The 115,343-nt window shown below is 59.4% G+C and carries 107 protein-coding genes and 2 riboswitches (1 of these 109 running past the window's edge); of the genes, 51 read left to right on the top strand and 56 right to left on the bottom strand.

From position 1 onward, the window contains the following. Positions 1-438, top strand: the 3' end of a protein-coding gene (locus AB1805_02515) for a CusA/CzcA family heavy metal efflux RND transporter (GenBank protein MEW5744305.1). The gene continues 2,877 nt to the left of window position 1, outside the view; the window shows 438 of its 3,315 coding nt (coding positions 2,878-3,315); the start codon falls outside the window, past its left edge; it ends in the stop codon at positions 436-438. Between the two features lie 29 nt (positions 439-467). On the opposite strand, the gene AB1805_02510 is transcribed toward AB1805_02515, so the two are convergent. The 5 genes from AB1805_02510 to AB1805_02490 form a co-directional block, all read right to left on the bottom strand. Further along, positions 468-2,108, bottom strand: a complete 1,641-nt coding sequence (locus AB1805_02510; GenBank protein ID MEW5744304.1) for a DUF748 domain-containing protein — start codon at positions 2,106-2,108, stop codon at positions 468-470. Between the two features lie 110 nt (positions 2,109-2,218). After that, the gene (locus tag AB1805_02505) at positions 2,219-2,611 is read right to left on the bottom strand and encodes a hypothetical protein (protein ID MEW5744303.1); all 393 of its coding nucleotides are present in this window, start codon (positions 2,609-2,611) and stop codon (positions 2,219-2,221) included. 150 nt (positions 2,612-2,761) lie between these two features. Then, positions 2,762-4,432: a diguanylate cyclase gene (locus AB1805_02500; GenBank protein ID MEW5744302.1), complete on the bottom strand. Its 1,671-nt coding sequence runs from the start codon at positions 4,430-4,432 to the stop codon at positions 2,762-2,764. A 186-nt stretch (positions 4,433-4,618) separates the two neighbouring features. Beyond that, a complete protein-coding gene (locus tag AB1805_02495; GenBank protein MEW5744301.1) occupies positions 4,619-5,011 on the bottom strand; it encodes a helix-turn-helix transcriptional regulator in 393 nt (130 codons plus the stop codon). A gap of 186 nt (positions 5,012-5,197) precedes the next feature. Further along, on the bottom strand, positions 5,198-5,677 hold the full coding sequence (locus AB1805_02490; GenBank protein ID MEW5744300.1) for a hypothetical protein: 480 nt from the start codon (positions 5,675-5,677) through the stop codon (positions 5,198-5,200). Positions 5,678-5,955: 278 nt separating this feature from the next. On the opposite strand from AB1805_02490, the gene AB1805_02485 reads away from it, so the two are divergent. Both AB1805_02485 and AB1805_02480 read left to right on the top strand, forming a co-directional pair. After that, positions 5,956-6,981, top strand: a complete 1,026-nt coding sequence (locus AB1805_02485; GenBank protein MEW5744299.1) for a hypothetical protein — start codon at positions 5,956-5,958, stop codon at positions 6,979-6,981. Next, complete coding sequence (locus AB1805_02480) at positions 6,978-7,463, top strand: universal stress protein (GenBank protein ID MEW5744298.1); 486 nt, start codon at positions 6,978-6,980, stop codon at positions 7,461-7,463. Before AB1805_02485 ends, AB1805_02480 begins: the two co-directional genes overlap by 4 nt. Positions 7,464-7,473: 10 nt before the next feature. On the opposite strand, the gene AB1805_02475 is transcribed toward AB1805_02480, so the two are convergent. The 4 genes from AB1805_02475 to AB1805_02460 form a co-directional block, all read right to left on the bottom strand. After that, positions 7,474-9,852 carry a PAS domain S-box protein gene (locus tag AB1805_02475; GenBank protein MEW5744297.1) on the bottom strand — a complete coding sequence of 793 codons (2,379 nt, stop codon included), beginning with the start codon at positions 9,850-9,852 and terminating at the stop codon, positions 7,474-7,476. A 112-nt stretch (positions 9,853-9,964) separates the two neighbouring features. Further along, a complete protein-coding gene (locus AB1805_02470; GenBank protein ID MEW5744296.1) occupies positions 9,965-10,813 on the bottom strand; it encodes a TIGR02757 family protein in 849 nt (282 codons plus the stop codon). 4 nt (positions 10,814-10,817) lie between these two features. Next, positions 10,818-12,932, bottom strand: a complete 2,115-nt coding sequence (gene rnr / locus AB1805_02465; protein ID MEW5744295.1) for a ribonuclease R — start codon at positions 12,930-12,932, stop codon at positions 10,818-10,820. 124 nt (positions 12,933-13,056) lie between these two features. Continuing rightward, a complete protein-coding gene (locus AB1805_02460) occupies positions 13,057-14,262 on the bottom strand; it encodes a RodZ domain-containing protein (GenBank protein MEW5744294.1) in 1,206 nt (401 codons plus the stop codon). Positions 14,263-14,346: 84 nt separating this feature from the next. On the opposite strand from AB1805_02460, the gene AB1805_02455 reads away from it, so the two are divergent. Next, positions 14,347-15,588: a beta-ketoacyl-ACP synthase II gene (locus tag AB1805_02455; protein MEW5744293.1), complete on the top strand. Its 1,242-nt coding sequence runs from the start codon at positions 14,347-14,349 to the stop codon at positions 15,586-15,588. 98 nt (positions 15,589-15,686) lie between these two features. Here AB1805_02455 and AB1805_02450 read toward each other — a convergent pair whose 3' ends face one another. From AB1805_02450 to AB1805_02435, 4 genes are read right to left on the bottom strand one after another with little or no spacing between them, the layout of a single operon-like run. Beyond that, the gene (locus tag AB1805_02450; protein MEW5744292.1) at positions 15,687-16,814 is read right to left on the bottom strand and encodes a GNAT family N-acetyltransferase; all 1,128 of its coding nucleotides are present in this window, start codon (positions 16,812-16,814) and stop codon (positions 15,687-15,689) included. A 48-nt stretch (positions 16,815-16,862) separates the two neighbouring features. Then, the gene (locus AB1805_02445) at positions 16,863-18,089 is read right to left on the bottom strand and encodes a pyridoxal phosphate-dependent aminotransferase family protein (GenBank protein MEW5744291.1); all 1,227 of its coding nucleotides are present in this window, start codon (positions 18,087-18,089) and stop codon (positions 16,863-16,865) included. After that, positions 18,050-19,012 (bottom strand): NAD(P)-dependent oxidoreductase, encoded by a 963-nt coding sequence (locus AB1805_02440; GenBank protein ID MEW5744290.1) that lies wholly within the window; start codon positions 19,010-19,012, stop codon positions 18,050-18,052. The genes AB1805_02445 and AB1805_02440 overlap by 40 nt, the downstream gene beginning before the upstream one ends. A 36-nt stretch (positions 19,013-19,048) precedes the next feature. Then, positions 19,049-20,434 (bottom strand): nodulation protein NfeD, encoded by a 1,386-nt coding sequence (locus AB1805_02435; GenBank protein MEW5744289.1) that lies wholly within the window; start codon positions 20,432-20,434, stop codon positions 19,049-19,051. 107 nt (positions 20,435-20,541) lie between these two features. On the opposite strand from AB1805_02435, the gene glgC reads away from it, so the two are divergent. Continuing rightward, a complete protein-coding gene (glgC, locus tag AB1805_02430) occupies positions 20,542-21,858 on the top strand; it encodes a glucose-1-phosphate adenylyltransferase (GenBank protein MEW5744288.1) in 1,317 nt (438 codons plus the stop codon). Between the two features lie 25 nt (positions 21,859-21,883). Here glgC and panC read toward each other — a convergent pair whose 3' ends face one another. After that, positions 21,884-22,729: a pantoate--beta-alanine ligase gene (gene panC, locus AB1805_02425; protein ID MEW5744287.1), complete on the bottom strand. Its 846-nt coding sequence runs from the start codon at positions 22,727-22,729 to the stop codon at positions 21,884-21,886. 324 nt (positions 22,730-23,053) lie between these two features. On the opposite strand from panC, the gene AB1805_02420 reads away from it, so the two are divergent. The 16 genes from AB1805_02420 (at position 23,054) to cobA (ending at position 40,425) form a co-directional block, all read left to right on the top strand. Beyond that, positions 23,054-24,538: a tetrathionate reductase family octaheme c-type cytochrome gene (locus AB1805_02420; GenBank protein ID MEW5744286.1), complete on the top strand. Its 1,485-nt coding sequence runs from the start codon at positions 23,054-23,056 to the stop codon at positions 24,536-24,538. A gap of 50 nt (positions 24,539-24,588) precedes the next feature. Continuing rightward, a complete protein-coding gene (locus AB1805_02415) occupies positions 24,589-24,906 on the top strand; it encodes a hypothetical protein (GenBank protein ID MEW5744285.1) in 318 nt (105 codons plus the stop codon). Between the two features lie 144 nt (positions 24,907-25,050). After that, positions 25,051-25,365 (top strand): GYD domain-containing protein, encoded by a 315-nt coding sequence (locus AB1805_02410; GenBank protein MEW5744284.1) that lies wholly within the window; start codon positions 25,051-25,053, stop codon positions 25,363-25,365. A 156-nt stretch (positions 25,366-25,521) separates the two neighbouring features. After that, positions 25,522-26,577 carry a 4Fe-4S dicluster domain-containing protein gene (locus AB1805_02405; protein ID MEW5744283.1) on the top strand — a complete coding sequence of 352 codons (1,056 nt, stop codon included), beginning with the start codon at positions 25,522-25,524 and terminating at the stop codon, positions 26,575-26,577. Then, complete coding sequence (locus AB1805_02400; GenBank protein MEW5744282.1) at positions 26,567-27,466, top strand: FAD/NAD(P)-binding protein; 900 nt, start codon at positions 26,567-26,569, stop codon at positions 27,464-27,466. Before AB1805_02405 ends, AB1805_02400 begins: the two co-directional genes overlap by 11 nt. Then, positions 27,467-28,276 (top strand): NADH:ubiquinone oxidoreductase, encoded by an 810-nt coding sequence (locus AB1805_02395; protein ID MEW5744281.1) that lies wholly within the window; start codon positions 27,467-27,469, stop codon positions 28,274-28,276. Continuing rightward, positions 28,273-29,541, top strand: coding sequence for a Ni/Fe hydrogenase subunit alpha (locus tag AB1805_02390; GenBank protein MEW5744280.1), 1,269 nt, complete (start codon positions 28,273-28,275; stop codon positions 29,539-29,541). Before AB1805_02395 ends, AB1805_02390 begins: the two co-directional genes overlap by 4 nt. A 309-nt stretch (positions 29,542-29,850) precedes the next feature. After that, on the top strand, positions 29,851-31,047 hold the full coding sequence (locus AB1805_02385; GenBank protein MEW5744279.1) for an argininosuccinate synthase: 1,197 nt from the start codon (positions 29,851-29,853) through the stop codon (positions 31,045-31,047). 21 nt (positions 31,048-31,068) lie between these two features. Continuing rightward, a complete protein-coding gene (gene dprA / locus AB1805_02380) occupies positions 31,069-32,244 on the top strand; it encodes a DNA-processing protein DprA (protein ID MEW5744278.1) in 1,176 nt (391 codons plus the stop codon). Between the two features lie 10 nt (positions 32,245-32,254). Beyond that, positions 32,255-32,539 carry a hypothetical protein gene (locus AB1805_02375; protein ID MEW5744277.1) on the top strand — a complete coding sequence of 95 codons (285 nt, stop codon included), beginning with the start codon at positions 32,255-32,257 and terminating at the stop codon, positions 32,537-32,539. 51 nt (positions 32,540-32,590) lie between these two features. After that, a complete protein-coding gene (topA, locus tag AB1805_02370; protein ID MEW5744276.1) occupies positions 32,591-34,951 on the top strand; it encodes a type I DNA topoisomerase in 2,361 nt (786 codons plus the stop codon). After that, positions 34,951-35,811 (top strand): hypothetical protein, encoded by an 861-nt coding sequence (locus AB1805_02365; protein MEW5744275.1) that lies wholly within the window; start codon positions 34,951-34,953, stop codon positions 35,809-35,811. Before topA ends, AB1805_02365 begins: the two co-directional genes overlap by 1 nt. After that, positions 35,811-36,626 (top strand): c-type cytochrome biogenesis protein CcsB, encoded by an 816-nt coding sequence (gene ccsB / locus AB1805_02360; protein MEW5744274.1) that lies wholly within the window; start codon positions 35,811-35,813, stop codon positions 36,624-36,626. The genes AB1805_02365 and ccsB overlap by 1 nt, the downstream gene beginning before the upstream one ends. Then, positions 36,623-37,897, top strand: coding sequence for a glutamyl-tRNA reductase (gene hemA, locus AB1805_02355; GenBank protein ID MEW5744273.1), 1,275 nt, complete (start codon positions 36,623-36,625; stop codon positions 37,895-37,897). Before ccsB ends, hemA begins: the two co-directional genes overlap by 4 nt. Continuing rightward, positions 37,887-38,864, top strand: coding sequence for a hydroxymethylbilane synthase (hemC, locus tag AB1805_02350; protein ID MEW5744272.1), 978 nt, complete (start codon positions 37,887-37,889; stop codon positions 38,862-38,864). Before hemA ends, hemC begins: the two co-directional genes overlap by 11 nt. Positions 38,865-38,874: 10 nt before the next feature. Continuing rightward, positions 38,875-40,425, top strand: coding sequence for a uroporphyrinogen-III C-methyltransferase (gene cobA / locus AB1805_02345; GenBank protein ID MEW5744271.1), 1,551 nt, complete (start codon positions 38,875-38,877; stop codon positions 40,423-40,425). Between the two features lie 122 nt (positions 40,426-40,547). Here cobA and AB1805_02340 read toward each other — a convergent pair whose 3' ends face one another. The 6 genes from AB1805_02340 to AB1805_02315 form a co-directional block, all read right to left on the bottom strand. Beyond that, on the bottom strand, positions 40,548-41,096 hold the full coding sequence (locus AB1805_02340) for a methyl-accepting chemotaxis protein (GenBank protein MEW5744270.1): 549 nt from the start codon (positions 41,094-41,096) through the stop codon (positions 40,548-40,550). 48 nt (positions 41,097-41,144) lie between these two features. Next, entirely contained in the window at positions 41,145-42,245 is a 1,101-nt protein-coding gene (locus AB1805_02335; GenBank protein MEW5744269.1) for a cytochrome c3 family protein, read from the bottom strand. Positions 42,246-42,500: 255 nt separating this feature from the next. Beyond that, complete coding sequence (locus tag AB1805_02330) at positions 42,501-43,601, bottom strand: response regulator (protein MEW5744268.1); 1,101 nt, start codon at positions 43,599-43,601, stop codon at positions 42,501-42,503. A 22-nt stretch (positions 43,602-43,623) separates the two neighbouring features. Then, entirely contained in the window at positions 43,624-44,013 is a 390-nt protein-coding gene (locus tag AB1805_02325) for a response regulator (GenBank protein ID MEW5744267.1), read from the bottom strand. A gap of 48 nt (positions 44,014-44,061) precedes the next feature. Further along, positions 44,062-47,364, bottom strand: a complete 3,303-nt coding sequence (locus AB1805_02320) for a response regulator (GenBank protein ID MEW5744266.1) — start codon at positions 47,362-47,364, stop codon at positions 44,062-44,064. A gap of 1 nt (position 47,365) precedes the next feature. After that, positions 47,366-47,857: a cytochrome c family protein gene (locus AB1805_02315; protein ID MEW5744265.1), complete on the bottom strand. Its 492-nt coding sequence runs from the start codon at positions 47,855-47,857 to the stop codon at positions 47,366-47,368. Between the two features lie 266 nt (positions 47,858-48,123). On the opposite strand from AB1805_02315, the gene AB1805_02310 reads away from it, so the two are divergent. From AB1805_02310 to AB1805_02300, 3 genes are all read left to right on the top strand, one after another. Next, complete coding sequence (locus AB1805_02310; GenBank protein ID MEW5744264.1) at positions 48,124-48,366, top strand: AbrB/MazE/SpoVT family DNA-binding domain-containing protein; 243 nt, start codon at positions 48,124-48,126, stop codon at positions 48,364-48,366. Further along, the gene (locus tag AB1805_02305; GenBank protein MEW5744263.1) at positions 48,347-48,763 is read left to right on the top strand and encodes a type II toxin-antitoxin system VapC family toxin; all 417 of its coding nucleotides are present in this window, start codon (positions 48,347-48,349) and stop codon (positions 48,761-48,763) included. Before AB1805_02310 ends, AB1805_02305 begins: the two co-directional genes overlap by 20 nt. Before the next feature lie 407 nt (positions 48,764-49,170). Next, positions 49,171-49,599, top strand: coding sequence for an RNA-binding protein (locus AB1805_02300; protein ID MEW5744262.1), 429 nt, complete (start codon positions 49,171-49,173; stop codon positions 49,597-49,599). 7 nt (positions 49,600-49,606) lie between these two features. Here the strand turns inward: AB1805_02300 and AB1805_02295 are convergent, their stop codons facing one another. Continuing rightward, positions 49,607-50,215, bottom strand: a complete 609-nt coding sequence (locus tag AB1805_02295) for a DUF3786 domain-containing protein (protein MEW5744261.1) — start codon at positions 50,213-50,215, stop codon at positions 49,607-49,609. A gap of 386 nt (positions 50,216-50,601) precedes the next feature. Between AB1805_02295 and AB1805_02290 the strand changes: the two genes are divergently transcribed. From AB1805_02290 to AB1805_02280, 3 genes are all read left to right on the top strand, one after another. Further along, a complete protein-coding gene (locus AB1805_02290) occupies positions 50,602-51,456 on the top strand; it encodes a hypothetical protein (GenBank protein ID MEW5744260.1) in 855 nt (284 codons plus the stop codon). A gap of 110 nt (positions 51,457-51,566) precedes the next feature. Next, the gene (locus AB1805_02285) at positions 51,567-53,411 is read left to right on the top strand and encodes a metallophosphoesterase (GenBank protein ID MEW5744259.1); all 1,845 of its coding nucleotides are present in this window, start codon (positions 51,567-51,569) and stop codon (positions 53,409-53,411) included. Between the two features lie 12 nt (positions 53,412-53,423). After that, positions 53,424-55,865, top strand: a complete 2,442-nt coding sequence (locus tag AB1805_02280; GenBank protein MEW5744258.1) for a hypothetical protein — start codon at positions 53,424-53,426, stop codon at positions 55,863-55,865. Positions 55,866-55,873: 8 nt separating this feature from the next. Here the strand turns inward: AB1805_02280 and AB1805_02275 are convergent, their stop codons facing one another. Further along, the gene (locus tag AB1805_02275) at positions 55,874-56,752 is read right to left on the bottom strand and encodes an NmrA family NAD(P)-binding protein (protein MEW5744257.1); all 879 of its coding nucleotides are present in this window, start codon (positions 56,750-56,752) and stop codon (positions 55,874-55,876) included. A gap of 232 nt (positions 56,753-56,984) precedes the next feature. On the opposite strand from AB1805_02275, the gene msrB reads away from it, so the two are divergent. Then, the gene (gene msrB / locus AB1805_02270; protein ID MEW5744256.1) at positions 56,985-58,043 is read left to right on the top strand and encodes a peptide-methionine (R)-S-oxide reductase MsrB; all 1,059 of its coding nucleotides are present in this window, start codon (positions 56,985-56,987) and stop codon (positions 58,041-58,043) included. A gap of 46 nt (positions 58,044-58,089) precedes the next feature. Here the strand turns inward: msrB and AB1805_02265 are convergent, their stop codons facing one another. The 5 genes from AB1805_02265 to AB1805_02245 form a co-directional block, all read right to left on the bottom strand. Next, a complete protein-coding gene (locus AB1805_02265; GenBank protein MEW5744255.1) occupies positions 58,090-59,268 on the bottom strand; it encodes a DUF2382 domain-containing protein in 1,179 nt (392 codons plus the stop codon). Continuing rightward, positions 59,265-59,723 (bottom strand): DUF2382 domain-containing protein, encoded by a 459-nt coding sequence (locus tag AB1805_02260; GenBank protein MEW5744254.1) that lies wholly within the window; start codon positions 59,721-59,723, stop codon positions 59,265-59,267. The genes AB1805_02265 and AB1805_02260 overlap by 4 nt, the downstream gene beginning before the upstream one ends. 177 nt (positions 59,724-59,900) lie before the next feature. Further along, complete coding sequence (locus AB1805_02255) at positions 59,901-60,626, bottom strand: M15 family metallopeptidase (GenBank protein ID MEW5744253.1); 726 nt, start codon at positions 60,624-60,626, stop codon at positions 59,901-59,903. A 72-nt stretch (positions 60,627-60,698) separates the two neighbouring features. After that, complete coding sequence (locus tag AB1805_02250) at positions 60,699-61,790, bottom strand: prolyl oligopeptidase family serine peptidase (protein MEW5744252.1); 1,092 nt, start codon at positions 61,788-61,790, stop codon at positions 60,699-60,701. A 21-nt stretch (positions 61,791-61,811) separates the two neighbouring features. Next, the gene (locus AB1805_02245; protein ID MEW5744251.1) at positions 61,812-62,882 is read right to left on the bottom strand and encodes an acyltransferase family protein; all 1,071 of its coding nucleotides are present in this window, start codon (positions 62,880-62,882) and stop codon (positions 61,812-61,814) included. A gap of 364 nt (positions 62,883-63,246) precedes the next feature. Here AB1805_02245 and AB1805_02240 point away from each other — a divergent pair, with 364 nt between their 5' ends. Beyond that, on the top strand, positions 63,247-64,857 hold the full coding sequence (locus tag AB1805_02240) for a peptide chain release factor 3 (protein ID MEW5744250.1): 1,611 nt from the start codon (positions 63,247-63,249) through the stop codon (positions 64,855-64,857). A 42-nt stretch (positions 64,858-64,899) separates the two neighbouring features. On the opposite strand, the gene AB1805_02235 is transcribed toward AB1805_02240, so the two are convergent. Both AB1805_02235 and AB1805_02230 read right to left on the bottom strand, forming a co-directional pair. Continuing rightward, complete coding sequence (locus AB1805_02235) at positions 64,900-65,247, bottom strand: hypothetical protein (protein ID MEW5744249.1); 348 nt, start codon at positions 65,245-65,247, stop codon at positions 64,900-64,902. Between the two features lie 179 nt (positions 65,248-65,426). After that, on the bottom strand, positions 65,427-65,681 hold the full coding sequence (locus AB1805_02230) for a hypothetical protein (GenBank protein ID MEW5744248.1): 255 nt from the start codon (positions 65,679-65,681) through the stop codon (positions 65,427-65,429). 253 nt (positions 65,682-65,934) lie between these two features. Between AB1805_02230 and AB1805_02225 the strand changes: the two genes are divergently transcribed. Further along, positions 65,935-66,198 carry a YajD family HNH nuclease gene (locus AB1805_02225; GenBank protein ID MEW5744247.1) on the top strand — a complete coding sequence of 88 codons (264 nt, stop codon included), beginning with the start codon at positions 65,935-65,937 and terminating at the stop codon, positions 66,196-66,198. Positions 66,199-66,231: 33 nt separating this feature from the next. On the opposite strand, the gene AB1805_02220 is transcribed toward AB1805_02225, so the two are convergent. Beyond that, positions 66,232-66,435 carry a hypothetical protein gene (locus AB1805_02220; protein ID MEW5744246.1) on the bottom strand — a complete coding sequence of 68 codons (204 nt, stop codon included), beginning with the start codon at positions 66,433-66,435 and terminating at the stop codon, positions 66,232-66,234. 164 nt (positions 66,436-66,599) lie between these two features. Between AB1805_02220 and AB1805_02215 the strand changes: the two genes are divergently transcribed. The 6 genes from AB1805_02215 to AB1805_02190 all read left to right on the top strand — a co-directional run bounded on the left by AB1805_02215 (position 66,600) and on the right by AB1805_02190 (position 70,896). Next, positions 66,600-67,004, top strand: coding sequence for a DUF2267 domain-containing protein (locus AB1805_02215; GenBank protein ID MEW5744245.1), 405 nt, complete (start codon positions 66,600-66,602; stop codon positions 67,002-67,004). Between the two features lie 59 nt (positions 67,005-67,063). Then, positions 67,064-67,195, top strand: coding sequence for a hypothetical protein (locus AB1805_02210; protein MEW5744244.1), 132 nt, complete (start codon positions 67,064-67,066; stop codon positions 67,193-67,195). Positions 67,196-67,201: 6 nt separating this feature from the next. Next, positions 67,202-67,444 (top strand): hypothetical protein, encoded by a 243-nt coding sequence (locus AB1805_02205; GenBank protein MEW5744243.1) that lies wholly within the window; start codon positions 67,202-67,204, stop codon positions 67,442-67,444. Between the two features lie 87 nt (positions 67,445-67,531). Further along, positions 67,532-69,388 carry a DNA helicase RecQ gene (gene recQ / locus AB1805_02200; protein MEW5744242.1) on the top strand — a complete coding sequence of 619 codons (1,857 nt, stop codon included), beginning with the start codon at positions 67,532-67,534 and terminating at the stop codon, positions 69,386-69,388. Positions 69,389-69,646: 258 nt separating this feature from the next. Further along, positions 69,647-70,156: a methyltransferase gene (locus AB1805_02195; protein ID MEW5744241.1), complete on the top strand. Its 510-nt coding sequence runs from the start codon at positions 69,647-69,649 to the stop codon at positions 70,154-70,156. A 122-nt stretch (positions 70,157-70,278) separates the two neighbouring features. Then, positions 70,279-70,896: a retropepsin-like aspartic protease gene (locus tag AB1805_02190; protein MEW5744240.1), complete on the top strand. Its 618-nt coding sequence runs from the start codon at positions 70,279-70,281 to the stop codon at positions 70,894-70,896. Here AB1805_02190 and AB1805_02185 read toward each other — a convergent pair. Continuing rightward, positions 70,890-71,801, bottom strand: a complete 912-nt coding sequence (locus AB1805_02185; protein MEW5744239.1) for a hypothetical protein — start codon at positions 71,799-71,801, stop codon at positions 70,890-70,892. The genes AB1805_02190 and AB1805_02185 overlap by 7 nt on opposite strands. 163 nt (positions 71,802-71,964) lie before the next feature. Between AB1805_02185 and AB1805_02180 the strand changes: the two genes are divergently transcribed. Then, on the top strand, positions 71,965-72,879 hold the full coding sequence (locus AB1805_02180) for a class I SAM-dependent methyltransferase (GenBank protein MEW5744238.1): 915 nt from the start codon (positions 71,965-71,967) through the stop codon (positions 72,877-72,879). Between the two features lie 188 nt (positions 72,880-73,067). Then, positions 73,068-73,148, top strand: a riboswitch (cyclic di-GMP riboswitch). Between the two features lie 76 nt (positions 73,149-73,224). Here AB1805_02180 and AB1805_02175 read toward each other — a convergent pair. The 11 genes from AB1805_02175 to AB1805_02125 all read right to left on the bottom strand — a co-directional run bounded on the left by AB1805_02175 (position 73,225) and on the right by AB1805_02125 (position 84,906). Beyond that, positions 73,225-73,845, bottom strand: coding sequence for a short chain dehydrogenase (locus AB1805_02175; protein MEW5744237.1), 621 nt, complete (start codon positions 73,843-73,845; stop codon positions 73,225-73,227). Between the two features lie 140 nt (positions 73,846-73,985). Next, positions 73,986-75,299: an OFA family MFS transporter gene (locus tag AB1805_02170; GenBank protein ID MEW5744236.1), complete on the bottom strand. Its 1,314-nt coding sequence runs from the start codon at positions 75,297-75,299 to the stop codon at positions 73,986-73,988. A gap of 292 nt (positions 75,300-75,591) precedes the next feature. Further along, positions 75,592-77,304, bottom strand: a complete 1,713-nt coding sequence (locus AB1805_02165; GenBank protein MEW5744235.1) for an NAD-binding protein — start codon at positions 77,302-77,304, stop codon at positions 75,592-75,594. Between the two features lie 15 nt (positions 77,305-77,319). After that, the gene (locus AB1805_02160) at positions 77,320-78,375 is read right to left on the bottom strand and encodes a M48 family metallopeptidase (protein MEW5744234.1); all 1,056 of its coding nucleotides are present in this window, start codon (positions 78,373-78,375) and stop codon (positions 77,320-77,322) included. Then, positions 78,372-79,574 carry a YjgN family protein gene (locus tag AB1805_02155; protein ID MEW5744233.1) on the bottom strand — a complete coding sequence of 401 codons (1,203 nt, stop codon included), beginning with the start codon at positions 79,572-79,574 and terminating at the stop codon, positions 78,372-78,374. Before AB1805_02155 ends, AB1805_02160 begins: the two co-directional genes overlap by 4 nt. A 147-nt stretch (positions 79,575-79,721) precedes the next feature. Then, positions 79,722-79,943 carry a dodecin family protein gene (locus AB1805_02150; protein ID MEW5744232.1) on the bottom strand — a complete coding sequence of 74 codons (222 nt, stop codon included), beginning with the start codon at positions 79,941-79,943 and terminating at the stop codon, positions 79,722-79,724. A gap of 146 nt (positions 79,944-80,089) precedes the next feature. Then, complete coding sequence (locus AB1805_02145; protein ID MEW5744231.1) at positions 80,090-80,413, bottom strand: hypothetical protein; 324 nt, start codon at positions 80,411-80,413, stop codon at positions 80,090-80,092. A gap of 257 nt (positions 80,414-80,670) precedes the next feature. Beyond that, entirely contained in the window at positions 80,671-82,485 is a 1,815-nt protein-coding gene (locus tag AB1805_02140; protein MEW5744230.1) for a KUP/HAK/KT family potassium transporter, read from the bottom strand. 74 nt (positions 82,486-82,559) lie between these two features. Then, positions 82,560-82,701: riboswitch (cyclic di-AMP (ydaO/yuaA leader) on the bottom strand. Positions 82,702-83,158: 457 nt separating this feature from the next. After that, positions 83,159-83,422, bottom strand: coding sequence for a type II toxin-antitoxin system RelE/ParE family toxin (locus AB1805_02135; GenBank protein ID MEW5744229.1), 264 nt, complete (start codon positions 83,420-83,422; stop codon positions 83,159-83,161). Further along, on the bottom strand, positions 83,415-83,651 hold the full coding sequence (locus tag AB1805_02130; protein ID MEW5744228.1) for a hypothetical protein: 237 nt from the start codon (positions 83,649-83,651) through the stop codon (positions 83,415-83,417). The genes AB1805_02135 and AB1805_02130 overlap by 8 nt, the downstream gene beginning before the upstream one ends. Before the next feature lie 619 nt (positions 83,652-84,270). Beyond that, positions 84,271-84,906 carry a YchE family NAAT transporter gene (locus AB1805_02125; protein MEW5744227.1) on the bottom strand — a complete coding sequence of 212 codons (636 nt, stop codon included), beginning with the start codon at positions 84,904-84,906 and terminating at the stop codon, positions 84,271-84,273. A gap of 357 nt (positions 84,907-85,263) precedes the next feature. On the opposite strand from AB1805_02125, the gene AB1805_02120 reads away from it, so the two are divergent. The 5 genes from AB1805_02120 to AB1805_02100 all read left to right on the top strand — a co-directional run bounded on the left by AB1805_02120 (position 85,264) and on the right by AB1805_02100 (position 91,278). Next, positions 85,264-87,567, top strand: a complete 2,304-nt coding sequence (locus tag AB1805_02120; protein ID MEW5744226.1) for a choice-of-anchor D domain-containing protein — start codon at positions 85,264-85,266, stop codon at positions 87,565-87,567. Positions 87,568-87,714: 147 nt separating this feature from the next. Continuing rightward, positions 87,715-89,412, top strand: coding sequence for a YgiQ family radical SAM protein (locus AB1805_02115; GenBank protein ID MEW5744225.1), 1,698 nt, complete (start codon positions 87,715-87,717; stop codon positions 89,410-89,412). 134 nt (positions 89,413-89,546) lie between these two features. Beyond that, complete coding sequence (locus AB1805_02110) at positions 89,547-89,750, top strand: hypothetical protein (protein ID MEW5744224.1); 204 nt, start codon at positions 89,547-89,549, stop codon at positions 89,748-89,750. Continuing rightward, the gene (locus tag AB1805_02105; GenBank protein ID MEW5744223.1) at positions 89,725-90,921 is read left to right on the top strand and encodes a class I SAM-dependent RNA methyltransferase; all 1,197 of its coding nucleotides are present in this window, start codon (positions 89,725-89,727) and stop codon (positions 90,919-90,921) included. The genes AB1805_02110 and AB1805_02105 overlap by 26 nt, the downstream gene beginning before the upstream one ends. A gap of 90 nt (positions 90,922-91,011) precedes the next feature. Next, complete coding sequence (locus AB1805_02100; protein ID MEW5744222.1) at positions 91,012-91,278, top strand: helix-hairpin-helix domain-containing protein; 267 nt, start codon at positions 91,012-91,014, stop codon at positions 91,276-91,278. Between the two features lie 31 nt (positions 91,279-91,309). On the opposite strand, the gene AB1805_02095 is transcribed toward AB1805_02100, so the two are convergent. From AB1805_02095 to AB1805_02050, 10 genes are all read right to left on the bottom strand, one after another. Further along, on the bottom strand, positions 91,310-92,071 hold the full coding sequence (locus tag AB1805_02095) for an ABC transporter permease (protein ID MEW5744221.1): 762 nt from the start codon (positions 92,069-92,071) through the stop codon (positions 91,310-91,312). Then, positions 92,068-92,898, bottom strand: coding sequence for an ABC transporter ATP-binding protein (locus tag AB1805_02090; GenBank protein MEW5744220.1), 831 nt, complete (start codon positions 92,896-92,898; stop codon positions 92,068-92,070). Before AB1805_02090 ends, AB1805_02095 begins: the two co-directional genes overlap by 4 nt. A 44-nt stretch (positions 92,899-92,942) precedes the next feature. After that, a complete protein-coding gene (locus AB1805_02085) occupies positions 92,943-94,874 on the bottom strand; it encodes a DUF3488 and transglutaminase-like domain-containing protein (GenBank protein ID MEW5744219.1) in 1,932 nt (643 codons plus the stop codon). Continuing rightward, a complete protein-coding gene (locus tag AB1805_02080) occupies positions 94,861-95,613 on the bottom strand; it encodes a DUF58 domain-containing protein (GenBank protein MEW5744218.1) in 753 nt (250 codons plus the stop codon). The genes AB1805_02085 and AB1805_02080 overlap by 14 nt, the downstream gene beginning before the upstream one ends. Positions 95,614-95,726: 113 nt before the next feature. Then, positions 95,727-96,662, bottom strand: a complete 936-nt coding sequence (locus AB1805_02075; protein MEW5744217.1) for a MoxR family ATPase — start codon at positions 96,660-96,662, stop codon at positions 95,727-95,729. Positions 96,663-96,715: 53 nt separating this feature from the next. After that, positions 96,716-97,786, bottom strand: a complete 1,071-nt coding sequence (locus tag AB1805_02070; protein ID MEW5744216.1) for an ABC transporter ATP-binding protein — start codon at positions 97,784-97,786, stop codon at positions 96,716-96,718. 8 nt (positions 97,787-97,794) lie between these two features. Further along, positions 97,795-98,649, bottom strand: a complete 855-nt coding sequence (locus tag AB1805_02065) for an energy-coupling factor transporter transmembrane component T (protein ID MEW5744215.1) — start codon at positions 98,647-98,649, stop codon at positions 97,795-97,797. A gap of 64 nt (positions 98,650-98,713) precedes the next feature. Beyond that, positions 98,714-99,049: a PDGLE domain-containing protein gene (locus AB1805_02060; GenBank protein ID MEW5744214.1), complete on the bottom strand. Its 336-nt coding sequence runs from the start codon at positions 99,047-99,049 to the stop codon at positions 98,714-98,716. Between the two features lies 1 nt (position 99,050). Continuing rightward, complete coding sequence (gene cbiM / locus AB1805_02055; GenBank protein MEW5744213.1) at positions 99,051-99,731, bottom strand: cobalt transporter CbiM; 681 nt, start codon at positions 99,729-99,731, stop codon at positions 99,051-99,053. An 18-nt stretch (positions 99,732-99,749) separates the two neighbouring features. Continuing rightward, positions 99,750-100,517 (bottom strand): transporter, encoded by a 768-nt coding sequence (locus AB1805_02050; protein MEW5744212.1) that lies wholly within the window; start codon positions 100,515-100,517, stop codon positions 99,750-99,752. A gap of 226 nt (positions 100,518-100,743) precedes the next feature. On the opposite strand from AB1805_02050, the gene AB1805_02045 reads away from it, so the two are divergent. The 9 genes from AB1805_02045 (at position 100,744) to AB1805_02005 (ending at position 112,824) form a co-directional block, all read left to right on the top strand. Then, the gene (locus tag AB1805_02045; GenBank protein MEW5744211.1) at positions 100,744-101,178 is read left to right on the top strand and encodes a hypothetical protein; all 435 of its coding nucleotides are present in this window, start codon (positions 100,744-100,746) and stop codon (positions 101,176-101,178) included. Positions 101,179-101,278: 100 nt separating this feature from the next. Further along, a complete protein-coding gene (locus tag AB1805_02040; protein ID MEW5744210.1) occupies positions 101,279-102,505 on the top strand; it encodes a TolC family protein in 1,227 nt (408 codons plus the stop codon). Next, positions 102,502-104,010 (top strand): efflux RND transporter periplasmic adaptor subunit, encoded by a 1,509-nt coding sequence (locus tag AB1805_02035; protein MEW5744209.1) that lies wholly within the window; start codon positions 102,502-102,504, stop codon positions 104,008-104,010. The genes AB1805_02040 and AB1805_02035 overlap by 4 nt, the downstream gene beginning before the upstream one ends. A gap of 12 nt (positions 104,011-104,022) precedes the next feature. Beyond that, entirely contained in the window at positions 104,023-107,106 is a 3,084-nt protein-coding gene (locus AB1805_02030; protein MEW5744208.1) for an efflux RND transporter permease subunit, read from the top strand. Continuing rightward, the gene (locus AB1805_02025) at positions 107,103-107,708 is read left to right on the top strand and encodes a hypothetical protein (GenBank protein ID MEW5744207.1); all 606 of its coding nucleotides are present in this window, start codon (positions 107,103-107,105) and stop codon (positions 107,706-107,708) included. Before AB1805_02030 ends, AB1805_02025 begins: the two co-directional genes overlap by 4 nt. A gap of 291 nt (positions 107,709-107,999) precedes the next feature. Continuing rightward, positions 108,000-108,779, top strand: a complete 780-nt coding sequence (locus tag AB1805_02020) for a transporter (protein MEW5744206.1) — start codon at positions 108,000-108,002, stop codon at positions 108,777-108,779. A 106-nt stretch (positions 108,780-108,885) separates the two neighbouring features. Beyond that, positions 108,886-110,097 (top strand): tyrosine--tRNA ligase, encoded by a 1,212-nt coding sequence (tyrS, locus tag AB1805_02015; protein MEW5744205.1) that lies wholly within the window; start codon positions 108,886-108,888, stop codon positions 110,095-110,097. A gap of 593 nt (positions 110,098-110,690) precedes the next feature. Next, positions 110,691-111,692 (top strand): cytochrome c3 family protein, encoded by a 1,002-nt coding sequence (locus AB1805_02010; GenBank protein ID MEW5744204.1) that lies wholly within the window; start codon positions 110,691-110,693, stop codon positions 111,690-111,692. A 19-nt stretch (positions 111,693-111,711) separates the two neighbouring features. Continuing rightward, entirely contained in the window at positions 111,712-112,824 is a 1,113-nt protein-coding gene (locus tag AB1805_02005) for a cytochrome c3 family protein (protein MEW5744203.1), read from the top strand. A 21-nt stretch (positions 112,825-112,845) separates the two neighbouring features. On the opposite strand, the gene AB1805_02000 is transcribed toward AB1805_02005, so the two are convergent. The 4 genes from AB1805_02000 to AB1805_01985 all read right to left on the bottom strand — a co-directional run bounded on the left by AB1805_02000 (position 112,846) and on the right by AB1805_01985 (position 115,293). Then, positions 112,846-113,199: a hypothetical protein gene (locus tag AB1805_02000; GenBank protein ID MEW5744202.1), complete on the bottom strand. Its 354-nt coding sequence runs from the start codon at positions 113,197-113,199 to the stop codon at positions 112,846-112,848. Between the two features lie 29 nt (positions 113,200-113,228). Beyond that, positions 113,229-114,422, bottom strand: a complete 1,194-nt coding sequence (argJ, locus tag AB1805_01995; GenBank protein ID MEW5744201.1) for a bifunctional glutamate N-acetyltransferase/amino-acid acetyltransferase ArgJ — start codon at positions 114,420-114,422, stop codon at positions 113,229-113,231. A 241-nt stretch (positions 114,423-114,663) separates the two neighbouring features. Further along, on the bottom strand, positions 114,664-115,026 hold the full coding sequence (locus tag AB1805_01990) for a hypothetical protein (protein MEW5744200.1): 363 nt from the start codon (positions 115,024-115,026) through the stop codon (positions 114,664-114,666). A 66-nt stretch (positions 115,027-115,092) separates the two neighbouring features. Next, complete coding sequence (locus tag AB1805_01985; protein ID MEW5744199.1) at positions 115,093-115,293, bottom strand: cold-shock protein; 201 nt, start codon at positions 115,291-115,293, stop codon at positions 115,093-115,095. Positions 115,294-115,343: the final 50 nt, after the last annotated feature.

The raw sequence follows: 115,343 nt of genomic DNA, 5'->3' as shown, positions 1-115,343 counted from the left end.
TCGTTCTGGCTCCTCTACCTGCTCGGCTACAACATGAGCATCGCCGTCTGGGTCGGCATCATCGCCCTGGCCGGGCTCGACGCCGAGACAGGGGTGGTGATGCTCCTCTACCTCGACCTCGCCTACGAGCAGTGGAGGAAAGAGGGGCGGCTGAGGGGCCTCGCCGATCTGAAAGAGGCGATCATGCACGGCGCCGTGAAGCGGATACGGCCCAAGATCATGACGGTGAGCGTCATCCTCGCGGGCCTTATCCCGATCATGTTCAGCCACGGCACCGGCGCCGACGTGATGAAGCGCATCGCCGCGCCGATGGTGGGAGGCGTCGTCACCTCGACGATCCTCGAGCTCATCATCTACCCGGCGATCTTCCTCATCTGGAAGCAGCGGGAGCTCAAAAAACAGGCGGGCGAATCAACGAGCGAGGAGCCGGCGCAGTAGCCCGACGGCGGGAGCAGGGGCGGTGAGCGCTATCGCTTATCCCTCTTGAAGAGCCCCTGCACTCCCTTGCCGATGCCGATGATCCCCTTGCCCACCTGGCCCACGCCCTTGGCGCCGAGCTCTACCACAGACCTCCCTGCATCGACAACGGTAAGCCCCAGCCCCTTCGCAAGGCCGACGGTCATGCGCTTCACCAGGCTCTCGCTGAGGTTGAACTGCGGGTCGCCGAGATCGCCCTCCACCACAAAGTCGAGGGAGATCTCGTTATTGCCCGACTGGAGGAGCTTGATCACCAGCGAACGGGGCGCGCCGAGAAACTTTCCCCCCAGCCCCCTGGCCGGAGCGAACTCGAGATCCCTGATCACTGCGCGGCCCGGGGCGTCTATGATCTTGTTGCGCACGCCGAGGTCGATCGTCATCGCGAGCGTGCCGCGGGTCACCTCGGCATCTCCCTTCTTATGGTAATAGGGCTTGAAGTCCCTGATATCGAGGCCCTGCAGAGCGATCCTGGCGTCGGTATCGAGGGTCCTGCAGAGCGTCTTTCCCTCCCAGGTAAGCGCCGCGGCATTCGCCGCCCCGGGGATGCGCGCAGAGAAGGAGTAGGTCGTCCAGGTGTTGTCGAAGGGCAGCGCAAGATGATCGATCTGCCATGCTATCCCGGTGAGCCGGATGCGATGGGGCGGCTGAGACGCCTTGCTGTCGAGATAGAGCAGCTCGCCGTCGCTCATCGTTATCTTCTTTATGAGGAGACTGCTCCTCCCTGCCGCGCCGTTGTCTTTCTTCGTATTCCGACCGTTGCCGTTGGGTGCGAGCTTCGCAAGCGGATTGAGCAGCTCGCCGTTTCTGCCGGTCTCGATACGCGCGGAGGGCCTCGCTATCGTGATCGCGGGAATGACATAGCGCGTGGTTTTTTCCCTTGCCGAGGCTATGGTGAAGCGCACGGCCTCGGCCGTGACTGCAGGCCCCTTTCCCTCGACCGCGAACAGTTCCAGACGGTGCACGGCTGTGGAGAGATCGACCGCTGCGGTCTTCAGGTTCACGCTCCCCTTGCACTGCAGCTCTCCGGCTATCAGTCCGCCCTTGAGCGAGGCGGCAAGAGAGACAGCGGACGTTTTATCGGCGAAGGGATAGGAAAAAGAGTCGAAGGTGATGAGACGGTTATGGAGCTCGAGAAAACCATACGGTGCGGGCAGGCGCTCATCCGTCAGGCGCAGCAGCCCGCCGGTGATGCGGATGCGCCTGATCTCGATCCCCGGCAGAGCGGCCGGCGATGCGGCCGTGTTCCGCGTCGCCGCTCCGGAAGAAGAGGGGCCGAACAAAAAAGGATTGACGAGACGGCCCTGCTTGTCGATCGTGAGCGTGACTGCAGGATTTTCGACGGCGATGCTCGAAATGACATACCGTTTTCTTATCAAGCCGAGCAGGCTCGCCCGGAGCGTGAGCTTGTCGGCCCTGATGACCGTCTGCCCGTCCTTTCTTACCTGAAGGCCGTATGCGTCAACGCCGCCCAGCCCGACCGAAATGCGGTCGAGAGAGAAGTTCTCTCCGAGCGCTGCTTCGAGCCGCTCTTTGATCAGCCTGTTCGCGTTGATGAGGAGGAAGACAGCGAGGATGACGACGGCGGCAGCGCAGGCGAGGGCGATAATGCCTCTAGTACGCTTTGTATGCATGACGTTTAATTGTACCATGGCATGCTTTGATCGTGCACCTGCGCACGATGTCATCGGAAGGGGAAGGGGAAGGGGGAGAGGGAGAGGTGAAGGGCAGGAGGAGCGGGACGTCAGTCGACGCGGTAAAAGACCTGGAACTGCTTGGACGAAGCCTCTCCGGTAATGACGATAAAGGCCATTCCCGCGATACTGCCCTCGCGCACCCGCACGACCGCGGCATTCCGTCCATTCTCTTCGATGAACTCCTCGTTCGTCGCCGCAAACCGCCGGGTCGCCTCCTGCACGGCCAGCTCCCTCCGCTTTTCGGCCTCGGCCTTCTTCTTCACCCCGAGACCCTCCTTCCTGAGCCGTTCGGCCTCCTGGAGCATCTCCTCGGCCCGGCGGATCTCATGCTCGATACGGTCGAGCCGCTCGCGGTCGCCGATGAGATCCTTGCAGCTCTTCCCTTCGGTTCGATAGGCGCTCTGCAGACGCGTCCGCTTCCATTCATAGGTATGGGCCATACACCGTCCTCCCGGTCACCTTCCCGGGTCTCTTCATGCCGAGCAATGCTATATATGATTACTATCGGACAGCCGGAAAACTTCTTGAGCGGATCTGCAGTGGAGAGAGGAGTGATTTAGTCTTGATGAGTCCAGGACGCATCCGGCAGCTCACGCTGTCACTACCCGGTCCCTCCCCTCCTCTTTGGCGCGGTAGAGGGCTGCGTCAGCCGCCTTCAGGAGGTCATCTGCAGCGGGTCCGTGCTGCGGAAAGCTCGCCACGCCCATCGAGAGCGTGACAGGCCCCAGCAGCTCCCCGTGATAGCGTACGGTGAGCTGCTTCACCTCTCTCCGCAGCTCCTCCGCCCGCTCGCCGGCCCGCTCGAGCGGGGTCTCGGGCAGCACGACGACGAACTCTTCTCCCCCGTAGCGGCAGGCGAAATCGCTCTCCCTGATGCGGCCCTGGAGGAACGCGCCGAGCTCCCGGAGCAGCAGGTCGCCGGCATCGTGGCCGAACCGGTCGTTGAAGAGTTTGAAATGATCGATGTCGATCATGACGACGCAGAGCTCCTGCTCCCTGCGCGCGGTCCGGTAGACTTCCCGGTCGAGCATCTCCTTCAGGTAGCGGCGGTTGAAGAGCCCGGTGAGCGGGTCGCGTATGGATTGGGCGTAGAGCGTCTCGCGGAGCCTGAAGTTCGCCAGCGAGAGCGCGATGCTCTCGGCCGCTGTCTCGGCGAGACGCTGCTTGTACTCCAGCAGCCGTTTGCGGTCCGCCTCCTGGCGTGCGAACAGCTCCTCTTTGATGAAGAGGAAGAGCAGTCCGAGCGCCTCTCCCTGGGCGATCATCGGCACGCAGAGGTAGACGCCTTTCCGGACCTGCGTAATGTGAGGACAGAGCATCATCGCCCGGTCCGCGCCTACCGTGTACACTCTTCCGAGCCTGAGCGCCCAGCACTGGTCCGGGCTGAAGGCCGGCTCGCTCCCGGTTTCGCCGCCCCACGAGAAGACCGATTCCAGGAGCTCGCCCTCGGCATTCATGAAGTAGACGGTTCCCGATTCCCGGTAGAAGAGCTCGCTCATGGAGCGGGCGATCACCTCTTTCACCTCCGCGACGGACGTGCATGCCTGCAGCAGTCTTCCCATCTCGCTCAGGAAGCTGATCTCCCTCCCCCTCCCCTCGAGCTCATCCACCGACCGGGAGAGGCGGTCCTCGGCCTTCCGGCGCTCGCTTATCTCGCGGCTCAGCAGGGAGACGATCCAGGAGAAGATCAGTATGCTCAGGAACGTTCCCGAAAGCAGCGTGGCAACGAGCCGTTTCGCGATGCTCCGCTGCTCTCCTCCGAGCATCGTGATCACCCGCTTCTCTTCCTGCTTTATCTCGTTGACGACCGCAACGATGCGGTCATAGATCGTGTCTCCTTCCATCGTCAGCGCACGCTGCTTCGCGATATCGAACCCCTCCTTCCTCTGGTGCTCGATGGATTCGCTCAGATTGGCGAGCCGCTTCACCAGGAGCGCTTCGAGCTCCGTGCGATGCGCGCGCAGGGCCGGCGCCGACCGTTCGAGCCTCTTCAGCTCCTCCATGTTCCGCGCCGCAGCCGACGTGGCGTTCTGGAAGAGCGCCAGGTGGCGGGGATCTTTGGTGATGATGTACTCCTGCCGTGCCGCTTCGGCATTCATGATATTGGTGAGGAGCAGCTCAAGCCTGTCGACAACGGTGAACGCCAGTGTCCGGAGCTTTGTATTGTCGATGAGGTGCAGTGTGTTGATATAGGAAAAGACCGTCGACAGGACGATGATGAGCGCGGCCATGCCGATCCCTATCGAGATAACCCTCTTCATGGCACCCTCTATGTATGCGTACTTTTGGGGACACTCGTGAGCGCGCCCTCCCCCAAGCGCACAGGAAACAACGCTGTTCCGTTATGGCGGGATAGTAATTCCGTGCTAACTAAATTATAGTTCCAAACAGTACGGATAGTAAGAGAGCGCTCCCCACGGGCCGCTGATCGCCGGGGAGCTCTTCGGTCAGTTTCCTGAACCGTCCGGCCGGACGGCCCCCCGGGAGGAGAGGAGGTCGACGAGGGAGAGGAGATAGTCGATATCCCGCGCAGCTCCCTTCAGCAGCTCTTCGTAGTCCGTAAAATCGATCTGCGCGGAACGGGGAAACGTCTTTATGGTTTCGAGGCGCTGCCGTATGGCCGGGATCTTCGGGTTATCTCCGGAAAAGATATCCTCCCACCGGACGTCGAGCAGCCGTACGATCGTGACGAGCTCGTCGAGGGTCAGGGGAACTCTGCCGAGCTCCTTCTTGGAGTAGCTCGTCCGGTCGATCCCGAGCTCACCGGCAATAAACTCCTGCCTGATCCCCTTCGCCTTCCGAATCTCTCTCAGGTGTTTGAGAATCCGGTCTGTCTTCATGGCAACCTTTTCTCTACAAAAGAATCAGGAGATACTCCGCAGAGCGCGTTTCCCTTGAACTTACAATAATGAAGAGCGTTTTCTTTTGTCAACAAACGAGCGCGGAGGGAAAGGCAGAACAGAAGCCCGCAGCAGGCCTCAATGACGCACCCTGCTGCGGGCGCTGATGATAAAATAAGGATGCCCTTAGATTTCGGCGTAGGACGGGATATGTTCGTACGGTCGCGCGCGCCGCGCCCATTCGCTCTCCGGATACCGCGCGGTGAGCATATCATAAGCCCTCCGCAGCGCCGTGGCATCGTTGAAGCGCTTGTACTCGGCAATGCCGAGATAAAAGACCGCTTCCGGCGTTACAGCGGAAGAGGGATGGAGGTCGATCACGGCTCTAAGCTCCTCGATAGCGCGGTCCAGATGCCCGGCATCGAACACGACCTTCGCGTGGCCGAAGGCGAGATGGGCCAGGAGATCATCCTCGGGGACGAATCCCACCATACCGTGGTGCACCCGGCCTGCCTTGTCGTGAATCAGCAGGGTCGGGGTCCAGGTGATGACGAAGTGCTTCATAAGGGCCGAGGGCTTATCCCAGGAGACCTGCGTCTTGAGCGTGACGAAACGCTCCTCCAGGTGCTGCTGCACCGCTTCGCTCGAATACGGACCCGTATTCATCGCATCGCAGCCCGTTCAACCCTCAAACCAGAAATCGTGGTATACGGGCCTGCCCGTATCCCGCGCCTTTCTCAGCGCGGCCTCGAAGTCGCGTATCCATCGCAGGTCGGTCATGACGACACCTCCTTACAGAATGCGGTTACCTTCATACTATCCCTTAACACGAAAGGTACGTACTGTCAACAGATCGATGCCCCGCGGGCGTTGATGAAGCACGGCGCTCGATAGCGCCGTTAAGGATGTGTTGATCAAGCCGAAAATGTATGGTAAATACTTTTATGAGCACCTCGCAGGAGCATGCGGATCCGCCCTCCGTTACCGGTGACGAGCTCCGGGATATGGCGGCCCGGTGGCTCGAGCCGGGCGCTGTACCGAAGCGCTGCAGGATCGTCACCGACACCTCCGACTTCTTCAGGGTGGAATACGACGACTTCGTCCTGCTCGGCGGGCGCCCCTATCTCGTCAGGAACTACCTGCGCGAGGGCCGCTTCGGCATCGATGAACAGCCCAAGTTCTGGGTGCGGAAGATCGTCGATCTCGCCGACGGCAGCATGAAGATTCTGAAGATGACCTTCCGCGAACGCTTCACGGCGCGGGTGGGGTCACTCACGTTCGAGTTCATCCGGAGCCCCGTAAAAGAGGCCCGCATCCTCGCCATGGTCCGGGGGCATCCGCGCTTCATGCAGGGATTCGGCGTCAAGGATGCCGCAGGGAATACCGTGCGCGTCATCGACTATATTAAAGGAGCCAGCCTGGCCGATCACGTCCCCCATCTCGGCAGCAGCCATGAGGAGTATTTTCACCTCCATTTCCCCGGCCTCCTCGACGAGTTCATCGAACTGGTGCAGGCCATACGGTTTCTCCATGACCGCGGCCAGAAGCACGCCGATATCCGGCGCGATCATGTCATTGCCGAGAGAACGACGGGCCGCTGTATCTGGATCGACTTCGACTACAACTACTGGCACAAGGAAAACATGTACGGCTACGACCTCTTCAGCCTCGGCAATGTCCTCGCCTTCATAGCCGGCCGCGGCGATATCACGACGCAGCAGCTCAGAAGGGAGCAGCCGGCCGCCTTCGCCCGCCTGACCGCGGACGACCTGAATATCGTCTTCAATAACCGCATCGCCACCCTGAAAAAAGTATACCCCTATATCCCCGATGCCCTGGACCTCGTGCTGCGCCACTTCTCGACGGGTGCGAGCGTCTTCTATGATGATACGGCGCAGCTGCTTGCCGATCTGCAGGAGGTGCGCGATACCCTTACCGCTCCTCCATCACGAAAGGAGCCCTTTCCATGAGCGCCCCAGACCCTGCGGCAGCGTGCCGCCTCAAGGACAGGCATCTCCTCCTGGCTGTCGATGCCTCGGAAAACGCCGAACGGGCGGTCCTCTACATTGCGGACTTCCTGGGAGGACTTCCGGGGTTCACGATCACCCTGCTCACGGTGGTCCCCGAACCTCCCGGCGACTACTTTGCCGGGGCAGAAGAGCACCGCACCTGGATCGAGCAGAGGCGTGCTGCGATGGCGGGGGTCCTCGGTCGCTATAAGGAACTCCTGGTGCAGGCCGGCTTCGACGAGAGAAAGATCGCGACCAGGGTCGATATCAGGCACTGCCCGGTTGTGGCCCGCTGCATCCTCGAGGCGCAGCAGGAGCTCGACTGCTGCACCGTGATCATAGGACGGCGCGGGATATCGAAGAAGGAGGAGCTCGTCTTCGGCAGCACCTCGAGCAGCATCCTCCATGCGAAGCGCAGCTGTGCCGTATGGGTGATCGGATAGGCGGGCGGCGTCAGTAGACGATCACCCTGTCCCGCCCCTCCGCTTTCGCGCGGTAGAGGGCGGCATCCGACGCCCGCAGCAGCTCGTCGCTCCGTTCGCCGTGCTTCGGAAAGACCGCCACTCCCATCGAAACGGTTACCGGTCCGAGTATCCTCTCCCGGTACCGGACCGTCAGCTCCTTGATCGCTCTCCGCAGCTCTTCAGCACGCTGGCGGGCGTCCTCGAGTGCGGTTTCGGGCAGGACGAGCACGAACTCCTCGCCGCCGTAGCGGCAGGCGAAGTCTTCCGCACGGATGTGGCGCGCCAGGAACGCGCCGAGCTCGCGCAGCAGCAGATCTCCCGCCTCGTGGCCGAAGGTATCGTTGAAGAGCTTGAAATGATCGATATCGAGCAGGATCACACTGAGCGGAAGCTCCCGGCGGAGCACCCGGTGGAGCTCCTTCTCGAGCAGCTCATCCAGGTAGCGGCGGTTGAAGAGCCCGGTGAGCGGGTCGCGTATGGATTGGGCGTAGAGCGTCTCGCGGAGCCTGAAGTTCGCCAGCGAGAGCGCGATGCTCTCGGCCGCCGCCTCTGCCAGCCGCTGCTTGCTTCTCAGCCTCGGCCCTCTCTCCTCCTCGGGATTGGCTGTCCCGGGGCCGAGGGCAGCGGCGTTGAATTGAAGGAAGAGCATGCCGAGTATCTCACCCTGGGCGATCATCGGCACGCACAGGTACGCGGTGTCCGGGAGGGATGCGGTATGGGGACAGAGCATCTCGGACCTGCCGCTGCCCGAGAGATAGGTCCTCCCGAGCCGCAGGGCCCAGCACTCCCGGGGAGAGAGGAAATACCCGTCGGCCTTGATATCGCCCCATACGGCGATGGACTCGAGCGTACTCCTCGCCCGATCGAGCAGGTAGATGATCCCCGACTCCCCGGAAAAGAGCTGCCGTATCGACCGGGCAATGATAAGCGAGATCTCGCCGGCAGTGAGACTCGCCTGGAGCAGGCTGTTCATTTCCGCGAGGAGCTCGATCTCCCTGTTGCGCTGCTCGAGCTCGTTGACGTACTTGGCGAGCCGCTCCTCCGCGCGTTTGCGCTCGCTGATGTCGCGCACACTGGCGAGGATGACCTCCCTCGCCCTGAGCGTTATCGTGCGGAGGAAGACCTCGACGGTGAAGACCGACCCGTCATGGGGCCTCCGGGCCCTCCATTCGAAAAGCTGCGTCTCCCCTCCTTTGACCCGGCGCCATATCCCGGGGAGCTCGTCGAGGGGGTTGTCGGGAGCGGAATAGTCCTCCCGTATCGAGAGCCGGGTCGCCTCGTCCCTCTCCACCCCGTACAGCTCGAGCATTTTCCTGTTCACATCGATGATATTCCCGTCCATATCATGGATGAAGATCGCATCATAGACGCTGTCGAGAATGGTGCGGAGATTCGCCTCCGACTCTATCAGCTCGCCTTCGATCTGCTTCCGCTCGGTAATATCCCTGAAGGTGACCACCACTCCGTCGATGACGCCATCCCTGACGATCGGCGTCGCGGTGTACTCGACCGGGAAACTCGTTCCGTCCTTTCGCCAGAACACCTCGTCATCCACCGTCTTCATGACGCCGTCGCGTATCGTTGCATAGATCCTGCACTCCTCTTCCGGGTAGGGCGTGCCGTCGGCCCTGGTATGATGCCAGAGAGGATGGCTCTTCCTGCCGATGACCTCTTCGGCCGGGTAGCCGAGCATGGCGACGGCAGCGCGGTTGACGATGGTGTGTCTGCCGCTTCTGTCCAGCCCGTAGATGCCCTCGCCTGCCGACTCGAGGATCAGCTCGTACTTCCGGCTCAGCCGGGCGAGCTCCTCCTCTACACGCTTGCGCTCGGTGATATCGTGGAGCACCCAGACCTCACCCTTATCGAAGGCATACCCGGCGAACTCGATGTAGCGGATGCTGCCGTCCTTCCTGGTAAGGGGCACGGTCCGTGTGGCGGGAAAGCCCTTTCGCCTGTCCTCCTCGTAATAGCTGCGGACAACGGGAGCGTCGGCGCCGTACATCGTGGCGAACCACTGGTCGAGCGTCGTCATCTCGGCGCGTTTGTAGCCGGTAAGCTCCTCCACCGCCCTGTTGAAGAAGACCGAATCGTCCTCCCGGTAGAAGGCGCCGACGGGGAGGTTCTCGACCATCTGCCACAACCGCCGCTCGCTCTTCCTCAGCGCCTCCTCGGCACGTCTGCGCTCGAGGACCTCGCGGTTGAAGAGGGAGAAGACCCAGAAGAAGAGCACGAAGCTCAGAAGGGTGCCGATGGAGACGAGCCGGCTCCCGCTGCCGGACGGGCCTCCCGCTTCGATCGAAAAGAGAAAAGAGAACAGAACAAAGATCCAGAGGGCTACGGTGAGACCTATGACGATCTTTCTTCTCATTGCTTGTGGTCCCGGGGGTACATGCCTGGGGGTTCATACCGGGGATCCATAACGGTCCTCGCATCCGCCGGAGCGCGGAGCCGCTGCCGGGAACAGCAGGGTACTGATTACATTATAAAGCCTTATTCGTGCGCGGAGAAGAAACGAGGGCGCACTCTCTGCAGCGCCCCGTGTGACAGACCTTTGCGATGCCCTGGTGGCAGAGGGCGAAGTCGTACTTGAGGGGGTCTTCGGGATCGAGCTTCTTAAGGGATTCGGTGATCTCGACCGCCGTCTTCCAGTCCTGCGAGCTCCTCTTCGTGAGGCCGAGGCATCGGGCGATGCGCGCGATATGGACATCGAGGGGGATGACGAGCCTGTTTTTCGGAATTCCCTTCCACAGGCCGAAATCGATATCCCTGTCCCGTACCATCCACCGCAAGAACATGTTCATCCGCTTGCAGGCGCTGCCCTGCGCCGGCGAGGGAAAGAACTGGAGGAACCCGTCAGGCCTTATAGCCTTGCCGTACACGGCGGCGGTATCGATGCCGAGGAGGGTATCGACGATGCCCGTCAGACCGTTTACGACAGTCGCATCGCTGTCGGTGTAGTGCCGCTTGAAAACCGCTTCGATAGCGCCGCAGTCTCTCAGCACGCGGCCGAGCACGTGAAGAAGGCAGAGGATATCGTCGTTCCTGTTGAAACGGTAATACAACCCGGCGAAGCGCTTCCGATGCCGCCGAACGTTGAAACCGAGGAGGAAGTCGTACGGGCTCCCGCCCATCCTCTCGAACAGGGCGTTCAGGAGCGCTTTGAAAAGATCGACTCGGCCGTAGGCAAAACAGCTGCAGATGAAGCCGGCCGCCTCGATATCCTCGGGCCGGGTGTAGCGGTGGGGGATCTCGATGGGGTCGAAGCAGATCCGCTCCTCGAAATTATAGGCGGCATAGAGCCTGTCGAGCGTCCGTTTCAAGGAGGCCATGCGCTCATAGTCCCAGTATCACCTCGCGCTCGTCCATGTCCACCCGGTCGATCCTCACCTTCACCGCCTTGCCGATCGTGAACTTCTTCTTTCTGTTGGCGCCGCAGAGCGCCAACTCTTTTTCGCTGTAGTGATAGAAGTCGTCGGTCATGAACGAGACATGGAGCAGCCCCTCCACATAATACTCCTTCAGGCGCACGCGCAGGCCGTAGGGCATCACCGAGACCACCGTGCCCTCGAACTCCTCTCCCACCTTGTCGCGCATGAACCAGACCCTCATGGCCTTCAGTACCGCGCGCTCCGCATCATCGGCCTGCCGCTCCGTCCTCGACGAGGTGAACGCGATGTCGGGGAGTATCTCTTCGAGCTCCTTCGTACGGCGCTCGCTCAGCCCCTTTCCCGACAGCACCGCGCGCAGGATGCGGTGGACGACGAGATCGGGATACCGCCGGATCGGCGAGGTGAAATGCGTGTACGATGCGGAGGCGAGCCCGAAGTGGCCGGCATTGACGGGCGAGTAGCGCGCCTGCTTCAGGCTCCTCAGGATCATGTGGTTGAGGATATCCTCCTCCGGTTTGCCCCTGATCTGGCGTATGAGGCCCGGGAAGTCCTTCGGCTTGAGCCCCTTGCTGCCCCGGGGGATGATGCCGAGCGTCGTTATGACCTTGAGAATGTTCTCGAGCTTGAGCGGATCGGGCTCTTCGTGCACACGGTAGAGCGAGGGGACCTCGAGCTCTTCGAGGAACCCCGCGACCGCCTCGTTGGCAGCGATCATGAACTCCTCGATGATCATATGGGCGAAATTGCGCTCGGCCCTCACGATCGCTTCGGGGTTGCCCTGGATATCGAGGAGGACCTCGGGCTCGGGGAGGTCGAAGTCGAGGCTGCCCCGTCTCGTCCGCCGCGCCTTGAGAATATCGCAGAGCTCTCCCATGAGCGCGAACCGGTCGAGGAGGTAATCGTACCGTATCCGCTCTTCGTCATCCTTATCGACCAGGATCTTCCGCACCGCCGTATAGGTCATGCGCTCATCGCTCCTGATGAGGCTGGGATAGAAGCGGGCTCCGGTCCTCGTCCCGTGCTTGTCGAACTCCATCTCGACGGTGAAGGCGAGGCGGTCGACCTTCGGCTTCAGGCTGCAGAGGTCCTCCGAAAGCTCCTTGGGGAGCATGGGGATGACCCGGTCGGGAAAATAGACGCTCGTGCCCCGCTTCCGTGCCTCGAGATCGATCGGCGAGTCCCAGCGCACGTAGTAGCCCACATCGGCGATATGCACCCAGAGGCGGTAGCCCTCATCCCTCCGCTCGCCCCTGTACTCTATGGAGATGGCGTCATCGAAATCCCGCGCCCGTTCACCGTCTATGGTGACGGTGGGAAGCTCGCGCAGGTCTTTCCGCTTATGCCCCCGGTGGCCCTCCTTTGCCTGCTCGTAAAGCTCCCGGGCCTCGTCGACGACTTCGGAGGGGAACTTCCGCGGAAGGCTCAGCTCATCGATGACGAGCTCGACCTCGTCGGCGGGGGTCTCCGGCTTCTTGAGCACCTTGATGATGCGGCCGGAAGGCGGCCGCTTATCGGTGGGATAGCTTATGACTTCGGCAACGACCCGGTCGCCGTCCCGGGCCTTGCCGGTGTCGCGGGGAGCGATGTAGAGATCGAAGGGGACCGAGCGGTCTTTGGGCGTGACATACGCTGCGCCCTTGCTCCTCTCGAAGGTCCCCGCGATGCGCGTATGGGCGCGCTCCAGTATGCGGACGATGGTCCCTTCGCGCCGGTGCTGGTGCTCGATGCGGGCCACCACGCGGTCGTTGTCCATGGCGCCGAGCGCAGCCCGGGCGGGAATGAAGACATCGCGCTCTCCCGGCTTCTCGGGTATGACGAACCCGTAGCCCTCGCGATGGGCCTCGAAGTGGCCGGAGACGAGGCTCATCTCTTCCGCAGGGCCGTACAGCCCCTTTCTCGTCCGCACCACCTCGCCCTCGTCGACCAGCTCCCGCAGGAAGCGCTTCATCCTGCGTTTCTCCGCAGGAGAGAGATTCAAAAGGTAGACAATGTCGATGAATCTGATGGGACGTGTGACTTTCTCTCTGAAAAAGGCGAGCAGCGACTCCCTGGTAACCATGAGAACTCCCGAATAATCCGCCTGAAGACAAGCAGAACCCTGCTTATTGATATTGTAGCACAGACTTCGGCCCGCCACGTCCGGCGGCTAACGGGCAAAAAGAGATATGGACGACCGACGGGATTTACTGGTTGGCAGGTTCAGAGGGTGCGGCGGAAGGACTACCAGAGGCCGAAGCAGACGGCGAGGGCTTGGGCTTCTGAACGCCCGGCACGCTGGCCTCGGCAGGCTTCTTTACGGGAGGCGGGCCGGCTCCCGCGCTTCCCCCGGCGCTTCCTGATGCCCCGCTCGGGGCTCCCGGCGCAGCAGTCCGCGGGAGCGTCAGCCGTACCACTTCTCCCGGGGCTCCGAGGTTTTCGAGAGCCTTCCCGTTGAAGTTCAGCCTGACGCCGGCAGCATTGCCGATGACCAGGGCGATGCTTTCGTTTGCTCCGTAGCTCACCTTATCGCCGGGATTGAGCAGCACCTCCCTCTTTTCTGTTCCGTCTATGCCGATCTCGATCCATGTCCTGTCGGTGGCGACGATATCGAGTGTCTGCTTCTTCTTCTGCAGCTCGCTCTTCTCTTTCGGTTTCTCTTTCGGGGAGGCAGCTTTTTCGGGAGGCGCCTCGCTGCCGCCTCCTGCAGGACTCTTGACTGCGGGAGCAGCCGGCTGCTGTCCTCCGCCGGGAGCGGTCCCCTGCGGTGCGGGCTGCTGAAGAGCTCCCGGTGAACCTTCGGGGCTGGCGGGGCTGGCGGGGCCGGGTGCAACGGCAGAGCCCGGCGGAGCAGCTTCGTCCGGAGCGGGAGCGGCCGGCTCAGCCGCCGGAGGCGGAGGAGCTTGCGGCACTGTTTGCTGGACGGGAGGAGTGCTCCCTTGCTGCGAGACATAGGTATAGAGCGCAACAGCGATAATGACCGGCAGCATGACCCATACCAGCCTGGGAATGCCTCTCTTCCGGCCGGGCTGTTCTCCTGGGACAGGCGGGGGGGACTCGCGGTCGCCGAGCACCTCTTCCAGGATATGCTGCCGCTCCAGGGAGGTCTCCTGGTCGCCATGCTCCTTTGCCAATCTCGAGGCTAAGCTCTTGTCGACAAAGAGATCTTTATCTTTCCTGACCCCTTTCTCTTTCAGGTACGCCTCATACGGTCCGAGGGCCTGGTCAGAGGGAACTCCGAGAAACTCTGCGTATTCACGTATATACCCCCTCGTATAGACCTCGACGGGGAGCTTTTCGTACTCTTCTTCCTCGATCGCCCGCAAATAGGCACTCTTGATCCGCGTGACACCGGCGATGTCGTTGACCTCTTTGCCGAGCTCTTTTCTCCGTTCTTTTAACAGTTTGGACATAATCAGCTATACCTTACCATACATTATCGGCAAAAATAAACGAAACATGACCATGGTAAACCGGCTGTGTTATCATAGTTTACCATGCAACGGGTGGTCATTACAGGAATCGGCGCGGTGACCCCTCTCGCTCCTGACTTCCGCGGCTCATGGAACAGGATGCTCGAAGGAGCTTCGGGCCTGGCCAGGGCTGCGGGACGCGATCTCTCCAGCCTCCCCTGGAGCGTCGTCGGTGAGGTCAAGGGCTTCGATCCCTCGCCGTATCTCTCGGAAAAGGAGCGCCGGCAGCTCGACCCCTTCATCCATTACGCCCTTGCCGCGGCGGTCATGGCTGCAGAGGATGCCGGGCTCTTGCCGCATATCCCGGAAGAGCGGGCACGCTCCCCGCGTATAGCCCGTTCAGGGGAAAGTTCCGGCGTTATTATCGGTTCGAGCAGGGGCGGCATCGGCACCCTGGAACGGGCACTTCATGCATCTGCCGCTGGCAGACGCCCCTCTCCCTTCCTGATGCCGGCCACCACGATCAGTATGGCAGCCTCGATCATCGCGCAGAAGCTCCGGACCTCCGGTGTCTGCCTCGGGATCTCTACTGCCTGCGCCTCGGGAGCCAATGCCGTGGGCGAGGCCTTCCGCATGATACGCTCCGGCCAGGCATCACGGGTCTTCGCCGGCGGCACGGAAGCGCCGCTCTGCAGGATCGGGGTGAGCGGTTACGGCAGCTCGGGAGCGCTCTCGCGCCTGTCCGATGCTTCTGCAAGCAGGCCCTTCGACCGGCAGAGGGACGGCTTTGTCCTCGCCGAAGGCGCGGCAGTGCTGGTCCTCGAGGAGTATCACGCGGCCCGGCTGAGGAACGCACCGGTCTATGCCGAGATCATCGGCTACAGCACGCTCTCCGACGGCCATCATCTCACCCGGCCGCAGAGAGAGGGAGAGGCGCGGGCGATAAGCGCAGCCCTCGACGATGCGGGGGTCGGGCCTGAAGCGGTCGATTATATAAACGCCCACGCCACCTCTACGCCGCTGGGCGACCGTACCGAAGCAGAGGCGCTCCACCAGGTCTTCGGCAGGCGTGCGGCACGCCTGCCGGTCAGCGCCCTCAAATCGATGACAGGCCATATGCTCGCCGCCTCAGGAGCGTTCGAGATAGCCTGCACCGCCATGAGCCTGAAGGAAGAGATCATACCTCCGACCATCAATCTTTCCGAAAAAGACCCGTCGTGCGATCTCAATGTCATAACCGAACCGAGCTGCCTGCCTATGACCGTGGCATTATCGAGCTCGTTCGGCTTCGGCGGGATCAACGCGGTGCTGGCGCTTAAAAAATAACGTTATAGCGTTTATAGCGTTATAGCGTACAGCGTTTATCGCGTTCATAGCGTAAAAGACGATTTTCTCAACGCTATAAACGCGACAAACGCTGTACGCTATAACGCGATTTTCTTTTCGTAGATCCTGTATTTCTTGTACAGTCGTGCGCCGAAGAGCTCGGCGATCCGTATGACCGGCATGTTGTCCTCGAGGATCCAGGAGAACTCTATAGTTCGATAACCGCTTTTCAGGATAGCGTCGAATCCCTTCTTGAAGAGCAGCGCGTCGACGCCCCTGTTGCGGTATTCGGCCTTGATGCCGTAGAGCAGCAGCCTGAGCGCAGTGATCTTCCGGGAGTAGTAGAGCGCTTTCAGCAGGGTGACCGGGGTGAGGGCGCCGTGCATATGCCGCAGGACGCTGTTGAAATCGGGAATGAGCCCGAGGAATCCGATCGGCTCGCCCTCTCTTTCGGCGATGAGCGTGAGCTCGGGGACCGCGAGCGGCTTGAGCCGTCCTGCCGAGTACTCCAGCTCGTCTTCGGAGAGCGGCAGGAACCCCCAGTTCTTCTCCCAGGCTGCATTGTAAATCTCCCTGAACACTCCCATGTCAGCCATAAAGCGTCTCTTCTCGACGGGCCGCACGGTGACGCCCCGCTGTTCCGCCAGCGCAGCGACACGCGTCACCTTATCGGGGAGCTCTGTCTTGAAGTCATAGATGAACGCGTAAAGGTCCTTGGATTTTTCCATACCGAAGCCGGTCGCGAGATCGTTGTAATAGGGATAATTATACGGAGTCATGAGCATCGGCGGGTCGGAAAACCCTTCCAGGAGAAAGCCGCACTCCTCGTTCGTCGAAAAGCTCATGGGACCGCGCAGCGTCTCCATTCCCTTCCCGCGCAGCTCGCCGGCGGCCCGCTGCAAGAGGGCGGCGGCAACAGCAGGATCGTTTATCGACTCGAAGAACCCGAAAAAGCCCGTCTTCTCGTTGTGGAGCCGCAGGTGGTCGGGATTGAGAATGGAAGCGACGCGGCCGACGACCGCACCCTCCCTGACCGCGAGAAAATAGGTGACCTCATTATCCCTGACGAAGGGATTGCGTGAGGAGAAGTGGACGCGCATGTCCCTGTTCAGTTGGGGCGAATACAGGGGATTGTGCGCGTAGAGGGAGAGCGGAAATCGTATGAAGCGCTCGAGATCGCGTTTCGTGGTTACTTCCCGTACTTCTACCTGCGCCTCTGTGTTCATGGTAACGGGTGCCGGAGCTATGGAATCCTCGAGAGCCAGTACCTGCGGTCAGATCAGGCCGAAGGCCTTGCCGACCTTCTTGAACGCCTCGATCACCCGGTCGAGCTGCTCTTCCGTATGCGTCGCCATATAGCTCGTCCGGATCAGCGCCTTGCCCGGGGGCACGGCAGGAGAGACGGCGACATTGGCGAAGACCCCCTCCTGCTGCAGCGCCATCACCATCCTGAAGGCGGTCTCGTCCTCGCCGACGATGACCGGGATGATGGGTGTCTGGCTCGGTCCTATCTCGAAGCCGAGCTCCCTGAAGGCGGCGAGCATCTTGTTCGTATTCGCCCAGAGCCGCTCGATCCGCTCCGACTCGCTCTCGATGATGTCGAGGGCCGCGCTCACCGACGCTACCGAGGCGGGCGGCGGGCTCGCGCTGAAAATGAGCGCCCTGCCGAAATGCTTTATATAATGGATGACGTCCTCATCGCCGGCGATGAACCCGCCGATAGACGCGAGGGACTTGCTGTAGGTGCCCATAATGAGATCGACATCCTTTTCCATGCCGAAGTGCTCGGCCGTACCGCGGCCCGTCCTGCCGAGCACGCCGATGCCGTGGGCATCGTCCACCATGACGCGGGCGCCGTACTTTCTCGAAATCGCCACCACGTCGGGAAGCTCGACGATGTCGCCCTCCATGCTGAAGACGCCGTCGACCACGACGAGCTTGCCCCTGCCGTTGTTATCCGAAAGGACCCGCTCGAGATCGGCCATATCATTATGCTTGTAGCGCTTCACCTCGCCGTACGACAGGCGGCAGCCGTCGACGATGCTCGCGTGGTCCATCTTGTCGATGACGACCACGTCATCCTTGCCGACGAGCGCCGAGATCACGCCGAGGTTCACCTGGAACCCCGTCGAGAAGACGAGCGCCGCCTCCTTGCGCATGAAACGCGCCAGTTTCTCTTCGAGCGCCACATGGATATCGAGTGTGCCGTTGAGGAAGCGCGAGCCCGCACACCCCGTGCCGTATTTCCTGACCGCCTCGACCGCCGCCTCTTTTACCTTCGGGTGGTTGGTGAGCCCCAGGTAGTTGTTCGAGCCGACCATGATCATCCGTTTCCCGTTCATGACGACTTCGGGATCCTGCGCACTCTCTATAACCCTGAAGAAGGGATAGACGCCGATCTTCTGGAGATCGCGGGCGGCGGTGAACCTGAAGCACTTCTCGAAGATATCCGTCCGTGCGGTCATAGCCATTGGTGGATGGTGTACCAGTCTGCTGTCCATCGTGCTCCTTCCCTGATGTTTACTTTCGGCTCGAACTGCAGCCGCTCTCTCGCCTTCGATGTATCACAAATCCAGTAGGAGTGTTGCATTTCCCTTATCTTATCGCTGTTGATAATAGCAGCTCCCTTAACTTTTTCAGAAATGAGACCCAGGAGAGGCATCACGAACCGGGGGACCGATACGCGCATCGGCCGGCGCTGCACCGCTTCGGCGATAGCATCAATGATATCATCCGTGGAATAAATATTTCCATCGGACAGGAAGAATATCTCCCCCCGCGCCTGTTCGCTCAGCGCGGAACGTATTATACCACGTATCAGATCGTCAATATATATGAATGAATAGGAACACTTCCCCCAGTAGGGGACTATGCCGGACTTCGTCATTTTGAAGAAGACCAGGAGGTCCCGGTCGCGGGGGCCGTAGACTGCGGGGGGCCGTATGACGGTAACCGGCAGGTCGTCGCGCCGCCGCAGCACCGCACGCTCGCCTTCGAGCTTGCTCTTGCCGTAGAGCGACACCGGCGCCGCGGTGCAGGTCTCGGTGAGGGGCGTGCTGTCGGCGCTCGGACCGACTGCAGCGAGGCTGCTCAGGTGGACGAACCGCTTGATCGTCGGGTTATGCAGACGCACCGCCTCGATGAGATTCTCCGTACCCTTGGCATTGATCCGGTAAAAATCCTCTTCGGTGCAGGCCTTGGTGAGGCCCGCGAGATGGAAGACATAATCCACGCCCCGGACAGCGGCGGCGAGCGAGGCGCTCTCGGTACAGTCGCCCCGTACGGTCCTGCAGTAGAGGTCCTCGAGGTACTTCATGTTCGAGGTGTCCCGCACCAGACAGGATACCTCGAGCCCCTCACGAATCAGAGAGTCAACGAGATGACTGCCGATGAACCCCGTTGCTCCGGTTACAAGCGCTTTCATAGTCGGATGTATTGTAAGGAAGGCCCGGCAGTTTTTTCAAGGAAGCCGGACCCGCCGCACCTTCAGCTTCAGCCCCTTCACCGCTTCCACGCGGACAGGCTCGCCCTTCCGGACCGTCTCATCGGAGAAAGCGGACCACAGCTCGCCGTGGATAAAGGCCATGCCGCCCTCGGCAGTGATATCCGAGCGCGCCGACCCTTCCGCGCCGACGAGCCCCTCGGCGCCGGTGACGGGCCTGTTCCTGAACGCCCGGTAGGCGAGCCTGAAGGTGGCGAAGAAGAACAAGGCCGTAGCCAGTGCTGCGGGGATAACGACCCAGAGGGAGAGCTTGAAGAAGGGGAACGGAGAATCGAAGAGCATCAGCGACCCGAGCACCAGCGAGGCGACGCCGCCGAGGGTCAGCATGCCGTAGGAGGTGACCGCTGCTTCGAGGATGAAGAGAACGATGCCGGCGAGGATCAGCAGGAGCCCTGCATAGTTCACCGGAAGGGTCTGGAACGCGTAAAAGCCGAGGATGAGCGAGATCGCACCGATCACGCCCGGGAAGATGGCGCCCGGGTTGGTGAGCTCGAAGAAGAGACCGTAAAACCCGAGGAGCATAAGGATATACGCCACATTGGGGTTGCTGATCAGATCGAGGATTTTATGCCGCAGGCCCATTTCGTAAGGCTCTGTGACCGCCTGCGCAGTACGAAGCACCTGTTGCCCCTTCGCTGTCGTGACCCGCCTGCCGTCGATCGCCGAGAGGAGCTCGGGCATATCCTTCGCGACGAGATCGACCACGTTCTTCTCCACCGCTTCCGCTGCGGTGATCGAGACGCTCTTGCGCACCGCCTCTTCCGCCCACTCGGCGTTTCTCCCCCGCTCTGCGGCGATGGACCGGATATAGGCGGCCGCATCGTTCGTCGCCTTATCGGACATCACCTTATCCATCTTCTCCCCCACCGCAACAGGATGGGCAGCGCCGATATTCGTTCCCGGCGCCATTGCCGCCACATGGGCGGCCATAGTGATGAACACCCCGGCCGACGCCGCACGGGCGCCGCTCGGCGCCACATACACCACCACCGGCACCGGCGAGCTCACGATAGCGCGTACCATGCTCCTCATCGAGCTGTCGAGGCCGCCGGGGGTATCGAGCATGACGACCAGCGCATCGACCGCATCCGGTCCGCCCTTGCGCGCCGCAGCTTTTTTAAGAGCGGACTCGAGATACTCCGCAGCAACGGGGTTGATCACGCCGTCGATGGTGAGCACGACTACCCGCGGCCGCGGCGCGCCGGTCGCAGCAGGCTCATCAAGCTTATCGGGGACGGGCTTGCCAGAGGCAGGGCCGGCGAGTGCGGCGAGACAGAGGAGGCCGGCGATACGACGGAGTGCCGGTGCGATGGTCCTCTGAAAGAGATGCGAACGCCCTTGCATAGAGGAATTATACCACACCCCCCTCCCCCTGCTCATTCCGTTAGACGCTCTTAGTCCGAATACTATTTTCGTTGACGGCGACCTTTGTTGCTGCTAGAGTTTAAAGTATGAGAAAAGACTCTAAAACCGCTGCCCTCAAAGAGGTGCTCGCCCTTATCCTCGCCGGCGGCAAGGGTGAACGCCTGCACCCGCTGACCATACACCGGGCCAAGCCGGCGGTGCCCTTCGGCGGGAAGTACCGCATCATCGACTTCACCCTCAGCAACTGCATCAATTCGCAGATCCGGAAGATGGCGATCATGACCCAGTACAAGTCGCTCTCCCTCGACCGCCACCTCGCCATGGGATGGGAGCACCTCCTGAACCCCTCGCTCGATGAGTTCATCATCTCGATCCCGCCGCAGCAGCGCATCGACGAGCGGTGGTACGAGGGGACCGCCGACGCCGTCTACCAGAACCTCTATTTCATAGAGAAGGAGGCGCCCTCCTATCTTCTCATCCTCTCGGGCGACCACATTTACAAGATGGACTACGCGAAGATGCTCGCCTTCCACCTCGAGCACGACGCCGTCGGCACCATAGCGTCGATCGAGGTGGACCGCCGGAGCGCCTCCTCCTTCGGCATCATGGAGACCGACGAGGAGCACCGCATCATCGGCTTCGAGGAAAAGCCCAAAGAGCCGAAGACGCTCCCGGGCCGTCCGGACCACTGCCTCGCCTCGATGGGCGTCTACCTCTTCACTACCAGCAATCTGATCGAGGCGCTGAAGAGCGATGCCGGGACACCGTCGGATCACGACTTCGGCAAGGACATCATTCCCCGCATGATCGCATCGGGCGGGCTCTACGCCTACAATTTCAGGGATGAAAACAGGAAGTCGGCCGAATACTGGAGAGACGTGGGCACCATCGACGCCTACTGGGAGGCGAACATGGACCTCGTCTCGGTCGACCCGCTGCTCAATCTCTACGACAACGACTGGCCGATCAGGACCTACCAGCAGCAGGGCCCTCCTGCAAAATTCGTCTTCGCGCAGAAGTATCCGGGCGGGAGGATCGGCTCGGCGCTCGACTCGATCGTCTGCGACGGCTGCATCGTCAGCGGCGGGAGCGTCCAGAGCTCGGTGCTCTCTCCCGCGGTCAGAATCAACAGCTGGGCCTCGGTGGAGGAGTCGATCCTCATGGAGAATGTCGAGATCGGGAGGCGGGCGAGGATACGGAGGGCGATCATCGATAAGGACGTGAAGGTCCCGCCGGACTTCGTCATCGGCTACGATCTCGAGCAGGACCGCCGGCGCTTCCACGTCAGTCCGAAGGGGATCGTCGTCATTCCCAAGGGCGCGGACTTCAGCGGGATGGGGAAGACGGCGGCGCAGGAAGTCTGTGCCGGCGCCCTGCCGGCGCGTCCGCAGAGCTTCCCGTAATTGGAAAGAGGAACAGTGCGGGAGATTATTTCTCGACGAGCATGTTGTCGATCAGCCTGGTGCCGCCGATCTTCACGGCTACGGCGAGGAGATTTCTCTTCCCGAATTCCGCGAGCTCTTCCAGGGTCGCCGGGTCGTAGACACCGGCATACTGCACCTCGGCGATAAGCGGCGCGGCGCGGAGGGCCTTATGCATCGCTTCCCGTACTTCGTCGGTCCTTTCCCCCGGCGTAACCGCCCCCGACGACGCCAGCAGCACCTGGTAAAGGAGGGCAGCTGCCTGCCGCTCGGCGCCGGAAAGATAGGCGTTTCTCGAGCTCAGGGCAAGGCCGTCGGCTTCCCGTATCGTCTGCCCGATGACGATCTCGATATCCATGTTCAGGTCCTCGACCATTCTCCTGATCACCACCGTCTGCTGGAAATCCTTCTGGCCGAAGTACGCCCTCGTCGGCTTCACCTGGTTGAAGAGCTTGGCGACGACGGTCGCCACGCCGGTAAAATGGCCGGGCCTGAAGGCGCCGCAGAGCGTGTCCGAGCATCGACCGACGGTTACGGACGTAGCGAACGCGTCGGGATACATCAGCTTCGGGTCAGGAGCGAAGAGCACGTCGATGTCGAGCCTTTTCAGCAGCTCCCTGTCCCGCTCGATATCTCTGGGGTAGCGGTCGAAGTCCTCGTTCCGCCCGAACTGGAGGGGGTTGACGAAGATGCTGACGACAACGACGTCATTTTCGTTCTTCGCCCGTTTGACGAGACTGAGATGCCCTTCGTGAAGCGCTCCCATCGTGGGGACGAGGCCGATGGTCCTGCCCTTGATACGATGGACCTTCGAGGTCTCCTGCATTATACGGGGAATGCGTATGGTTTCCATAGTATCTTATACAGTAGTTGAAAAGCGCCGCATCGGTCAAGGAGCGGACAGGAGAGCGGCCAGATCAAATAGTTTCGAAATCTCTTGACAATATTCCCGGCTTTGGCTCATAATGTAAAAAACCGAGAAGGATGGCCCTTCTCTACCGGAATACTCCATGCACTACGGCTTTTCCATGAATAGAGCGGACGACGGCGCCGAGGCCTCATTCATCATTCATCCCCGCTCCTCCCCCGGAAGCGCCTGCCGCTGTCCTCGTACGAAAACCTTACAGGGCTGTTCTTTTGCAGCAGCCCCCAGAAAAACAGTTCAGAGGAGGTCGTTGTGAGAGCACATTGCAGGGTAATCGTCGCGCTCGCTGTGATGCTCGTGGCCCCTGCTTACGGGCTTGCGGCATCGATGGACCATTCCCCGTTGATTCAGGGACCGTTCACTTCCGGCGAGGAGGTGAGCAAGGTCTGCATCCAGTGCCATGACCAGCAGGCGGGGGATGTCATGAATACTCCCCACTACAAATGGAAAGGCGCTCCCCGGACCGTCAAGGGCATGGAGAGCAGCACAGAAGAGTACGGAAAGGCCAACCTGCTCAACAATTTCTGCACCGATGTCGAGGGCGGCAGCAGGTCCTTCTGCGTCAAGTGCCATGCGGGATACGGCTGGGTCGATAACGACAAGCTTCCACAGGACAAGTCGAAAGTAGACTGCCTCGTCTGCCACGCCAAAGAGGGTAACTACAAAAAAGGCCTCGGCGGCGAAGTCGATAAGAGGCTCATGGAAGCGGGCAAGATCAATCTCGTGAAGGCTGCCCAGAGCGTCGGCATGCCGAACAGGGATAACTGCGGCGTCTGCCACTTCCACGGCGGCGGCGGCGATGCCGTAAAGCACGGCGATATGGACTCCGCGCTCAGCAAGCCGACGAGAGATCACGACGTGCATATGGGCGGTCCCGCCGATATGACCTGCCAGGCCTGCCACGTTACAAAGGACCATAAGATCGCCGGCGCCTCGACCTTTCTCGCAACGCACGACGGCAGGGTAGGCTGCGGCGATTGCCACCGCGATCCGCATAAATCCTCCGGCGCCCACAAGACGCTGGCGAGACACGAGAGGACCGTCGCCTGCCAGACCTGCCATATCCCTGTCTTTGCAAAGGAGCACGCGACCAAGATGAGCTGGGACTGGTCTACGGCAGGCCGGGATATCGAAGATATCCAGGAAGAGTTCGGCAAGGAGACCTACGCAAAGCACAAGGGTACCTTCACCTACGGCAAGAACGTAGTCCCGACCTACGCCTGGTACAACGGCACCATAGAGCGGTACCTGAAGGGACAGAAGATCGCCGATCCGAAAAAAGTCGTCTACATCTCCAAGCCGGTCGGCGACATCAGGGACAGGAGCTCCAAGATATATCCCTTCAAGGTGCATACCGGCAAGCAGCCGATGGATTCGCAGCACAAGCATCTCTCGATCTTCCAGAACTTCGGCGGCCTCTGGAGCCACTACAACTGGGAAAAGGCCCTTGCCGACGGCGCGAAGGCATCGGGGCTGCCCTATAGCGGCAAGCACGAGTTCGTCTCTACCGCCTTTTACGGCAGCATAAACCACGAAGTGGCGCCGAAGGGGAGGGCCCTGAAGTGCGCCGACTGCCATTTCAGCGGCCATCGCCTCGACTGGAAGGCCCTGGGCTATGCCGGAGATCCCATGAGGGTCGGCGGGAGGTTCGAAGCTGCGTCGGACGAGGGTGAGGGAACCAAAGCCGACGAGAGGCCGGCCAAGCCCGCGAAGAAGAAGGCAGGCAGGAAAGCGTAATCAATTCACCACATGAGAGCGCAGAGGCGCTCTCTGCAAAAGGAGGCACTATGAAGGCATCAAGGGTAATCGCACTGGCCGTAATGGCTCTCTTCAGCATCGCACTCCTCTCGGGCGTCGTTCTCGCTGCCGAGAAAGTCACGGTCAAGGGCAAAGTGAAGGACTACGACCTGGCGGGCAAGACCGTAACCATCACCACCGATGACGGCAAGGACATGACCTTTGCAGTCGAGAACGAGAGCGCCATGAAGAAGCTCGACGACCGGATACTGAAGGGCGACGAGGTCAAGGTAAAGTACGTCAGCGAGGGCGGCAGGAACGTCATCAAGGGCTCCAACGACCTGAGGGGAACCAAGGCGGGCTGCTAGCGCGTCCCCTGTTCGGTCCTTGAGAGGCAGGTGCGAGAAAGCGCCTGCCTCTTTTTCATCCCCTTTATTGACAAATTGACAACCCCCGGTTTCCGGTGTATAAGGGTAATAGAAATAACATTACCCAAAGGAGGGGGAATCATTATGGCACAGTACGTAATTCTCAGCAAGCTGACCGACGAGGGCAGAAAGACGCTCAAGGAAAACCCGAACAGGATATTCGAAGTAAACAAGGAGCTCGAGTCGATGGGCGTCAGGGTCACCGAGCAGTTCGCGGTGCTCGGCCCCTACGACTTCGTCAATATCATCGAGGCCCCCGACAACGAGACGATCATGAGGATGTCGACCGAGCTGGGCGCCCGCGGATCGGTCGAGCTCCTCACGCTTCCCGCCATACCGGTGGATACGCTGATCAAGAACATAACCTCCGGTCAAATGGCGGCTGCAGGAAGGAAATAACAGCGGGGCCCCCGAGGTCCCCTCCCTCCCCGCCCGTTGAGCGAGCCCCCATTCGCTCAACGGGTGAGCCATCCCCCCGAAAGACTCAACTCTTCCGAAAAAACAACGATAACATGCTATCCGGGAACAGAACTGCCACACTCATAGGGGGTAAGAATGATCTTCAGGGTCATTGCAAAAGGGGAGTTGGCGCGGCTGTTCGACGTCCTCGCCGAGGGAAACAGGGTTGTGGGGCCGGTCGAAAAGGCGCGTGACAGGAGCGGGTCGCCGGTGTATGCCTTCGAAGAGGTAGCGGACTTCGCTGAAGTGCGCATCGATTACACCACGACAAAGCTCTCTCCCAAACGCCTGTTTCTTCCGTACAGGGAAGACCTCGCCGTATTCGAGGTAGGAGACGGCGACTGGACGAAGTCGGTGAGCTACAACGTCGACCGTCCGAGCATCGTGTTCGGCCTTCACGCCTGCGATATCAACGCGCTGAACAGACTGGACAAAGTCCTTATGGGCAGCGTGTTTCCGATGCCGTACTATGCAGTCAAGAGAAAAAACCTCTTCATCGTCGGGATCGAATGCACGCCGCAGCCCTACTGCTTCTGCCGCTCGGTCGGCGCGGATACGGCCCTGCACGGGTTCGACATGTTCATCACCGATATCGGAGAGAGATACTTCATCGAGATACGCACCGAGGCTGCCTTCCGCTTCATCAATAGTATAACGTCCGCAGCACCGCATGAGGACGACCATATCCGGTACATGAAAACGATTGCGGCCAAGAACAGAAAGTTCATTACCTCTATCGATACCACCGATCTCATGAAGATACTGGACATGGAGTTCCAGTCCGAGCACTGGAAGCAGTGGGGAGACAGATGCCTTTCGTGCGGGACCTGCTCGAAGGTCTGCCCTACCTGTTACTGCTACGGCGTAGAGGAAACGGTAACCCTCGACCTCAAGGAGGCGAGGAAGACAAAGTATCTATATTCATGCACCATCGTCGATTTCGCGCAGGTCGCGGGCGGCCACAACTTCCGCCCCGAACGCCACATCCGGCTCAAATATCGCTACTATCATAAACATCGCGGCTTCGTGGAGGCCTTTGAGGAGTCGCTCTGCGTCGGCTGCGGCAGATGCGGCGAAGCGTGCCTCTCGGGTATCACCGTTCCCGAGGTGATCGCGAGCATACGGGGAGAGGAGGCTCTCAATGGCGCATGAGCTGAAACTGGTGAACGTCCTCTCAATGCATGGAGGAGATAACCGGCGCAGGGGCGACCTCGGCGCCTTCGAATGTACCTATAAAGCGGAGATCACGAGCATCTTTCCCCTGTCGGCAACCGAAAAGCTCTACAAGATACGGATTTCGGATCCCGATGAGAGAGACCGCTTCGGCTTCAGGCCCGGTCAGTTCATCATGCTCGAGCTGCCCGGCATCGGCGAAGCGCCGTTCTCGATCTCTTCCGCGCACGGCGGCGCGGTAGAGCTCTGCATACGAAGATGCGGCAACCTGACGAACTTCCTCGATAAGGTCGGCAGGGGTGCGACAGTGGGGCTGCGCGGGCCCTTCGGCACGAGCTTCCCGGTGGAGCACATGCACGGCCAGAATATCCTGCTCATCGCAGGCGGAATCGGGCTCGCCCCGCTCAGGGCGCCGATCTCATACGTCCTGGAGAACCGGTGCTGCTTCGGCAAGGTCGATATCATCTACGGCACAAAGACCGCCGAGCAGCTTATCTTCACCTACGAGTACGACCGGTGGCGCAACGACGAGGTGAGTCTGCATGTCGTCGTGGAGCACGCGGACCCCTCATGGCAGGGTCCGGTGGGGAGGACGACCGATGTGCTCGCCGAGATCATTGCCCGGCGGGGGGGGACCCTCAAGGACACCTGTGCGATTGTCTGCGGCCCCCCGGCGATGTTCACGTCCGTCTGCAGCGCGCTTACCAAGGCGGATATCCCGATGCAGAAGATGTTCGTCTCCCTCGAGCGAAGGATGCACTGCGGCATGGGCAAATGCTGCCGGTGCAACATAGGCTCTACCTACACCTGCCTCGAGGGCCCGGTCTTCGATTACTGGACGGTGATGAACCTGAAGGAGGCAATATAGATGGGCGCCGCGCAGGCAAAGACAAAAACATATCTCGGCGTGCCGGTGCGCCGGCCGAAGGTCGCCTTTTTCGACTTCTCTTCGTGCGAGGGCTGCCAGCTCCAGATCGTGAACAACGAGGCCACGCTGCTCGACTTCCTCTCGCTCGTGGAGGTGGTAAGCTTCCGCGAAGCCATGTCGGAGCGCTCCGACGAGTACGAGATCGCCTTCATCGAAGGCAGTATTACCCGCGGCGATGAGGTCCATCGTCTGAGGGCGATACGGGAAAAGGCCGATATACTGGTGGCGTTTGGCTCCTGCGCCTGCTTCGGAGGGGTCAACCAGCTCAAGAACCGCTTCGCGGACCAGGGCTGGGTAACGAGAACGGTGTACGGCGAACACCCCGTCGAAACGTCGGCCGTCCAGCCGGTGGACAGGGTCGTGCCCGTCGATCTCCGCATCTATGGCTGTCCTGTCAAGAAGGAGGAGGTCGAGAAGATCGTTACCAACCTGGCGCTCGGCAAATCGGTTGTCCACCCCGAATACCCGGTCTGCACCGAATGCAAAGCCAGGGAAAATATCTGCCTGTTCGATCTCGGAGAGCCCTGCCTCGGCCCTATCACGCGCGCCGGCTGCGATGCGTGGTGCCCCACCGGCCGGGCAGGGTGCTGGGGCTGCAGAGGACCGGCAGGCGACGTCAATATCAGCCAGATGGAAGCGATCATGACGGACTACGGTTTCTCGCATGAAGAGATGCTCGACCGGCTCGAATGCTTCGGCGGGTTTTCCGCGTATACCGGGTCGCTCGGAAAGGGCGTGCGAAGGAAATGACCATCACGATCGCTATCCACCATGTCGCCCGCGTCGAAGGACACGGCACTATAAAAATCGCCATTCAGGACGGCGAGCTCCTCGATGCCCGATGGGAGGTCGTCGAGACCCCGCGCTTCTTCGAGGCCCTGCTCGTCGGCAAGCGCTGGGAGAATGCGCCGTATATCACGAGCAGGATCTGCGGGATCTGCTCGATCGGCCACACGCTTGCCAGCATACGGGCAGTAGAAAACGCCTTCGGCATCAGTCCCACGGTGCAGACCTCGAAGCTGCGCCTGTTGCTGAAGCATATGGAGACCCTGCAGAGCCACCTGCTCCATCTCTACTTTCTCGTCGCCCCCGATTTCTTCAACAAAGGGAGCATTGTGCCCCTGGTTGAGTCACATCCGGATATCGTAACGATGGCGGCCGGGATGAAGCTCCTGGCCAACGACCTGTGCGATTGCATCGGAGGGCGGCGGCTGCATCCCACCCGCACGGTCGTGGGCGGGTTCACCATGCTTCCCGACAAAAAGGAGCTCTCCCGATTCAGGGGTCGCCTGAACGACGTGACTGCCGATCTCGTGAAGACGGTCGAGCTGTTCGGGACCTTTACCCTCCCCTCCTTTGAACGGGAGACCGAGTACGTTTCCCTGAGAGGCGAAGACTGCTATCCGTTCATCGGCGGGGATTTGGTATCGACCGACGGAGTCCGGAGAAGGGAAGACGAATATGTACAGATGACCAATGAGTACGGAGTGGAGCAGTCTACCTCGAAGTGGTGCCGGCTTTCGAGGGGGTCGTTTGCCGTAGGAGCGCTCGCGCGCATCAACAACAATGCCGCATTCCTCCATCCGGCTGCGAGGGATGTCGCGACCGGCTTCGGGCTCGCGCCGGTCGTCTGCAATCCTTTCATGAACACTATCGCCCAGCTCGTCGAGTGCGTCCACGTGGTCCTCGAGTCCATCACCCTGATCGAGGAGCTCCTCGACAGCCGGTGGGAGGCGCCGCGCCAGGCGGTCGAGCCGCGCGAGGCACGGGGCATCGGCGCCGTTGAAGTCCCCCGCGGCATCCTCTACCACTGTTATGAGTTCGACAGCGGGGGAAAGATCGTCAAGGCCGACTGCGTCATCCCCACGGGGCAGAACCACGCCAATATACAGCACGACCTGGAAGCGCTCGTCACCCGGTACGCTGCAGAGGGAAAAAGCGACGCGGAGATAACAAAGCTCGCCGAAATGCTCGTGCGCGCCTACGATCCGTGCATCTCGTGCTCCGTGCATTGAGCACACGGCTCCCGGACAGTGATGCGCACGAGCGCCCCCCGTCTCAACCCCTTCACAAAAGTCCCTATTTGTGCTAAGGTGTATATTTACTTAGAGCTTCTAACAAAATGAAAGAACTTAGAGTCAGACAAGGCATAGTATATGAGCGGCTTGGGCAGCCCAGGCGAAGCCAGGACGGCGGAGCGGACTGTCCTAGCCTCGGAGGTCGCATCGACCGAGAATGAGCGAATGTACTGTGCCTTGTCTGACTCTCTTCGCTCATTCTGTTAGACTCTCTTAATCACTTAATCACGCGGTGCGGAGGACTACATGGGAAAGAAGATCGTACTGGCATACTCGGGCGGGCTCGACACCTCGATCGTCATAAAGTGGCTCATCGAGCGCTACAACGCCGAGGTGATCGCCTTCTGCGCGGACCTCGGTCAGGGAGAGGATCTCCCTGCCGTCAGGGAAAAGGCGCTCAAGACCGGGGCGGCCACCGCCTATGTCGAGGACCTGCGTGAAGAGTTCGTCAGGGACTACATCTTCCCCATGCTGCGCGCCAACGCCGTTTACGAGGGGAGCTATCTCCTCGGCACCTCGATCGCGCGTCCCCTCATAGCGAAGAAGCAGATCGATATCGCGCTCAAGGAGGGCGCCGATGCGGTCTCCCACGGCGCAACAGGCAAAGGCAACGACCAGGTGCGGTTCGAGCTCACCTATTACGCCCTCAAGCCCGATATACAGGTGATCGCCCCCTGGAGGGAATGGTCCTTCACCTCCCGGCAGTCACTCATCGAGTACGCGGAAAAGCAGGGCATCCCCGTCCCCGTGACCAAGGCGAAGCCTTACAGCACCGACCGGAACATCCTTCACATAAGCTATGAGGGCGGCGTGCTCGAAGATCCCTGGGCAGAGCCGCCTCAGGACATGTACACCATGATGACAGCGCCCGAGAAGGCGCCGGACAAACCGACCTATATCGAAATAGAGTATGAGGAAGGCAACCCCGTAGGCCTGAACGGGACCGCGCTCTCTCCCGTCGCCCTCTTCGAGCAGCTGAACAGGCTCGCGGGAGATAACGGCATCGGCAGGGTCGATATCGTCGAGAACCGCTACGTCGGGATAAAATCGAGAGGCGTCTACGAGACCCCCGCAGGCACGGTGCTCCACCTCGCCCACCGGGCGCTCGAGTCGATCACTCTCGACCGGGAGGTGTTCCATCTCAGGGACTCCCTCATCCCCCGGTACGCCGAGCTCGTCTATTACGGCTACTGGTTCGCGCCCGAGCGGGAGCTCCTCCAGACCACGGTGGATGCGATGCAGAAGAACGTCACCGGTACGGTGCGGCTGAAATTATACAAAGGGTCCTGCCTCGTCGTGGGAAGGAAGTCGCCCTATTCGCTCTACAATCCCGAGCTCGCGACCTTCGAGACCGAGACGGTCTACAACCAGAAGGACGCCGAGGGCTTCATAAAGCTCAACGCCCTCCGCCTGAAGGCGTCCCGTCGGTTACGGAGATCGTAGAGGGGCCGGACCCGCAGCGCAATGAAGAAAGACCCCTCATCACCAGCCGGCCAGGCCGGCTCATCCGGCGACGACCTCGTCCATCTTCTCGCCCTCGCCTTCGCAAACGATGTCGGCCCGATGACGGCGCGGCGGCTCCTCGCTGCCTTCGGCTCTCCCCGCACGATATTCGAAGCGTCGCTTCCCGAGCTGGAGAGCGTCGGGCAGATAAGCGCCTCGCGCGCCCACGGCATAAAGGAATTCGACGGCTGGGACAAGGTCACCCGTGAAATCGCTGCTGCGCGCGAGAGGGGAATAGCGGTCGTCCCCTTCACCGATGCGGCCTATCCCGGTCCGCTCAAGCAGCTCGATGACGCTCCGATAATCCTCTATATAAAAGGAACGCTGCGTGAAGAGGACCGGTACGCCATTGCGATCGTGGGCTCGCGAGATATGACCGACTACGGCAGAAAGACCGCCGAGAACCTTGCCTTCGACCTCGCTGCACGGGGGCTGACCGTCGTCAGCGGCATGGCCCGCGGCATCGATACCGTCTCCCATCGCGGAGCGCTCAGGGCAGGAGGAAGGAGCATAGCCGTGCTCGGCTGCGGCCTCGACCGGCCCTATCCGTCCGAGAACAAGCGCCTGTTCACGGAATTATGCGATGCGGGCGCCGTCATCAGCGAATTCCCGTTGGGGGCGCCGCCGCTCCGGGAGAACTTTCCGCGCCGGAACCGCCTCATCAGCGGGCTCGCGCTCGGCGTCGTTGTCGTCGAGGCGACGATGGACAGCGGCTCGCTGATCACTGCGCAGTACGCCCTCGATCAGGGCAAGGATATCTTCGCGGTGCCGGGCAACATCTCGATCCCGAACGCGGAGGGCACGAACAGCCTCATCAGGAAAGGCGCCCGGCTGGTCCAGAGGGCGGACGACATCATCGAGGAGCTCGCCCCGGTCCTCCGCGGGCTGCTCCGGTCGGGATCGTCGGGCCGGTCAGAGAAGAAGACGGCGCCGCGACGCTTCGACGCTGCCGCCGGACTTGAAATTAGCGATGAAGAAAAGGCAATATGTACTGTTCTCGGGGATCAGCCGAAGCACGTCGATACGATTGCACGGGAACTGAAGATCGCCCCCCCGAAGCTGCTGGGCCTACTCCTCCGCCTCGAAATCAAAGGGATCGTCAGGCAGACAGAAGGGAAAAATTTTTATATACTTTAGAGGAGGAGTTTTGGCCAAACGGTTGATCGATATACTCCGCGTCCTTGCCAAAGAGCTCATCGAAAAAGGCTACGACGCAGACGATATGATGAAGAAGGTCAGCGCGTTCGATATAGATTTCCTCACCGTGAAGGAAGAGCTCACGATGATGGAGCTGACGAAGTTCATCGATGACTCCGAGCTCGACACCATCAGGGCGCTCCTCGCCTACATACTCATGAAAGATACGGACCTCGAGACCGAGGAGATCTACGCCTTCATCTTCGGCAGGGGACGCCAGATAACATGGAACTGAAAACACCGCAGATCCGGGAATGAACGCCGGGAACCAAGGAGGAACACACCGTTGAAGTCGCTCGTCATCGTAGAATCGCCGGCGAAGGCAAAGACAATAAACAAGATACTGGGCAAGGAGTTCGGCGTGAAGGCATCCGTCGGCCATGTCAAGGACCTGCCCCAGAAGGAGCTGGGCGTCGATGTGGACAACAACTTCACCCCGCACTACATCACGATACCGGGCAAGGAGAAGGTCCTCAAGGAGCTGAAGAGCGCGGCAAAGGGTGTCGATGCCGTGTACCTCGCCACCGACCCCGACCGCGAAGGAGAGGCGATCGCCTACCACATCGCCGAGGATATAAAGCCCGGTAAGAGCTCCAAGAACGCCAAGAAGATCTTCCGCGTCACGTTCCACGAGATCACCGAGCGGGCGGTGAGGGAGGCGATGAAGAACCCAGGGGAGATCGATATCAACAAGGTCGAGGCGCAGCAGGCCCGGCGGATTCTCGACCGGCTCGTCGGCTACAACCTCAGCCCCTTCCTCTGGAAAAAAGTGAGGAGGGGGTTGAGCGCAGGAAGGGTCCAGTCGGTCGCCGTGCGGCTCGTCGTGGACCGCGAGCGCGAGATCGAGGCATTCAACAAGGAAGAGTACTGGACCATCGACGCCCTGCTCCAGCCCCGCCGGTCCGACACTGCGGCGCCGGTTTCCCCCTTCCCGGCGAAGCTCTACCGCTACCATAACCGGCTGGTCATCGACCGGGACGCTAAAGAGGGAGAGCGCTTCCTGATAACTACCGAAGAAGAGGCGCAGCGTGTTGCCGCCGATATCAAGAGCAAAGAGCTCTTTCTCGCCACGATAGAGACCAGGCTGAGGAAACGGTCGCCCTCGCCGCCCTTCATCACGAGCACCCTGCAGCAGGAGGCGGCCCGGAGGCTGCGCTTCCCTGCCAAGAAGACCATGATGCTCGCCCAGCAGCTCTATGAGGGCATCGAGCTGGGGGATGAGGGGTCGGTGGGATTGATCACCTATATGAGGACCGATTCGTTCAGGGTCGCTCCCGAGGCGCAGCAGTGGGCCCAGGACCTTATCCGGAGGAAGTTCGGCAACGATTACGTGCCAGAGAAGCCGCCGCAGTACAAGAGCAAGGAGAGCGCGCAGGAGGCGCACGAAGCGATACGGCCGACCTACGACGACAAGACGCCCGAGAAGGTAAAACGCTTTCTCTCGAGAGACCAGCACCAGCTCTACACCCTGATTTGGAACCGCTTCATCGCGAGCCAGATGCCCCCTGCCCAGCTCGAGCAGACGACTTTCGTCATCGGGGTGAAGGAGCGGGAGAAGGAGATCGAAGGGACCGAGCTGCGGGCGTCGGGAACGGTGATAAAGTTCCCGGGGTTCATGGCGCTCTATACCGAGAGCAGGGACGATATCGAAGAGGAGGAAGGCGGCCTGCTCCCGGCGCTCCGGGAAGGGGCGGCTCTCGACCAGGTCGAGATGAAGCCGGTGCAGCACTTCACCCAGCCGCCGCCGCGCTATTCAGAAGCGACCCTCGTCAAGGCGCTCGAGGAGAAAGGGATCGGCAGGCCGAGCACCTATGCCGCCATCCTCTCGACCATCCAGGACCGGAAGTACGTCGAAAAGAACGAGGACCGGCGCTTCAAGCCGACCGAGCTCGGCGTGGTGGTGAACGACCTCCTGGTCGATAAGTTTCCCGAGCTGATCGACTTCAGCTTCACGGCGAAGATGGAAGACGAGCTCGATGATATCGAACAGGCCAAGATGAAGTGGGTCGAGGTGATCAAGGACTTCTACAAGCCCTTCAACAAGGACCTCAGGGAAGCGTCGAAGGATATGGCCAAGGTGAAGCCCCAGGATATCCCGACCGAAGAGGTCTGCGAGAAGTGCGGCGCTCCCATGGTCATCAAGTGGGGACGGCACGGCCGCTTCCTCGCCTGCTCCGGCTACCCCAAGTGCAAAACGACGAGGCCGCTCGAGGGAGAGCCCGGGGCGCAGAAGCCGGAGCCGGTGGTTACGGACGAAGTATGCGAAAAGTGCGGCGCTCCCATGGTCATCAAGAGCGGCAGGTTCGGCAAGTTCCTCGCCTGTTCGCAATACCCCGAATGCAAAACCACGAAACCGGTCTCCACAGGGGTGAAGTGCCCGCTCGATGCAGGAGACCTCGTCGAGAGGAAGTCGAAGCGGGGCAAGCCTTTCTGGAGCTGCAGCAACTATCCGAACTGCACCTTTGCCCTCTGGTACAAGCCGGTGCCGCAGGAGTGCCCGCAGTGCAAGGCGCCTTTCCTCGTGCGGAAGCGCAGCAAGACCGGAGAGGTCTTCCTCTCCTGCGTCAACAAGGAGTGCACCTATCTCGCTGAAGAGAAGCAGCCCGATGCAGCAGCCCAGGAGACGACCGTGGCGGACGAGGCCTGATGGCAGAGGCCTCGCCCTCTTCGTCCGTACGGCAGATGAAGAGGTCCTTCACTATCGGCATAGCCGGCGCCCACAGCAATATCGGCAAAACGACCCTCGCCGCAGCACTGCTCCGCTATCTGAACCGTAATGCGTTATCCGTAACGCGTAACGAGTTGAAGGAGAAAGAGACGGCACCCGTTACGCATCACGCGTCACTGATTACACTCAGGCGTTGGGGTGCCGTCAAGTTCACCAAGACCTCCCTCTACACATCCCTCACCGATGATCCCGCGGTAGTCGGCCGCGGGGATAAGGACACCGGCAGGCTGCTCGCCGCCGGAGCCGGAGCGGTCCTCTGGGTCCAATCGCCGTCAGAGAGGCTCGGCGAGGTGCTCCCGCTCGCCCTCGACCGGCTTTCGTCGTCCGGTTGCGACGGCATCCTCGTCGAAGGGAACAGCGCAATTGAGTTTTTAAAGCCCGATATTGTAATATTTATATCAAGTGTCTCAAAAAACAGGATAAAAGCCTCTGCACAGAGACTGCTGCACCTGGCCGATGTGGTCATCATTCCCGGCGCACATGACGAGGGGCCCGAGGTACGATATGAAAGAAGTCCGGAGCACGAGCGCGCTGCATGCCGCCTGTATGGTCTCCCCCTGGATGAAAAGACGCTGCGAGAGCTGGCAGACTGCATGGAAAAGATAATGAAAAAAAAGAGCATTACGGAGCTGCTGCATGAAAAGTCGGCGGACGGCAGGATCTCCTGCACCCTCGCCCGGGCCATCGCGGAAGAGCTGGGCGTATCGCCCCGGGACGTGGGGGAGACCGCGGACGAGCTGAAGATCAAGATCAAAAATTGCGAGCTCGGCTGTTTCTGATGGGCACCATACTCTTCGAGCTGGCGCTGACGTCCTACTTTACCGCAACGATCATCAGCATCTACGAAATCTTCAGGGGCATGAAAGAGGCGTCGCGGCTGATGCTCATCACCGCCGGCGTCGGGTTCGCGATCCATTCGGCGAGCATCGTCTCGCGCTATCTCGAAGCGGGGCATCTCCCCATCACCAGCATGCACGAAGCGTCGTCCTTCTTCGCCTGGTGCGTCGTCCTCATCTTTTTCTTTCTCGAGCTCCGCTACAAGATCGGCATCATGGGCTCCTTTATCATGCCGATCGTCTTCCTCCTCATGCTCTCGTCATCGGTACTGCCCCGCGAGATACGGCCGCTCAGCCCCGTGCTCCAGAGCTACTGGCTCGGCATCCATACGTTCCTCGCCTTTCTCGGCAACGCCGCCTTTGCCGTAGCCTTCGGCGTCGGTATCATGTATCTCCTCCAGGAGCACTACCTGAAGGCGAAGCGCACGCACGGCCTGTTCAAGCGGCTGCCGAGTCTCCAGGTGCTGGATGAAATAAATTATAAGTTGATCACCCTGGGCTTTCCCCTCCTGACACTCGCCATCATCACCGGCGCCCTCTGGGCAGAGAATGCCTGGGGAAGCTACTGGCGCTGGGACCCGAAGGAGACCTGGTCGCTGATCACGTGGTTCATCTATGCCCTCGTGCTCCATATCCGGCTGACCGCCGGCTGGCGAGGAAAGAAAGCCGCCATCCTGTCGATAATAGGATTCGTGGTCGTGTTGTTCACCTTTTTCGGGGTCAATCTCACACTGAAGAGTCTGCATACGTTCTCATGAAGATTCTAGTAGTAGGCTTAAATCACAAGACCGCAGGCGTCGATGTACGCGAGCGCCTCGCCTTCAACGGACCGAAGCTCGAAGAAGGAGTCTTCGGCCTGAAGAAAGTACAGGAGATCAAGGAGGTGGCGCTCCTCTCGACCTGCAACCGGGTCGAGATATACACCTGCGTCGGCAACTGCAATTCCGGCGCGGAGAACGTCAAGCAGTTCCTCTCCACCTTCCACGGCATCGGGCGGTGCGACTTCGAGAAGGCGCTCTATGTGCATACCGGCGCCCAGGCGATCCGCCATGTCTTCAGGGTCGCCGCGAGCCTCGATTCGATGGTCGTGGGCGAGCCCCAGATACTCGGCCAGCTCAAGGACGCCTTCGACTTCGCCCTCGCCAGGAAGACCACCGGCATTCTCCTCAACCAGCTGATGAAAAAGGCGATCTCGACAGCCAAACGGGTCAGGACCGAGACCAGGATCGCCGAGAATGCCGTATCGATCAGCTTTGCCGCCGTAGAGCTCGCCCGGAAGATATTCACCGAGCTCGCGGGCAAATCCTTCATGCTCATGGGCGCCGGCGAGATGGCCGAGCTGGCGGCGCGCCACCTCGTCAACAACGGCGTGACCGAGGTGATGGTGGTCAACAGGACGTATGAGCGCGGCTGCGAGCTCGCGAGCGAATTCAACGGCAAGGCGGTGCGCTTCGAGAATTTCCTCCAGGAGCTGGTCCACACCGACATCATCATCTGCTCCACCGGCGCGCCCTCCTATGTCCTCCGGAAGGACCAGATGCAGAAGGTGATGAAAGAGCGGAAGCACCGCCCCGTCTTCATCATCGACATCTCGGTGCCGCGGAACATCGACCCCGGGATCAACAAGATCGAGAACGTCTACCTCTACGATGTGGACGATCTCCAGGAAGTGGTGGACACCAACGTGATGGAGCGGCAGAAAGAGGCGGACAAGGCCGAGATGATCATCACCGAAGAGGTCGAGAAGTTCATCAGGTGGGTAGCCTCGCTCGATTCGGTCCCGACCATCGTGGCGCTGCGGCAGAAGGCCGAAGAGATAAAGGGCGAAGAGCTCGAGAAGTTCAGGACCAAATTCCCCGACCTCGACGAGAAGAAGATGAAGGCGATAGAGTACCTCGCCACCTCGCTCATGAACAAGCTCATTCACCCGCCGACCGCGGCGCTGAAAGACGATTCCGAAGATAGAGACGAGCTCATCGCGATGATCAAAAAACTATACGGGCTGAATGGAGACGAGCATGAAGAATAAAATCGTAATCGGCACGCGGGGCAGCAGGCTCGCCCTGTGGCAGGCCGAGTGGGTGAAGGCGGAGCTGCAGAAGCGGAATCCCGGCCTCGCCGTAGAGCTCAACAAGATCAAGACGACCGGCGACAAGATCCTCGACGTCCCCCTCGCCAAGGTCGGCGGCAAAGGGCTCTTCGTGAAAGAGATCGAAGAGGCGCTCCTCCGCGGCGAGGCGGACATCGCGGTGCACAGCATGAAAGACGTGCCGACGGAGTTCCCTGCAGGGCTCCATCTCGCCGTGATCTGCGAGCGCGAAGACCCGCGGGACGCCTTTATCGCGCCGATGAAGGACGGCACGTTCAGGTTTCAGAATTTCAGCAGCCTGCCGCAGGGCGCCACCCTCGGCACGAGCAGCCTCAGGCGCTCCTGCCAGCTGCTCAGCATCAGGCCCGACCTGAAGATCACGCAGCTGCGGGGCAATCTCGAGACCCGCTTCAGGAAACTCGACGAGGGACAGTTCGATGCCATGATCCTCGCCTTCGCCGGCGTCAAGAGGCTGGGGTGGTCCGGGCGCATCACCGAGGCGATCGACACGAAAGTGAGCCTCCCCGCCATCGGCCAGGGCGCTGTCGGCATCGAGTGCAGGATCGACGACGAGTTCATCAACAGACTTATTGCGCCGCTCAACCATTCCGCAACCTCGACCTGCGTAAGGGCAGAGAGGGCGCTGCTGAAGAAGCTCGAAGGCGGCTGCCAGGTCCCGATTGCCGCGCACGCCCGTCTGGTGGACGGGAAGATCGTGATCGACGGTCTCGTCGGGAGCGTCACCGGCCACAGGATCATCAAGGACCGTGTCGAGGGCGATCCTGCCGGAGCCGAAGCGCTCGGCGTGAAGCTCGCGGAGGTCCTCCTCGCCAAAGGCGCGAAAGAGATCCTCGACGAAGTCTACGGCAGGAACGCACCTCCCATCAACGGGAACATCGCCAGTTAACAATCAGATTATGAAAAAAGGCAAGGTCTATCTCATCGGCGCAGGCCCGGGCGATATCGGGCTTTTGACGGTCAAGGGGCTCCGCTGCCTCCGGAAGGCGGAGGCGGTCGTCTATGACTTCCACATCAACGCGCAGATACTGAACTACATCAACCACGAGGCCGAATTCATCTACGCCGGCAAGCGCGGCGGCCACCACGCCATGACCCAGGACGAGATCAACCAGGCCCTGGTCGACAAGGCAAAAGAAGGAAAGATCGTCTGCAGGCTCAAGGGCGGCGACCCCTTCGTCTTCGGCCGCGGCGGCGAGGAGGCGGAACTGCTGCACGAGCACGGCATCGAGTTCGAGATCGTGCCCGGCATCAGCTCCTCCATAGCAGCGCCCGCCTATGCCGGCATCCCGATCACCCACCGAAAATATTCGTCCTCGTTCTCGGTGATCACCGGCAACGAGGACATCGATAAGTCCGAGAGCACGCTCAACTGGTCGCGCATCGCCTCGACCTTCGACACCCTCGTCTTCCTCATGGGCATAAAGAACATAGGCGGCATTACGTCGAAGCTCATCGAGCACGGCAAGTCTCCGGAGACGCCTGTTGCCGTAGTGCGCTGGGGAACGCGGCCCGACCAGAAGACCGTCGTCAGCACCTTGAAAGGCATCGCGGCGCTCGTTAAGGAAGAGCACATCAAACCCCCTGCCGTCATGGTGGTGGGCGATGTGGTCAAACTGAGAGATACGCTCAAGTGGTACGAGAATAAACCGCTCTTCGGCCATCGCGTGCTCGTCACGAGAGAATACACGCCGGATTACGAACCGCTCGCAGACCTGGGCGCCGATATCTTCGGCTTCCCCACCATCAAGACCGTAGCGCCCGAGAGCTATGCAGAGCTCGACAAGACGATAGATAAGATAGAGACCTACACCTGGCTCATCTTCACCAGCGGCAACGGCTTCAAATTCTTCATGGAGCGTTTCCTCGAGAGGGGCCGCGACATCCGCGACCTCAAGGGCCTCAAGCTCTGCGCCATCGGCACGAAGACTGCAAAGACGATCACCCAATACGGCATGAAGGTCGATCTCGTCCCCGATGAGTTCAATGCAGAGGGACTGGTGGAAGCATTCATAAAAGAATCCGGGAGCCAGGAGTCAGGAGCCAGGAGCTTAAAGGGAATAAAAATACTGCTGCCGAGAGCGGAAAAGGCGAGAGAGGTATTTCCGGACAAAGTCCGCGAGCTCGGCGGAGAGATCGACACCCCTGCCGCCTACCGCACCATCAAGCCCGAGAAACACGGCAAGAGATTAAAACGCTTCCTCAAAGAAGGCCGCATCTCGGTCGCGACCTTCACCAGCGCCGCCACCTTCAAGAACTTCGTCGAGATCATGGGCGAAGACGCCATGGACCTCCTGAAACCCGCCGCTATTGCCGCCATAGGTCCGGTAACGGCAAAGGCCATCGAGAGAGCGGGTTTGAAAGTTACGATCATGCCCAAAGAGGCGACGATCAAAGCCATGGTGGATGAAATCGTTTCGTGGGTCGCGGGCGCTCGGGCGGAGAAGTAAGGAGGGCAGAGAGAGCAGAGAAAGGGTCAGGTCTTGAATCTTGAATTATCTTCTTTTTAACTCTTTTCAAGATTCAAGACCTGACCCTGTGCTGTGCACTGTGCAGCCCAAGACTCGATCAATTAGAGCTTGAACTTTCCGAGCGCTGCGTTTATTTCTTTTGCGAGCGCTGCGATCCCCTCATCTCCCCTCCCCTGGGCAACGAGCGCCTCCAGCCTCTCGGCCGGCTGTTTGATATCCTCGATGCGCTGCTTCAGCTTCTCGAGGCTTATGTTGATCGCATCCGCCAGATCGGTAAGCTCGTCTCCTTTGCGCAGCGAAAACCGCACCGAGAGATCTCCCTCGCCGACCCTTTCCTTAAGATCTCTTTCAATCCTGAAGAGAGGGCCTGCGATCCTGTGGGGAAAGAAGAGCGCGATCGCAACGGCGAGCAGGACGGTCAGGAGCACGGACACCGCAATAGCCGGCAGGAGATAGTCGAGAAAATTCTGCGCATGGATATGGAACATCCGGTAACTTCCGCCGATCTTCCTGTTGCTGTAGAGATAGAATGTCGCTGCCATGAGCCCGGTGCTGGCCAGAGAGACCGAGAGGACCTTGAGCAGCAATCTCACCTGCATCTCTTTCTTTATGGAATAGTTTAGGCGTTTTCTCTTGTAGGCGGTTTCCATTCTCCCCTCCCGTATCGGTGCGCCCTCTTCAAAGAGAGCGTATATGGATTATAAGCCATAGATGTGGCACTCGTCGCACAGCTTTTTGTTGAACTCCAGCCGGGCAAAGAACTTCCGCTCTCCCCCGTGGGGATCATGGCAGCTCACGCAGGTAATGACGCCGCCCTCAATCGTCGGAAGATGCTGGGGAATTCTGGTCTTTCTGCTATCGGCCCGCACTCCTACCGGGTGCGACTCGTCCTGCTTGTGGCATCCGATGCACACGTCTATGGTGGCATACCGCTCGGGCGCTGCAGAGACCCCATGCTTCAGCGCTTTCTGCCTGAATCCCCTTATCTCCGCCCTGAAGGCCGCGGGCTTGTTTGCGGAGAGCATCAGGTAAAGACCCTTCTGCCCGCTTATGCTGACTACCTTCGCGCTTTCCAGCGCGGGAGCCCCTTCCTTTCCGGCCCTGGGCTCCTTCCGGGGCGAGAGGCCCTCCGCCGTGTCGAACGTGTACTCGGGTGACGTGATGCTATTCCCGTAGATATCCCTCGACACCACGCGATAGCGGTACTGTTTCTTATGTTTCAGCCCGCTCAAGACGGCCCGGTGCTCCCTGGTGAAGAGCGCGTCCAGCGTCTGGACGCTCATCCGGTCATTGCTCAGCCCGTATTCGATTTCCGTGGTTGCAGGAGCGTCGGTCGTCCAGGAGATGGTCGCTTCCACGAGGATGCCCTTCTTGATCTCTTCCACGGTCACGCCTGAAATCTCCGTGAGGGTCGGCGCGCGGTGTTCACCGATATACGCGGGGATAAGCGGGATCGCCTGGGGAGACGAGGCCCTCCCCTCTCTGTCGGTCAGGACGATCTCCATCTGGTACTCACGGTCTTCGAGTGACGGGCAGAGATAGGCAATGGCGTTTTTTTGAAAGCTGTGTGACTGCGCTGCGGCGCTGCTTTCCGGATCGATGATCCTCGCTGCCTCCCTCTTCGAGGGAGTCTCCGGGTGGCAGAGGGAGCAGTCGCGGATCGCGCCGTGAATGTACCGGTAAGAGAAGACATGGCACGCGTTGCAGGCATCCGAGGGGCCTTTGGCACCAGCCGCGTCCATGGTATACGGCAGCGCCGCGATGAATAAAAGAACCGTGAATATGAGAGCTCGCGCCATTGCAAACCTCCTTGCAGGATGACGGCCGCGAAAAAGGCCGCTACGCGCAGAGATTATAGCAAGAACGAAAATCGAAACGCTACGGCATACACCCGCCAAAAGACAGAAAATTTAATTTTTGTGACGGCGGTCTCATTTTTGGGATAGGAGGGGATGATGCAGCAGTTTAACCGCAGACAGCATAATAACCGTATTCGCAGGGCGTCAGCGAAAGGAGTGCGTATGACCGGTCCCAAACGGTGTCGAATGAAAGCGCTAAGCCTGGGGGGGAGGTTTGACAGCGCCCCTGTTCAGCGGGCCTCTCAGGGGGATTCGTATGGTAAACGCAGTGCCTGCGCCCTCCTCGCTTTCGACGACGATCGAGCCTTTATGGCTCTGGATGATCGAGAGCGCCATAGTGAGGCCGAGCCCCGGCCCGTAAAGTTTGGAGGTGACAAAAGGGTCATAAACGCTCTTTATCTTGTCGCGGGGAATTCCCTTCCCGGTATCGGCAATCCGCATTTCGAAGCATTCCCCATTCACCTGCGACGATATCCTCAGCACGCGCACAGCGCCATTCATCGCTTCTATGGCATTCTCGATGATGTTCGATATCGCTCTTTCGAGGTTCGCCCTGTCTACAGGGACCAGGGGCGGGTCCGGCGTCAGGGAGAGCTCGACAGCCACGCCGCGGTCCTCTAGTGCTTTGGCAAAGGACTTCAGCGAGTCGCTGATGACCCCGTTTATGTCGGATTCTTCTATATACGAGACGGCTGCGCTTTTTAAACCGACGAGCTGCTTCACCATCTGCTCCAGCCTGCCCACGTCCTGCACAACGATCTCCATGTACGCTTTGTTCGGGTCCCCTTCGGGCAGGCTCTCGTACACACGCCGGGCGAACCCGCCGATCGAGACGAGCGGATTGCGAATCTCGTGGGCGAGCTCGTCCATGATCTGCTCGATCGCTTCGGACCTCTCCTCTTCGGCCAGCCGCTCGCTCGCCTCTCTCTTGGCGAGGAGCGACCGCACCCGCGCCGAAAGCTCTTTGTAATCGAACGGCTTGGTTATATAGTCGTCGGCGCCGGTATCGAGCCCTCTTACCTTATCGGCCACCTCGCCCTTTGCCGTGAGCATGAGCACGGGGATGTACCGGGTATGCTCCCCGGCCTTGAGCCTTTCGCATGTCTCGAGGCCGTTCATGCGCGGCATCATGACATCGAGGACGATGAGGTCGGGGAGGTACTCCCGGGCCTTTCTGAGCCCCTCCTCGCCGTCGGAGGCCTCGGCAGTGTCGTACCCTTCGGCCCGGAACCGCTTTCTCAGGAGGTCCACCGTATCGGCAGTATCGTCGACGATGAGGATCTTCTTTTTGTCCATGACGCCGGTTTGCAGCCCCTCCTCACCCCTTCAAGAAGCGCCTGATCTGGTCGGGCAGTGCGCGCACATCGACCGGCTTCGGGAGATAGCCCTCGCACCCGGCCTGCAGCGCTTTCTCGCAGTCGCCCCTCATGGCATGGGCCGTAAGGGCGATAACCGGGATATCCCGGTACTCTTCCCGGCTCTTCAAGCGCCGCGTGACCTCGTAGCCGTCGACCTTGGGAAGGGAGATATCCATGAGTATGAGATCAGGCCTCTCCGAGGAGACCTTGCTCAACGCCTCCTCGCCGTCAACCGCCTCGACGATGCGATATCCCCTGATGCCCAGGACCTTTGCCACCAGCTCGCGGTTGTCGCGGTTGTCGTCCACTACCAGTATCGTTTTCGCTGTACTGCCTCCGGTCAGTTCCATAGTCTCCCCCGGTACAACAGTAGATGGTGTCATCATGCCGAGCTGCGGTTACCCCTCGGAAGTCCGCCGCCACTTGCATATGGTGCTCTTCAGCTCGGTGAGCAGGTCCTCCTCGGCGAGCATCCCCTTGTTCAATATCGCCTGTATCCTTCCATTCAGGTTCTTCAGCTCGTCCTCTGTCGGATCTTTCCGGGTGATGACGATGAGAGGGATGTCTTTGGCGCCCTCTGCCGACTTTATATATTCGATTATATCAGGTCCGTTGCCGTCCGGCTCGCCGGACGCAGGCATGATAAGGTTCAGCACGATCAGGTCCGGACGTGCATGCTTCATGGCCTCTATCGCGCTCTTGTTGTCGCCGGCGGTGAATGCCTGGTACCCCGCCTCGGCAAGCATGCGGCTGACGACCTCGGCGGCATGCGTATCGCTGTCCACCACGAGCACTCTTGTTATGGCGGCTATCTTTTCGAGGTGTTTCAGCCTCCTGAGGAGGAGATGCTTGTCGACGGGCTTCACGATATATTCTGCCGCGCCCATGCTGAACCCCAGCTTCTTGTTGTCCACGATCGAAAGGATGATGACCGGGATGTCCTGGATGTCGGGCGTCTTCTTCAGGTCCTGCAGCACCTGCCAGCCGTCCCGTACCGGCATCATGATGTCGAGGGTGATCGCCACCGGCCTCAGCTCCCGCGCTTTCTCGACGGCATGCTCTCCGCTCGAGAGGCCGACGACGTTGTAATCGGCGCCGATATACTTCTTGATGAGCTCGATAACATCGGGATTGTCGTCTATGGCGATGACCGTCTTTTTTTCGGCAGCGGGCGTCTTCGCCTGCTCCGCGTCTTCGGGCGACTCGGCTTCGGAGACCATCATCCTGATGACGTCACAATCCTTGCAGAAATCGACCTTCTCCGGGTACGAGGCGCGCTTCGCCCCTTTGCAGTGGGTGCCGCGCATCAGCCAGCACCGGGGTTCCGTGCTCCCGAAGGCAGGGCAGGTGGTCTGCCCGCAATGAAAATACTCCCAGCAGCGCACCGGTCTGCCTGCGGAGGACGGTTCCTTCAGGAACGTCTCCACCGGCTTCCCCGTATGCTCTGCAAGGGCTGAGGCCATTTCGGGATCGAGCACCACCTGTTTGCTCTCTTCAATGAGATGCTTTTTGACCGGAAGGGTGAAAAAGAACCTGCTGCCCTTTCCATAGGCGCTCTCCACCCATATATCGCCTTTGTGAAGGACAACCAGCGCCCGCGTAATGCTCAATCCGAGACCGGTGCCTTCATACTGCCTGCTGATAGCGGAGTCGAGCTGGCTGAATTTCTCGAACAGGCGGCCTATGTCTTCGTCCTTGATGCCGATGCCGGTATCCTCGACACAGACCCTGATGAAATCCGGCCCTCCCGCCTGACGTGTGCCCCATTTGTACGGCGCAGCGGATATGGTTATCCCGCCCTGATCGGTGAACTTGATCGCGTTGTTCAGGAGGTTGACGAGTATCTGGCGCACCTTGTCCTCATCGGCATAAACCGGAGGGAGGGAGTTTTCGATGTCGAGTGTCAGGGTGAGATGCTTACTCTCCACCAGGGGCTCGAACGTGGCGGCAACCGAGGCTATGGATTTTTTGAGGTCGATCTCCCGCAGGACGAGGTCTACTTTCCCCGCCTCGATCTTCGACATGTCGAGGACATCGTTGATGAGCTCGAGAAGATGCCGGGCGTTGCTCCCGACCTTCTCCAGGCTTTTCGCCTGCTCCGGGTTCACGGGACCGTCCACGCCGTCGAGCAGCAACTCGGTATAGCCGATGATCGAGTTCATCGGGGTGCGGAGCTCATGGGACATGTTCGCCAGGAAAGCCGTCTTGAGGCGGTCGAGCTCCTTGAGGTCTCTGTTGGCACGCTCCAGCTCTATGGTCTTTTCTTTCAGTTGTATCGTCCTCCGCGCAACCTCCCGTTTCAGCTCTTTGTTGAAAAGCGACACCTTTTCGTAAAGCCTGGCGATATTGTCGAGCATGCTGTTGACATGTCCCGCGAGCTTGTCCATCACATCATTCGTGCCCCGTATCTCGGCCCTGGCATCGAGCCTGCTTTCCGCCGCGAGGGTCAGGGTGGCGAGCAGGCGCTCTCCGCGTTCTTCGAGGTATCTCCGCTGGGCCTCTTCCCTCGCGGCAGTTTCCGCGGCATATTTCAGCCGCTCGGCATCCAGGACCGCGCTGATATCGCGGCAGATCTCGAAGCCGCCGAGGAGCTTCCCGCTCGAATCGCGCAGGGGGCTGGCGCTCGCCATCATGGGAATGGCGCCCCCCTCCCTGTTGGTCATGGTCACCCTGACTCCTTCGACCGCCTTGCCAGCGGTGAAGCTCTGCTTGAGGGGACAGGTCGTGTCGCATATGTCGCTCTTGAAGACCTCGCGGCAGGTCATCTTTCCTTCCGCCTCCTCTCTGCGGAATCCGGTAATCTCCTCGCATGCCCTGTTCATATAGGTGATGACCATGTCGGGGTTGACGATGAAGAAGGGGTCGGAGATGGCGACCTTGAGGCTGTCGGCATACTCGATCTGGTCCTTTATGTTCTTGACCATGTTGTTGAAGGAGGCGCCGAGCGCCCCGATCGCATCACCACTCTTCACGTCGACCGAAACGGACATATCGCCGCGGGCGAACCGTGAGGCCTTCTCCGCCATATCGGTGACGGGCCAGGTGACCAGCCGGGCGAGCATGAAATAGATCAGGGCGACGACGCCCCCGATGCCGAGTGCGCTGATAAGAAGCGTATAATTTCTCAGTGAGGCGATGGCGGCATACGTCTCATCGGTGGACTGCCGTACAATCAGGCTGCCCAGGACCTTCCGCGAGTCGCCATGGCAGTGATAGCACTCTGCCTCATTCGCTATCCTGTGAAGCGTAATCAGGTATTTTTTCCCCTCGAATTCTTCTTCAAAGTACCGGTCGTAGTACGGCATCCCGGTCTCCAGGAGATTGCGCAGCGCATTCAGGGCCTCCCTGTTATGGACAAACTGCGAGACATCCGCGCCGATCCTCTCTTCGTGCGTGGCAAAGACAATCGTGCGGTTGAAATCGCAGATGACGATCTCGGCGCTCTTCAGCGTCTCCTTGACATCCATGAGCTGTCTTTCGACCGACGCGCTGTCGCCGACGGACATAGGGTGTTTTATGCCTGCGTACGCCAGGAACCTCAACTCTCTCCCGGAGGTCATCATCCGCTCCTTGAGCTGCGCGCGCTGGCTGTTGACGTTGAGGTAGATCACCGCCCCCATGACAATGGCCACGCCGACCGTCAGGGTGAGGAGTATCTTGGCGCTCAAACGCTTTCGCATGAAATCGAGGGGAGTGCCCATGTCAGTGCGCTCCGCCATGGATAAGGGGTTTATACCTGAACGCCCTGACCCGCTCGGAAGTATGGCAGACCTCGCAGTCCTGCATGGTCGGATGCGCTTTCAAATCCCGCGGGTTTTGTGTCCGGACATGGAGTGCCCCGGGACCGTGGCAGACTTCGCAGCCTGCATTCTTCAGGTGGGGAGTTTTTTGAGGACTTACAAAGCCGCCCGGCTTGCCGTAGCCCGTTGTGTGGCAACGGTAGCACTTCGTGATCTCTTCGGCGGTCAGGCCCTTCCTGAGCTTTTCGATGCTCTCGAACGACCGGCTCTTCTTCGAATAGGCCATGAAGCTTGCATATTCTTTTTCATGACACCGTTTACAGGCTGCCGGTCCGGTGTACGGCGACGCCGTGTCCTTTCCGTAACAGGGGGGCGCTGCTGCCGCGGCCCAGAGAATGACAACGAGCATAACGAGCGGTATCCATCCAGCCCTGAAAAACGCTCCCCCGACCATATCGCCCCCGGCACTGCCAGTGGAAAGGTTTATTGCAGGAGTCCCGAAAGCCTCCGGGAGCCTGCGCCGTCTCCGTGCAACTACAGAGGGGTCGCCTCTGTAGTTTTATTGTATAAGGATCATGCCTCAATACTCAAGGGCGCCATGCGGCAACTGCTCTGCTGCCGTCCTGCAAAATCCCGCTCCTGTCGGAGAGACAGCTCATATTTGGCAGGATCAAGTAAGATTTGTAGAATTAATCATATTTATTGAGAGGTGGTAAGATAATGAAAACCCATGTAAGCGAGAGAGGGCAGGTGGTCATCCCGAAAAAAATACGTGACGCCCTCCGTATCGACAAGGGCGACGAGCTTGACGTCGAGGTGGTCGGCGAGGCGATTCTGCTCAAGCCGCGCAAAAGGTTCAAGGCTCAGAAGTGGCAGGACTATATCGGCGTGGCGGAGGGAATAGCGGAGTTCCACCTTAAAGAGAAGAAGAAGGAAAAGAAGCGTGAAGACCTTTATCCTTGACAGCTACGCCCTCCTATGCCTTTTCGACCATAAGAGGAAGCAGGAGGGCAGAACCGTCAAAAACTACCTCGAAGCCGCTGAGAGCGGCAGGATAAAGCTCTGCCTTAGCAAGATTAATGAGGGCGAAGTGTTCTACCGGCTTTATAAATTCCTGGGAGAGGAGATCGCCCGGGGCTTTAGAGAAGACCTGAAGCGTGGGCTCTTTCCCGTAACCCTCGTTCCGGTAAACGACAAAAGAGCGGAAGAGGCTTCGGAAATAAAAGCGCGGTATCCGGTATCCTATGCGGACGCCTTTTGCATAGAACTCGCCCGCGACCTGTCTGCGCCCGTTATAACCGGCGCCCCCGACTTCGAATACGTGAAGGGTATTGTGGAGGTCGTAGTATTGAGCGCATAAGGCACGATGCGATTCCCGCGGAAGCAGGAATCTGGACGCTTTTATACCCCACAGGCGAAGGGGTCAGGTCTTGAATCTTGAAAAGAGTTAAAAAGAGAATAATTCAAGATTCAAGACCTGACCCTGTGCAGACGCTGTGCAGACGCGGACCTGCTCCAGCTTGATTACGGCTTGAATCTATCTACAGGCTACAGGCGGGGAGAAAGAACATAGCGAGGCGTACCGGAAATATGGATAATAAGATGATACCGTTCAGGACAACATAACAATAACCTTATTCAGAGGGCGTCAGTCAAAGGAGTGTATTATATGTCCGATTTCAAGTCCAGGCAGGTCAGAAGGGATGAGGCGGTGCAGGAAATCATGACACTCGCTGCAAGATGTGTTTGCCGCGAAGGAGCTGAAGAGTGAACATATTGGTGCGCAATCTGTCCAGGACGATAACGGAGAAAGAGCTGCTGCAGATGTTCCTGCCCTTCGGAAGGGTGGTATCCCACAACATAGTGATGGATGACCTAACCGGCAGGTCGAAGGGGTTCGGGTTTGTCGAGATGCCGGACGCTGCGGAAGCCGCGGCGGCTATAAAGGCCCTCGACGGCAAACCTATCCGCGGTCAAAAGGTTCGGGTAAAGAAGACCCAAAGGCCGAGCAGGCCCCCTCTTCAGAGCAGACCGGAGAGCCGGAGCAGAACAGAGAATCAGAGCAGACCGGAGAGGGCCCGGCCGGAACGTTCCGGAAGCGGTGCAATAAAAGGTGCGCTCAGAGGAAAAAGCAGCAGTTCTCACACAAACCGACCCCCGAACCCTCGGTGTAACAGCAGAGATCGAAACAGGTAAGCACCCCTTACTCAGGAGTAAGGAGCGCCGTCACGGTCAGCATGGCGACCGCCCAGACCGTGTCGATGGGCAGCTGCAGCTCGCTCGCTGCGTCGAACAGCAGGTCGGCCCTGGCAGGAAACTCCTCATCTCGCAGCCAGAGTATGATGGTCACCGGCGTCCTCGGCAGGGGAAAGAGGGTCACCGCTGCATCGCCGTAGCTCGCGACCTCGCCGTTGAGCCGGGCCCCTTTCCGCAGAAAGCCTTCCCGATCGCTGCCGAACCGTTCCGCTACATCATCAAGCGGCAGGGCATGTGCCCCGCGAAAAAAGAGCTGGCCGCTCTTCATGCCTTCGGGTTTGATCAAGCGCCCGCTCGGGGCAACCTCTCTGGCGCCGGCAAGGTACCCGAGGGCCGAGAACCTGAGGAAGAATCCGAGCTTCCCGATAAGCCCCTCGCCTTCTGCGGAACGGCTCGCAATCGTTCTCTGCCCCGGCGAGACGAGGACCTCCCTGCCGAAGCAGTGGAGCTGGTACATGCCGGACGCTGCATAAAAGGTTGCGCCGGTCCTCCTGCAGACCTCTTCCGGTATAAGCCCGGCAAGGGTCTCCCACACTTTATCCTCTCCGCTGGCCATGGTTTATTATACGGAAATTCCTTGTACGAAAGGCACGCGGCGCTCGTTCTTCATACAACTGTAAGTAGCATTGCCGCCCATTTTCTCCTTGTCTTTTCCGCCTCTGAAAAGGTATACTAGAAGATGTAGTTTTCTGCGCATTTTCCGGTATTTTCTGATAGATATACTCTACCTCCAGCTGTAAGTCCACGGTCTTCCCCGCAGCCGCAGTTGCAGAAAAAGCACTACGTACCCATGAGCGAAAAAGGCGCTGATCGATCTCGGCGCAAAGCACGCCCCGACCGCGTCGCGCATCGCGATCGCCGGCAATCAGGCTGCCGCCCTGCGCGCGCGTACAGGAGCGCTGTATGAAGAGACAACCTCGAATCATCCAAGGAGGAGACGAGATGACAGAGTTAGCGGTATACGAGGAGAAACCCTTGACCGTACAGGACATACGGGAGCAGATCAACCTCATCCAGGAAGTGATGCGCACCGTCATGCAGGACGGCCAGCACTTCGGGAAGATCCCCGGAGCAGGAGACAAGCCCACCCTCTTCAAACCGGGCGCTGAAAAGATCATGGCGACCTTCAGGCTCGCCGCCGATCCGGAAGTGACCGATCTCTCGCACGATGACGTGATCCGCTACCGGGTGAAGTGCCGGCTCTCGACCAAGAGCGGCATCTTTTTCGGCGCGGGCGTGGGGGAGTGCTCGAGCGAGGAAGACAAGTACAAGTGGAGGACGGCGGCGAGCGACGATGAATGGGAGGCGACGCCCGAAACCCACCGGCGCGTAAAGTATTTCCGCGACCGCCAGATCAGGCAGGTCCGGACCAACCCCTTCGACCTGGCCAACACCATTCTGAAGATGGCGAAGAAGCGGGCTCTCGTCGATGCGGTGCTCACCTCCACGGCAGCGTCGGACATTTTCACCCAGGACATCGAGGATATGCCCGAAGAGCTCTTCGACCGCGGTAGCCACGGCAGCCAGAAGCCGGCGGCCAGGCAGCCGCAGGCGAGGACCGGCGCGGGCGTTATACGAAACCCCAATGTCCCGGCTACCGAGGCGCAGATCAAGGCGATCTTCGCGATCCTCAGGAGCAGGGGCTTCGGCGACGAGGACGACATGATGCTCGAGATCAACAAGTTTCTCAACGCCGACCTCGACCTCACCTTCGTTCCCCTCGAAGCAGTCAGGGATATGACCAAGGGACAGGCGAGCGCCTTCATCGACCACCTCCAGAAGCAGCATCAGCGGTAAGCGGTCGGCGGAGCGCTGCATAGATCCCGAGTGGACGTTGCGCATCGGGCGGACGGTGTAATGCCGTCCGCCCGATGCGATAACCATGCCGAACGCAGAGAGGAGACAGTATGTCCGACTTTCTCGACAGCCTCGCAAAGCTCCTGAAGGAGCGGTCCGAAGGCATTACGGAAGTGGCCCAGCTGAATATCCGGCTGGGCAGGATTCTCCATGCGCGCTACCAGGGCGGAGGAGAGGAGAAGCTCCCCGGTATCGCCATAGCACTCGCCAAGAAGGGATGTCCCGTCCCCCCCGACTTCCTCTCGCAGGTCTACAGGGTCTACGAGGCCGTGGGAGGAGAGGCGGGGTTCGAACGGCTCAAGGCCCGCCGGCAGCGGCTCTCGTGGTCCGGGCTCGTCAAGGAATTCTCCCGGCCTCCGGCAGGGAATACCAGGGAATCGGTATCCTTCTGGTCGGCGTTCATGAAAGATATAGAGAACACCCACGACAAGGTAGACACCCTGATCGAGTATTACCATGACCTGCCCGAAGAGATAAAGCCGCAGGCAGAGGGGCTCATCATCTCGATGGGATACAGCATCAACGCCTGCCCTTCCCCCGAGGCCGGGGGGTTGGTCGCCAGGGGACACGTGGTCCCCTCCCTCGCCTACAAGGGAGGCGCGCGAAAGCTCAGGGTGCTCCATGTAGCCGACCAACACTTCCGGGACAAAGACCTCGAGGATATCAGAAAGAGCGCGTCCTTCATCGTCAAGACGTCCCGCCACCTGAGACCGCACCTTATCATCTCTGCCGGCGATCTTCTCGACGAACGGCAGTTCTACGATACCCGCGCCTTCCGCAAAGCGGTCTCCTTCGTGAAGGCCCTTGCCGATATAGCGCCGGTCCTGGTCCTCCAGGGCACCGTCGCCCACGACGGGTATACGATCGAGGTCCTCTCCCATATCGGGGCGCGCCATCCCATATGCGCTATGGACCGCGTCGGTTATGTCGGGTTCCGCGCAGGGAGCTTCACCGGCATAGAAGAGATCGAGACGCTCGATGCGCTCATTTACGCCATTCCCCCGGTCGGCAAGGCCGACCTCTTCTCCGGCGCCCGATCCGGAAGCGGAGCAGAGAGCGGAAAGCAGGGCAGAGCGAATACCGTCGATCTCCTGAAGGACATCTTCGCCCTGTGGGGCGACCTCTCGTCAGCGGCGCGGACCGCAGGGATACCGGTTCTGCTTGCAGGGCACCTGATGGTGAGGGGCTCGGTGCTGAGCTCGGGACAGCAGCTGACCGGCAGGACCATCGAGCTCGGCATCGAGGACCTCCAGCGCACCGGCGCAGATCTCATGCTCCTCGGCCACGTTCATAAGATGCAGTTCCGGGACAACCTCTTCTATTCGGGATCGATATCCCGGCTCGACTACGGCGAGGAGGAGGAGAAGGGCTTCTGGATGCACGAGTTCTCTCCCGACGGCCTCGTCTCGCGGTTCGTCGTGATCCCGACGAGACCCCGTCTGACCTTCTCCTTCGATGAGAGTCCCGATCTCTCGCTCCTCCAGGGGATTCCCGATATTCCGCCGGGCGGCCTCGTGCGCATCACGTACCGGGTGCGGCAGGAGGAGCTCGCTTCTGTCGACGAGCAGGCGATCGAGCAGGCGCTCAAGAGAAGAGGAGCCGCCGAGGTGAAGTTCGAGAGGACCGTCATCCCCCAGCAGCGCGTCCGCGCCGCGGGCATATCGCAGGCGCGCACCATCGAAGAGAAGCTGGTGAAGTACGCCGAGCTGAACGGTCTCGCTCTCACCGAGGGGATACTCTCGAAGCTGGCGGCGCTGGACCACGATGGGAGAGAAGCTGCCGCCGACCTTGTCGAGCCCGACCGGGCGGCACAGACAGCCCCAAGGACCTGTAATGAACGTGATGAGCCGCTTGCCGCTGCATCGCCGCAGGGCAGGCGAACGGATGTCTCATAGAAGGGAAAAGAAATGATACCGTTGAAGCTGCGCCTCAAGAAATTCAAAGGAATACGGTCGGCGTGGGGAGCGGACGAGGTGACGATCGACCTCTCACGCCTGCCGGGAGGGCTGGTAGCGATCACCGGCCCTATCGGGAGCGGAAAGACGACGCTCCTCGACAATCTTCATCCCTACCGGATCATGCCCTACCGGGCAGGAGAGTACTCCGAGGGGTCCTTCAGCTTCTATGCCGAGACCTACGGCCGCGACGCCTGCAAGGAGCTGGAGTTCACCGTCGCTGAGCATACCTTCAGGAGCCTGGTGCATATCGATGCGGAGAGGAGAACGCAGCAGGCTTACCTGTATCGCGCGGAGGGGGACGAATGGGTCGTCCACGGGAATACGCACGACGGCAGGCTCGACGACTACGACCACGCGGTCCACGAGCTCCTCGGCACTCCCCGGGGCTTCTTCACCTACGTCTTCCGGCGGCAGCGGGCCCGGGAGTTGAGCGGCTATACCAAGGGAGAGATGAAGGAGATATTCTCCGAGCTGCTCGACGTGGAGGACCTCAAGAAAAAGGCGGAGCGCGCGCGGAAGCACAAGGACGAGCTCGTCGAGGCCCTGAAACAGCTCCGGCAGGAGCGCCGGAGGCTCGAAGAGGAGGGAGCCGCAGCAGTCCGCAAGAGGGCCCTCCGGCTCGAGATCGAAGAGAAGCTCGCCGGCATCGCGCGGTCCCTCAGTGCCGCTGAAGAAGAGTATGCCGCAATCCAGGAGAAGATCAGGGATGCGGAGGTCAAGATACTCCTGCAGCGCGATCACGAAAAGAACAAGGGGCGGCTCGAGAAGAATCTCGCCGAAGAGGACGAGCGTGCCGGAGAGCTCGCCGGACAGCTGCAGGGAAAACGGCAGTTCTACCATGCCAAACACCGGGCGTTGGCGGAACAGCTCAAAACGGCACGAAGGCTCGCGGCAACGGCCCCGTCGCTTCGTGATGCCGCGGAGAAAGAAGCCTCCACGCTTACGGCCATCGAGGCGCTCAAGGCCGAAGGAGAAGACTTCGATGCACGCTATCTCGCCTGCACAGCACAAATGACCGAACGAGCGCGTACCGAAACGAGAATGAACGAGCTCGCCAGGAAGCTCGACGGCCGTCGCCTCAAACGCACTCATGCAAGGGAGGTAGTGCTGCAGCAGATAGCCCATGCCGAGAAGTCGGCAGAGCAGCTCAAGGCAGCTCCCTGCCGGAATGCCGAACCTGATCCCGGCCGGATAGCATCGCCGGAAGGAAGACTCGTGCTCGTCTGTCCGCTGGCAAAAACCGCGGCAGAGGAGAGCAGAAGGCTGCCGTCGCTCCACAGCCGCCTCAAAGAGCTCGAGGAGAAGGATGCTGGGGAATCGGCACTGGAAGAGCAGCTAAGAGCTCTGGAAGAGAGGATCGCCCGGAAAGAGGAGATCGAGGCAGAGGCGCGGCGGTGCCGCTCGGGAAGAGAGGAGACGAAGGCCGCCCTGGCGACGCTCGAGGATACCCTGAAGTTCCTCAGGGAGAGGGCGAAGGATCTCCCCGAGGCAGCGGCGGCAGAGAGAGCGCTTCCGCTGCTCGAACAAGACCGGGAGGAGCTCATCGAGGAGGGCAACAGGACCCTGAGAGATCTTCATAGGGAGATCGCCCTCGTCGAGCGGGAGCGGGAGTCGCTGAAAAAGGCGCTCGCCTCTCTGGGCGGGGCGCAGGGCCTCGACGAGACGCTGAAAGAGGCGCAGCGCCGGAGCGCCGCTGCCGCCAAGGCGCTTGCCGATCTCCGGCGGGAGCAGATGCAGCTCTTCGAGAAGAAGGGCAAAGTCAAAGAAGAGCTCAGGAAGGCTGCTGCGGCTGCGGAGCGCCTCGCCGCGATCGATACCGAGATCGAGACCGTGAGCAGCGAGAGCGCAGAATGGGCCTTCCTGGAGAAGGCTCTCGGCAACGACGGGCTGATCGCGCTCGAGATCGACGATGCGGGCCCCAGCGTCGCCGGCATTACGAACGACCTCATCCATACCTGCTTCGGGGGCCGGTTCTCGGTAAGAATCGATACGCAGGGAGAAAGAGCGAAAGGCGCGGGGACCAAGGAGATCTTCGACATCGTCGTCTTCGATGCGGAACGGAACGAGCAGAAATCGCTCAAGTCCATGTCCGGGGGAGAGAAGATCCTGATCGAGTCGGCGGTGAAGAACGCCCTCTGCATCTTCAACGCGCGGAGGAGCGGCATCCCCTACGGTACGCTCTTCACCGATGAGGAAGACGGCGGCCTCGATGCGGAGAAAAAGAAGGACTTCATCCGCATAAAAAGGAGGGTGCTCGAGCTCGGCGGCTACGAGCGGGAATTCTTCATCTCCCATACGCCCGAGGTGGTCGCCCTGGCGGACGATGTCCTCTCGATGGAAGAAATCGCAGGCGGATGCAGGGAGGAAGCCCTGGCAGAGGAGGAGCGATAAGAGAAGTTCTAAAGGCTGACCGCCATCTCACGCTTCCACGACGCCGTCACCTCTTCGACAAAGCGGTCGAAGGAGCGGGGCGCATCGCGTAGTATCTTCCGTTCGAAGACGAGCTCGTCCGGAGAGGCAGCGAAGCCGTGCTCCTGGAAATACCGGTACATAATGACGAGATCGTCCACCATCCACGCCGGAAGCATCCGGCGCGCGGTATCGGCCCAGAGGTCGAGGTCGCCGTCGTAACGGATCTCCTGTTCCAGGTGGCGGCTATAGCTCCGCGCCACCTCCTCCCCGGTGAGCGCATCGGGACCGTGCAGCGGGTATTCCATGCCGTCGTGCCCCGGCAGAAGGAGGGCATTGACCGCAGCAGTCGCTATGTCCCGCACATCCACCCTGCTGACGCCGACCGAACCGATGGGCTGCGGGTAGACGCGGTTCCTCAAAATCGCGTCCTTGAAAGCCAGGTCGTTCTGGAAAAAGTTGTTGGGCCGCAGGATGGTATAAGGGATTCCCGAGCTCTTCACCGCCTCTTCGACAGGCAGCTTGCTTTTGAAGTGAGGGATGTGGGTCGAACCGGGGGGCATATGGACCGACATGTAGACGATCTTCCCTATATCCGCATTCCTGGCTTCGTTCACCGCCGCAAGGCCTTGCGCGGTCTCGTGCGGGCCGACGGGGAGCAGCAGGAACAGCGCCTCCATGTCGTCGAACGCGTAAGGGAGCGTCGAGGGTTCGTTGAGGTCTCCGAGATACCCGTCGACCTCCGGCGGGAGACTGCCCAGATGCGCCGGCGAGCGGGAAAAGCATCGCACCTCCTCGCCCGCTTCGAGAAGCTTTCTCGTAACACTGCTGCCGACCGTCCCGGTGCAGCCGATGACCAGGGTATTCATGCTCTACCTCCTGTAGTACGCGTGCTGCGGTACTGAGGATTGCGCTCGCCCCCGCGGTATCGATAAACGGCGAGGCCTCCCTACCCTCTTTCTAGCACCGCACGAGCGGGTTGTCAAGAAGGCTTCCGGCAGCACCTGCGATTTTGCGGTATGATAAAACTATAGCCAATGAAGAGAGGAGGAGCCCATGATATCGCGCTCGAGAGTGATAATCCTGCTGGGCCTCGCGGGAATGATTCTGATCCTCGCTGCGGTCCCGAACGCCGCACAGCCCGCTACGGCGACCTTTGCCGGCGGCTGCTTCTGGTGCATGGAGCCTCCCTTCGAAAAGCTCGAAGGGGTGAAGGAGGTGGTTTCGGGATACACGGGCGGCAAAGAGGAGAACCCGACCTACGAAGAGGTCTCCGCAGGGAAGACCGGCCATGTCGAAGCAGTGCAGGTGCGGTACGATCCCGCGGTGATCTCGTACGAGACGCTCCTGAATGTCTTCTGGCGGCAGATCGATCCCACCGATCCGGACGGGCAATTCGTGGACCGGGGAAAACAGTACCGGTCCGCGATCTTCTATCATACGCCGGAACAGAAGGCGCTCGCCGAGAGATCGAAGAAAGCGCTGCAGCAGTCGGGCCGCTTCAAGAAACCGATCGTCACCGGGATACTCCCTGCCGGGAAGTTCTTTCCTGCAGAAGAGTATCATCAAAATTATTATAAGGAACATTCGATCAAGTACAAATTCTATCGTTTCAACTCCGGCCGGGACCAGTTCCTGAAAAAAGTCTGGGGCGCGGAAAAGGATTCGACCGGACCGGTAGCCGCCGTTGCCGGGAAGAATCCGGGAGAGGAAGGGAGGACCTTCGTGAAACCGTCAAAGGAAGAGCTCAAAAAGAGGCTGACGCCTCTGCAGTATAAGGTGACCCAGGAGGAGGGCACGGAACCGGCCTTCAAGAACGAGTACTGGGATAACAAGAGAGAGGGGATCTACGTCGACGTGGTCTCGGGCGGGCCGCTCTTCAGCTCTCTCGACAAGTATGACTCCGGAACAGGCTGGCCGAGCTTTACGAAGCCGCTCGATCCCGGCGCCGTGGTCGAGAAAGAGGACCGGAAGCTCTTCGTGAAGAGGACCGAGGTGCGGAGCAGGCAGGGAGACTCGCATCTCGGCCATGTCTTTAACGACGGGCCGCAGCCCACCGGCCTCCGGTACTGCATGAATTCGGCAGCCCTCCGTTTCATTCCGAAAGAAGACCTCGGGAAAAAGGGCTACGGAGAGTACCTCAAGCTCTTCAAGAAATGACCTCTGTTCATGAAGGGCGCGGCTGTACCGCGCCCTTCATGAATCGCTACCGTCTGCCGGCGCCGACGGGGCGGTGCATCCTGTCCCATCCGTAGCGGATGGCGTCCTTGTATTTGGACCAGGTCCCGGGATTGCGGCTCTCCCAGTCCCTGCGCACGTCGCCTTCTATCTCCGACCACTCTTTTCCTCGGTAGCGCGGGTCCTGCGAGAGCGTGTCCGCATAACGGTAAGCGGACCGGTAGCTCTCGTAGCTCTCGCCCTTCCCTGCTGCGGAGGAGCGGAAATGGCTCTGGAAGTCCTCCTCCTCCACATCCACCTCGGTGCGGCGGGCGGTCTCGCGTATCGTCTCGGTGCGTTCCGTCGCCTCTTTTCCGACCACCACCTCCTCTTTCACGCGCGCCTCCTTGGAGACGACCGGCTCTTCCGCGGTCTCCCGTATCTCGAAGGAGGTCTCCTTGAACGCCTCCTTTTCAGCAGCCGTGGCAGGACGGTCAGTAGGCCGACGCTCGACCGTGGCATGCTCTTCGCGAAGCGTCACCTTCTCCTCCACCGGCGCCTCGACTACGCGGCTGTAGACGCGCACGCCGCCTTTCGAGACCTCTCTCTTGCCCACCTTGACCTCTTCCTCCACAACAGGCAGGACAGCCCGCTCCCGGGCCCGCTCCTCGGCAGTGAAGGGAGCGGCCTTCTCGTCGAAGCGGGCCCATCCGCCCGCTTTCCACTGTTCGGTGCGGCGGTCGATATCAACTGCGCCATGCCGGTTCATGATATCGGCGGCGCGTTCCGCCTCGTCGTCACTCGTGTGCACGGTAACCAGCGTGCCGCCGCGGCGCACTCCTTCGGCGTAATGCTCTGCATGCTCCTTCGGGACGCCCATCTTGGTGAGGCCGCCAACGACCCCTCCCGCAACCGCTCCGGCGCCGATGCCCGAAAGGGTTGCTGCCAGCGGACCTGCGGCAATAATCGGCCCGAGGCCCGGGATGGTGAGCCCGGTAAGGCCCACCAGAAGGCCGGCGACACCTCCGACAGCGGCGCCTGTTCCTGCTCCCTTCGCCGCTCCTTTCGCTGTCCCGCCCCCGTCGCCGCCTTTCTTTCCTCCTTTACCTTCTTCCTCGCTGCTCGCCATCATACTGATATCTTCGCGCTTGAACCCTGATCTGATGAGATCATTTATCGCGTCCTCAGCCTCTCGAGACGTGTTGAACAACCCGACAATTGTTTTCATGGTCTCCTCCTTTCTTTGCTGTACTGCGCCTCATCCTCTCCCTGTCCGCGGAGATCGCTGTGCTCGACGACAGCCTCCTCGCTGCGAAGCACGACGGTCTGCGGCTTGCGCACCGTCCCCGGCTTTTTCCGGATATGCAGCTCTTCCTTCAGCAGCAGCCGTTTCTCGACGACCGCCACCTCCTCCAGGAGAGGCACGATGGTGACGCCGTCCTCCTGCCGCACCGGAAGCGGCTGCTCTACAAACCGGTTAACCGGCACCCGCTCCACCTCGACCTCTTCCTGCAGGAGCAGCTCATCGATCACTTTTTCCTTTTCATGCACTTTCTTGGTGACCCGGGTGACCCCGGTCTCTATGGCGCGTTTCCGCACCTCCACCTCTTCCTCCAGCACCGGGACGATCTTCTTCTCTCCGGAAACAGGAGCGGCTGTCTTCTGATGTCTTTTTTTATCCACGTTCCCCTCCTTTTCGGCTCGGGTCCGGCCCGGGGCATGCGCAGGCGCTACATGGGATCGTATGTTCTCTTGATCGGCAAGAGCTTGCCGCTGCTTATTTAAGAGTCTATAGTGGATTGCATATACGTGCAAGTAGGCGGAGCGGCCACCGCATGGCGCCTGGACGAGCTGCAGGGATTATTCGATGATGGTATAAGTGGCGCGAATGACCTTCTTGTCAAAGGCCTCGAAATGCCACCACTCGATGGGAAGGGGACGAAAGCCCGCTTCGGTCATGACTCTTCGGAGAAGGCGGCGGTTGGCGATCTGCCGGGAGGTGAGCCTGCCCTCCTTCAGAAAGCGGGCCTCGTGCCGGGGCTGCGCGAGAATGCCGAAGTGGTCCATCGGCGTCCCCATGTCGAGGCGCTCTCCTTGCCCATCGACGATGGTGATATCGACGGCGCACCCGTAGTTATGCATGGAGCCGGAGCGGGGATCGGCCACATAGTTCCGCATGGGGGTCCCTTCGAGGAGCGTACGCATCTTCCGCTGAACGTGCCGCGGCCTGAGCGCATCCACGACGAGCAGGCTCAGCGCCGGGTCGAGCGCCTTAAGGATGCGGTTCGCTCTCGCCAGCTTCTCCGCAGCCTCACGCCGCAGATACGCCCTCCTGAAGTCGCCGTACACATTGACGCCCATGAAGTTGTCCGCGGAGGCGTACTTCAGCTCTACCTTGAGAGTGGGATCGATCTCCTGCACATCAACGAACCCCGCAGCGACTATTTGCTGTTCGAATGCGGTGAGTGTCTTCCCGGCAGAGCCGCCGGGATGCGTTCCGCCCGGCGCGGCCTCCCTGCCGTGAGCAGGACCGAAACCACTTAAAAAAGCCATGACCAGAACGAGAGAACAATAAAGATGCTTCAATGGACGGGTCCTTTCTGCAGACCATGAATTCAGATAACCACCTCTATTAAAGCAGAGCGCCCGCACTTTGTTCTACAAAGGATCAGGGGAGGAGGCCCCTTTCCGCAGCCCGCTCAGCCAGGAGAGTCCCGCATTGTAGATGACATCGTGCCCTCCCTTGAATATCTTCAGGACCGCTCCGTTCGACTCCCTCTCGAAGAGGAGTCTCACCCCGGCATCGGCGTAGAGTCTGTCGGGAGGGGCGGCCGGCAGATGGGGGGGGATCTTGTGCCGCCGGGTTATGAAGGCGATGTCGGACGGCCGGATGTGGTCTTCCTCGGCGGCAAGGTCGTTGAAGGCCCGGAGCGAGTGGCTCGGAGGGACAAAGGTATCGTCGATGCCGGTCGCGATATACACCGGCACGCCTCTTCCGCGGGCATTCTTCAGATAGGCAGCGGGGCTTCGCTTTGCGCACTCCTCTGCCGCCTTGGTACCGGCTGTCGGGGGACCGCCGCAGGAGTTCGCAATGTGGCGTGAATAGTCGTGGGTGGCGTTCCTGGTGGTCCTGTACCATTCGGCCAGATCGTAGACCGGAACCCAGGCGACCGCTCCCGCCCAGAGCTCCGGGTACCTGCCGACCATGATGAGCGTCATCATCGCCCCCCCGGAGAATCCCGCGATATAGATCCGGGATTCGTCGATACGCGCATGCTCCTTGGCATACGCCACGGCATCAAGGACGTCCTGCACTGCCGCTTCGGAGGCGGTCGCCCCGGGATTGGTAAAGGCGCCGCGGTAGTCGGGGTGAATGAAGACCCAGTCGTTCTGCACCGCCCAGATGCCGTAGGGGATGCTGAACTGCTGCTGGTAATCGGCGCTCCAGCTGTGGAGCACCAGGAGCAGCGGCTTCTTCCGCGCCGAGCCCGAATCGTAGAACAGGGCGGGCTGGGGGGTCCGGTCAGCGGACGACATGATGGTAATTGCCTTGACCTGCGGTGCCGCCTTCTTCCATGCCGCCCGCTTCGGCATTTTCATCAGGGGGGATGCGGCAACAGCGGAGAACCTTTTGTACACGGGCTCCTTGATGAGCGTGACCCCGGGATGCTCCTTCCCGGAAAGGCCGATCATGAGCGCAAGGACGATGGGCACGACCGTCACGGCCATAAGGAGGTATACTCTCTTCATTGCCGCCTGCCTTTCATGCGCTCAGGGCACTATGTACCGTGTCCCCGGCAGCAGCTTCACGATGAACACGACAATAAGCGACGCAAGGAAAATAGCGAGCGCGAATACCGGCACTCCCAGGGCAGGAGCGAACGTGGTCTGGCTGAAGGCAACGCCGAGCAGTCCGTCCTTCGCTATCTCGATCAGCATGGCATGGACGAGATAGATCCCGGGTACGCAGGCCGCTACGGTGCGCACTATCCTGAAACGCTTCTCGCACTGCAGCAGGGCGGCGGGAAAGGCGATGCTCTTTCCGACTGCATAGACACAGAGCGACATTACCAGGACATTGACGCTGAAATATTCATAGAACATCCCGTCGAAGATACCGCCGTTCTTCAGGACGGTGACATAGTACGTCCCGTAGGCCGTAACGAAAAAGCCCAGGCAGAAGAGGAGCAGGAAGAGAGGGACCTGCCGGGGCCGCAGATGCAGATCGCGAAGTGCGTAGCCGAGAGCAAAATATCCGAGGAACGTGAAGACCGAGTTGGAAGCCCCTGTCGAGAGATATATCCTGATGTCGAAAAGGGACTCGGCCATTGGGAGCAGCGAGGCGGTGATGGACCAGAGGACCAGAAAATAGAGCACATTCCTGCTCCCGGCGTTTTTCAGATAGACACTGAGGACCGGAGCAATCAGGTAGAGCCCGATAATGATGTAGAGGTACCATAGATGATAGTAGACCGGTTCCACGAAGATGAGGGGAAAGAAAGAGGAGAAGGAGAGCTCCTCCCCGTTGCCGTAGATCCTCCAGAGAAAATAGATAAAGCTCCAGACGAGAAACGGCACGAAAACCCTCATGACCCGTTTCTGGGAAAAAAGACCTGCGGCATTGCCGTCGGAGTTGCCGAGCACGAAGGTGCCGCTCACCATGACGAAGAGCGGAATGCACCAGCGCACAGAGGCGTCGTACAGGTTGCCGATCCACCACTGCAGCGCGCCGAGCTCGTGATACCGGACCAGCAGGGGGGCGGCGCTATGGACCAGGATAACGGCGTAGATCGAGACGATTTTGAGCAGGTCGGGCCAGAGCAGGTACTCTTTTTCTTCCATCTCCGATTACCATCGTGCGATAAGACCGGCGGTGAGAGGCCCTATAGAAATAGAATATATAAAAAATTATAGCAGACTTTGAACCGGAAGGGGGCTCCGAGGCGGGGCATTTGGAGCGGCACGGGCAGCCCAAGCGTAAGCCCCGCCCCCAAAAGACGTTGTCTTTTCGGGGACCCCATCGAAATGCAGAGGGCTCCCGGAAAGTCGTAGACTTTTCGGGAATTCCGGAGCGGGTCGGTACGACTCGATTCCGAGCTGCCCCGCCTCGGAGAGCCCCCTTCCGGTTCCGTCGTGTCTGTTTTTACGGTTTGCGCCTTCCGCGTCTTTTTGGGTATACTATCAGTTTGCTTTGCGGAGCACGGATATGATGTATGCAGATGAGATAAACAAAAGAAGGACCTTCGCCATCGTCAGCCATCCCGACGCAGGGAAGACGACCCTCACCGAGAAGCTCCTGCTCTTCGGCGGGGCGATCCAGACCGCCGGCGCGGTGAAATCGAACAAGATCAAGAAGAGCACCGCCTCCGACTTCATGGAGATCGAGCGGCAGCGCGGCATCTCTGTCGCGACCTCGGTGATGAACTTCACCTACAACGGGCTCAAGATCAACCTCCTCGACACGCCCGGCCATAAAGACTTCGCCGAAGACGTTTACCGCACCCTGACCGCCGTGGACAGCGTCATTATCGTCGTCGATTGCGTCAAAGGGGTGGAGGAGCAGACCGAGAAGCTCATGGAGGTCTGCCGCATGAGGAAGACCCCGGTCATCGTCTTCATCAACAAGCTCGATCGCGAGGGCAAACGTCCCTTCGACCTGCTCGACGAGATCGAGGAGAAGCTCCGCATCAGGGTCCGGCCGCTGAGCTGGCCCGTCGGCATGGGCTTTTCGTTCAAAGGCGTGTACAACCTCTACGATAAGAGCCTCTGCCTCTTTCACCCCGGCGGCGAGACCGTTGCCGGGGACGTGCTCGCCATCAACGACCTCGCCGACGCCACGCTCGATAGACAGCTGGGCGAGGAGCACGCGGCGCAGCTGCGTGAGGAGGCGGCCCTTGTCGAAGGCGTCTACGATCCCTTCGAGCGGGAGCGGTACCTCGCGGGAGACCTCGCGCCGGTCTTCTTCGGCAGCGCCATCAATAACTTCGGGGTGAAGGAGCTGCTCGCCACCTTCACGACCATTGCGCCGCCGCCCCGGGGCAGGGTCGCCGATCTCCGCGCCGTTCAACCGCATGAGGAGCGCTTCAGCGGGTTCGTCTTCAAGATACACGCCAACATCGATCCCCGCCACCGCGACCGGATCGCCTTCGTGCGCATCTGCTCGGGCAGGTTCGAGCGGAACAAGTTCTTTCACCATGTACGGCTCGGAAAGGACCTCAGGTTCAGGAGCCCTGCGAGCTTCATGGCGCAGGAGAAGAGCATTATCGAGGAAGCCTACCCCGGCGATGTCATCGGCCTCTACGATACCGGCAACTTCAAGATCGGCGATACGCTTACCGAGGGCGAAAAGATCATGTTCCAGGGCATTCCGAGCTTTTCTCCCGAGGTCTTCAAGGAGGTGGTCAACACCGATCCCCTCCGCTCGAAGCAGCTCGAAAAGGGGCTGCAGCAGCTCACCGACGAAGGAGTGGCGCAGCTCTTCACGCAGCAGCAGGGCAAGAAGAAGATCGTCGGCACGGTCGGGGAGCTGCAGTTCGACGTCATACAGCACCGGCTGCTCCATGAGTACGGAGCGTCATGCCGCTTTACGCCGCTCAATTACAACAAGGCGTGCTGGATAACCGCAACCGATAAAAAGAAGATGGAAGAGTTCTCCCGCTACCGTTCAGACCGGCTGGGTCTGGATAAAGACGGCAATCTCGTCTATTTTTCGGAATCCGACTGGACCCTCCGGCGCATGCAGGAGGAGTACCCGGATATCGAGTTCCATTTCAGCTCAGAGATCAACACCGGCACTCCCGGGAGCAGCCGCTCCTGAGCCCGTCAGCGGACGGGCCCGCCGGCGACTGCCATTCCCGCATTAGCGCTGATCGGATGCGCTGACGCTCGCCGGCTCCATATAGGTGATCGTCTTGCCCTGGGATTGGGCGAACTGGATATCCTCGGACGTGCTGTGGCCTATATAGCCGTCGGGATTGATGACGAAGACCTCGTCCGCGAGGAGGATCTTCGGTTTGTCCATATCCTTGAGACGCTTCTTGGTGTCCTTGTCGAAGACGAGACCTTCGGCATGCTGGTATACGGACGGGATCAGCACAATCCATCCCTTGAGCGTGAAATTCAGGGCATGGGTCTGGTAGAAGGTCTTGAACCGCGTGCTGCCCGTTATGAAAACAATCTTGTTCTCCGGGATTTCCTTTGTCCTCATTGCTCAGTAACAGAGACCTGAATCCGTTTCTCGCGTCTCTGCTCCTCCTTTCTTATCGTTCTTCTCTTAAGGAGCGTGCGCGCATCCTGACTGCCCATAGTCTACCACAAAAAGTACGGCTCGCAGGCTCACACGAGTGCGGCGACCCGTAATAAGAGCGGGGGGAGACGCGGGGCTCCTCAGAAGAGGATGACGCCGATCAGCCCGAGGATCGCGACCCCGATCGCGAGCACTCCCAGGATGATAGCCATGATGCTCAGCATGCCGCCTCCCACGCGCGGCGAAGCCGCCATGACCAGGCCGAAGATACCCAGGGGAATGGAGACGAGCGCGGAGAGCATCCCCCAGATCGGATGCCCGGTGAAGGTCAGGAGATAGCTGAGAACGGCAGCGATGATCGCAATGGTGGCGGCAGTGCTTGATTTCTGATTCATAGATCCTCTCCTTGGCGCTTACTGAAAGGGTTGCAGGGGTGCAGGGACGAGCGGCTTTTCAATTAAATTATAGCACGCTGCTCTGCGGGCGGCACTGAAAGTGTTTATAATAGGCATATACGCTCCCTTGTTGCTGTGATGGCAGCGGAGGGGGCATACGATCAGGGAGGTGATCCATTTGGCAAGCAGACGCCGTACACCGTTAAGGAGGCCGCAGCCGAGAGGCCCCGTATCGGAGAAGTCGGCTGCCGAGATCGTCAGGGAATTAAAGGAGGACGCCGCAGCCGGCTCTTGCGGCTACCGCGAGCAGTCCCTCAGGATCCACGGTCTCATCTGCGCGAAGTGCGGCAGGGAGTTCGATGCCAAGAGCCGGCATCTCCTCACCGTGCATCACAAAGACGGCAACCACCGGAACAACCCTCCCGACGGCTCCAACTGGGAGAACCTCTGCATCTACTGCCACGACGACGAGCACAGCAGGGGACTGCTCGGCGACTATCTCACGGGAAAAGGGTGAGGACCGGCGTGTACTGCATGCCGGACGCAACGCCTACTTCGGTCTCTTATCCTTCTTCCAGAAGGCGAGGTCTCGCAGCATAAGCTTGAGCATCTCGAAGGGGGACATCTCCGCGACCTCCTTGCACCGGCACGCGTCGCCCTGCCCCGCCCCGCCTTCTTCCTTATCGTTCTCCCCGGGCCTCTCTTTATCTGCTCTCTCTTCGCCGGTATCTCCGGAACGGTTTCGCTCTGTCATATCGTCCTCCTCCCCTATTCTACCTCACCGGAGATGAAAGAGGACCCGGAGTACGATCGCTGTCGAGGCTTGAGGGTACATGGGATTGGCTTTAAACTGGAAGTATACGGGAGGCAGTGCATACGCCGGAAGGATCCGGCATAACGCGCGAAGGGAGGAGTCCTGTGGAATACGATGCGTTCATAAAGCTCATTCAGGAGTCCGGGCAGATCGACCGCTTCGGCGTTGCCGAGCGCGCGGCGAGCGCGGTGCTCGAGGTGCTCGGAGAGCATCTGACCGAGGCCCGGGCCATCGGCCTTGCGCGGGAGCTGCCGACACATATCAGGGATGCGGTAATGCAGAACAACACCGCCCAGTCCTTCGACCTCACGGAGTTCATTCAGCGCGTGGTCGACAGGGAAGAGATTACGTTCCCCGAGGCGGAGAACCATGTCCGCACGGTGCTCTCCGTGCTCCCGGAGCTCGTCTCGCCCGAGACGCTGCAGGGAGTGGCCGGGCAGCTTCCCGGTGAGCTGCGCGCCCTCCTCGGTCCTGAAAGGAAGGCGGCAGCCTCCGCGAAGGGCCCGTAACCGGCGGCAGGATAGGAATCACCTCATTATGGACCCACACCAACCGACAGGAGGTCACCATGGGCAGACTCAAATCGGCGGCAGCGCTCGCCATCGGCGGCGCCCTGCTCTCGGCAGCACGAAAGCGCCTTCCCTCCGCAATGGACACGATGAAGGGGAAGATGCTCGGCAGCGACCAGATGGAACGGTGACGGAAGATGATGGCGGGACTGGCCGAGTCCCGTAAGCAGGAACCGTATGGAACGCCCGAGCTCCGCGGGCTCTTCGAGGAGTGGCTCAATACTATGGAGCTCTCGGTAGCAGAGTTTGTCGGGAAATATCCCGGTGCGAGCTACGAGGAGATCGCGCAGCAGTTCGACCTCTCGAAAGAGAGCGCCCAGTTCTTGTTCGACAAGGCGGTACGTGAAGGAAAGATCGCCGCCGCCGCTGCCGCGCGATAACCAGGCAGCCTGACAAAAGAAAGGCCTGTCCATTGCCGGACAGGCTTTTTTCTGCCCGCCTCCCCCTCTGTGGTAGAATAAGGGAGCATGGCCCCGGGCAGCAGACATCCTGAATCCCCTCCCCCCGATACTCTGAAGGATACCCTGAAGACCGTCTTCGGCTTCGAGACGTTCCGTCCGAACCAGGAACCGATCATCAGGAATATCCTCGACGGCAGGGATGTCTTCGCCGTAATGCCCACCGGCGGCGGCAAGTCCCTCTGTTACCAGCTCCCGGCAGCGGTGATGAACGGCACCGCGGTCGTGATCAGCCCCCTCATCTCGCTGATGAAGGACCAGGTGGATGCGGCAGTCGCCAACGGAATACCGGCGGCCTTCATGAACAGCTCGCTCGCTGCCGACGAGGTCGCCGATGTCTATCGCCTGCTCAAGTACGGCAGGCTCACGCTGCTCTATATCGCCCCCGAGCGATTCGCGATGCAGCACTTCCTCGAACGGCTGAAGACCGCCGCGATCTCCCTCTTTGCGATCGACGAGGCCCACTGCATCTCCGAGTGGGGCCACGACTTCCGGCCGGACTATCTCGGCCTCTCGCTCATCAGGGAGATGTTTCCGGAAGTGCCCGTAGCGGCCTTTACCGCCACCGCTACCGAAAAAGTACAGGAAGATATCATCGGGAAGCTCGGCCTCAGGCGGCCGCATATCGTACGCGCCTCCTTCAACCGTCCCAACCTCTTCTACGAGGTAAAAGCAAAAGCGAACGTGGGAGCGCAGCTACTCGACTTCCTCAAAGAGCGCCCCGGCGAATCGGGGATCGTCTACCGGACGACCCGCGATGCGGTGATGGAGACGGCCGAGCTCCTGCGGTCGAAAGGGATCGCCGCCCTGCCCTACCACGCCGGCCTCTCCGCCGAGGAGCGGAAAGAAAACCAGGAAGCCTTCAACAGGGACGAGGTCCAGGTGGTCGTCGCGACCATCGCCTTCGGCATGGGCATCGATAAATCGAATGTGCGCTTCGTCGTCCACGCCGATCTCCCCAAGAATGTTGAGGGCTACTACCAGGAGACCGGACGCGCGGGCCGGGACGGCGGCGCCGCCCGCTGCCTCCTCTTCTTCGGGAGGGGCGACATCCCCAAGATCCGCTACTTCATCGACAGTATAGCCGACGACCGCGAGCGCTCCATCGCGCTCGATAAGCTGAACCAGATGGTCGGGTACGCGGCGCACAACGTATGCAGGAGAAAGCAGCTCCTCGGGTTCTTCGGCGAGGAGTATCCCCATGACGGGTGCGCCGCCTGCGATATCTGCACCGGCAGGGTCGAGCAGGTCGATATCACCACCGACGCGCAGATCCTCATGTCCGCGGTCTCGAGGACCGGGCAGCGGTTCGGTATCGGCCACATCGTCGATATCGTGACCGGCGCGGACACAAAACGCATCCGCGAGCTGAGGCATACCGAGATCAAGACCTACGGCGCAGGCAGAGACAAGGACAAACGCTACTGGAGGACCCTCGCGGACGAGCTCCTCGCGCAGGAAGCGCTCGTTCAGGAGGGCGATCCCTACCCGGTGCTGAAGATCTCCAGGAAAGGCTCGGACATCCTCTTCGGCAGGGCATCGATCACCGCCTTGAGAAAGGAAGAAACGAAGACGAAGGCGCCGAAGGAGAAGATCGCCGGGTCCGGGGAATACAGCCAGACGCTCTTCGAGCGCCTCCGCAGCCTGCGGAAGAGACTTGCGGACGCGCAGCAGGTGCCGTCCTATATCATCTTTTCGGACAAGACACTGCAGGAGATGTGCAGACGCTTCCCTACTACGGAATCGGCCATGAGGACGATCAGCGGCGTGGGCGACGCCAAGCTCGAACGGTACGGGGATGCATTCATCGCCGAGATACGGCGTTATGTCGACGAGGAGAAAGGACAGCCGCACCGCCTCTCATGAAGCAGGGGTTCTTCCAGGTCCCCGCGCCTGTTTCGCCTCGCCGAAAAATTTGGTATCCTTGAAGTAGTATACCGATAGCCGCTCCACGGTAACGGCAGCGGCGGTAACGCTTATTGCAAACCGGCTGCACAGCATTCCCGATATCACCAAATCCGAAACGTCAGCAGGGAAAATGCCATGTCAGAAGAATCTTCTCGCCCTTCATGCCGTCGCGAACAATGGGCTCTGTTCGCCAAAAACTTTTTCCGCCATCCCAGGATGCTCGGCTCTCTCATACCGAGCTCGCGCTTTCTCGTCGAGCGCCTTCTCCGGGAAATCAACTGGGACCAGGCGCGGGTGATCGTGGAATACGGCCCCGGCGTCGGGACCTTCACCGGCGAGATACTGCGCCTCATGCGGCGGGATGCGCTCCTGATAGCCCTGGAGACGAATCCGGAGTTCGTCACGTTCCTGCGCTGCACCTTCGGCGATGCCCGGCTGAACGTAGTCCACGACTCGGCCGCCGAGGTCGAAAAGGTGCTCGCTTCCCGGGGGCTCCTCAGTGCGGACTACGTAATCTCGGGCATTCCCCTCAGTACGATCCGGGACCGCGAGCGCGAGGAAATCCTCTGCAGCACGCACCGGGCGCTCCATCCCGAGGGCGCGCTGCTGCTCTACCAATTCTCCTCCAAGGCGCTGCCCGACCTGCGGCGGATATTCTCGAACGTGACGCGCAGCTTCGAGCCCCTGAATCTCCTCCCCGCCCAGATATTCCACTGTGCCCCTTAGAGGGACAGGCCCTCGGAAGTCCCCCTGTCCACGCGGGGGTTGATCAGGGACGCCGCCGCTTTTCATTGCTTCCCGCAGCATGGTAAAATGCATATACCATTCGACCTCATCAGGGGGACGTTATGATCGCCAGGCTCTCCGTGACCGCCGTCATCTTTCTTGCCGTATCCCTTGCCGCCCTGATCGTCCCGGCGAGCGCACCGGCTGACGAGGCCCTTCCGTTTACCCAGCGGGGCGGTCTCAAATATGTCACCGTGCGGATAAACGAAATACCTATCGAGCTCGTCTTCGATACCGGAGCCAACAGCGTCGTGCTCAACAGCGAGGCCTTGCAGCGCCTCGGCATTACCGGGATCAACACCAACCGGAAGCTCCAGTCGCACACCGCAGGCGGTATCGTCGAGGGCTACCTGATCACGCTCAACTCCATTCAGGCCGGAACCATCAAGAAGTGGAAATACGATGTCGCCTACATCCCCTCGTCCACCGAGAACCTCCTGGGGGCCTCCTTCTTCACGGACTTCAGCTACTTCATAGACGAGGACTACCGGGTGATACGGCTGATTCCGAAGGGCAGCTTCATCTTCGAGAGCCCCGACAAGCCTGTTGCCGATCGTCCCCGGACCGGTTCCGGACGCATCGAGGTAGAGATCGACGGCGAGAGGTATGTGTACGGGGAGGAGTGGCAGAAGCCCGAGGGCCAGGACGCCCCCGAGAGAGAACAGCACGCCTCTCAGTGAGGCAGCCCTCCCTGAAGCGCCGACTGGGCCTTATACCCCTTTTTCTTGTTCGTGATATACTCGCCCCTCTCGACCTCATGGAGCTGTTCCCGGTAGCGTTCGCTCAGGTCGTACCAGCGGTTGAGCCGCTGGTCCAGCCGCTGCTCTGCGGAGAACCGGAGCGTGTCCATGTACGCCAGTATCGCAAGATACGAGCGCATCGCATTGCGCTCGATCGCCCCTTTCATGCCGTTCACGTAGACAGGGTTTCCCTGCCGGTCGGCGCCGGCGGCACTGAACCCGATCTTGTGCCTCCCGACCGTCGCGAAATAGCCTTTCATCGCCACCTGCGCGAGCCTCCCATACCGGTAGCTGCAGCTGAAACGCACAAAGGTCTTCCCCTCCTGCAAGGGAGCAGCCTCGATCTCCAGCCGGTGGTCTCTCGTGTTCAGCGGCCCTTCGTCCGCAGCGAGGAGCGCAGCGAAGTGGCCGGGCCGGGCTGCACGCACGCGATACCGGTACCTCAATTGATACGCCTCTTCAGGACGGCTGACCGCCTTTTTCCCGCCGTAAAACGTCAGCAGCGAAGCGCCGTCCGCCTTCGCGTAGGTGCAGATGCCGATACTCGTATGGAGCGGCACGATATCGCACCAGTTGGCAGGCGCCTCGAGCGCCGACTGTACCGCCTCGAAGGGATGGTCGATGACGCTGTAGACCTCGACATGCAGAAGGCCCTTGCCCTCGGAAGACTCGAGGTGAAGGGGGATGCCGAAATGGTTCTGGATCAGCTTTGCCTCGACAGCACGATAGGTGTCGAGGAGCGATGCGCTCCCGTCAGGTGACGATGCAGGGGTGTGAGGGGGAGCGAACAGGAAAACCGAATGGACAGCGACAAGAAAGAAACAGGTGCGTAAAAAAACATGCATAGAAACTCACTTCTGACATCTTTACCGCGTTTTTACCCTCTGCCGCGCTGCCCGCAGAACAGCGCCGCTGCTTCACGACAATGGGTAATTATACCATACCAGCCCTTCCTGCCCGCACTATGGAGTGATTGCCTGCGGAGCGAATATGCTATAGAATTTTATAATGAACCGGTATGGCGCCGTCTTGTCACTGATTATCGCTTTCGTCACGGCAGGGGGAACAGCCCAGGGCGCCGGCGAATCTCTCGCCGCGCAGCCCCCGCCGCTCACCCTTGCCCTGGGCTCCTCACCTGCAAAGGTCGACGACAGCCCCCGACTCGACGTGCGCTACGATCCGTCACCCCCTGCGGTAGTCAAAACGATGCTCTCCCTCGGCGGCGTGACGAAGACCGATACGCTCTTCGACCTCGGCTCGGGCGACGGCCGCATCGTCATTACCGCTGCAAAGAAATACGGCGTGCGCAGTACCGGCATCGATCTCGATCCCCAACGCATCGAGGAAAGCAGGGAGAATGCGCGGAAGGCCGGTGTGCAGGATAGAGTGGCGTTCATCCGAGGCGATCTCTTCAATGTGGACATAAGCAGTGCCACCGTCGTCACCCTCTTCCTGTATGATGACGTAAACATCAGGTTGAGGCCCAAGCTCCTGAGAGACCTGAAACCCGGCACCCGCGTCGTCTCCCACGAGCACGACATGGACGACTGGAAGCCGGACCGGAAGGTAACGGTCGAGGGCCACAATGTCTATTACTGGGTAATCCCGGCGAATGTGGGGGGCACGTGGCAGTGGGGAACGGGAAAGGATGCCTATACGCTCACGCTGAAGCAGAAGTTTCAGAACGTTACCGGCGCCCTCGCTGCGGGAGCGGAGAGGATAGCGGTCCATGATGTCCAGCTGAAAGGAGACGAGCTGAGCTTCACGGTCAAGGACCGGCTGCGCGGCTTGAAGACGCCTGCCCGCTTCAGCGGCAAGGTCGAAGGAAACAGGATCAGCGGCACTGTTACGCCCAAGGGAGGCTCCCCGCTCCCCTGGGAGCCCCTCCGCGACCAGGCGACGGCTGCGGCTCTTGACGATTAGAGGCACCCTTCTTCCCGCAAGGTGAATGCAGATATAAATAGCAGGCGCTGTCCCTCAGTCTTTGTTCGTATCGATTAGATTTCAAGCTGTTTCGACTTATGAATCGATGGAGAGATTATACGAGAAAAAATATGTTGACAGCATAGAGCTCTCGTGATAAGTTTTAATCAAAGCATACGAACTGCCACTCCGAACCAAGGTAAAGTACGGGCAACCGTATGGCACAAAGCCACCTGTCCTGCCAACCACAGGAAAGAGGGGTTGCTGGAGTGGCAGCCTCAATAAAGAGAAAAGCCTGTCCTTATGCGGACAGGCTTTTCTCTTTCAGGCCTCTGTGCTGAACCGTCACGCTCCCGCTTTCTGGAAGCTGAGGGCCCTCGGGTCGACGACCTCGCCGTTGCGCCTGCCCTCGACGCTCGCTATGTATGACTCGGCTACCATGACCGCCGGCATTCCGTTCGCAGCGTCTTTTCCCATAGCCTCGAGCGTCTCCCTCACCCACGGGGGGCTTACCGCGTTTATGCGGATGCCGCGCGGCATCTCGAGCGCGGCGGCGCGGACGAAACCCTCCAGGCCCGCATTGACCAGGCTGATAGCGCTGCTGCCCGGCATGGGCTCCCGGGCGAGCACGCCGCTGGTGAGCGTGAAGGAGCCGTTATCGCTGATATAGCGCACCCCCAGGCGCACCAGATTGACCTGGCCCATCAGCTTGTTCGAGAGCGAGAACCGGAAGTCCTCGTCCGTGAGCATATCCAGCGGGGCGAGCCTCGCCCGGCCCGCGGCGCAGACGACCGCGTCGAAGGGGGCGACCTCCTCGTAGAGCCGCTGTATCGAGGCGGGGGAGGCGAGATCGACCTGGTACTCGCCCCTCGTGTGCGCCACGCGCACCACGATGTGATGGTCCGCGAGGGCCTCGGTGACTGCCCGGCCTATGGTCCCGGTCGCTCCGATGATGATTACTTTCATGACAGACCTCCTCTGGGAATCGTCTCTTACTTACATTGTGCCCCATCGGCGGCCTCTGCGCAACCCGGATGCGTGAAGAAAAAAGGGGACGGTCCACGCTGAACCGTCCCCTTTCCTGACCGTCGCCGTTATTCTTTGATTTATTTTGCGGGAGAAAGCTCCACTGCGGCGACCCTCTTTTCGACCGCCTCTTTCACGTCCTTCTGTCCGAAGGAGATGACGATCTGCTTCTTCGGCAGGCTCACGGAGATAGTGACATAGCTGAGCATCGCCATGAACGCTGCAATGATCAGGAGCCCGCTCGCGATATACGTGGCCATTGCGTACGAGCCGGTGGCATCGGCGATAGCGCCCGCCAGCATCGGGCCGAAGACGCCGCCGACTCCCCAGGACGTGAAGAGGATGCCGTAGTTCAGCCCGAGGTTCTTGGTGCCCCAGTAGTCCGCCGTGGTGGCCGGGAAGAGCGAGAGGCATGCGCCGTAGTTGAAGCCCACCATCGCCGAGCCGAGCATGAAGCCGGTGATGGTGCTGAACTGCGAGAAGAAGGCCATGACCAGGGCCTGCATGATGAAGACGAAGGCGAGCGTCACGATTCTGCCGATATAGTCCGAGACGATGCCCGCCACGATGCGGCCCGCTGCGTTGAAGACGGCGAGCAGGGCGACGAAGAGGAAGCCGATGCTGATCGTGTTGCCGGACTGAACGGCTACGATCTTCGCGAGGTGGCCGATGATCATGAGCCCCGCGGTCGCGGCGCAGGCGTACTGGATGTAGAGAGAATAGAATGCCGGCGTCCTCAGCATCTCGCGCCAGGTGAGATTGCCGGCAAGGGCAGGAGCCTGCGCGCCCCTCACCTTGTACTGCCCGATCTGCTCCCTGGGATTCCTGATGAACTGCGTTGCGATGACCGTCACCAGGAGGAACGCGATGCCGAGTATCCTGAACGAGCTGTTGATGCCGTGCGTTGCGAGGAGGTACTTCGAGAGGGGAGCGATGTACACCGGCGCGAGACCGAAACCCGCCACGACGATACCGGTGATCAATCCCTTCTTCTCGGGCGGGAACCACTTCACCGCCGCAGGGGTCGCCGACGCATAGCCGAGGCCGATGCCGGTGCCTGCCAGGACGCCGAAGCCGATGATCGCGGGGATAATCGACTCGGGGCTGCCGAAGCTCGCCACGATGAGACCGACGCCGCAGAGGAGCGCGCCGATGGTGGCGATGATGCGCGGGCCGAAGCGGTCCTGAAGGCGGCCGGCGGGCACCATCATGAGCGCGAAGCAGATGATAGAGACCGTGTAGGGCAGCGTGGCCTCTGTCTTCGTCCATCCGAACCCGCCCTTCTCTACTGCCTCGGTGAGCTGTTTGCTGAACATGCTCCAGGCGTACAGGATACCGAGAGCCAGGTTCAGTCCCATTCCGGCAAAGGTGACAATCCATCCTCTCTTACTCATACTCATCCTCCCGTTGACGCGGACGTTTAATCGTCCGCGATATGATCCGACCATTGCTTACCAGCCATACCGGGGTCCCCCGATCAGCCCCCCTTACTGCTAAGTATAAATGAAAAATACTAAAAAGTGTTACAAAAAGTAACTGATCACGTCGGGCGAATAGATTTTTTATAGGCAATATTATAATTTAAATTAATATATCTTATAGCTGAGGAGTGGGCGGTCGGAATTTCCGCCTCGACTGCTGTCCCGGCAGCGTGGATCACTGAAATACGTTACAGGACGCCGGAAGCTACCGGGCCGTCCGCTCTTTCTGCGGGAAGGTCTCGATGAAGGCTATCTCCGCGTCCACCGTGCCTATCAGGATCAGCTCGTCCTTCTGCCCGAGCGGCGTTGCGGGATCGGGGTTGAGCCTGTCCTCATCGTCTGAATGTATCGCCACCACGCTGCAGCCGGTCTTTTCCCTGATCCCCGTCTCGCGGAGAGGAAGGCCCGCCAGGGAGGGAGGAACCGGCACCCTGAAGACGTTGAGCCCCTCGGCGAGCATCAGGACCTCGTTCGGCCTCAGGATATTGATGATCGTGTTCGCGCCCAGCGACGCATAGGACATCACGAGATCGGCCCCTGCGGTATGGAGCTTGCTGATGTTCCGTTCCAGGGTAGCCCTGCTGATGATCTGGATATCGGGCCTCAGCTTCCTGCAATAGATGGTGAGATAGATGTTGATATCGTCATCGTGGGTCGTGATGAAGACGGAGGAGGCCTCGTCGATGCCTGCCCTCGCGAGGGTGTTGATGTCCGCGGCGCTGCCGAGCACGTAGTGCCTGCTGTCTTCGACCAGGGCCGGGCTGCTCTCGACGATGCGGTACCTGACGCCCCTCTCTTCGAGCGCAGCAGCAGCAGCCTTTCCGACCCTCCCTCCGCCGAGGATCAGGACAAGGCCGGTGAGCCGGCGGCCCCGGGAGGCCTCCAGCAGTTCGTCATATCTGCCGAGCTGCTCTTCCGACCCTGCGAGCACGAGCACCGAGGTCGCGCTGATACGGGCAGGGGGAGCCGGCGCCTCGAACCTCCCCCGCTCCCATATACCCACGACGGTCATCCCAGTCAGTTCACGGAGCCTGCTCTCGGCGATAGTTTTTCCTTCGAAGGGAGTCCTCATCGCCGGGGCCTCGACAATGAGGACCCTGCCGAACCTGCCGATGACATTCGCCCGCATGCTCACCCCGAGCGCACGCCGGGCCAGCGAGGCGCCGAGCATCTTCGTGAACTGGAAGACATGGGTGGCCCCTGCGAGCTGGAGGATGTCGAGGGAGTCGTCATGGTCCGCGTTCGTCACGATCGGAACATCGCCGGAGAGCTCCCTGATGGTAAATATGATATTGGTACTCGTCATGTCGTCGTTGTTCACGACCACGAGGGCTGCACGGTCCGCACGGAGCAGCCGGTAGGTCTCCGCAACGTCGAGGTAGCCGACGACGACCCGGTAGTCCTGGTCGTAGAGCTCCAGCGCCCGCTGGAGGTCCGGGACGAGGAGCGCGTACCGGTAGTGGTACTGTCTCAGCTTTCTGGCGAGGTTGAGCGAGATGGGATCGGTGTTCGTGAGGATGACATGCCCCGCGGTGTCCGGCGGCAGCTCCCGCGGGGCCCGCGCCCTCGACTGGGCCTCGAGCCAGGGTGCGTAGAAGAACTGGATGAAGGTGAAGGGCAGCATGATCAGAAGGTACACAACCCCTGAAACGAGAACGACGATAGAGAAGAGCCGCCCCAGGTCGCTCGAAAACGTGATGTCACCGAAGCCGAGCGTGGACATGACCGTAAGCGTCCAGTAGAGGCCGGTGAGCCAGGAGTAGCTCCTGCCCTCGTACTCCATGATGATATGGAACAGTATGCTGTAGACCGTAATGAGCAGCACGAGGAGCGCGAGGAACCGTACCAGCAGCCGTATGTTCCTCTGGGCAGTCCTGCTCTGGAACAAGTAAAGAAGCTGCGACGGCAGATACTTCATAGGGCCGCCGCCCCGCTATGATCGACCATCGCTCCTCCCCTTCGCTGCGGCCTTCTCGATCTCCTGCAGATAGCGTACGCGCTCTTCGGTCATGGGATGCGTCGAGAGCACCGACTGCCCCGGGAAACGGGGGGCGTCTTCTGCAATGCGCACGAGCATGTCCTGCATAGGCTTGGTGCTCCAGCCTTTTTGGATAAAGGAGAGCGCCGCGCTTTTATCGGCTGCGCGCTCGAACTCCCTCGAGTAGCCCGACTGGGCCAGGAGCGTCGGCAGCGACGCGGCCAGGGAGGTGATCGAGGTTACATCCCCGACGAGGATCGAGACGATGACGAAGGCGCCGGCGTTCTGGATGACGCTCCGGAGGCCGTGGCGCTGCTCCACATGCGCCATCTCGTGGAGCAGCACTCCCTCCAGCTCCCGGCTGTTCTCGGAGAGCTGCACCAGCTCATCGGTCACCACGATGATGCCCGACGGCAGGGCGATCGCGTTCGGTCCCAGGTGGGGGCTCTTCCGGAATTCGAGACGGTAATCTATACCCTGGTCCTTGCTCTTCGCCAGCCGGATGAAGATACGGTGGAGCTCGTCGCGCTTCTTCTCCGGGAGCTCGGTGGGCCGCATGAGCTGCTGATCGAGCAGTTTTACGGTCTGCCGGCTGACGGTCTCGGCTATCGGGGAGGGAACGGAGTAGGCGATCTTCTTCGCGAGAAAAGGAATGCCGATGCTGTAGAACGCCCAGAGGAAGATGACGAGCCCTGCGAGCGCAGCGGCAACCGCTTTCCAGCGGGTCTCGAGGGCGCTGACGAGACGCATCGCCAGGTTCCTGCCGGCATAGCGCTCCAGGCCGGCCACAGCCGCGAGGTCGCCGGTCTCGATCTGCGCACCGTCAGGGAGCGTGATCGTACGGGAGGTATTCCCGAGAGGAGGCATTATGACGCAGTCCCTGACCGGCGCCGAAAACGATACGGTCGAGTGGTCCAGCCGCACATAGAGCGATGTCCCGGTGAAGGCGACCGTCGCCGGAGACGCCTTGGAGCTCTTTCCGTCGAAGTAGGATGCGTGAAAGGTGATCATAACCCGATCTCGATGTCGAAGAAATCGGTCGCGGCCTCGCCGTAGGCGGTCTCGCCGGCTTCAGCCGCAGCCGTGAAGTCGTCGAGCCCGGGGCCGGGCCCAGGGATAACCGTCACCTTTTCGAGGATATACCGCAGCCGCCGGACTTTCGCCCAGGGGATGAGCAGTCCCAGCGAGAGCATGATGGCGAGGATATTGGTAAGGGTTATCCAGAGGAGCCGCGACGCTTTCAGCGCTCCTTCGAAACGCAGGGGGCCGAGCTGCGTATGCTCCAGGCAGTAATTGGTCGCCCAGGCATAGATGACCTGCTGAAAGGAGACGCCCAGGACGATCGTCGAAAGGATAATGATTACGGGAATGAGAGCGGCGGTGTTCTGCATGCCCTGCCGGTCGAACGAGAGGAGATCGCTCACGAGGGGCATGATGCTCACCATCACAAAGCCGCCCATCACCAGCAGTGCGAAGACGGCGAGCGCGAAGGCGATATACATTTTGTAAAACGGTCCCGGCCTGCCCCGGAACGAGGCGCTCGCAGCGCCATACGCCAGGTTGCCGAAGAAGTAGCTCTTCCTGCGAAACGCCCAGTAGGGGAAGATCAGCCCCGCGGTGAAGGGAATGAGCAGCGGGATGAGCATATAGGTCATGTAGCTCTCGCCGAGCGTTCCCGAAAAGCGGAATCGGATGTTCCGGTACGCAGAATTATGGGTGAAAAACCTGAGCGATTTGTAAACGAGCAGGGGCACTACCAGGGCAAAGAGTCCAGCCAGGACAAGACTGACGAGGTGATTATACGCATTGCTTGCATGGTAGAGGCCCACGCCCGCTGCGATGAGGAGGTGGCCCTTGAGAATCGCCTTCGGGTCTGCGGTATAGTCGAAGGAGTGCCCGTCGAGAAGCGTGCTCTTGTAGAAGTACCGCCGGTTGCGCACCTTTGCCCAGGCCGCATAGATGCCGAGGGTGATTATCGTCAGGAAGGTATTGACGATCCAGATCCTGAAGTACTCTCCTGCCGCGGCGGTAAACCGGAGGTTCAGCCGTCCGGCGGCGATCCCTTCGGATCGAGATCCGGAATGAGCGTCGGCCGTTCCAGGCGCGTGCAGCAGGGAGGAGCTCCCGCACTCCGGGCAGAGCGCTATGCCGCCTGACGGACCTGCCGCTGCAGCCGTATAGCCGCACTCTCTGCAGACAAAGCGGTCCATGGCCTATCGCGCACCTGTATGATATCCCTGTAAAGACATCGGCAGAGGTATGTTACCGGCTCGGGTCGCCGTATTTCAAGACAGGGGAGGGAGGCCCGTTGATCAGACCTCCCTCCCCTCCTCGTGCCAGCGGTATGCTCCGGCTCGCTACTGGCCCTTATGATGGTACTTGAACGACACCTTCACTTTCGCCCGGTATGCGACAACCTTGCCGCCCTCGAGCTGCATATCCAGCTCTGACACCTCGGCGATGCGAAGGTCCTGCAGGGTCTTCGCAGCCGTTTCGACAGCGGTGGCTGCCGCCTTTTCCCAGGATTCGGTGCTCGTCCCGACGAGCTCGATGATCTTGTAGACACTCCCCTCTGCCATGCCGTCCTCCTTCGGTATCCTGTCATACGACGGCGGCAACGCCGCCTGGTGCATGCACGGTACGCAGCTTTATAGACTCTACCACTCTTTACCGCGCACTGCAAGAGCGCCGTCTCGGCAGAAGGGAAACATGCCCGCCGCGGGACTTACCCGCCCACCTCGCCGAGGGCCACCTGCTCTTTCAAGGACGCATCGGGCTCTTTCACATGCACCTCTCTCTCGGCGCCTTCGGGGTACTTTGTCCAGTCCGCGGGACAGGCCTTGGTGAGGATCTGCATCTTCCAGTCGATCATCCCCATGATATCATGCAGATGGGCCGCGTGGGTCTTCACCACATTTTCGACCTGGGGAATGTCTTCTACCTGCTCGGTGTTGTCGATGAGCTCCTGCAGCTTCGACCTCATGGCCGTGAGCTCATTGTACACCGTGTCGCAGTAGCTCCTGATATCCAGCTTCTCAGCAGTCGCCATAAACGCCTCCTTTCGTTTAAAGGATCAATACAGCAGGCCGCCGCTCCACCGGCCCGCACGCTCCTAAAACTCCCCGAAAGAATACAGCACATAGTGACTCCTCTACTGTAAAGAATAAAGCTAATCCTGAATACGTTCAAGCAGAGAGCTGTTCCGCCGCGAGCAGGCCCTTCCGTTTACCCAGCGGGGCAGATGTGCAGAGGCTTCAGTTCTCGCATATCCCTTTTCACCTGCACATTCCCGGAATGCCGGCCCTGTCACATTCCGACCCTTGTGATGACGCCGTGCAGCTTGTCCGACGGAAGTTTGTAGAACTGGACATAAGCGGGAGTCAATCGCTTGAAAATCGAGAATATCTTCCAGGCAACGTTCCTCGTCGTGATATCTTCAAGACCATAGAAAACGGCCTTTTCATCGATACCGGCATCATTGAGTATCTCCTCGATGTCCACCACTTCCATATAGCCGAGCTGTATCTCGAAGGCGCGCAGTCCCTCGGCATAGCATGCTTTGAAGTAGCCGGCAACGCCGAAGGGATCGTCCCTTCTGACAATCGATACGACAATGTTATCTTCGTACATGATACCGTTGGTGAACATGGTAGTAACGATATAAGGAGGCACCCTCTGAATATCGCGGGCAAAAAACAACGCCGTCCCCTTGATCTTGCTCGCACCTTTGTAAAGCCGGGTATACTCCTCCAGGAAGACGGGAAGGGCCATGGGCTTGAGCGCCCTGTAGAGACGCTTTTGTCCCAAGGTATAGACCATGATGATACTGAACGGAATGATCGCGATGACAAGCGACCAGTAGCCACCGTGGGGGATCTTGTACAGGTTCGAGACAAGATAGGCGCTATCCGCAAAGGTCACCAGCAGGGAAATGCCCGCTCTCGCGATATTTTTTCTCAAAGAGAATATCCAGGTCATCATAATACCGGTGAGGGTCATCGTGCCGGTAACCGCAAGTCCGTATGCCGCCGCAAGGCGGTGGGACTCCCGGAACTCTACCATGACAAACAGCACCGAGATGAGCAGGAACCAGTTTACCGATCCTATGTAGATCTGCGATCTCAGTTCGGTAGAGGTGTAGTCCACCTTGAACAAGGGCATTACATGCGTGGTAATCGCCTGGTAAAAGATGGAAAACATGCCGCTGATCATCGCCTGCGAGGCGATTACCGTAGCCGTAATGCTGAGAAGGAGGAAAGGCACATAGAGGAGTTGTGCCTCATGGAATATCATCTCGAAGAGAACATTCTTCGCACCGGGATGCTGGATGAGAAACGCACCCTGGCCGAAATAGTTGACCGCCAGCGCAACAAAGACGAAATACCATGCCCTGACAATAGGCGTACGCCCCAGATGCCCCATATCTGCATAGAGCGCCTCTCCACCGGTCGCACAGAGGATAACCTCGGAGAGCACAAAGAATCCCGCGACACCGTTTCCTGCAAGGAAGTTGACCGCATGATGGGGGTTCACTGCCTTGATCACCGAAGGGACCTGGACTATCGATACAATTCCCGAAATGAATAACGATGAAAACCACAGGATCATGAGGGGGCCGAAGGCTCCGGCAACTTTCTCGGTTCCTTTGCGTTGAATGGAGAAGAGAGCTATCGCGATAACACCGGCTATTACGATAAGCGTTTCCTGTCCTGTCTTTTCCAAGCCGGGAATAAGAAGCAGGCCTTCTACTGCACTCAGAATGCTGATTGCAGGCGTAATCACCCCATCGCCGACGAGGAGCGATATTCCGATATACGAAAGGAGCGTGACGAAGCCGATTTTTCTGCCCGATCTGAGCATCGGCACCAGTATTTCCTTGAGCACTATGGTACCGCCTTCGCCTTTCTTCCCCAGGCTCATGGCAAGCCAGGCATACTCCAGGGTAACCAGTATTATCATGGTCCAGAAGATGAGGGAAAGTACGCCGATGACATGGGCCTCCGTGGGCTTCAGAAGCAGAAAGACAACGGTAATGGTATAAATGGGGCTGGTTCCGATATCGCCGAAGACAAGTCCGAGAGACCTGATGATGCCTTTGAATGCGAGTTCTCGCTGAAGCATAGTCCGCCATCCTCCTTAGAGGGCAGGCAGACGAACAAAAAAACCGCAGGCATGGCTGCGGTTACGTTTCTGACCTATGCCCTTCCACACGCCTACGAGGTTAGCTGTCGGGCTCGGGCTTGGAAGTGCCCTATCCTTCATCAGGCATCAGGAATACGCCCCTACGGTTGGGTCCCCCGCATCCATTCCTTGAATGGATCTCGGCTGCTATGTGAATATACCTTACTCCCGCATCCCGAAAAAGTCAACACAGCTGCTTTTGCGTGTCGAGCCAATTTAGAAATGTCCTATTTTTACCAAAATAGAAATGTCCGGTTTTTACGCTGCAGCTTTTTGTAGCCGCTTCCTCAGTTTCTGTCTCTCAAACATTTGCTTATTGCCCTTTCTCCAGGGATTTATTTTTATTAGAGATAGCAACCGTTTTTATCCTTTCTCTTTTTAGTAAATGGATTAATAGAAAAGAGCGTTGCGGCTCTTTACTGAGGTTAGGTTACAAAAAGGTGCGGATTACAAAAAGAGGGTCGGTTTTGCTTCATCGGTGAAGTTTGCCTGCCACATCTTTTAAATATTTCTCAATATTGAAAATTCCGATCTGTTCAGATAGGCATAGCGGCGGGATAAAATAAAAAGCCAATCCATCGCGATTGGCATAGCAAGAGGCCTGAAAGACAAGTTATCTTTTGTACACGTCTCCTCTGCTCTTGATCGATACTATCTCGACAGTCTTGCTCTTGACATTGACTGCATAGACGATTCTGATGTCTCCCATTCTGTATCGGTATTTCCCTTTCAGGTCGCCGTGGAGTTTCTTGATATGGGAGCCGGAGAGTGGGTCTTTGCTGAGCTCATCGATGCACTTATTTAGCCTGCGTTTGGTATCTTTGTCCTGTCTCTTGTACTGCTTGTCCGCTTCATGAGAAACCAGGATTTCATACATTTTCCTTGACCTCGGACCATTTCTTAACCCGGCCCGCCTTCAAATCCTCATCTCCCCTCATAATGCTTTTTAAAAAGTCTTTGTCGCTGAGAATTTCCTTGGTGGCCTCCACTTCCTCCTTGGCCTTCAGATAGGCCACAAAGTCGGCAACCTCCTTCTTGCGCTCCTTCGAGAGCTTTTTGAAATCGTCGAGAACTTTATTCTCGTTGAATTCCTTGGTAGCTTGCATAGCCCCTCCTTCCGCCCAGATGGGCAAGAGTCAGCCAAATTGTTGATGTGCCAGCTTGTGATCTTTATTACAATTTTACAATAAACTTTATTATATGTTTTGAACAATTAAAGTCAAGTTTTGAGCAATCTTTTGCTGAGGGCCCTGGTGTGCTGACGACCCAATCATGGTACAAAGATAGGGGAATAGGGCAGTGACATTCCTGAAGCCAAGGAGACTGATTTTAGAAATCCGCAGTCAATAAGGGATGCACTATTGTGCGGTAGCAGGTACAAACGAGAATCGACTGGTTTTGATTTCCGTTTAAAACTATCAGACACATCAAAATGCGCTGTGCTGCGACTTTCTGTGAGTCGTCTTCAATTTTTACGACCCTTTGAATCTGCGGACTTCCAGAAAAAGTCCGCGATGCTACCATCACCCCTCTCCGGTCTATTAGGAAGAATACTCCGCAGATGGCATGGCGCCTTTGCGGACATCTCCGACACCTGCAACACTTCCCTATGATTATTGCAGGAAAGAGCACGCACTCGCCGCCTTGCTCCAAAGGTGAGAGGGAATAAGGAGACGACTGCACTTCTTCTGAATTGTGCTACGGGTAGGGATCTGCTTATTACCCCTATGCGGATAATCCCGGCAGCAACTGGAGCAGTCCTTCGGCAATGAACTCGATCGCTATGGCGGCGAGGAGCAGGCCCATCAGGCGGGTCGCGATGTTGATCGCGGTCTTGCTCATGATTCTGCTGGCAGGGCAGGCGAGCTTCAGCGCTCCCCAGGTAAGCAGCGCCACCAGCATGCTGCTCAGGATGATCAGGCTGATATGCACCGGCTCGAATGACGCATCCGCATAGATGATCACGGTCGATATCGCGCCGGGTCCTGCCAGGAGGGGAATGGCGATCGGCACGACAGCGATACTCTCTTTCTCCTCGGCCTCGACCGCCTCCTCGGGGGTCTGCTTGCTCCTCGTCCGCTTCGCCTGCATCATGGCGACCGCCATGAGCAGCAGGAGAATCCCGCCGCCGACCCTGAACGAAGCGACGCTGACGCCGAAGAAATTCAGAAGCGGCTTGCCGATCAGGGCAGCCACCGTCAGTATCAGCGCCACGGCGACGCTCGTGGTGCGCGCGATGCGGTTGCGCTCCTGTTCGGTCATGCTGCTGGTGAGGCTGACGAAGAGCGGAATGGTCCCGAGCGGGTTCACGATCGCCAGGAGGGTGGTGAATATCTTTATGTAGCCGGTCAGTTCAATCATGGCGTGCGGTATTTTTCCCCGGAGCTGCTCGAGAGAGATATCGATGCAGGCGCCCTGAACACTCCCCTATTATAACAGCTTTCCAGAGTAGCAGAGGGCCCGCTCCGACGCTCGTTCACCATTAATAAATTCTAATCGCAGTTTAATCGCCTTTTAATCTTCATCGTGCATCATACCTCGTACCCGCGAGAGAGAGGCGTGCAGATCCGCCGGGAAAACGCTCTCTCCGGGTGAGCACGCCGGCGGGAAGCCGCTGCTCCCGGGGCTTCCGCCGGAGAGAGAAGGTGATAAGGAGGAGGTGATGAGCAGGACGGACCGGGGGCGGGTACAACAACTCTTCTCAACAAAGGGGGACACATGCGAAGAATGACGCTTCTTTATCTCGCCGTTATCGCCTTTGCGGTGATGGTCTCATGGACAGCGCCCGCAGGGGCCTTTGAACAATACTCCTCGGACGGCACTACCGGCAACTGCGCGGATTGTCACGGCAACTTCCTCGCCGCGACCTACAGCTCGCTCGCGGCAGCCAAAGCCTCGAATCCCGCATGGCCCGGGAGCCTGCACAACGTGCACAGGAACGGGTCAACAGCGACTCCTCCCGGCATGCTCAACAACAACTGCAACGCCTGCCACTCGGGAGCGTCACGCTCCCCTGTTCCTCTGGGCTTCTCGGCAGCGGCTGCGCCGTTCAACCGGTCCTGCACAGGCTGCCATGACGGCGCCGGCCTCAGGCTGCACCACGAGCGCTCGGGAGCGGCCGTCTGTTCGGACTGCCACAGCGACGCCCAGGGAAGAGAGGATACGCTTCCGCCGGTATATACGGCAGCCCTCGGTACAACCAGCGGAACAACGCGGGTCAACGACCCCTGCAGTCCCGCTGCTGCGGGGTTTGAGGGACGGCTCGCTGATGTCAGCGCACTGGGTCTCGATAACGACGGCGACCTTCTCTACGATCTCAGCGATCCCGACTGCGCGCCCCCGGCTGCGCCGCAGATCAGCGCAGCGCCTACAGCCCTGAGCTTCGGCACGGTCACTGTCGGCAGCAATGCGTCCCGGGATGTCACCATATCGAATGCGGGCAACGCGCCGCTCAACGTTACTCCCTCGCTCTGCGCAGGGACGAGCACCGAATACACCGCTTCGCCTGCTGCGGCGTTTACCGTCCCCGCAGCCGGCAGCATGGCGCTTACCGTCACCTATACTCCTGCAGACGCCGGGACCGATGCAGGGTGTGTAGCGCTGGCGCATAATGCCGCCACTACCGCATCGCCGCTGAATGTGAATGTGACCGGCGCCGGCGAGGTCCTTCAGCCGGTCCTCTCCGTATCGCCGCTGAGCACCACCTTCCCCGATACCCAGGCGGGGATGACAGCAACGCAGACGGTGACCGCAGCAAATACCGGGAACGCTACGCTCACCGGCAATGCCTCGATACCCGCGGGTGCGGCGTTCAGCGTGGCGCCCGCCTCCTTCTCGATCCCCGCAGGCGGAGCGCCGGTGGTCCTCACGGTGACATTCGCGCCTCTTTCCGCTGGGGCTTTCTCTGCGACCATGGCGGTTGCGAGCAACGGCGGCACTGCGGATGTGGCCCTTGCGGGCAATGGTCTCGGAGCGCCTCCGCCGCAGCAGCCGGCCATCACCGTGACGCCTGCTGCCGTCGATTTCGGCAGTGTCCAGACCGGAGCGACGGCTGCGCAGAGCGTGACCGTAGCGAACACCGGGAATGCTCTCCTCACCGGGAACGTCTCGATTCCCGCAGGGACGCCGTTCAGCGTCACCCCGGCGTCGTTTTCGATACCGGCAGGAGGAGCGCCGGTAGTCCTCACGGTGACGTTCGCTCCCCTTTCAGCTGGCAACTTCTCGTCGACCATGACGGTCGCGAGCAACGATCCGGCGAACCCGTCGATTGCCGTCGACCTCTCGGGCAGCGGCATTACACCGCCGCCGCAGGCGCCGGCACTCCAGCTCTCGCCGGCATCACTCAACCTCGGCACCGTAGCGGTAGGCGGCTCCGCCACACTGACGACCCAGATCAGGAACACCGGCAACGCCCCGCTCGAGATCAGCCTCATCGCGCTCTGCAGCAGTACGAGCCCTGAGTTCAGCTGGTCGCCCGCTGTTCCTCCGGCGATCACCGTAGCGCCGGGGACGAACACCGTCCTGAGCGTGACGTACACGCCTGCTGACGCCGGTACGGACACGGGATGTCTTGCGGTCTCGAGCAACGATCCGGCGCAACCGGCAGCGAATCTCGATCTCTCCGCCGCCGGGTTCGTTCCCTCCCCATCCCAGGTCGATATCGATATCGAGGAGTTCAAGGCGAAGTCGAGGATCGATATCTGTCCTCCGCCGAAAGAGCCTAATCCCATCAGGCCCTCGCTCGTTGCCGAGAACGAGGGAAAGACCGGGGGATGCGCTTCGGCGAACGTAACGGGCATGCAGAACGATGTCGAGGTCTATAGCCAGACCATCGAGATATGCCTGCCGCCCGATGAGGAGAGGAGGTTCACCTTCCCCGGCTTCATGCCGACCGAGGCCAGTACCATCGTCTGGACCGTCACCGTCAATGACGGCGACCCGGACGCGGACGCAGCCATGGCGACGACCAGGGTCGTATGCAAAGAAAAGAAGGAGAAAGACGGCAAGGACAAAGACGACTAGAGACAGACGAACCACACAGTATCCGACCGGGGTGGAGGGGCTTCCCTCCACCCCTCTTTTATGCGATTAGCCTTCCTCCGCAGAGAAGCTGCGCCGGCTTCTTGCAATATGGCCCCCGGGAGCATCACAATAGATGAGGAGAAGCGTATGTTCCTGCCGACGACACAGGAAGAGATGCAGCAGCGCGGATGGGAGGACCTGGATATAATCCTGGTGACCGGGGATACCTATATCGACAGCCCTTACATCGGCGTTGCGGTGATCGGCACGCTCCTCGCCCGGGCGGGATACCGCGTAGGGGTCATCGCACAGCCGGAGGTGAACGGGGGCGCGGATATCGCGAGATTGGGAGAGCCGCGCCTCTTCTGGGGCATCACTGCGGGCTCTGTCGACTCGATGGTGGCGAACTATACGGCACTGAAGAAGCGGCGGAACAGCGACGACTTCACCCCCGGAGGAAAAAACACCCGCAGGCCCGACCGGGCCACCATCGCCTATGCCAACCTGATACGCCGCTATTTCAAGCATACCAGGCCGCTCGTCCTCGGCGGCATCGAAGCGAGCCTCCGGAGGATCGCCCATTACGACTACTGGGACGACGGCGTGCGGAGGTCCGTACTCTTCGACGCAAAGGCGGACATCCTCGTCTACGGCATGGGAGAAAAGGCGATCCTCGAAATCGCCCGGAAGCTCGACCGGCAGGAAGGTATCCGCGACATACGGGGGATATGCTACAGCGCGAAGGAGCCGAAGGAGGGATACCTCGTTCTGCCCTCCTGCGAGGAGGTGAAGCGGGACAAGGCCGCATTCATCGAGATGTTCCGCCTCTTCTACGAAAACAGCGATCCCCTCACTGCAAAGGGGCTGTGCCAGCAGCAGGATACGCGCTATCTCGTACAGAACCCGCCCGCCTGGGGCCCCACCGAGGAGGAGCTGGATGCGATCCATGACATGCCCTTCGAGCGGGATGTGCATCCGTATTACAAGAAACAGGGCGTAGTGCGGGCGCTGGATACCATACAGTTCTCGATCACGACCCACCGCGGCTGCTACGGAGAGTGCAACTTCTGCGCCATAGCCGTGCACCAGGGGAGGACGATCCATTCCCGCAGCAGCGCTTCGATCCTGCGGGAGGCGAAGGCCCTGACCCGTCTCCCCGGGTTCAAGGGAACCGTCACGGATGCAGGCGGCCCTACCGCCAACATGTACGCTATCGAGTGCGAGAAGAAGCTGAGCAAAGGGAGCTGCCGCAACCGGCGCTGCCTTTTCCCCGCGCGGTGTAAACAGCTGAAGGTGAACCATGCGCGGCAGCGAGAGCTCCTGCGGCAGCTCAGGGCTGTTCCGGGGATAAAGCATCTCTTCATAGCCTCGGGCATACGCTACGATATGATCATGGAGGACAGCGTCTGCGGCGCGGCCTATCTGCGCGATCTCGTGGAGCACCATGTCTCGGGACAGCTCAAGATAGCGCCCGAGCATACGGAAGATGCGGTCCTGAAGAAAATGGGCAAGCCGGGAAAGGAGTATCTGCTCGCCTTCAAGGATGCCTTCGATACACTGAACAGGAAGCTGGGAAAAAAGCAGTTCCTCACCTACTACTTGATCGCGGCCCATCCCGGATGCGATGCCCGTGACATGGAGAGGCTCAGGGCCTTCACCAGCCGGGAGCTGAAGATCACCCCCGAACAGGTGCAGATCTTTACGCCCCTCCCCTCCACCTGGTCGGCGTTGATGTACTACACCGGCGCCGACCCTTTCACCGGCGAGCGCATCTTCGTCGAAAAGGATATGAAGAAAAAGGAGCGCCAAAAGGAACGGGTGGTGTCCACCGCTCACCGGAGATGAAAAAAATGACAATGAGGAGCGGAGGAGAGGGGACGGGGCTCTTCAGTTGAACTTTTTTACTCTTCCGGACCTCAGGGTTTGCCTTTTATGGTACAGTTCATAGTTAGCTTTAATTCATTCATCGAGGAGCAGTCATGGCAAAATACACCGCACCGATCGACGAAGATCTGCGGCAGAGGATTCTCGCGCTGCCGAAGGGAGTGAAATTCGCGAACTTCATGAAAAAGGCGATCGAGATCTTTGTCGAAGAGCTCGAGAAAGACCCTTCCCTCAAGCCGGATAACTTCGTCATCACCGTCACCGCCCGGAAAGATGCATCGTACAGCAAAAAGGGATAAGGGCTCGTCGAAAAGCAGGATCCTGGTCACCTGCGCAAAAGGGGTCACGCCGTTCCTGGCGGAAGAGCTCCAGCAGCTCGGCTTCCCGGTCCTCTCCGAAGCCGTCGCTGGTGTAGGCACCGAAGGGGCCTTCGAGGATACCTACCGCCTCAATCTCCTGCTCCGCACAGGCCATCGCGTCCTCTTCCTGATAAAGAAGTTCATCGCCCGGGATGCGGATGAGCTCTACCAGGCCGTATCCGCGATCCCCTGGGAAGACTATATCGACGAGGACGGCTATATCAGCGTCACCTCGAGCGTGGACAACCCGACCATCCGCGATTCACGGTTTCCGAACATGAAGTGCAAGGATGCCATTGTCGACCGGATCAAGGAAAAGCGCGGGAGGCGTCCCGACTCGGGGCCCGGCCAGGAGGGGGTCGTAATCAACCTCTACTGGAAAGACGAAAACTGCTCTCTCTATTTCGACACCTCGGGAGAGCCCCTCTCCCGCCGGGGATACCGCACGATCCCCATGAACGCTCCGATGCAGGAGACCCTTGCAGCAGCGGTCATCATGGCGACGAAATGGAAGGGCAGCGGCCACTTCATCAATCCCATGTGCGGCAGCGGCACCCTCGCCATAGAGGCAGCCCTCATGGCGCTCGACAGGGCGCCCGGGCTGCTCCGGGACAATTTCGGCTTCATGCATCTCAAAGGATTCGACCGGAAGGTCTGGGACGGCCTGCGGTCGGAGGCGAAGAAAAGAGCGCGCCAGAACCTGCAGGGCAGGATCGTCGCCACGGATATCAGGAGGGAGGCCGTCGACGCAGCCCGGAAGAACGCCGCTGCCGCCGGCGTGGAGCACCTGATCGAGTTCGCGGCATGCGACTACGCGAAGACGACCGTTCCCGAGGGCGGGGGCATCGTCATCCTCAATCCCGAGTACGGGGAGCGCATGGGTGCGCTCAAGCAGCTCGAGAGCGTCTATGAAGGGATCGGCGATTTCTTCAAGCAGCGCTGCAGGGGCTACACCGGCTATATCTTCACCGGCAACCCCGCTCTGGCAAAGAAGGTGGGACTGCGGGCAAAGCGCAGGGTCCCCTTCTTCAACGCCGGCATCGAGTGCAGGCTTCTCGAATACGAGCTCTATGAAGGCAGCAGGAAGAGCAGGTATGCCGGGACGACGTAAGCAGGGCGTGTTGAAGGCATGCAGGATTACCGTTAAACTGGAGGGAAGAGGACATACTGCATACCACGGTAACCATGCGAGGAGGACACCATGCAAGGATCGCAGCTGAAAGGAGTGGACGGGAGGATGCCGGAGTCGCTGCTCGAAGGGATCAATATCAACCTCGCCGATATCGGGACGCTGGCGGCCGTCGATGTCATAGGCACGCAGAAGGCGGAGCTGCTCATTGACGAGAGGGACAGCCGCGGCAGCTTCGGGAGCTGGCAGGAGTTGAAGGACAGGGTCGGGTTCACCGACGAAGAGATCGAGGCGCTGAAGAGCAAAGGCGCTCTCCTGGAAGGCGTGCCCCAGGAATAGCGCCGGGGCAGCGCCCTCGTGTATCCCGCCGTTATTCGTTATACCTCTTGATAGTGCTCGTCCCGTAGGCAAAGAATACCAGCGCATACGCCGCCAGCACCAGGAGCGAGAGCGCTCCCTCGCTGTCGAGCGCCGGTTTGCGGATGAGGATATTGGTATGGGTGAGCGGCATGAGGTAGACGAGCGACTTGAGCAGCAGCGGCATGCGGTCGATCGGAAAGAAGGTGCCGCTGAAGAAGGCCATCGGCAGTATGAAAAAGTTGGTGTACGTGGCGGTATCCTCGTGCGACCGGGCGCGCATGCCGGTGATCACCCCGAGGCTGGCGAAGAGGAAGCAGTTCACGAGCAGCGTCAGGATAAAGAGCGGGGTGATGCCGAACGAAGCCGAAGCCGCAAAGCCGACCAGAATGATGAGCAGCGAGGCGAAGAGCCCTTTCGCCATGCCCGCGAGCACCTCCCCCACCATGATAGACGACGGCGCAATGGGCGACTGAATGAGCACCTGGAAGGTCTTGAAGTAGAGCCGGTTCAGGTTGAGCGCGCTCGCCACCCAGGTGTAGGAGTTGTTCATTGAGCTCATGGCGACGAGGCCGGGTATGAGGAAGTGCAGATAGTCGCCTCCTCCCAGAGTGACGCTCCTGCCGAGGCCGAAGCCGAAGGCAACGAGATAGAGGAGCGGGATCACCATCGCGGAAAAGAGATAGCTCACCCTGAGCAGCTTCCGCCTGAAGAGGAGCATCTCCCGCAAAAAGACCGGGTACCAGCCGGCTGACCATCCACGAGAGGGCGTCACATCCGTTCTCCGGTAAGGCTCATGAAGACATCTTCGAGGTTCGACTTCCTGACCGTGACCGCATTATCGGCCTGCCGGGCCCGCTCGTGGGCCTCCTCGCGGTTCTTGCAGATATGGCTGATGAGCCGTCCCTCGGCATCGATGAACTCGACCACGTACTCTCCGATCGTCTCCTTGAGGCGGGCGGGGCTGTCGAGGGCGATCAGCCTGCCGCGGGAGAGTATCCCCACCCTGTCGCAGAGCGCCTCCGCCTCCTCGATATAATGGGTGGTAATGAAGACCGTCCGGCCCTCGATCCTCGTCTTCCTGATCACGTCCCAGAGCTGGTGCCTGATCCGGGGATCGAGGCCGATGGAAGGCTCGTCGAGGAAGAGCACGAGCGGCTCGGGGAGCATCGCCCTCGCAAGCAGCAGCCTCCGCTGCATCCCGCCCGAAAAACCCGAGACGACCGAGTCGCGCCGGTCCCGGAGGCCTACCATCTTCAATGTCTCGCCGATGCGCTGCTCCCGCCCTGCTACGCGGTGGAGCAGGGTGTAGATGAGCAGGTTCTCGTAGGCCGTCAATTCGCGGTCGAGATTGTTCTCCTGCGGGACGACGCCGATGCGCCGCTTCACCTCGAAGGGGTCCCGGTCCGCGGTGAAGCCGTCGATGCTGCAGACGCCCGCGTCCGGAGCGCTCAATGCGGTGAGCATCCTGATCAGGGTGGTCTTGCCCGCGCCGTTGGGGCCGAGGAGCCCGAAGACCTCGCCGCGCTCGACCCTGAACGATACGTTGTCGACGGCCCGCACCGCCCCGTAATTCTTGGTGACGCCCTTTACCTCGATCAAAAATGAATCTCCTTATTTATACTGTCGCACGGCTATCGCGGGGTTCATAGTTCGCGCAAGAGAGCCTTGAGCTGCTTCAGCGCTTCTGCGGTGAGCTTCGTATCTCTATAATAATATGCCTCGTAGGCTTTTACAAACCGCAGGGTCCGTTCCCTCAGGCCGGCATCCGGGATCGCCGCTGCGAACTCTTCCAGCCCTTCCGACGCCGCCTTCGCATAGCCGAAGCCCTGCATTCTCTTCAGGAACGCATGCATCAGCCGCTCCTCCCGGGATCTCCTGTTCCGTACGGAGCGGTAGAGCAGCACCGCAGCACCGGAGAAGAGCGCTGCAACGGCAAGATGCCTCACGGCCCCTTTCCACTCCTTTACGAGGGAGGCGAACGATTTCCCTATTCCCGCCCCCATCTTTACGGCGAGCGAGCGCTGGACATCGAAATTGTAATTGATGACCGCGGCGTTCCAGAAGTAGCTGATCGTGTCCATGAGGAGCCGCACCTCCAGCAGCAGGCTCCTCGCAGGCCGGGCCCGGCCCGGGAGCGCTGCGGGAGTCGGATCGACCCTGACCCATCCCGAACCTTCGATATAAGCTTCGACCCAGACATGGGCGCTGCTCTGGAGCACCGCGTAGTAGCCTCCCACCTCGTTGTAGTGGCCTCCCCGGTACCCGCCTACAATTCTCGAGGGAACCGCGGCGCAGCGGAGCATGACCGCCAGCGCCGAGGCGAAATATTCGCAGTTGCCGTACTTATGGGTGAAGAGGAAATCCTCAAGGGCGGTGCTGGTGGCGGGCAGCCCGGTGAGCGAGTACCGGTAGCCTCCGCGCTGGAGAAATCCGAGGAGCGCCTTCAGCTTCTCCGCATCCCCGGAGCTGTTCCGGGTGATCTCTTCGACCAGCTCCCTGGTCCGCTCGAATCCCTTCACCGGCAGCCGCACGTACGCCTCTTTATCCACTCTCTTGTCGGGCAGCATAGCCGAGAGCGCCGAGACCGCATCGTATTTTATTCTCACGGCCACCGGATAAGGGACCTCGTAGACCAGGCCCGCCGACCTGCGTGAGCGCGGAAACGAGAGGGAGACCGGCTTGTCCAGGGCGAAGAGATAGCGCTGGCCGTGCGGCTCGAGAAATACGGTCTGCTCGACGGCGCCAGCCGGAACAGGCGCAGGGACGGACGCTTCATCTGCTCCGTCCTGTGAGGGTCTCCATGACATGCCGTCGAACTGATCGAGCACGATCCCCCTCCAGTAGAGCAGGCGCTCGTCCAGCGGCCGCACCCTGGCCCTGAAAGCGACCGCCGTATCCTCTTGGATCGCCGTAATCTCGCCGAGGGTGATATGATCGGAAAACCCGCTGAGAGCGCCGCTGCCCCGGTTGAAGAAGCTGAAGAGAGGATAGCTCGTCCGGGGGAGGACCATGAAGAGGAGCGCGGCTATCGGAAGGGCGAGCAGCGGAATGACCAGTGCCCTCGACGCAATCTTCAGGACCGTGGCGACAGGGAGCTCCATACGCTCGTCCTGCGACGAGAAGGTGAGAAAGATCATGGCCAGGGTCACGAGAAAGACCATGCCGATGAGGTGAGCCAGGAAGATCATGTCGAGCGTCATCAGGGCCGACCCGGCCAGGAGAAGGGCGGCGAGCAGGTAGACCTGCAGGTGGTCCCTGAAGCGCTTCTCCTCGACCAGTTTTATTGCGGTGAGGAGCAGCAGCGCCTCGAGCGACACCGGGACGACGGTGTCCGTCGTCACCCTGAAGAAGGTGAAGGCGACGAGCAGCAGCGCCGCGCTGTTGATCGCCCATCGAGGGATGACGGTCCTCCTCCGGTAATCGCTCTGGAGCGCCCACAGATAGAGCGCCAGGAACAGCGCCGAGTACCCCACGCCCGTATATCTGAGGACCACCACGAACCCGGTCAAGGCCACGGCATAGGTGAGCGCCGTCACGAGGTCGGCGACGCGCAGGAGGGAGCTACTCCGTTCCATAGAGGGCAAGCTCCTTGAGCAGGAGACGCTTATGGGCGTTCGAGAGGCCCGGGGCATATGCGTTCCCGCCTATCTTCAGTCCCGCCGGGACATTTCTCTTGAGAAGGGAGAGGATCATGTACGCTGCGCAGGAGAGCTTCTCTTCCCGATCAGCCGGTCCCATGGCATCGAAGTCGATGACGACCGGCTCCTCGGCGCCGGCCGAAAGCTCCTTGGTCTTGAAGACGCCGGTCTTCGCACTCGCCTTCCAGTGTATGTATTTCAAGGGATCGCCGTGGACATACGTGCGCAGGGAGACCATCTCGCCCTCGTAGCCGAGCAGGTTCGACCGCCGCTCCCCTCTGCGCCGCTCCGCTCCGGCGGCGTGCGTATCGAGAGCGCAGGCGCGGGGACGGGGAAAAACGGTCGCCTCCGTTACCCTGCCGATCCTCTTCGAGCGCACGAAAAAGTTGAACGGGAAGACGGAAGAGAAAGAGACCGTCTCTATCAGGACCCGGCCCCGGCGGGCGAACACCGTATGCACGCGCCTCGTCTCCTCGGCGCCGGCATCCACATAGGGGAAGAGCACCTCCGTGTCGTCAACCCGCACCTTTACGAGAAACGCCGGGAGCAGCAGCCGCGTGTTCACCAGGGTGATCCGGAGCGGCGCCGCCGACTGCGCATAGAGCTCGTCGGGCGTTTCCACACGGACATCGATCCGCGAGAGATTCCCCCTCCCGAGCAGCCCCGAGACCGTCATGAGGCCGAGCAGGGCGGCGACGATGAGATAAACGAGATTATTGCCCGTATTGACCGCGGCGATGCCGAGGAGGAGGGTGAGCGCGATGTAGATCCATCCCGCCCTGGTGATGGTTATGACGCCGGGACGGGTATCTGCTCGACAATCGATAGTATGATCTCCCTCTTGTCATGCGGCGTATGGTCTTCCCTGAAGAGCACCCGGTGCGGGACGACATGGGGAATAAGCTCCTTCACGTCCTCGGGGATGACGAAGTCCCTGCCGTGGAAGTAGGCGTTGGCCCGGGCCGTATAGTTCAGCGCCAGCGCCCCCCGCGTGGATATGCCCGCCGACAGCGCGCCGTCCTTCCGGGTAGCCTCGACGATCGCCATGATATAATCGAGGACCCTGTCCGACAGGTACACCTCTTTCCTGACCGCTTCCTGAATGGCGATGACCTCGTCCCTGCTCATGACCGGCTCGATGGAATAGAGGTCCCCTCTCCTGCTGCCGCCCCGCAGGATATCCTTTTCCGAGTCCCTCGAAGGATAGCCGATGCTGATCTTCATCATGAAGCGGTCGAGCTGGGACTCGGGCAGCGGGAAGGTGCCGTAGTGCTCCACCGGGTTCTGCGTCGCGACCACGAAAAAGGGCTGGGGAAGCTTGTAGGTCTGGCGGTCGATAGTGCTCTGCTTCTCTCCCATGCCCTCGATCAGCGCGCTCTGGGTCTTGGGCGTCGCCCTGTTGATCTCGTCGATGAGCACGATGTTGTTGAAGAGCGGACCGGGATGGAACTCGAACTCGCCGGCCTGCTTGTTGTAGATCGAGAGGCCGGTGATATCGGTGGGGAGCAGGTCGCTCGTGCACTGGATCCTGCCGAAGCTGAGGCCGAGCGCCTTGGCGATGCCGATGGCGAGCGTCGTCTTGCCGAGCCCCGGAAGGTCCTCGATCAGCAGATGGCCCCGTGCAAAAAAGGTGATGAGGGCGAGCCTCAGGGCCTGCTCCTTCCCGTGGAGGTAGCGTGAAAGGTGGTCGATGATCTGCCGTATGCCCTCGCCCTTCGATATCATATCGTCCCTTTATTACGCATAATACCATACTTCATCAATCTAAGCCTGAGCAGCTACTTGATCAGCCTGGTCGCCTGGTCGAAGAGCGCGCTCATCCTCTTCGTGTCCTGGTAGAGCCGCTCGAGCACCTCCGAGAGCTCCTTGTTGCCGAGGCCGAGTGCCTTGTCCGCCCAGTCCTTGTATGTCTGCGCATGCTCGTCATTGTGCTCGCGCCAATGGTGGAGCAGATGCTTCAATTTGTCGAGATCGTTCATTACCGTAACCTCCGTGTTCTTGTGATGGATATGGGTATGCACCCCGTGGTCGTGCTGGTGGGCGCGATAGTGGGAGTGCAGATGCTTGTGGACGGTCTCCCCGTGGAAATGGAGGTGCTCGTGGATCAGGTTCACTTTCAGCAGGAGCGCCTCGTCCCTCAGGATATCCCCTGCGCTGCCGATGCCTTCGACCCGGTGCTCTTCCGAGAGCACCGCGACCCTTGCATGCAGCTCTTCGACGAGCGAGAGGTCGTGCGTCGCGATCACGATGGTCTTGCCGGCTTCATTGAGGGCGACGAGCAGCTCCATGAGAAAGCACTGGGTCCGCGGATCGAGGCCGTTCGTCGGCTCGTCGAGCAGCAGCACCTCCGGGTTCATGGTGAGCACCGAGCCGAGGGCGACCCGCTTCTTCTCACCGCCCGAGAGCATGTACGACGGCCGGTCTCCGAGGTCTTCGATGCCGAGCATCTTCATCACCTCGTGGGCCCGGTCGAGCGCCTCCTCTTCACCGATGTCGAGCTGAAGCGGCCCGTACATGAGCTCATCGAGCACAGTGGGACAGAAGAGCTGGATATCGGAATCCTGAAACACGTAGCCTGCCTGCCCGCGGAAGAGCTTCAGGAAGTCTTTATCGCGCAGGCTCTTCTCCGAGACCTCCCTGCCCCTGAAGAAGACCGCGCCGCCCGACGGATAGATCAGTCCGCTCATGATCTGCAGAAGCGTCGATTTGCCGCTGCCGTTCGAGCCGATGACCGCGAAGCGCTCCCCCTCCTGCACCGAGACCGTGACCTCCGAAAGAGCGGGTATCCTGTCGTAATAGCGGTAGCTCACGCCCTCGACTCTTATGATATCTCTATCTCTCTCAGACACCGACAGCCTCACAGCGCCAGGAACACGCATCCGGCGGCGAGGAAGAAGAGGCCGGCGAGCCAATCCCTGAGCAGGAGCTTTCTGAACCCGGAGAGCTTCACGGTATCGGAAAGGCCCCTCGCCGTCATCGCCTTGAAGACCTCTTCACAGCGCAGCTGCGTCTTCCTGAAAATGAAGGCCATGCGGCCGGCGATCCATTCCCTCCCCTTGCTGCCGCTTATGCCGCCGGCGAGCCTGCCCCGTTTCGCCAGGTACATGTCCTCGACGGTCCTGGCGAAGAGAAAGATGTACTTGTACGATAGGGAGAGCATCATCAAGAAGATATCCGGCACCCGCATCACCTTCAGCGCCCTGACGAGCTCGGGGAACGGGGTGGTGTTCAGCACCAGGAGCGAGAGCGAGACCGAATTGACGACCCGGAGCGTCAGGAGCGCGACACCCGTGAGCCCCTCCCTTGTCAGGCCTATTGTCTGGGGGATATGATAGATCCAGAAATCGTAGGGACGCGAAAGCGTGATGAGCGGTACAGCGATTTCTCCCCGCGTGATGATGTTCAGGGATGAGGGAAGAGCGATCAGGAAACCGAAGAAGAAGCCCAGGAAGAGCACCCGTTTGTAAAACGTACCGGCCTTCAGCCGCGCGGCGAGGACGAGCATGCCGATGAATGCGCTTATGGCGAGCTCGGCCCCGATCTCCCTCTTCAGGCTCACGATGACGATGAAGAAGAGCAGGAAGAGCAGCTTGATCCGGGCATCGACCCCCTGGAGCAGCCCCTCGCGGGAGGCGAGCTCCCACTGGGCATACCCCGTGCTCACGACCCCGGCCGCATGCCGCAGCCCCTTCTCGATGAACGAAGTCCTCACCGTTGCACGCCCCCCCGGCAGGGAGGAAGGCTGAGCCGACCGCTGCAATAAGAAAGAGGGGATATTATCGATCACGCCGTACCAGGAACTTCGAAATTAAATACACGACCCCGCTCAGCAGGAGAATGCCGATAAGACCAGAAACGATATAGGAAAGGATCTGGACAGAAAGCGGCGCCTGCTCTCCGCCGAAGGTGTAGTCGGCAGCAGGCGCCTTCCAGAGGTCGGCGTACTTCTTCAGCCCCTCGGGGACATATCCCAGCAGCGTTTCGAGCGTATCGGTGCCCCACTCTCCCCAGGCATCTCCGGCATTGAACCATTCCGGCAGGAGAATGCCGAGCGGCGAGAGCAGGGCCATGATGAGAAGCCCGATCCATAACTTCTTCTGAAAGGGCTTCATGCTACGCCTCCCTCAGGACATACACCAGTGTCCGTTCGTGCTTGAGGAAATACTTCAGGAGCAGGGCGGTGACGAGCCCTTCGACGACGCCGAAAAGAAGAAGGTGCTCCAGGGTCATTACCGGCAGTGCTACCGAGAGGGGATAGGGCGCATACAGCGGCGTACCGTCGGGCGCCGCTGCGATCAACGGCTGGATGCCGAACTGGACGGCGGTCACCGCTGCCGATACGGTCAGCCCGACATAGCCTGCGAGAAAAGCGGCGACCGTTATTCTCCGCCCCTGCCCCGCCCTGCCCCGCGCCGCCTTGAAGACCCCGTACGAGGCGAAGGGCATGACCACGGCCATATTGAAACAGTTCGCCCCGATCGCCGTTATCCCGCCGTCGCCGAAGACGAGGGCTTGAACGATCAGCACCAGCGAGACCGCGATGACCGCGGTCCAGGGGCCGAGGAGGATCGCGATGACCCCGGCGCCGACAGCATGGCCGGTGGTGCCGCCCGGGATAGGGATATTGAACATCTGTATGAGGAAGGAAAAGGCCGCTGCCATGGCGAGGTAGGGCACCTGTTTTGCCGCAAGCTCCTTCTTCATCTTCTTCAGGGCGATGCTCAAGAAGACCGCCGAGGCCCCGTAGAGGGGAACGTAGGTCTGCGGACTCAGATAACCGTCGGGTATATGCATGGCTCTCTCCTGCTGTTTCTAGAAGGTGAAGGTTACGCCGGCCAGTATGGCCGAATCGGTCTCCGGCTTGTTCAGGCCGTGCTTGTACCCTGCATCAAGATAGAGATTCTCGGAAAGCTCGTAAATAATCCCTCCCAGGACAAATGCGGGGGCCGTACTCTCTTCCCTGTCGGTACTCGCTTCGACGCCGATGTTGGCGACAACGCTCAGCCGCCTCACCACTTCGACCTCAGAAGCGAACGAGGCATGCCAGAGATCCCGGCGCTCGTCGTTCCTGTTCTCATTCTGGACATAGCCGAGGTTCGCATGAAAGGCGAAGGGTTTAACTTCCTGCGTTCCGATCAAAAAGAGGCTGTAGCCCACCCTCCCCGAGCCGATGCCCCGTTTCCGGTCGCCTGCAGGAAGGGTAATACCGGGCTTAAGGGCGAGGCCCAATCCGTCTTTCTCGTAGAAGCGCCACTTCACTTCGAGTGAGGTATCGCCGGCGCCATCCTCCTCGACGGTGCCATCACCATTCTCCGTACGTATGTACTGATAAGGCGTACCCACAACGACGTCTATAGTATCCACTATACCATACGTAATGATCGGCGCAACCTCCGTCGTATACTCCGTAGTCCCGTCCCCGGCCTCCCGGCCGTACTCACCATTGAGCTCGACCTGCACTCTCCCTTTTCCCACCGTTCCCGTATCATCGGTCACGAGCGGATGGGCGGCAAATGCTGCAGCTGAAGAAAAAGCAATAATCGAAGACAGAAGCAGCGGGGGAAGCAGGGCCTTCTTCATACCTGTCGTTCTCCTTAAAATGAAAAGCCACGAAGGCTCTTTTTTTGACCTGCTGGCCTGCTGGCCGCAAGAAAAAAGCCTTCGTGGCTTTTCATACTCGGATGAGCTTATCATTGCCGCGCTCCCTTTGTCAAGAAAACGGCAGTTAACCGGAGCACGCGCTCTCCTTAAAGTTATAACTTGACCATTGCGCCGCACCCTCTTTTACCGGTAAGATAGAAGTATCATGAGATCCGGCACGCGCCATAAGGAAAGACATCTTCTGCTCTTCACACTCTACTTCCTCGTCGTCGCGCTCTTTCCCTTTTCCCACTGCCACGCCGGAGAGGGGCTCTCGGTGGTCCATCCCGAGCAGGCGGAGTGCACCCTGCAGCACCTCTTCTTCCCGCAGGCAGAGCTCCGCTGCTGCGAGCTGCACAGCGCCGACAGCCACTCCCGCGACGACCACCATGTTCACTTCCTCGTCTCCGACTCGAACGCTCCGATAAGGCCAAACAGCGCTTCCCCTGCGCCGCTTCCTTTGCAGGTTGCCGTAGCGGTAGATACTGCTTCCACGCAGCCGATACAGTCATCTTTCTTTTCATCCATTCAGAAGCCGTCTCAGCGGCCTCACGAGGGTTTCAGCACCTCATTCTCCGGCCTTTCGCCTCCCGTCGTCTAAGGTTCACTCCACCTAACGTCAGCTTCTGAGAATGCGCATAGTCTCTCTATGCGTACTCTCTAGTATTTTTCGACCCTTTCGACCAAAGGAGACGACGTATATGCGCTATCTGATAATTGGATTCCTCATGCTTCTCTCAGTGCCGGCTGCTTTTGCGGCTCAGGGGATGAGCCTGGAGGACGCTGAAAAACTGTTTCTCGAAAACAATCTCGAGCTCAAAGCCCACAAGGCCGAGCTCGGGAAATACGACGCCGGAGTAATCGAGGCGGGGCTTCTTCCTAATCCGTCCTTCAACTACAGCCTCGAATCGGTGGAAAACGGCGATCGCGAGACCGAAGAAGTTTATTCCATAAGTCAGCCTGTCGATATCGTACGAAAGAGAGGGCTGAGGACGGATGTCGCCCGGAAAAGGAGAGATGCCCGGCATCTCCTTTTTGAGCAGGAGACGCTGAACGCTCTCACAGAACTCAAGCAGACCTACTACCGAATCCTCTATTTGAGAGAGAACGAAACCTCGCTCAAAGGTATCCTCGATACATTCTCAGATGTCCGGCAAAAGACAGAAGAGCGGCTCAAGGCTGGCGATGTGGCCGAAGTAGAGCTTTTGAGGCTCTCCAATGAGAGCAAGAGATTCCTGAGGGCGCTCGAACGCCTCACATCCGAAATAAACGCCGAAACAGGCAAGCTGGCGCTCATGCTCAACATCAGCATGGGCGATATCGTGTTAAAGGATTCTCTTGCACCGGCCCCCCTCGGCTATTCACGGGACGAACTGATTGCAAAAGCAATGGAAAAGAGAGGCGACGTCAGGGCTGCTTCCGCTCAGATCGATGCCGCAGGCAATGCCCTAACCCTTTCGAAAAGGGAAGCGGTAGGTCCTGTAGAAGTTGCAGCAGGCTATAAACGGCGCACCGGGGGCTTTAACGGATTTGCCTTTGGTGTATCCGTCCCTCTTCCGTTCTTCAACAGGAACCAGGGCGGCATCGCCGCTGCAAAGGCTGAACTGGAAGCGGAGCGGCTCAATCTCGAGCAGCTGAAAAAAAAGGCGGCGAGTGAGGTCGCAACGCGCGCTGACCGGGCGGCATTCAATGCTGACCGCGTAGCGCAGTTATCCGGGCAGCTTACAACCGCAAACGAAATCACCAACAGCATCCGCGCCGCCTACGACGAGGGTGAAGCCAGCCTCATTGAGCTGCTCGATGCGGTACGGTCCGAAAGGGAACTGCTGATGGAGCGCAATGAGGCGGTGTATGACTACTGGACAACATTATTTGAACTAGAGAAAGCAACAGGAATGAAACTCACGAAGAGCGGAGGTGCACAATGAGGCGTATAAGTATAGTTATCGCATTTTTGGCTGTTTTTATCACCGGGTGTGCACATGAACATAAAGCAGAGGAGGCGCATGAGGAAAAAATCGCGACGACACTATGGACGGCAAAGTCGGAGCTTTTTATGGAGCACGATGCGCCGTTGCCCGGAAAAAAGGCGGGCTTTCTCATTCATTTAACCAAGCTGGCCGATTTCAAACCGGTAACCGAAGGAACGCTGACCTTGACCTTTACACCGCAGGGAGGAAGCCCTCTCACCGTTACCATTAATGCTCCTGCGCGGCCGGGAATCTACAAGGCTGAAGCGAGCTTCCCCCGGAGCGGCAAGTATGCAATGAACATCGCCCTTAGGGGTGCAACATTCTCCGATGTGATAGCAGGCCCCGAAATACTCGTCGCCGAAAAAGCGGCCCCCCCTGCCGATGATCATGCGCACGGTGGCAGTGGCCCTGAGACTTCGTTCCTCAAAGAGCAACAGTGGACGGTTGATTTCATGGTAGAGCCTGTCTCTCGCCGTGATCTTGCCTCATCTTTCTCGGCGATGGGAGAGATTATCCCCGTTTCTAATGCGGAAAGCACCGTATCATCCCCGGTGGCCGGTGTCATCTCGGCGGCAAAGCCGCTCGCCTACATCGGCAAGAGGGTAAGCAAAGGCGAAGTCCTTGCGTTGATAGAGCCTCCTATTCAGCAGGAAGGCGGCGTCGGGCAACTGTCAGCCTCGTATGCCGAAGCAAACAACAGAGTCATACTTGCCCAGAAGGAGTACGAGAGGGCGCTAAGACTTTACGAGGCGAAGGCCGCGCCCAAGAAGCGGCTTGAAGAGGCCGAAATTGCTCTTAACACGGCAAAAGCCTCCCTGGGTCCGATCGAGAAGGCAATGGCAAACCTGAAAAGCAACACCTCGGGAAACAAATTTGTTGTCACCGCACCCATAAGCGGCGCCGTTGTTGAAGTGTCAGCCTCGAACGGGAAATTTATCGATGCCGGCCAGCCGCTGATGAGGATTATCAACACTTCGACGTTGTGGCTGAAGGCGCATATCCCGGCAACTGACATCGGTAGGCTCAAGCAGCTCGATACAGCCGCCTTCTCCGTACCCGGCATTGACGAAGAGTTCCGGCCCAAACGTCTCGTTACGGAGAACGACCTCGTCGATCCCAGGACCCGCACGGTGCCGGTAATCTTTGAAGTGGCCAACCCTCGCAATCTGCTTAAAGCAGGCATGTTCACCAACGTCACGATACAAACAGGCCGTGTCGACAATGCGATGGCGCTCCCCGAAGAGGCCCTTTTCGAGGACGAGGGAAAGTATTTCACCTTTGTCCAGAGCGGGGGCGAGTCGTTCGAGCGGAGAGAGGTTAAAGTCGGGGCAAGAGACAAGGGATATATGCAGATCGTCGATGGGCTCAAGAAAGGCGAACGGGTAGTCACCAAGGGCGGCTATTATGTAAAGCTCGCCTCGCAGTCAACACAGATACAGGGCCACGGCCATGAGCACTAAAGGAGCAGGATCATGCTTGACAAGATAATACGCTTGGCCCTTGAAAACAGACTGATCGTACTCGCCCTTTCGCTTCTGCTGCTGCTTATCGGAGCGTATGTGGCGACGAAGATCCCGGTGGACGTATTCCCCGACCTCACCGCGCCTACCGTTACCATCATGACCGAGTCGCACGGGATGGCGCCCGAAGAGGTCGAGACCCTGGTCACCTATCCCATCGAGAGCGCCCTCAACGGCGCAACCGGGGTGCGGCGAGTCCGTTCATCGTCCACCTTCGGCATTTCCACGGTATGGGTTGAATTCACCTGGGGCACCGACATCTACCGTGCGCGCCAGGTGGTGAATGAAAAGCTGCAGCTCGTGTCCGGAAGCCTGCCGCAGGGTATCGTGCCGATGATGGCCCCCATATCTTCCATTATGGGAGAGATCATGTACATCGATCTCAAGAGCTCGAAGCACACCATGATGGAGGTGAAGGAGGCTGCCGACTTTGTGGTAAGGAAACGGCTGCTTTCCGTGCCCGGCGTTTCACAGGTGGTGACGGTCGGAGGGGACACGAAGCAGTACCGCATCAACATAGACCCGCAGAAGCTTTTCGCCTTCGGTGTCTCAGTGAATGATATCATCGCAGCGACAAAGGGCACCAACGAGAACTTTTCTGCGGGAATCATGAAGACCGGGGGACAGGATTACTTCATACGGGGACTTGGCAAGGTGAGGTCCCTTGCCGATATCGAGAATACCGTCATCTCCTCACGGGACGGCGTCCCGGTCCTTATCAAGGATATCGCCCAGGTGAAGACGGACGCCGCTTTCAAGGTGGGCGATGCCTCAGTAGACACGAAGCCTGCGGTGCTTATCGCCGTGCAGAAACACCCTGAAGCCAATACGATCGAACTCACCAAACGGCTTGAACGCACGCTTCATGAGGTCAGGAAAAACCTGCCTGAAGGTATGGCGATCGACACCGATATGTTCAAGCAGGCTGACTTTATCGAAAGGGCAATCGATAATGTCGAACGTGTGGTCGTCGAAGGCGCCTTCCTGGTCATCGTTATCCTCTTCCTCTTTCTCGGCAATATCAGGACGACCATCATTTCGATTACGGCAATGCCGCTCTCCCTCATCTTCGCGATCTTTGTCCTGAGGCTCTTCGACATCACGATCAACACCATGACGTTGGGCGGCATGGCGATCGCGATCGGCGTTATTGTCGACGACGCCATCATCGATGTGGAGAACGTCTTCAGACGGCTGAAAGAGAACAGCGAGAAGCCCGCGGAGGAAAGGCACCCGGCATTACAGGTCATCTTCGATGCCTCCAAAGAGATACGCTCCTCGATCGTGAACGCAACGCTCATCATCATTCTCGTCTTCGTCCCGCTCTTTTTCCTGAGCGGTATCGAGGGTCGGCTCCTGAGGCCGCTCGGCGTCTCATACATTGTTTCCATCGGCGCTTCTCTCATTGTCGCTCTCACGGTAACACCGGCGCTCTGCGCCTATCTGCTCCCCCGGGCGAAGTTCATAGAAAAGGGCGAAGAGAGCTTCGTCGTCAGGTGGCTCAAGTCGACCTATCAGCCCACCCTGAACAAGGCGATGGAAAAACCCGCCGCGGTGATTGCAGCAACCGTTGCCCTCTGTGCAGTGTCGCTCATTCCCTTGTTCTTCATCGGCAGATCGTTCCTTCCCGCCTTCAATGAGGGGTCCCTTACCATCATGCTTGCTACGGCCCCGGGGACCTCTCTCGAAAAATCAGCCGAGATCGGAACGCTTGCCGAAAAAATACTGCACAGCCATCCGAATATCGTAAAGACCGCGAGAAAGACCGGACGGGGAGAACTTGACGAGCACGGCAAATATCCCAACGCATCCGAGATCGAGGCGAAGCTGGATACGAAGGACAGAGACCTTCAGGACATTCTTGCCGAACTCAGAAAGAGCCTCGCCGCATTGCCGGGCACCGTGGTGAACTTCAGCCAGCCCATCAGCCACCGCATCGACCACATGCTCTCCGGAACCATGGCGAACATCGCCGTGAAGATATACGGCCCCGAGCTCTTCAGGCTTAGGTCCATTGCCGAGAATGTCAGGGCTGAGATGAGCGCTATCGAGGGCATCGCCGACCTTTCGGTAGAGCAGCAGGCCGATATCTCACAGGTCAGAATAATCCCCCATAGAGAAGAACTGGCGAAGTACGGGCTGACCGTCAGCACGGTGGCGGAAGCGGTCGAAGTCGCTACCGCGGGAAAGGAGCTTTCGCGGACCATCGAGGGTGACCGTGGGTTTGATATCGTCGTCAGGTTCGACGATGCCGCACGGAAAGATATCGAGAGTATCAGGAGCATTCTCATCGATACCCCTATGGGAGTAAAGGTGCCCCTCTCGGCCGTAGCCAATGTCTATTCGGCGAAAGGTCCCAACAGCATCAGCCGGGAGAACGCCCAGAGGAAAATAGTAGTCCAGGCGAATGTAGCGGGAAGAGACCTGAAGAGCGTCTACAGGGACGTCAGGGCAGGCATCGAGCGGAATATAAAGCTGCCACAAGGATACCACATCGAATACGGCGGGCAGTTCGAGAGCGAGGCCGAAGCAACAAGGACCATAGGGCTCCTGAGCATTATCTCGCTGCTCTTCATCTTCCTGATCCTTTATATGGAGTTCAGATCTTTCACGAGCGCAGCCCTGGTCATGGTCAATCTTCCGCTCGCCCTTATCGGCGGCATTGTGGCGGTGTTCATTACCGGCGGCGTCATCAATATCTCATCGATGGTGGGGTTCATTACGCTCTTCGGCATCGCCACGCGCAACGGAATTCTGCTCGTCTCCCACTATCAGCACCTGATGGAGGTTGAGGGAAAGACGCTCAGAGAGGCGGTGTTCCAAGGTTCGATGGAGCGGTTGCGGCCGGTCGTCATGACTGCGTTGGCCGCAGGCCTTGCGCTGATTCCGTTTGCCATAGCCGCGGACAAGCCCGGCAACGAAATACTGTCGCCCCTGGCGATCGTGATTTTAGGAGGTCTGCTGAGCTCAACAGTCCTCAACATGATTGTCCTACCGTCACTTTACATCAAGTTCGGAAAGGAGAGAGTATCATGAATAGAGCAACAAGTTTTGTGATAGTGATGATTCTGGTCTTGACGGTTGCGGCGTGTGCCGTAAAAAAAGAGGGGATTATTGCCAGGGGACAAAGCACCGATGCCGAGGTATTTCGTGAGGCAAAGGACGGGGGGCTGCCTCCTGCGGAATCCGCCGATCTGACTATTAGAGCATCTCTCAAGACCTATCCGAAGGATCATTTCTTGATCGATCCAAAGAGACCAGCCGATATTGTATCCGCCTATCCCTTTGTTCTGAATATCGATGGTCACGGCACTGTCTGGAGGGTCGATGGGAAAACCGACATAGTTCCCGCATATGATGAAAAGGGAAGAAGAGTCCCTGAAGGCGGCGAGGGGATAAAGTACACGATCGAAAAGAAAGTGAGAGTACCTGCGGGGTCACACACCATCTATTTCGGAGTCCCGGAGGAACGTTATGCCGTCGAGGAAGTCATTTCGTTGAGCGGCGGTACGCAGAATGTGCTCGAGCTCAAGCCGGTGTATAAAAGATCTCACAGGGGGGCAACAGGCTGGACCCGTGACTTTGCGCACGGACTTTCAGAGTATGATATCTATTTGAACGGAAAAATCATCGAGTAAGCCCGCACTTGAGGGACTCCGCCCCTTCCCAACGAAGCAGGGCGGAGTCCCTCATATCTTTTAGCGCAGTGCGCCCCCCTCAATGCCTTTACCTGATCAGAGTCGGACTTCGGGGCAGCAGAAAATTAAATCAATGGTTGGGCAATAATCGCCGATAACTATGGTACGACTTGCTTGAAAGAAGGTCGCGCGTATAGAGAAATAAGCATAGTCCTGCCGTTATTCAGCTCAGGGAGGGTGATACTTTGCTGACATTGCCTCTTGCGAAATAGATGAGGAGAACTGAAACAAATGCTTAAAAAAGGTCTGATGGTTTTCGTTGTGTTGATTGTTGCTGCGACAGCAGGAATCTCGTCTGCAAAAGACATCTTGATAACCAATGATACGGGGACACAGGGGAAAGGACACCTGCTTATCGAAGTTAACAGTGAGCTCTCCCTTGACAAGGAAACAGCCGATGGCGTGACAACGAAGGAGACGGGGACAGAGCTTCAATCGATAGTTTCCTATGGAGTGACGGAAAAAATAGATGTCATCTTAACATTGCCTTATGCCTGGAACAAGGTTACGGAAGACGGTGTCACCATACAGAAGGAAGACGGCATTGCCGACATGGCACTGGAACTGAAATGGAGATTTTATGAAAAGGACGGACTGAGCCTCGCTGTGAAACCGGGCATTTCGCTTCCCACGGGTGACGATGAAAAGGGACTTGGCGCAGGAAGAGCAGCGTACGGCATTTTCTTTATTACTACAAAGGAAATCCATCCTTTGTTGTTTCATCTGAATCTCGCCTATACGAGAAATGAAAATAAAGTCGATGAGCGAAAAGATATCTGGTACGCCTCACTTTCCGGGGAATTGCCCCTCACCAAAAAATTAAGATTCATTGCCAATACGGGAATCCAAACCAATACCGGCAGAATGTCAAGGTCCTCCCCTGCATTTATACTTGGAGGGTTTAACTACGAGGTAACGGACACCTTTGCAGTAAATCTCGGCATTAAAGGAGGATTGAATAACGCTGAAACCGACTACACGATGCTTGCGGGCATTGCATGGCGGTTTTAGGAAAACGAATATCCCGGGCAGCGGCGGCAGTGCCCCTCCCCTTCCCCAACTGCTTGACAAAGGGGTGATTTGACCTCGGACACCCGCACATTTTATTATATCTGCTATGCTTGCACCCGAGAAACAGCTCGAGCTCATCAAGAGAGGCGTCGTCGAGATCATCCTCGAGAAGGAGCTCCTCAAGAAGCTCGAAAAATCATTCAGAGAGAATAAGCCCCTGCGCATCAAGGCGGGCTTCGATCCGACCGCTCCCGACATCCATCTCGGCCATACCGTGCTGCTCGAAAAGATGCGCCAGTTCCAGGAGCTGGGCCACGAGATCGTCTTTCTGATCGGCGATTTCACCGGCATGATCGGCGACCCGACCGGCAAGTCCGAGACGAGAAAGCCGCTCACGCGGGAGGATGTCCTCAGGAACGCCGAGACCTACAAAGAGCAGGTGTACAAGATCCTCGACCCCGAAAAGACGGTCATCAGGTTCAACAGCGAATGGCTGATGAGCCTGACGCCCATGGAGATCGTGAGGCTCCTCGCAAAGCAGACCGTAGCACGGATGCTCGAACGGGAGGACTTCAAGCAGCGGTTCACCAGCCAGAGCCCCATCGGCATACACGAATTCATGTATCCCCTGCTGCAGGGCTACGATTCCGTCGCTCTCGAAGCAGACGTGGAGCTCGGGGGAACGGACCAGCGGTTCAATCTCCTCATGGGCAGGGAGCTGCAGCAGGAGTACGGTCAGGCGCCGCAGGCGCTCGTGATCATGCCGCTCCTGGAAGGACTCGACGGGATAAAAAAGATGTCGAAGAGCCTCGGCAACTATGTCGGCATCTTCGATGCGCCCAAAGACATGTACGGCAAGCTCATGTCCATCAGCGACGAGCTGATGATCAAGTACTACGAGCTCCTGAGCCACATCAGCATGGAAGAGCTGAAGGCGTTGAAAGAGGGGCTGAAGTCAGGCGCCGTGCATCCCAAAAAGGCGAAGGAGCGCCTCGCCCTCGAAATCGTCGAGCGGTATTGGGACAGAGAGGCCGCGGCTCATGCGGAAGAGGAGTTCGAGAAAGTCTTCAAGGACAAGGGCCTCCCCGAAGATATTCCTGAATACTCATTCCCGCCTGACGCAGATGAGCTGTGGCTGCCCCAGATCATGAAGGAGGCAGAGATATCGGCCAGTAGCAGCCAGGCGATAGCCCTGATCAGGCAGGGCGCAGTGAGCGTCAATGACCGGAAGGTGACCGATCCGAACACAAAGCTTCCCAAAGGGACGTATTTGATCAAGGCCGGAAAGCGGAAATTCCTGCGGGTCGTTTACCGGTAATCTCTCTACTCAACGTTCCTGCGATCTTTTATCTTTTACCGTAATGTGCGCCCCTGTGCCTCTCTCTGGCTGCTGAGCACTTCATGTTCCTTATTGCCTTCCGGCATCACTACGTGATAGCCCTCCTATTGCCGCCTCATAGCTGCTCATCAACCCGACCCGAAGCTGCCAAACTGTTTAATTTCACACATCTTTATCTGCTGCTGCGCAATTTCACACACTCGCCGCAATAAAAACAGACGACTGTTTAAAACAGAACTGTTCACACGAACTGCCCGCAAGTGGTAAAATCCCCCTGGCTATTCACAGCCAAGCCGCTGAAATAGTGCGTTATTCATCATCAGACAGATGAAATATCTCAGCTTATCAATGAAATCGAAGGCAGTAGCAGCCTGCAAAATGCAGTGGCACAGTAATTGCAAAAATCATTTTTTGGGGAAGTCCACTCTGTGGGAGAGTGATTGATGAAGAGACTTGCCGCAGTGTTGGTGACAGCCTTACTGCTGCTTGCCGCTTACAGCCTGCCTGAAGGCAAAGTCACCGGTCCGTGCGCTAACTGTCATACAATGCACAACAGCCAGAGTGGGGAGGCTATGGCGACCTACGGAGCCGACGGCAAGCCGTGGAAGGGTTCCGGCCAGGGCCAGGCGCTGACCCGCGGCAGCTGCCTCGGCTGCCACGGACAAGGGCTCAGCACGCATATCGATCCTATTACCGGCGCTCCCCAGGTATATCATTCGGGCACAACCGACCTTGCGGGTGGAAATTTCAGATATATAGAAACCGGCGGCGACAGCAGGGGACATAACATCATCGACCTCGGAAATGCGGACTCCGTTCTAACCTATCCGCCCGGGCACCGCCATCTCGATGATGACCCCAACGCCGTGGCCGCCTTCACCTGTGCGGGAGCGAACAGCTGTCATGGGAGGCGGGTAAATTACGGCGGGATATCGGGTATTCCTGCGCTGAAGGGTGCACATCACCGGAACCCGGATGACGGCAAATGCACTGTTGCCGACCAGGTCTACAACAGCTATCGCTTTCTGGACGGCATAAAGGGATTGGAAAATAACGGGACTTACAAGTGGCAGAATTTCGACGCTGCCAATCACAATGAGTATTTCGGAGCGACCTCTCCTCTCAAGAGCGGCTGTACGGGAAAATGTCATGAAGGAGGGGGAAGCAGCAGCTCCCCGATACGTCCGCAGATCAAGACCATCAGCTCGTTTTGCGCAACATGCCACGGAAACTTCCATGTGTGGGAGGAAATTACGACATTTTCTGTAGATCCGCTCAGAGGAATAGTCTTCGGGAAGCCGTTCACAAGACATCCGACCGATGTGGTCGTGCCCGCCGGCGGCGAGTACTCAGCGTATACAGCATACAGCGTGCAGTCGCCGGTTGCAAGGACCACCGTCCCCGACAGCATCAGCAGTACTGTTACGCCGGGAACCGATATCGTCATGTGTCTCTCGTGCCATATGGCCCATGCATCGAACTATCCCGACATGCTTCGATGGGATTATGATCAGATGGTAGCCGGAGGCGGCGGCAGCGGCGGGTGCTTCACCTGCCATACGAGCAAAAAATGATAATAGACAGGGGATATTGGTGAGACAGGCGTTTTTCGTAATTTTTGCAGCTTCCTCATTATTGGCTTTTCTTAGTAGCGCCTCATACCCGAAAGTCACCGGCCCCTGCGCCAACTGCCACACCATGCACAACAGCCAGAACGGGGCTGCCATGGCGACCTACGGCGCTTCAGGACAGCCGTGGACAGGCGTGGGCCCCTATGGGGGATTGACCCGAGGGACGTGTCTCGGGTGCCACGGAATCGGCACGGCAAAGATCGTCACTATCGGCGGCAGCAACATTCCGCAGGTATGGCATAACGACGCCTCTGCCGATCTGGCAGGAGGGAACTTCGCCTATATCACCGGCGGTAAGGGGAGCGGCGCTTCCGACGCAAAGGGGCATAATGTAATCGAGCTCGGCAATATTGATGATATCCTGACCATACCTCCCGGTCGCAATCCCGGACACTCCCTCAGCAATACAAACCTCTCCTGTTCAGGCACTTTCGGATGCCACGGCATACGATACGGCACTGCGCCGGCAGGCTTGAAAGGAGCGCACCATAGCAATACTGACGACGGAAGTCTCACTATCGCCGACAGTGTTGCGAACAGCTATCGCTTTTTGTGGGGAGTAAAAGGATATGAGAATAACGGAACCTATAAGTGGCAGAACAAGGACGCCGCCAACCACAATGAGTATTTCGGTGCAACGGCGCCGCTGATGAACGACGCACAATGCTCCGATTGTCATAACGGTCCTCACGGCCCCGGGGCCTTAAAACTGAAGCCGCAGAGCTCGATGAGCGCATTCTGTGCAACCTGTCATCCGAATTTCCACAACCTGAGCGGAATCGGCGGAAATGCCAGTTCGCCATTCACAAGGCACCCGACCGATGTTATACTGCCTAACGCCGGGGAATACGCCGCATATACCGCTTACAGCGTGGATGCGCCCATTGCCAGAACAACGGTTCCTGGCGCACCAAGCCCTGTCGTAAATCCGGGCTCCGATGTGGTTATGTGCCTATCCTGCCATGCGGCACATGCCACCAATTATCCCGACATGCTCAGGTGGAACTACAGCACGATGAATGCCGGGGGCGGCGGCAGCGGCGGGTGCTTCACCTGCCATACGCAGAAGAAGTAACTCCCAGCGGCGGGGTAGCGCTTAATGGTGATGGCCGCTCTCGGAGTGGCCGCCCGAGACGACATAGAAGGCCTCTGCAACTCCCCTGTTTTCGAGAAGACACTCGTCGTCGCCCATTATATGAAACGCCGTGCCCTCTTTCAGCGTACCGGAAAAGCGGCCGGACACTTCGATGTCCCCCCGGGCAGCAAGGACCATCTCTTCATGCCCTTTCCCGGGCTTGACCAGCCTGCCTCCCTCTCCCGGCCTTAATATCCCGTAGATCATGTAGCAGGCATGGCTGCCGGTATCTTCGGCGCCGAGAATACATTCGCCGTTTTCCGAGAGCAGCGCCTTCCCTTTCAACTCGAATGCAGTCAACTGTTTTTCGCTCATCACTCGTTACGCATCACGCATTACGGCAGTTACGTCCTGTATTCGGCATTGATCTTCACGTAATCCTCGGTCAGATCGCAGGTCAGCACTTTCGCGCTCCCCTTGCCGAGATGGAGATCGACGACAACTTTGATCTCCTTCCTCTTCAGCCGTTCGTTGGCTTCCTTGTCCCTGCCGGTCGTACGCCCCTTGCTCGCAATCCTGATGCCGTTCAGAGAGCACTCCACCTTCTCTTCCCTGATCGATATCCCCGAGTAGCCGAGAGCGGCGATCAGTCTGCCCCAGTTCGCGTCGTTCCCGTACAGCGCGGTCTTCACCAGCATGGAGTTCGCGATAGCGAATGCGCCTTGTTCAGCCTCCTTTTCGCTCTTTGCGTTCCTCACCTCCACCTCGACAAACTTCGTCGCGCCCTCGCCGTCGAGGACGATCAGCTTGCCCAGTTCGTAGCAGATCGCCGAGAGCGCAGCCGAAAAGGCGCCGAACGACGGCGAGCTCTTCTTTATCACCGCATTCCCCGCAAAGCCGTTCGCCATGGCGAGCACCGTATCATTCGTCGACATGTCGCCGTCGATCGTTATCCTGTTGAACGACTTCCGCACCGCGGCCTGCAGCGCCAGGCCGAGAGCGGATTTGTCGACAGCGGCATCGGTCATGATGAAGCAGAGCATCGTCGCCATGGCGGGGCAGATCATCCCCGCTCCCTTGCAGACTCCCGCCAGGGTAACCATCGTGTTGCCGATCTTTATCCTCTTGCTGAGGACCTTGGGAAACGTATCGGTCGTCATGATCGCGGAAGCCACATCCGCCAGGGGCGCGGCGCCGAGATTATTCGTAAGCTCGATGATCTTCGGCCTGATCCTCTCCATCGGCAGGGGAGTGCCGATGACGCCGGTCGAGCAGACATAGACGCTCTCGGGCTTCAGGTTCAGCCCGAACGCGGTCAGCTCCGCCATCTCGACAGCATCCTTCATCCCCTGCTCGCCCGAGCAGGCATTCGCATTGCCGCTGTTGACGATGATCGCCTGTCCCCTCCCGGATGCGATCCGCTTCATAGCGAGCTTCACCGGCGCTGCCTTGATATTGTTGGTGGTGAACATGCCCGCAACAGCCGCCTCCTCCGCGGAGCAGATCAGGGCGAGGTCTTTACGCCCGGGTCTTTTGATCGCCGCCTCGGCAGTAGAGAAGAGAAACCCTTTGGGAACAGCTATCTTCGTGGTTTTCATCTCATTAGAATAATTTCTCTCTGAATTTTTTGCAACAGTTTTATACCTATTGCCCTCAAAAAACAGAAGGCCTATACCTATTTTGTGCCGATATGCCTTTCGTGCGCTCACGTCCCCTCCTCGGGAGGGGCGCAGGGGGGGTCCATTTTGCATGACAGCGGTGCAGGAACGAACGATCACCCGCCCGGAACAGCGCACCTGATCGTCCTCATGCATTGGGCTGCAGAGCAGCACTAGAGCGTTAACTATACTTTATGGCTATCCTGTAGTCGATACGGCGGTGGCCCGAGGCATCATTTCCGGGACAGGCAAGCTCCCCGTTCGCTGATTCCTGGTGGCCTTTCACCATGGTGTAAATGACAGGCTCCAGGTTGAAACCGCCGTCAATACACTTATCCTCCATGCATTCCAAAAGAAAGTAGGCAGCGCTGCCGGGGAAGAAGTTGACCGTGCGCTGCATGAACGAAGGGCCGCTCTCTCTTCTGTAGTAATTCATGAAGATGACAATGGAGGCGACGCCGGGGTACCGGGAGGATAGCAACCCTGCATCTTGTTTCTGCTGCCTTCTCTCGAGCCGTTCAGCATTCTTCTGCTTACTGATCATGGGAGGCCCTCCTTGAAGGAACAAAAAGCCCCCTGCTCTGGGCAGGGGGCGCTCTTCGTCAGGTCCTTACTGTCTTACGACGTTGACTGCCTTGGGACCTTTAGGGCCTTTCTCGGTATCGAACGTAACGCTGTCACCCTCGGCAAGGGACTTGAATCCCTGAGCCTGGATGGACGTATGGTGGACGAAAACATCGGTGCCGTCTTCACTGGTGATGAAGCCGAAGCCTTTGGAATCGTTGAACCACTTTACTGTTCCGTTAGCCATTGTGTACCTCCTTACTTGTTAGTTGAACTTTCAGAAGGGCACAAATAAAA

Source organism: Nitrospirota bacterium (assembly GCA_040752355.1).
In the GTDB taxonomy this organism is placed as follows: domain Bacteria; phylum Nitrospirota; class Thermodesulfovibrionia; order Thermodesulfovibrionales; family Dissulfurispiraceae; genus JBFMCP01.
The sequence above is the reverse complement of the archived record's forward strand: the minus strand, read 5'-3'. Positions and strand labels throughout refer to the sequence as shown.

Excerpts from the sequence above, each read along its gene's own strand:
- AB1805_01990 (MEW5744200.1), bottom strand. The coding sequence starts at position 115,026 with ATGATCAGTAAGCAGAAGAATGCTGAACGGCTCGAGAGAAGGCAGCAG.
- AB1805_02415 (MEW5744285.1), top strand. The coding sequence starts at position 24,589 with ATGAAGGCATCAAGGGTAATCGCACTGGCCGTAATGGCTCTCTTCAGC.
- ccsB (MEW5744274.1), top strand. The coding sequence starts at position 35,811 with ATGGGCACCATACTCTTCGAGCTGGCGCTGACGTCCTACTTTACCGCA.
- AB1805_02365 (MEW5744275.1), top strand. The coding sequence starts at position 34,951 with ATGGCAGAGGCCTCGCCCTCTTCGTCCGTACGGCAGATGAAGAGGTCC.
- AB1805_02060 (MEW5744214.1), bottom strand. The coding sequence starts at position 99,049 with ATGAAGCCCTTTCAGAAGAAGTTATGGATCGGGCTTCTCATCATGGCC.
- AB1805_02280 (MEW5744258.1), top strand. The coding sequence starts at position 53,424 with ATGATACCGTTGAAGCTGCGCCTCAAGAAATTCAAAGGAATACGGTCG.
- panC (MEW5744287.1), bottom strand. The coding sequence starts at position 22,729 with ATGGAAACCATACGCATTCCCCGTATAATGCAGGAGACCTCGAAGGTC.
- AB1805_02250 (MEW5744252.1), bottom strand. The coding sequence starts at position 61,790 with ATGAAGAGAGTATACCTCCTTATGGCCGTGACGGTCGTGCCCATCGTC.
- AB1805_02410 (MEW5744284.1), top strand. The coding sequence starts at position 25,051 with ATGGCACAGTACGTAATTCTCAGCAAGCTGACCGACGAGGGCAGAAAG.
- AB1805_02340 (MEW5744270.1), bottom strand. The coding sequence starts at position 41,096 with ATGGAAACCGCCTACAAGAGAAAACGCCTAAACTATTCCATAAAGAAA.
- AB1805_02485 (MEW5744299.1), top strand. The coding sequence starts at position 5,956 with ATGAGCACCTCGCAGGAGCATGCGGATCCGCCCTCCGTTACCGGTGAC.
- AB1805_02500 (MEW5744302.1), bottom strand. The coding sequence starts at position 4,432 with ATGAAGAGGGTTATCTCGATAGGGATCGGCATGGCCGCGCTCATCATC.
- cbiM (MEW5744213.1), bottom strand. The coding sequence starts at position 99,731 with ATGCATATACCCGACGGTTATCTGAGTCCGCAGACCTACGTTCCCCTC.
- AB1805_02455 (MEW5744293.1), top strand. The coding sequence starts at position 14,347 with ATGCAACGGGTGGTCATTACAGGAATCGGCGCGGTGACCCCTCTCGCT.
- AB1805_02285 (MEW5744259.1), top strand. The coding sequence starts at position 51,567 with ATGTCCGACTTTCTCGACAGCCTCGCAAAGCTCCTGAAGGAGCGGTCC.
- AB1805_02110 (MEW5744224.1), top strand. The coding sequence starts at position 89,547 with ATGGCAAAATACACCGCACCGATCGACGAAGATCTGCGGCAGAGGATT.
- AB1805_02210 (MEW5744244.1), top strand. The coding sequence starts at position 67,064 with ATGGGCAGACTCAAATCGGCGGCAGCGCTCGCCATCGGCGGCGCCCTG.
- AB1805_02310 (MEW5744264.1), top strand. The coding sequence starts at position 48,124 with ATGAAAACCCATGTAAGCGAGAGAGGGCAGGTGGTCATCCCGAAAAAA.
- AB1805_02075 (MEW5744217.1), bottom strand. The coding sequence starts at position 96,662 with ATGATATCGAAGGGCGAGGGCATACGGCAGATCATCGACCACCTTTCA.
- AB1805_02080 (MEW5744218.1), bottom strand. The coding sequence starts at position 95,613 with ATGACGGTCTCGGGGCTGCTCGGGAGGGGGAATCTCTCGCGGATCGAT.
- AB1805_02505 (MEW5744303.1), bottom strand. The coding sequence starts at position 2,611 with ATGGCCCATACCTATGAATGGAAGCGGACGCGTCTGCAGAGCGCCTAT.
- AB1805_01985 (MEW5744199.1), bottom strand. The coding sequence starts at position 115,293 with ATGGCTAACGGAACAGTAAAGTGGTTCAACGATTCCAAAGGCTTCGGC.
- AB1805_02400 (MEW5744282.1), top strand. The coding sequence starts at position 26,567 with ATGGCGCATGAGCTGAAACTGGTGAACGTCCTCTCAATGCATGGAGGA.
- AB1805_02235 (MEW5744249.1), bottom strand. The coding sequence starts at position 65,247 with ATGAGGACAAAGGAAATCCCGGAGAACAAGATTGTTTTCATAACGGGC.
- AB1805_02325 (MEW5744267.1), bottom strand. The coding sequence starts at position 44,013 with ATGGAACTGACCGGAGGCAGTACAGCGAAAACGATACTGGTAGTGGAC.
- AB1805_02435 (MEW5744289.1), bottom strand. The coding sequence starts at position 20,434 with ATGCAAGGGCGTTCGCATCTCTTTCAGAGGACCATCGCACCGGCACTC.
- dprA (MEW5744278.1), top strand. The coding sequence starts at position 31,069 with ATGAAGAAAGACCCCTCATCACCAGCCGGCCAGGCCGGCTCATCCGGC.
- AB1805_02175 (MEW5744237.1), bottom strand. The coding sequence starts at position 73,845 with ATGAAAGTAATCATCATCGGAGCGACCGGGACCATAGGCCGGGCAGTC.
- AB1805_02010 (MEW5744204.1), top strand. The coding sequence starts at position 110,691 with ATGGCGACCTACGGAGCCGACGGCAAGCCGTGGAAGGGTTCCGGCCAG.
- AB1805_02445 (MEW5744291.1), bottom strand. The coding sequence starts at position 18,089 with ATGGACAGCAGACTGGTACACCATCCACCAATGGCTATGACCGCACGG.
- AB1805_02490 (MEW5744300.1), bottom strand. The coding sequence starts at position 5,677 with ATGAATACGGGTCCGTATTCGAGCGAAGCGGTGCAGCAGCACCTGGAG.
- AB1805_02470 (MEW5744296.1), bottom strand. The coding sequence starts at position 10,813 with ATGGCCTCCTTGAAACGGACGCTCGACAGGCTCTATGCCGCCTATAAT.
- recQ (MEW5744242.1), top strand. The coding sequence starts at position 67,532 with ATGGCCCCGGGCAGCAGACATCCTGAATCCCCTCCCCCCGATACTCTG.
- hemA (MEW5744273.1), top strand. The coding sequence starts at position 36,623 with ATGAAGATTCTAGTAGTAGGCTTAAATCACAAGACCGCAGGCGTCGAT.
- AB1805_02050 (MEW5744212.1), bottom strand. The coding sequence starts at position 100,517 with ATGAAGAAGGCCCTGCTTCCCCCGCTGCTTCTGTCTTCGATTATTGCT.
- AB1805_02290 (MEW5744260.1), top strand. The coding sequence starts at position 50,602 with ATGACAGAGTTAGCGGTATACGAGGAGAAACCCTTGACCGTACAGGAC.
- AB1805_02220 (MEW5744246.1), bottom strand. The coding sequence starts at position 66,435 with ATGACAGAGCGAAACCGTTCCGGAGATACCGGCGAAGAGAGAGCAGAT.
- AB1805_02155 (MEW5744233.1), bottom strand. The coding sequence starts at position 79,574 with ATGGACCGCTTTGTCTGCAGAGAGTGCGGCTATACGGCTGCAGCGGCA.
- AB1805_02480 (MEW5744298.1), top strand. The coding sequence starts at position 6,978 with ATGAGCGCCCCAGACCCTGCGGCAGCGTGCCGCCTCAAGGACAGGCAT.
- AB1805_02120 (MEW5744226.1), top strand. The coding sequence starts at position 85,264 with ATGCGAAGAATGACGCTTCTTTATCTCGCCGTTATCGCCTTTGCGGTG.
- msrB (MEW5744256.1), top strand. The coding sequence starts at position 56,985 with ATGATTCTGATCCTCGCTGCGGTCCCGAACGCCGCACAGCCCGCTACG.
- AB1805_02460 (MEW5744294.1), bottom strand. The coding sequence starts at position 14,262 with ATGTCCAAACTGTTAAAAGAACGGAGAAAAGAGCTCGGCAAAGAGGTC.
- glgC (MEW5744288.1), top strand. The coding sequence starts at position 20,542 with ATGAGAAAAGACTCTAAAACCGCTGCCCTCAAAGAGGTGCTCGCCCTT.
- rnr (MEW5744295.1), bottom strand. The coding sequence starts at position 12,932 with ATGGTTACCAGGGAGTCGCTGCTCGCCTTTTTCAGAGAGAAAGTCACA.
- AB1805_02140 (MEW5744230.1), bottom strand. The coding sequence starts at position 82,485 with ATGCTTCAGCGAGAACTCGCATTCAAAGGCATCATCAGGTCTCTCGGA.
- AB1805_02510 (MEW5744304.1), bottom strand. The coding sequence starts at position 2,108 with ATGCATACAAAGCGTACTAGAGGCATTATCGCCCTCGCCTGCGCTGCC.
- AB1805_02100 (MEW5744222.1), top strand. The coding sequence starts at position 91,012 with ATGCAAGGATCGCAGCTGAAAGGAGTGGACGGGAGGATGCCGGAGTCG.
- AB1805_02395 (MEW5744281.1), top strand. The coding sequence starts at position 27,467 with ATGGGCGCCGCGCAGGCAAAGACAAAAACATATCTCGGCGTGCCGGTG.
- AB1805_02165 (MEW5744235.1), bottom strand. The coding sequence starts at position 77,304 with ATGAAGTATCTGCCGTCGCAGCTTCTTTACTTGTTCCAGAGCAGGACT.
- AB1805_02025 (MEW5744207.1), top strand. The coding sequence starts at position 107,103 with ATGAATAGAGCAACAAGTTTTGTGATAGTGATGATTCTGGTCTTGACG.
- AB1805_02085 (MEW5744219.1), bottom strand. The coding sequence starts at position 94,874 with ATGGAACGGAGTAGCTCCCTCCTGCGCGTCGCCGACCTCGTGACGGCG.
- AB1805_02145 (MEW5744231.1), bottom strand. The coding sequence starts at position 80,413 with ATGGCGACTGCTGAGAAGCTGGATATCAGGAGCTACTGCGACACGGTG.
- AB1805_02495 (MEW5744301.1), bottom strand. The coding sequence starts at position 5,011 with ATGAAGACAGACCGGATTCTCAAACACCTGAGAGAGATTCGGAAGGCG.
- cobA (MEW5744271.1), top strand. The coding sequence starts at position 38,875 with ATGAAAAAAGGCAAGGTCTATCTCATCGGCGCAGGCCCGGGCGATATC.
- AB1805_02330 (MEW5744268.1), bottom strand. The coding sequence starts at position 43,601 with ATGGACAAAAAGAAGATCCTCATCGTCGACGATACTGCCGATACGGTG.
- AB1805_02000 (MEW5744202.1), bottom strand. The coding sequence starts at position 113,199 with ATGAGCGAAAAACAGTTGACTGCATTCGAGTTGAAAGGGAAGGCGCTG.
- AB1805_02185 (MEW5744239.1), bottom strand. The coding sequence starts at position 71,801 with ATGCATGTTTTTTTACGCACCTGTTTCTTTCTTGTCGCTGTCCATTCG.
- AB1805_02440 (MEW5744290.1), bottom strand. The coding sequence starts at position 19,012 with ATGAAAGCGCTTGTAACCGGAGCAACGGGGTTCATCGGCAGTCATCTC.
- AB1805_02335 (MEW5744269.1), bottom strand. The coding sequence starts at position 42,245 with ATGGCGCGAGCTCTCATATTCACGGTTCTTTTATTCATCGCGGCGCTG.
- AB1805_02135 (MEW5744229.1), bottom strand. The coding sequence starts at position 83,422 with ATGTATGAAATCCTGGTTTCTCATGAAGCGGACAAGCAGTACAAGAGA.
- AB1805_02020 (MEW5744206.1), top strand. The coding sequence starts at position 108,000 with ATGCTTAAAAAAGGTCTGATGGTTTTCGTTGTGTTGATTGTTGCTGCG.
- argJ (MEW5744201.1), bottom strand. The coding sequence starts at position 114,422 with ATGAAAACCACGAAGATAGCTGTTCCCAAAGGGTTTCTCTTCTCTACT.
- AB1805_02150 (MEW5744232.1), bottom strand. The coding sequence starts at position 79,943 with ATGGCAGAGGGGAGTGTCTACAAGATCATCGAGCTCGTCGGGACGAGC.
- AB1805_02315 (MEW5744265.1), bottom strand. The coding sequence starts at position 47,857 with ATGGTCGGGGGAGCGTTTTTCAGGGCTGGATGGATACCGCTCGTTATG.
- AB1805_02160 (MEW5744234.1), bottom strand. The coding sequence starts at position 78,375 with ATGATCACCTTTCACGCATCCTACTTCGACGGAAAGAGCTCCAAGGCG.
- AB1805_02105 (MEW5744223.1), top strand. The coding sequence starts at position 89,725 with ATGCATCGTACAGCAAAAAGGGATAAGGGCTCGTCGAAAAGCAGGATC.
- AB1805_02190 (MEW5744240.1), top strand. The coding sequence starts at position 70,279 with ATGATCGCCAGGCTCTCCGTGACCGCCGTCATCTTTCTTGCCGTATCC.
- AB1805_02030 (MEW5744208.1), top strand. The coding sequence starts at position 104,023 with ATGCTTGACAAGATAATACGCTTGGCCCTTGAAAACAGACTGATCGTA.
- AB1805_02295 (MEW5744261.1), bottom strand. The coding sequence starts at position 50,215 with ATGGCCAGCGGAGAGGATAAAGTGTGGGAGACCCTTGCCGGGCTTATA.
- AB1805_02275 (MEW5744257.1), bottom strand. The coding sequence starts at position 56,752 with ATGAATACCCTGGTCATCGGCTGCACCGGGACGGTCGGCAGCAGTGTT.
- AB1805_02205 (MEW5744243.1), top strand. The coding sequence starts at position 67,202 with ATGATGGCGGGACTGGCCGAGTCCCGTAAGCAGGAACCGTATGGAACG.
- AB1805_02475 (MEW5744297.1), bottom strand. The coding sequence starts at position 9,852 with ATGAGAAGAAAGATCGTCATAGGTCTCACCGTAGCCCTCTGGATCTTT.
- AB1805_02390 (MEW5744280.1), top strand. The coding sequence starts at position 28,273 with ATGACCATCACGATCGCTATCCACCATGTCGCCCGCGTCGAAGGACAC.
- AB1805_02180 (MEW5744238.1), top strand. The coding sequence starts at position 71,965 with ATGAACCGGTATGGCGCCGTCTTGTCACTGATTATCGCTTTCGTCACG.
- AB1805_02170 (MEW5744236.1), bottom strand. The coding sequence starts at position 75,299 with ATGAGTAAGAGAGGATGGATTGTCACCTTTGCCGGAATGGGACTGAAC.
- tyrS (MEW5744205.1), top strand. The coding sequence starts at position 108,886 with ATGCTTGCACCCGAGAAACAGCTCGAGCTCATCAAGAGAGGCGTCGTC.
- AB1805_02265 (MEW5744255.1), bottom strand. The coding sequence starts at position 59,268 with ATGAAAACAATTGTCGGGTTGTTCAACACGTCTCGAGAGGCTGAGGAC.
- AB1805_02405 (MEW5744283.1), top strand. The coding sequence starts at position 25,522 with ATGATCTTCAGGGTCATTGCAAAAGGGGAGTTGGCGCGGCTGTTCGAC.
- AB1805_02240 (MEW5744250.1), top strand. The coding sequence starts at position 63,247 with ATGATGTATGCAGATGAGATAAACAAAAGAAGGACCTTCGCCATCGTC.
- AB1805_02195 (MEW5744241.1), top strand. The coding sequence starts at position 69,647 with ATGCTCGGCTCTCTCATACCGAGCTCGCGCTTTCTCGTCGAGCGCCTT.
- AB1805_02320 (MEW5744266.1), bottom strand. The coding sequence starts at position 47,364 with ATGGGCACTCCCCTCGATTTCATGCGAAAGCGTTTGAGCGCCAAGATA.
- AB1805_02230 (MEW5744248.1), bottom strand. The coding sequence starts at position 65,681 with ATGAATCAGAAATCAAGCACTGCCGCCACCATTGCGATCATCGCTGCC.
- AB1805_02115 (MEW5744225.1), top strand. The coding sequence starts at position 87,715 with ATGTTCCTGCCGACGACACAGGAAGAGATGCAGCAGCGCGGATGGGAG.
- AB1805_02385 (MEW5744279.1), top strand. The coding sequence starts at position 29,851 with ATGGGAAAGAAGATCGTACTGGCATACTCGGGCGGGCTCGACACCTCG.
- AB1805_02245 (MEW5744251.1), bottom strand. The coding sequence starts at position 62,882 with ATGGAAGAAAAAGAGTACCTGCTCTGGCCCGACCTGCTCAAAATCGTC.
- AB1805_02035 (MEW5744209.1), top strand. The coding sequence starts at position 102,502 with ATGAGGCGTATAAGTATAGTTATCGCATTTTTGGCTGTTTTTATCACC.
- AB1805_02040 (MEW5744210.1), top strand. The coding sequence starts at position 101,279 with ATGCGCTATCTGATAATTGGATTCCTCATGCTTCTCTCAGTGCCGGCT.
- AB1805_02130 (MEW5744228.1), bottom strand. The coding sequence starts at position 83,651 with ATGCAAGCTACCAAGGAATTCAACGAGAATAAAGTTCTCGACGATTTC.
- AB1805_02125 (MEW5744227.1), bottom strand. The coding sequence starts at position 84,906 with ATGATTGAACTGACCGGCTACATAAAGATATTCACCACCCTCCTGGCG.
- AB1805_02450 (MEW5744292.1), bottom strand. The coding sequence starts at position 16,814 with ATGAACACAGAGGCGCAGGTAGAAGTACGGGAAGTAACCACGAAACGC.
- AB1805_02045 (MEW5744211.1), top strand. The coding sequence starts at position 100,744 with ATGAGATCCGGCACGCGCCATAAGGAAAGACATCTTCTGCTCTTCACA.
- hemC (MEW5744272.1), top strand. The coding sequence starts at position 37,887 with ATGAAGAATAAAATCGTAATCGGCACGCGGGGCAGCAGGCTCGCCCTG.